Genomic DNA, 115,343 nt, shown 5'->3' on the forward strand with positions numbered 1-115,343 from the left:
TGTGTCGCTCCCCTTCTTGCCGACCGGCCTTCTGTGCCGGCGGTTTCCTAGTTTGTATGATCAGGCTCGGCTTTCAGTTGCTCAAGTCCGCTAATCAGCTTGCCTAACACGCCATTTACGAACTTGCCAGACTCTTCCGTGCCAAAATGCTTAGCGAGTTCAATTGCTTCATTTATAACCGCTTTCGGCGGTACATCGTTGCTGAATACCATCTCAAAACAAGCCAGACGCAAAACCTGGCGGTCTACCCGAGAAAGCCGGTCTACCTGCCAGCCAGTCAAATGATCCTGCAGCATGTCGTCAATCGCCGCTTTGCGCTCCGCGACGCCCATCACAAGCTGTCTTACAAAATCATCATCCGTATTGCCAATATCCCCTGGCTCCGCGCCGATTTCGTTGGCAGAATGCGCCTCTTCAAGAAGCATGTCTACCGCTTCGTCAGCAGTAACTTCATTCATTTCCATCTGGTACAAACTTGATACTGCAATTTCTCTCGCTAATCTACGTTTCATGGGACCTCCAAAGCAGTTGCACTGCTTACTGAAATTTATTATTGCTAGCGTAAACGGCTTTCGCCCTTAACATATCGACAAAGCCTATTTCGCGGTAAAATAGAAGCCCATTATAAGCATTTCACTTATAAAGCCTTAGAACTTCAAAAAAACCTATGATCTCCTCCCTGCCTCGAACAACCGGCAATCCGGCTTCCGGAGAACGGAGGAGACCACAGGATTATCTAAACGGGCGAAATCTTTCCATTAGTACGCTCCACACTTGCTGCCATGGAGCGGCCGGATCCTGCCGCAAGTCTTTCTTTTTGCCTATCCAATACCCAACTGAAATGAGCAGCATAAAAACCAGCATATCCCAAAAACCTGCAAACAAATACACGAAGCCAAAAAAGAGTCCTGCTGCTGCGCCAATTGTCCGCTTTCCGTAATGAACCCAAAATTCCCTCCACATCCGCTAGCCCACCTCTATTCCACGCGACTCTTGTACATGCCTGTCTGAATGACATTCGCCACAAATACCGTCACATTTGAAACCGGTATCCCTGTAATATCCTCAATATGGCTTTTGACAGCAAGCTGAATCTCTTCCGTGAGCGTTGGGATTGAGCTTTCTCCATCAACAAACACGCGAAGCACAATGTCAAGGCCAGAGTCGGAAGTACGAATGCGCGCACGCAAATCTTTAACCCCGCGACGCTTGGAAGCTGCTTTGAGAGCTAGATTTTCAATCGTTTCAATGGAAATGCGAATGTCGCCAAAATCTGTCCGTTGATCAATTGAAGGCGGAGCTGCAGAACCTCGATGCAAGGAAACAATAAAAAATCTCAAGCTGAGCAAAAACAATACAATCCCAGCAATCATAATGGAAATCTGAATCGATGGCTGCTCAAACATGCGGTCTAAAGCCGTAAGAAGCGCTCGCTTCGAAATCCAATTAAAGCCAATACATGCGATCATAATGGAAGCGGCACCGATTACGATGCTATAAATAAACAATAGCAGCTTGTCCACAATTCTAAACAATGCAAATGCCTCCTCCGGGCAGACCGAATGAAAACCCCCTTGCGCCGAGCGGCATGCCGATCACGAGGGGGTTATAGTCAATTCTCTTCCATGCAGTTATTACTTGACGCGCAGCAGTTGGTCTTCCTCTACCGGCTTCTCAGCAGCTTTGAAATGAACATCGTGAATATGTACGTTCACTTCAATAACATGAAGACCTGTCATCGTTTCAATCGAACGTTTCACATTACGCTGAATTTCCGAAGCGATTTCTGGAATGCGGTTGCCATATTCCACAATAATGGATACATCAATCGCCGCCTCACGCTGTCCAACATCAACTTTAACGCCTTTAGACAAATTTTTACGGCCAAGCATCTCTGCGATTCCACCTGCGAAACCGCCGCTCATGCCAGCTACACCAGGCACCTCAACTGTAGCCAGTCCAGCAATGACTTCAATAACCTCGGGTGCGATTTGAATAACGCCAATGTCCGTTTTCTCATACTCCGTTGCTGTTGTACTCATGATAGCTTTACACCTCCCTAAAGTTGCGCGTCCCGCCCTGCATCGGACGGGTAAAGCTTCCGCATCTTATTTCTATACTATATCATTCGCCATGAAATATGACAAACCATTACAGATTGTCCCCAGCTTTTGCCGCAGCCTGCTCTGGATGGAAAACATCATATTCCTCGAGGAACTTGATATCAAAATTTCCTTCAATAAACTTTGGATGCTCCAACAGTTTTTGATGGAAAGGAATCGTTGTTTTTATGCCTTCAATCGCGAATTCAGACAAAGCTCGCTTCATGCGGGCAATCGCTTCCTCACGCGTTCTTCCCCAAACGATCAGCTTGGCAATCATGGAGTCGTAATGCGGCGAAATCGTATAACCCGGATAAACCGCGCTGTCGACCCGCACGCCCGTACCGCCCGGCGCCAGATAGAACGGAATGTGTCCAGGAGACGGCATAAAATTGCGCTCGGAATCCTCGGCATTAATCCGGCATTCTATCGACCAGCCATTAATCGCAAGATCTTCCTGCTTAAAGGAAAGAGGATTGCCTTCTGCTACGGAAATCATCTCTTTTATCAGATCGACATTCGTTATCATTTCTGTAACGGGATGCTCGACCTGAATCCGAGTATTCATTTCCATAAAATAAAACTGGCCGTCCGGCCCAAGCAAAAATTCAAGCGTACCTGCACCTGAATATTGAACGGAAAGCGCTGCGCGAACAGCCGCTTGTCCCATCGCTTCACGAAGCTCAGGAGACAAAACTGGACAAGGCGCTTCTTCGACCAATTTCTGGCGACGACGCTGAACCGAGCAATCGCGTTCAAAAAGATGTACAGCATTGCCATGCTTGTCCGCCATTATTTGAACTTCGACATGCTTCATGCCTGTCAAATATTTTTCTAAATAGACGCCTGCATTGCCGAAAGCTTTCTGAGCTTCCTGCTGCGCCGTCGTAATTTGCTGAACGAGCATTTCCTCGCTGTCAGCAATACGGATGCCTTTGCCGCCGCCGCCTGCTGTCGCTTTAATAATAACGGGATAGCCGATCTGACGTGCAACTTCAACCGCTTCTTCCATTGTCTCAATGAGGCCTTCAGAGCCGGGGATAACCGGAACGTTCGCCTGCTGCATCGTTTGCTTGGCTACCGCCTTGTCGCCCATTTTGCTAATCGCCTCAGGCGAAGGCCCTATAAACGTAATGTTGCACGATTCGCAAAGCTCCGCAAAATTCGCATTTTCAGCAAGGAAGCCATAGCCTGGGTGAATCGCATCGCATTCCGTTATAGTAGCAACGCTCATCAGGTTCGTTAAATTCAGATAGCTGTCCTTCGACAAAGTAGGACCGATGCAATAAGCTTCATCTGCAAGGCGCACATGGAGCGAATCGCGATCCGCCTCCGAATAAACGGCTACGCTTGCAATGCCGAGTTCGCGGCAAGCCCGAATAATACGCACGGCGATTTCGCCGCGGTTGGCAATAAGGATTTTTTGGAAATTCACATTGTTACTCCTTTCAAATGGCTAGTTCTCCCAGAAGGAGCAATGCTGTTATTCCGGCTTCACCAGAAATAGCGGCTGCCCGTATTCCACCAATTGGCCATTCGTTACAAGCACTTCGACGATTTCGCCGCGCACTTCCGCTTCCAGCTCGTTCATTAGCTTCATCGCTTCCAAAATGCAAACGACGCTTTTCTCGGATACGCGATCGCCTGGTTTTACGAATACCGCAGCATCAGGGCTTGGCGAGCTGTAAAACGTACCAACCATCGGGGAAGTGATTTGGTGCAAATTCTCACTTGCAGCGCGCGCTGCAGGCGTCTCAGACGCTGTAGACTGCGAAGCTGGCTCAATAGCAGGTGCCTGTGTGTAAACGGGAGCAGGCTGCTGTGAATATGTATGCGTTAGCGGGGCTGCTTGCACATTGACGACTTCCGTTTTCCCGGGCTTGCGAATTAGCAGGCGAGTCCCTTCGTTTTCGATTTCCAGCTCATGAACGGAGGTTTGATCGACCAGCTTGATCAATTCTTTAATCTCGCTCAATTTGAACATGAATGTTTCACTCCTTAAAGTTTTGCGGTAGCAAAACCGCTTCGTAAGCATCCGCTTAGTTTTGCGGTAGCAAAACCGCTTCGTAAGCATTCGCCTAGCTTTGCGGCAGCAAAACCGCATAGTAGCTTAGCTTGCATTGTTCACTTTTATTAATGGGCACAATAACGTTTAACATTATATCATAAACGCTGAGGAACACGAATTATTTTTTACAAATGCATAAAATAACCCTTAAACAGCCGCCTGTTCCCTTCGTAAAAATCGTTTTAAGCACTCTATAGCTTCAGTCGCTGTATTAAGAATAATGGGCGAGGCAGGCAAAAATTGAACTGCCCATCAATAAAAAACGCAGTCCAGGCAATAAAATCATAGCCTGAACTCCGCTCTTTTTTGATCATGAGGATCAAATGGAAAATAAAGAAGGAAACTGCCGGATAATTCCGTTCGTCATGACATCTGCCATTCCCATTGCCTGCGATTCGATGGGATCGCTTAGGGCGACGTTTTGCTCATAGTTTTTTGCGAGTCGTGCCGCTACTTCGCCCGTAAGCAGTCTAAGATGCTCATCGAGCATCCTCTTCCATTCCTCTTTGGACCAATAAGGATTTATTTGGCCCAGGAAGTCGGCAATGGCTTCTGCATTCATATACCAGCGTTTTTGTGCATCCGCTGCCGCTGCGCTATCGCCAGCCTGGAGAGCCTTGACGAGTTCAGCTGCAATGACAAGATGCTCCCTCAGCAGTTCGGCAAACTTTGCCGCAATCACCCTGCCATACAAAGGTTCAAGCAACGCTGCAAAGTCTGTAGCGTTCCTTAGCAGCCTAGCCGTCGTTGCTTGTTCGTCACCAAGGCGGTCAACAATGCTGTTCACCGTCAATCTTGTCCAGTACACATGCTGTACCCACAATGTCCGCAGTTTGCGGTTCAATTCCATGCTGGATGATGTCCAGCATGCAGGATGAAGCGATTTGGCCATTTGATGGGGATGGGTAGGATAATAGCGATACATAATGTGTCGTAGCTCCTTTTTATTTTTTTACATTATATAGGCGCAGGGCGAGTGTCGTGCACGATCGGGCATAAGAAAAATCCCGGAAGCGCCAGCTTAACTGACTTCCGGGATTTTCTGCTCAGGCAACGATTAATTAAGGTACAAATTGCACCGATACCTGATCCGCATTGATTTCCATTTTTTTCATAACGAGATCCACAATATCAGCTGCTTGATTTTTCTCCAGCTTCTCGCTCGCTACGACGACTTTATAAACGTTGTTTTCTTCATCTACAATGGCGGATTCATAATTTTGCATCAGCTGCTCTTCTAGCTCTGTCAGCTTTACATTTTTTTCTTCAAGCATGGACAGCTGTTTTGCCGCTTCAGTGGATTTTTCTTTATCTACCTGCGTATTTGCGATATCTGCCATCAGCTTATCAAGCTCCTCGTTGTTTTCCTGCGTCCGCTTCTCCTGAATATCGGCGAATACGCTCGTTGCGGCCCCCCCTTGCTCATACTGCTCCAGCACCTCTTTGTCAGTCTCGCTCACTCCATTGTCCGCTCCTTGCTGCACCTCATCCACAACGATGCCGCTGCCCGCTGCCTCAGTCGCACCTTGTCCCACCGTCTGCTCGAGCTGCGAGTTGTCTGTCAGCAAATCTGGCGAGCTTGCATCCTGCGTAAACAAGTAATAGGCGGACAGTACCACCATCAAGCTGAGCATCGATACGAGCCAAATCGTTTGTCTTTTCGTGTTCATGTGAACACCCTCCTCAAAATGGTATAAAAGCTAATCTACTGCTTCCTTGGTGCAACAGAAATGCGGGATGCCGCGACATTTACGCCTTTTTCGACCGCATCTATAATTAAACGCCTGACGGTTACGTTTTCCGCCCCCTTGGCTACGATAAGGACACCGCGAATGCGCGGGTTGATCGTCTTTTTAATAATCGGCTTCTGATCGCCGGACACCTCGACGAGTACAACCTCGCCATCCTTGTTAATCGCCGTAATATGCCGTTTGCCCCCGTTTTTGTCATTCTCGTCTGTAACCGACTGCGTCTCCTTCTCGTTGCGTTCAACGACGATTTCCTCTGTTGAATCAATGGTGACCAGAACATCCACCTCGCCAACACCGACGATTTTCTCCAAAATTTCCTTCAGCCTCGCCTCCAGCGGCTGCTCCACCGCTTCGAATGAGGCTCCTTCATGCGAGCCTGGGCTGGTCCAGGCCGTGTCATCTACTGACTGCAGATTTTGCCCCTGCCCCTGTACGGAAGGCTCAACCTTGTTATAGGTGAGAAAAGAATTAATCAGCATCAGCAGCGCTCCAACACAGCCGATAATGAGCAGGAGGCGCAGCATTTTTACTCGCTTCGGTCCCCCAGGGCCTCCGCCCGCCATCGCTTCCAGCTTCTCCAGCCACTTCGCCACCTGTCATTATCGCTCCTTTCGCTTCACTTTTCTCCGCGAATGCTTGCCGGCTGGCGAATAATGATGGCCTCGGGAGATAAACCCCAGCCCTCGGCGAGCACAGCTCTCGTCTGCTTGTCAAGCTCTGCGTTTACGGGCTGCCATAACGGTTCATCCGCAGCACTCTGCGCTTCTGATGAATGATTCGGCCCAGTCTCCAGCAGCTCAGGCACCATAACCTCAACGCTCACTGGCTCCACTGCTTCGACCTGTCTATTTCCCTCCTGTACTTCCTGTGTTGAATTCGCATCCGCAATTGCAGGAGATCCTCTCGGCGAGGCTGCCTCTTCTTCAGGAAGCATCTGAGGAAACGTCACTGTCACCGTATCCATATCGACCATCTCAACATCCCCTTCCTTGATCCATTTTAGTTTGACTTCAACCGAGCTTGCCGTCTGGCCCGTATAGCGAACGATTGCGGTTTCCATCGCTTTGGAAAGCGTACTGCCGGTCAGGCTAGCCGCCTGCTGCTGCTGCTTGCGTTTAAGCTCCTCCGCCTGACGCTGAATGTCGGCAAGCGTTGGCATTTTCACCTGCCGCTGCGCCGTGCTCATCTCCCATTGCTGGATGCCCGCGCTCAGTCCCGCCGTTACGTCGCCTTGCAGCAGGCGAAGCAGTGGAGACAGCAGCGTCAGCAGAACAAGAAGGCCGATAACAAGTCTGGCATAGCGCAGCATCGCCCTGTTGGGCAGCAGCAGCTCGGTGCATACAGCGAGCATTATGACAGCGATAATGTCACGCAGCCACTCGCCCAGCCAAGCTACCATGCGATTCGCCCCCTTTTTGTCAAAGCATCCCGTTTACCGCACCATCATTGCTGCATTTCCTGCTGTCAGCACGATCGTGACGGCCAGGAAAAACATTAAGCTGACGGCAGCCAGCGCAGCAAACACATAGATCAGCGTCTTGCCAATCGTTTGCAGGCAGGCCACAATCGGTGAATCTCCCAGCGGCTGCATGACGGCGGCGCATACATTGTAAATTAGCGCCAGCGTCAAAATTTTGATTGCGGGAAAAGCACTGATAAACAGCAGCATAATGACGCCAGCGAGCCCGATTGCATTTTTCGCCAGCATGGAAGCCGATATGACGGTATCCGCAGCATCCGAAAACATGCGCCCGACGACAGGAACAAAATTGCCTGTGACGAACTTGGCCGTTCGCATCGTTACACCGTCGGTCACCGCTCCCGTTGCTCCCTGCACTGAGACGACACCGAGGAAAATCGTAACCAGCGCGCCTAAAATGGTAATGCTGATGCTGCGCAGCAGATTGGCAAGCTGGGTCACCTTGAAACGCTCGGTCATGGCGCTGACGATATGCAAAATGGCCGAGAAAAACAACAGCGGGAATACGAGCGTATAAACAAGCGTGCCTACGACATGAATCATAAAAATAATGAGCGGATGCAGCACCGACACCGTCATGACATTGCCCATCGACGCAAGCAGCGCGAGCAGCAGCGGAAGCATCGCCAGCATGAATTGGATCATGCTTTCTATCGCTTCCTTCGCATAGCCGATCGCTACATTAAAGCTGTTGACCGTGATGATAAGGATGACCATAAAGGTAATGGAATAAGCTACCTTGCTGACCGCATTGCGCTCGAAGGCGCTTTGCAGCGTTTCCAGCATCATGCTGAATACGGTAAGCGTGACGATTGTGACCAGCAGCTTGCCATTGTAGAGCACCTCGTGCAGAAAATAAGACAGCAGCCCTTTCAGCACCGTTTCCAGCTTGAGCCCTTCTCCGCCCGGCAGCAGCATTTGGGCAAAGCTCGGCAGCTTCTGCTCAGGGAAAAATCCGCCATATTCGTTTTTGAGCTCGTTCCAGTATTTCTCCACCGCATCCGTATCCATATCGTTCAGCCCGCTGCCGGTCAGCTGACCGAGTGCGGCTTGCGCCTGAGCCTGCTGTGTTTGCTGCTGCTGCAAGGACTGCGATTGCTGGCTTTGCTGAGTCTGCTGCGACTGATAGGTTTGTGGAGAAGACGTTGGCTGTGAAGCTAGCTGCTGATAAGAAGCCTGTTCCGACTGCCAAGCTGAAGTTGACACACCTTTCGCTGCAGCCTCTGAGCTTGGCACAAGCAGCAAAAAGTACAATACAGCAGCTAACAGCGTAAACCAAACGGCGTTCGACGGATAGGAGCTGCCAGCAAGCTTTATCCTCAACTGGCTCCTCCTCCTGTCGGCAGCAGGTTGATGACCGTTTCGATAATGACGCTGATGATCGGCACCGCCATGACGAGAATTAATATTTTGCCAGCGAATTCGATTTTCGACGCAATGCTTTCCTGTCCGGCATCCCGGACAATTTGAGCGCCAAATTCAGCGATGTAGGCAATGCCGATTATTTTCAGCACCGTCTTCAAATAAATAGAAGGAATGCCGGAGCGATTCGCCAAATCAGTAAGCACCGCGATGACGGAATCGATTTTGCCAAGCAGGAACAGAAAAATAAAGAGGCCGGTAAATGCCGCAAGCAGGAAAGCGAACAGCGGCTTTTGCTCTCGAACGACAAGGATGAGGACTGTTGCAATCAGCCCAAGACCGACGATTTGAATGATTTCCACTTCGCTTCACCTACTTGCGGCTTCTCTTCAAGCTAGTTACTGGAACAGAAAAATCGTTTTAATTTCCTGAAACAGCTCGTTCAGCATACGCACGACCATAAACAGCACTACAACAAAGCCGATTAATGTCACCCAATGCGCCATATCTTCCTTCCCCATCTGCTTAAGCACCGTATGAATCATCGCGATGATAATTCCGATACCGGCTATTTGGAAAATGGCGCTCACATCCATATTCATTTCCGCGGCACCCCATTAAACCATCAAAATAACGAGCAGCACGGCGATTAAAACGCCGAGGCTTTTCCACATCGTCTCATACCTCGCCTGGTCTTCCCGCGCCGAATCTTCCTCCGCCTTCAGTTGAATGAGCGCCAGCTTCAAATGCTTAAGCTGGTCCTCACGGTCGCTAATACCGAGCGTTGAGCCAAGACGGATCAACACCGCCTGCTCGCTTGCCCGCATGGCTGTAGTTCCCCAAACCTCGCGAACCGCCCGCTCCCAGCTTTCTGGAAAAGAAAGCCCTTCATCGCTTGCAAGCCCTTCTGCAGCCAGCATCAGCATCCGGTTTAGTGGAGCCGGAACAAAAGCCGCGGTTCGAGTCAGCGCCTCCGGCAGCGGTGTATGCCCGTAGCCAATTTCCGTTTCAAGCCTCTGAAGCGCGTGAGCAGTATGGCGAAGCTGGCGGGGTCTAGCGGCAAAACGCGCCGCCTGCTGAAAGCCAAGCATCGTTCCGGCGAACAAAATCAGCAGCGCGCCAAGCAGCTTCAGCACATGGCATCGCCCCGCATCAGCCCGGAAAACAGCGGCGCAGCATCTTCGGCTAAACGCGGTACTGCTGCCGTTGGCTCGCGCGCCGCCCAGCCTCTTACGCAAGCTTCTGCCGTAAGCACCCGGTGCATAATGCCCGAAGGCGTTCGGCGCAGCTCGACAATAAGGGCGAAAGCCCCTTCCTCTAGCAGCGAGCGCAATACAGGCCGCCCTCTGGCATCCTCGGCATCATACGCATGAGCTGTCGCTATGACGCTGACACCGGCATGGCTGGCTTCCCGAATCGCCTCGCCATCCTCGGGACGTCCAATCTCATCTGCAATAATGACATCGGGCGACATCGAGCGCAGCAGCATCATCATTCCTTCTGCCTTGGGGCAAGCATCCATGACGTCGGAGCGCGGGCCAATATCAAAGGTTGGAATGCCGCGGACACAGGCGGCTATTTCCGAGCGCTCGTCCACGATTGCAACTTTTCTGCCCGCCCAGCTTGCAGCATCCCCGCCTCCCCATAACCCGTAGCTGACGGATCTTGCAATGTCGCGAACGAGCGTCGTCTTGCCCTGCTGAGGAGGGGCCAGCAGCAGTGTGGAGCGGATCGTTTTGCGCGATCGGTCCAGCAGCTTCGGCATGAGCGGGGTCGCTGAGCCGGGTACCTCCCTGGCAATCCGAATATTAAAGGCGCCTATTTCACGAATGCCGCGGACACTGCCGTTATCGAGAACGGTACGCCCTGCAAGTCCAACCCGATGACCGCCTGCAACTGTAATGAAGCCCCGCCTGAGCTCCTCTTCCATGGCATACAAGGAGTAGTTGGTCATCCGCTCCAGCAGCTTGCGGCAAAGGTCAGCAGTAGGCTTGTACGCTCCGCCTGCTTGGGTTAAGAGCGTGCCGTCGTTTGCAGCGAAACGCGATTGGCCTGCCATGCCAATTTCCAGCGGGCGCCCTTCGCGAATCCGTATCTCTTCCAGCTGCTCCTGAACCTGCGCAGGGAGCCGTTCCAATATCGCTTTCAGCTCTAGCGGCAACAAATGCGTAATACGGCTAAGCATGCGTTCATCACTCCCGGATGTTTGTCCTTAGTCCTCTTATATGTATGCTTGGCCAGCTAAAATATGTCCAACTGGATCGAAAATGCTAGATTAGAATTTATTTAACTAGGAGCAGACCGCCTCTTATAGCGAGAACGGCAGCTAAATATATAAAAAGGCCTTCGTTCTCGGGTACAGCGCCGATTCTCGTTATTTTTTCAAAATACCAATCATTAAACATAGAATGCCAGCTGCTACCCAAGCAAATTTGCTATAGGACAGCTTGTCTGCAAGCCCTACCAAACCAATCGTCGTCGTCGCAATCAAAATCAGCGGCCCTACTAGCGCCAAAGAGGAATTGACGAGAAGCGCCTTGTCGATCTGATTGAGTTTAAGCATAATAATAGCTGCGCAAATTTCGATGGTTCCCGAGGCAAAGCGCAAGGATGCCATTGCCAGCACGATTTTATTCAGCATAAAAATCCACCTCCACCCTTGTCCAGCCGACCTGTTTCTAGCTTATGCAGCAGACTACGGCATTCATGACCGCTGCACTTGGGACACATGCCTAGAAGAAGGTGCATATATTGCAGGCATAAGGCTATGAGAAGCTAAGGCAAAGAAAGGCGGATAACGACATGCAAGTTGAGGTCATATCAAGCGTGAATGAAGCCAGCCAGGCGCGCTTTCATCATAAAACAGCCATCGTTGTCGATGTATTACGGGCTGGCAGCACGATTGTGATGGCGCTTGCGGCCGGGGCCGAAGCCATCGTTCCGGTAGAAACAGTTATGGAGGCTAAAGCAGCGCAGCAGCAGGGGGATTTACTAGGGGGGGAACGATTTTGCCGCAAAATATCCGGCTTTGACCTTGGCAATTCTCCTGATGAATATGAAGCGAATACGGTTCGCAACCGACGTATTATTTTGACCACAACGAACGGAACGCGCGCGCTGCAAAAATCCGCCCGTGCCGATTACGTATTGACAGCCGCGCTAATGAACGCTGCTGCCTGCGCCCGTGCGGCGCTCGCGCTGCGGCGCGATGTCGTCATTTTATGCGCAGGCTATAATGATGCTTTCGCTGCCGAGGATGGCTATGGCGCCGGACTGCTGCTTGAGCGGATGATGCAGGCAGGCATAAATGCTTTGGAACTGGACGACTTCGCAATCGCTATGCTCGGCTTCTACCGCAGCCGCAGTTCTGATGCGCTCGAAACACTCGCCTCCGGATCCACAGGCAAGCGGCTGCTCAAGCTTGGTCTCCAGCGGGATATTGAAGCATGCGCAGCCGTCGATATTTATAAAGACGTTCCCGTACTGCAAGGAGAGAAGCTCGTGCTGTTGACGCGCTGAATCGCTAATAAAAATAAAACAGCAGACTAAGGCGAGAAAATAATCACGCCCTAGCCTGCTGCTAGTCTCGCTTTAGGCTGCTACTCCAGCACAAGCGCTTTATTGAGAAATTTATTTTTCATTATTTTGTGATTGATCCGTCCGATCGTTGACTCATCTTTTGGAACTGGTGCGAATCGATAGAGCAATAACCATCTGAGGCACGCAATGGCTTCAAACCTTTGAATTTCTTCTTTATCAAATTCACTTTGTGCTAAATATGCATTTTGGAATAACGTGGCTAATGGTTCCCCATTGTATAAATAAATTAAAAAGCTCGTCCAGGCAAAATCATACCTGACATCCCCTAATTGCCCATTGGTCCAGTCAATGATCGTGTATTTCCCTTGATTTTCTACTACGTTCCCTAAATTAAAGTCACCGTGGATAAACTTATTTTGCTGCATATTTGAACCATTAATTAGCTCTATTAATTCCGTTTGAATGTCTTGATGCTCTTCGATTTGCGGGTAAAAATAACGGATAAAATCGTATTTCCTATGAAGCAGAGGATCTAATTCCTGGTCGGATACTTTATGGATGTCCAACAATAATTGAGCCAAATGCTCAACTTGCTGATTCGTTATTTGGGAAAGCGGGCTGCCATCATAGCTGGTTAACAGCGCCTTATGCCCGGAAGCGGTGTGGCCCCATCCATATGCTGCCGAAACAGAAATGCCTATGTTCCAAAGCGCTTGCAGCAGGACATATTGAAAATGAACATCTGGATCGGAATCCTTGTCCCATATTTTTAGAACAAAGCTGTCCGTAACAGACGAATATTTCCACACATGGGCCTCCAATCCAGCCGGCATGCTGCTGCAGGCTAGTTCTTGTTTCAGCAGCTCATTCATGAAGCTCGTGCTCTCAGCCCAAACCATTTCATTTAAGAACGCCATATTGGAACTCCTTCCATTTTGTTTAATCATATCTAATTGTACTTAATCTTACCTCTCTGTAGATCCCCATATATGCAAAAAAGGCAAAGAGCGATTGCTCCTTGCCTTTTTGATTTCTCTTACATGTTTCTTACATTAAAGCAAGTCGTCTAACGACGGTCCTGTGGCCCACCAACGAAAGCTTGCTCAGCTGTATCCAAACCGTATGCCGTATGCAGCGCACGCACCACTTCTTGCAGCGGCTCAGCATCGATGACGCAGGAAAGTCTGATTTCAGAAGTGCTGACCATCTTAATGCTGATGCCAAGACCTGAAATCGCTGCGAACATCGTTGCAGCAACGCCTGGATTGCTGACCATGCCAGCACCGACGATTGAAACTTTAACCAGGTTTTCTTCAGAAGTCACTTTGTTGTACGGAAGCTCTCCGTGCAGATTTTCAATGACTGCAACCGCTTTGTCTTTATCATCGAGCGAAAGCGTGAAGGAGAAGTCGGCTGTGCCGTCCTGTACGCCGCTTTGCACAATAATGTCCACATCCACGCCATTATTTGCAAGCGCGCCAAATACTGTCGCGAGCACGCCTGGCAAATCTGGAACGCCCAGAATGCTAATTCTAGCTACATTTTTATCGAATGCAATACCGCGAACGACAGCGCCTTGTTCCATCGTTACTTCCTCCTTTACACTTGTACCTTCGTTGTAGGTAAAGCTTGAACGAACGACCAGCTTTACATTGTAATGCTTTGCGTATTCAACTGCACGCGGATGAAGCACAGCAGCTCCCAGATGGGCAAGCTCCAGCATTTCATCATACGAAATTTCTTCGAGCTTGCGAGCGCATTTCACAACGCGCGGATCGGTCGAATAAATGCCATCCACATCGGTGTAAATTTCGCATACATCCGCTTTAACCGCAGCTGCCAGTGCAACTGCTGTCGTGTCGGAGCCGCCACGTCCCAGCGTCGTAATGTCGCCTTCCTCGGACATGCCTTGAAAACCGGCTACGATAACAATATGGCCCGCATCCAGCTCCTTAATCATGCGCTCAGTACGAATATCTGTAATTTTCGCCTTGCTGTGTACAGCATCCGTACGGATTCCCGCCTGCCAGCCTGTCAACGAAACGGCGTGGTGTCCCAGCTGGTGAATCGTCATCGACAAAAGCGCTACCGATATTTGCTCGCCTGTCGTAAGCAGCATATCCATCTCGCGCGCTGGCGGATTAGGATTAAGCAGCTTCGATTGGTCGATCAGATCATCCGTTGTATCCCCCATTGCAGATACGACAACAACAACGCGGTTTCCCGCCTGCCTATTTTCAATAATTCGTTTTGCTACCCGTTGCATCCGCTCCGGCGTTCCCACCGAGCTTCCGCCAAACTTCATCACTATCAACGACAAAGCTGACTCACTCCCAACCTTGACATATACATGCAAGTCAATATTATAGCACAACCATCATGCATCTGGGTATATCCCATCACAAAAATACAAGCAACCTTCACAGCTTCAGCATGCTATTTGGAAACGTCGGTGCCGAAATATTTTGTTGAAATTTCCAAATATGTACCGTCCTTTTTCATATCCGCAAGCGCCCTATTGACGGCGATAACAAGCTCATCATGCCCTTTCGTAAACAAAGCGCCGCTTGCCGTTGCCTCCGACATTTCATCAACAATTTTGAGCGGCGCCTCCGGCTCGCGATGCTTTAAGTCTAAATAAGTTAACCCATCATTAACCGTCGCGTCCACTTCACCGGACAACAACAAGGAAATCGCATCATCAAAGCCTTTGGACGGCACAATTTCCGCGCCGTACCGCTGTGCAATATCAAGCAAATTGCTTGTCAGCGATTGTGCCGCCTTTTTCCCTTGCAAGTCAGAAAGCTTCTTAATATCCGTGTTATCCTGATTCACAATGAGCACAATATGGGAGTAAATATAAGGATCGGAAAAATAATATTGCTCCAGTCGATCGTCCCGAATGCTGACTTGATTAAAAACAACATCAAACTTCCCCGCATCAAGTCCTGCAAATATTTCAGCCCACGGCGTTTCAATAAATTCAGGCTCCACGCCAATACGCTTGCTAATTTCTGCAGCTATCTCTACATCGAATCCGACAAGCTTGCCGTTTTCGTCATGATAAGTAAAAGGCGCATACGTTCCTTCCGTTCCTATACGCAGCTTGCCGCTTGCTTGAACAGCCTTCAGGGAGTTTTGCCCACCAGTTGCCGCTTCCCCCGAACTTGCAGCTGGCTGATTCGTTGCATTCGGCCCTGGTCCCGTGCCACAGGCCACCAGCAAAAACCAACAGGCTGTCAGCAGAAAAACAAAGCTTTTTCTTGCCATTCACTCTACTCCTCTACGTCTTCGCTAGATGCATGAGCTTAACTATTATATTGAATGTTACAATAGTAAGCCTTTATACATCAATGCTTTTTACGATAAAAATGAGAAGTTCGTGTGAAGTTTAGACGGTTCATATAAAAAAGCTGCTCCAAGGGCCAATTGCACCCTTGAAGCAGCTCATTGCCATCTCCTATGCGCGGGAGATGTATTTTCCTTCGCGAGTATCGATCAACAGCACATCGTCCTCATTAATGAACAATGGAACTTGTACGTTGTGTCCCGTTTGAAGCTTTGCATTTTTAGTTGCGCCGGTTGCCGTGTTGCCTTTAATGCCTGGCTCCGTCTCAATAACTTTCAGCTCAACGCTGTTCGGCATTTGGATACCGATGATTTCGCCTTGGTAGCTCGAGATGTTGACCGTCATGTTCTCGATCAGGAAGTTGATTTCCCATTTCAGCTGCGATTCGTTCAGTTCGAACTGGTCATACGTTTCGTTGTCCATGAACGTGTACTCGGAACCGGAGTTGTACAAGTATTGTACAGCACGGTTTTCGATGATCGCACGAGCAAGCGATTCGCCTGCACGGAACGTTTTCTCAACAACGTTGCCGTTGCGGAGGTTTTTCAGCTTGGAGCGCACGAATGCCGCGCCTTTGCCTGGCTTAACGTGCTGGAAATCGGTTACGGAGAAAATGTCTCCGTCTACTTCAATTGTCAATCCTGTTTTAAAATCATTTACTGAAATCACTGCTGATTACCTCCTGGGATTAGAAAAATAGCAAGCTTGATCGTGCTCGTTTACCGCTGTTACCACAACTTAGCCTAAAGTAAGAAACGCTTTAGTCGATGCGGTTAATATTTTAATACCGGTGTCCGTAATTACGATGTCATCCTCGATCCGTACTCCGCCGAAACCGGGGAGATAGATGCCAGGCTCAACCGTTACCGTCATACCGGGGGTTAAAATCGTTTCGCTAAGCTTGGACAAACGCGGAGCCTCGTGCACTTCCATGCCGAGTCCGTGTCCGGTGCCATGACCGAACTTGTCGCCATAGCCGTATTTCGTGATGACATCACGCGTCAAAGCATCCGCTTCACGGCCTGTCATGCCCGGACGGATATGAGCAAGCGCATTCAGCTGTGCCTCCAGCACAATGTCATAAATTTCGCGATGCTTGTCCGTTGGCGTACCAACGACAACCGTGCGCGTAATATCAGAGCAATATCCTTTCAGATAAGCGCCGAAATCCAGCTTCACGAATTCATTGTTGCCGATAACCCGCTCGCTTGCTTTGCCATGCGGCAAGGCTGAGCGCTCTCCGGACGCTACGATCGTCTCGAACGAAGAGGAATGAGCACCATGGCTGCGCATGAAAATTTCCATCTCCAGCGCGATATCGCTTTCCTTCACGCCAGGCTGCAGCAGCTTCTGGATATGCGTAAATGTCGCATCCGCTAGATCAGCAGCCTCCTGCATCACTTGCAGCTCCGACTCGTCCTTGATCATCCGCAGGCCTTCAACAAGCCCCGCTACTGGATGAAGGGCAATGTCGCCAAGCACAGCTGTCCAATCAGCGAATTCGCCGTAAACGACATGCTCCTGCTCAAAGCCCAGCTTGCTGATTTTTCTCGCTTTCAACAGCTCTTTCACCGTTTCCATCGCTTTAGGCGCATGTTCTACGATTTCATAGCCGATCGCCTGCTCAGGAGCCTGCGTCATATAGCGGAAATCGGTCAGCAAAATGCTGTCACTTAACGTAATGAGGACCATACCAGAGGAGCCTGTAAATCCGCTTATATAACGGCGATTGTATTCGCTGTTAATAAGAATAGCTTCCAGACCCAGCTCCGTAAGGGCGCTGCGCAAGCGATTCACTCTTTCCTTTGACATTTATGTTCATCCCCTTTCCGTTTTTTTAAGCCATCTTCAGCTTACGAGCAAGTGCCGCAAGGCCAAGCTCATAGCTCTGTGGACCGAAACCGGCAATTTGCCCGACCGCTACAGGTGCAATAACCGACACGTGACGGAATGCCTCGCGCGTATGTATGTTGGACAAATGCACCTCAACTACAGGAAGAGCTACCGTACTTAAAGCATCGCGCAGCGCATAGCTGTAATGCGTAAACGCTCCGGGATTAATAAGTATGCCATCCTCTGCGCCATAAGCGCTATGTATCCGATCAATAAGCGCGCCCTCATGGTTGGATTGGAAAAAATCCAGCTGTACATTCAGACCCTTCGCCTGCTCCAGCAAGTTAGCCTCAATATCAGCAAGCGTAGCCGATCCATAAATTCCTGGCTCACGAACACCAAGCATATTCAGATTCGGGCCATTAAGCACCAGAATTTTGAGCATTTGCACACCTCCCTAACGGACAAATCAATGCTAAAGACAAAGATCAATTGCCATTTTACCACATATGCCCGCCGCTTGAGAAGGGACAACTATTCAGCTTGCTTGTACAGGCTCTCGGGACGCCTCGTCTGTAAATTCAAAAGCAATGGTGTAGCCGATAAAAACGCCCCATAGCAAAAAGACACATAGTTCGGCGCTAAGCGTATTCCAGCCTGTTTTCCACACCGTTCGAGTCACATGCAGCATCGGCCCTACAGCAAGAAAAACGATCGCCCACCAGGCGAGTCCATAGAGCACACCAGGCCATGGACCTTTGAGCTTGCGGAACAGCAGACCGTATAGCAGCGCAGCAATTATTGAAAAAATAATGTAGCAGCCAACGCCTACTACTATGCCCCAGCCCGACTTCAAAAAGGAGGAGCGGAAAAACGGGTCCGCCATTATGCCTGGCAGCTCCAGTGTAAATTTCATTTCATAAAAAAACCAGCGCAATATGCCCCAAATCAGGCCAGCAAAAAAGCCCGTCGATAAGCAATACGTCCAAATATTCGTATGATGCTTGCCTTCATATGGATTGCCGCCTTTTCCGGCGGTCCGTTTATTTTGTTTATTTTCTGCCATCGTTTCCTTCGCCTCCAGCTTGTGATCACCTGTCGCCTCCTAAATAAAAGAAGCCATGTTTTAGTATGTGAAAAAAAGCATAGAAGTAACCGCCTCTGTTGGCAGCTGTTTCTGGATTGCCCAAGCAGCTCAAACGTTGGCAATTGCCGCACCGATCAAGTACAATAGAACTATTCGCAAGAAAATGAAAAAAATGATTCGTCACCTGATTGGGACGATACACTTTTAAGGAAGGTGACCAACACTTGTCGCAAAAGCCAAAAAGCATCTATGGAGGACAAGCTGTCATTGAAGGCGTCATGTTCGCAGGAAGCCATGTCAATGTTACAGCTGTTCGCCGAAAAAATGACGAAATCATCTTTTATGAGGTTCCGCGGACGACGAAGCGCTGGATCCAGCAGCTGAAAAAAATTCCGATTGTGCGCGGTGTTGTCGGCATAATAGATTCCAGCGCCAAAGGCTCGCAGCATCTGAACTTTTCTATGGAAAATTACGCGGAGGATGAGGCGAAGGAAGAAGCCGCCAAAAATCCCGAAGCACAGCCAAAGCCTGAGAAGGAGCAAAAATCCGGTTTCAGCCTAAGCATGATTGTCGGTGTTGCCGTGGCAGGCGTGCTGTCGTTTATTTTCGGCAAGCTGATTTTCACCGCAGCTCCCGCTGCGCTGGAAGAACTATTGTTCAGCAATGTATTTGAGAGCAAAATCGGTCATAACCTATTAGAAGGACTTATTAAAATCATTTTATTGCTAGCTTATTTGTATTTGATGTCGCTCACTCCGATTATCAAAAGACTGTTTCAATATCATGGCGCCGAGCATAAAGTAATTAGCGCCTATGAAGCTGGCGAGAAGCTTACGATCAGCAATGTGCAAAAATACAGCCGCCTGCACTATCGCTGCGGCAGCAGCTTTATTATTTTCACCGTCATTGTCGGCGTTATTATTTATTCGCTGCCTTTCTTCACTTGGGATTCCATCTGGGAAAGAATTTACATTCGCATTTTGCTGCTCCCCATCGTTCTCGGCATTTCTTATGAGGTGCTGCGCATTACAAATGCGATGCGCGACATTCCCGTGCTGCGCTATCTCGGCTACCCGGGCCTGTGGCTGCAATTGCTGACAACGAAAGAACCGAAGGACGATCAGGTTGCCGTATCCATTGCTTCCTTCAACCGGATGCGCGAGCTTGATCAACAAATGACCAATATTAAAGCGTAAGGGCGGAATGATTATGGCAAACAGGCCTAAAAAATGGAGCGTGCCGGCAATTATTATTATGTCTTTGCTTGGCATCGGAGTTATTTATGGCGTTTTGACCGATATGCGTTCATTCCTAATCCCGATTATCGTATTCGGCCTCATTTATGTGCTTTACAAGTTCCCGCCTGACCGCTGGAGAGGCCGTTCCGGTTCTGCTTCGCCTAAGGTGCGCCCTGGCAACCGCTCACAGCCTGCCAAACGCCCGAAATCGCAGCGTACGCCGTTCCGCGTTATCGAAGGCGGCAAGGAAGATGATGATCTGCCGAAGTATCATTAAGCCAATGTAGCCCGCTATGACAGCTGGCCAACCACGCAAAAAGAGCGTAACCTCGATTTCTCGGAGGTCACGCTCTTTTTTTGGGTAATTGCACATCATACTGCGTTTCACTTCATATTTGCGTTATCACTCATTATCGAGCTCGGCGCGAACCGCTTTAAGGTCGTCCAATCGGGAAGGATCACGTTCGAAAAATGCGACGAGCGTCTCGATGCAGGTGATCGAATCCCAGCTTAAATGATGCTCAATGCCTTCGACATCCTGATAAATATTCTCATCTTGGACGCCGATAATGGCCAGAAATGATTCCAGCAGATGGTGGCGCTCCACAAGCCGCTTGCCCATCTTCTTCCCTTTTGTCGTTAATACAAGACCACGGTATTTCTCATAAATTAAATAGTTATCTTTATCGAGCTTTTGAATCATCTTCGTCACTGACGAAGGGTGAACCTCCAGCCCTTCCGCAATATCCGACACTCTCGCGTAACCTTTTTCGTCTATGAGCTTATAAATTCGTTCCAAGTAGTCTTCCATGCTCGGTGTCGGCATTGAAGAACCCCCTAACCCAACTTCTTTCACCTTGTTTCCTCGGCGTTACTCTAGTATCATACACTGTTTTGAAACCTGTCTGCAACCTTATGGACAATCCCGGCCGCGCAATAATTAATGGCATTAGCGATTTAGAGCATTTCTTGAAATATAAGAATTTATAAGTTTCACATTTATCATTAGGCTTATATTTCTCGGACTGAAACGCGCTGCGCCGCCAGAGGTGGCTTTTGGCCGTTTCACCTTGCAACTCCCAGTTTGAAGCCCTTTCCTTTGTCGCACATTATAACTTAAGCTTCTTATTTAAAGCAACAAAGCACAGGAGGTGCCGCTCATGGCTTCCACCATAGAGGAGCGTCCAAAAACAGCGCTGAAGAGCTTATCCTTCGTTCCCGAGCTCGTCTATTTTGAACCGGATGCGCTTAATTATCCGAAGGGCAAGCGCATTTATGACTGGGTGCAAAAGGAAGGCATTCCTTTCCGCATGACAAGCTCGCATAACCGGATTACCAATTTGCCCGGTGAAACCGAGCTTGAGAAATACCGGATTGCCAAACGCACCCTCGTCGTCGGCATTCGCAAAACGCTAACCTTTGATACGTCCAAGCCATCAGCGGAATATGCCATTCCCATTGCGACCGGCTGTATGGCGCATTGCCATTATTGCTATTTGCAGACGACGCTCGGCGCAAAGCCCTATATTCGCGTTTATGTCAACATCGATGAGATTATCAGCGCTGCCAAGCAATACATCGACGAGCGAGCACCGGAAATAACCCGCTTCGAAGCCGCTTGTATGTCCGATCCCGTCGGGCTGGAGCCCATTACAGGCAGCCTGCGCGAGCTGATTGAATTTATGGCGGAGCAGCCGCTAGGCAGACTGCGCTTCGTGACGAAATTCCATCATGTCGACTCTTTGCTAGATGTTAAGCATAATGGCCATACCCGCATTCGCTTCAGCGTCAACAGCAAATATGTGATCAAAAATTTCGAGCCAGCCACCTCCCGCTTCGAGCAGCGAATTGAAGCCGCAGCCAAAGTAGCTAAAGCCGGTTATCCGCTCGGCTTTATCATTGCGCCGATTATCTGGCATGAGGGCTGGGAGGAAGGCTACGCCGAGCTGCTCGTATCGCTTGCAGAGGCGCTGCCTGAAGAGGCACAGCAAGCCGATTTAACCTTTGAGCTTATCCAGCACCGTTTTACGAAAACAGCGAAAAATGTGATCGAGCGCCGCTATCCGCGCACGAAGCTGGAAATGGACATTGAGAAGCGCAAATACAAATGGGGCCGCTGGGGACAAGGAAAATATGTCTACTCTACAGAACAAGCAGATGCGCTCCGATTGTTTATATCAGAGCGCATCTTTGAGCATTTTCCACAAGCGAAAATTGAATATTTCACTTAAAACTTCAGCCAATCCGGCGTAATGAGGTTAAGCCACGACGTAATTTGCGTCATTTGATCGGTGAAGAGCATAATGCCGAGCACAATCATAATCGCTCCGCCGACCTTCATCACCGTATTCGTATATTTCAGCAGCCATCTCGCTGAGCCTAGGAAAAAAGCCAATACGAAAAACGGAATGGCAAAGCCTAAAGCATAAGCCGTAGTCAGCTTAAACCAGGTATTCGGCTCGGATGCCGCCAAAGCCAGAATCGCCGTTAAGGCAGGACCTGTGCAAGGCGACCACCCGGCCGAAAATCCAATGCCAAAAATAAAGGAGCCTAAATAACCGGTTTTTTTCGAAGCATCAAACGGCAGCTTGCGCGTCTTCATCAGCAATTGCGGCTGAAAAACGCCGAGCAGGAACAGCCCCATCAGCACAATTAAAATCGCCGATAATTTGCGGATGAGCGGCTCATATTCGCTGAACGTTTCCGCGAACACATTCGTACCGTAGCCAAGCGTGTAATACACCGTACAGAAGCCGATAATGAAAAACAGCGTATGCAGCATCGTACGGGAGCGCATTTGCTTGCTCGTATGCTCATTATTTTTGAGATCGCTGACGGAAATGCCGGTTATGTAAGATAAATAAGATGGATACAAGGGCAAGCAGCATGGGGAGATGAAGGAAGCAAAGCCCGCCCCCAATGCGAGCCAAATATTAAGATCGTTCACCGTACAGCACCTCGATTTTGATTAACTCCCTGTTCTTATTCCCCGCTTGAACAGCAAGAGGCCCAGCAAAATAACAATGAGCAGAAGCACGATCGTGCCGCCCGGAGCCAAATTCCAAATCCCTGCAATCATCAAGCCGCAAATAACGGCAATTTCACCAATAATGACGACGGTAATAATGCTCTGCCGAAAGCTGCGCGCAATGATAAGACTGCAAGCCGCTGGAATCGTCAGCAGTGCAGACACAAGCAGCGCTCCAACAATTTTGATGGAAGCACTAATGACAAGCGCGGTTAGCACGCTAATCATAACATTATAAAAACGGACGGGCAACCCGCTCACCGCTGCTGCATCCTCATCAAAAGTAAGCAAAAACAGCTCCTTCACCTGCAGCCTGATGGCTACAAGGACGACAACCGTCACCACGGCAATCGTAATTAAATCGATGTTGCTCAGCGTATAAATGCTGCCAAATAAATAGCCGCTGACATTGACATTAAAGCCCTTGCCCATCGTGAATAAAATCGAAGCCAGCGCAACGCCGCCCGACATAATAATCGCAATGGACAGCTCGGCATAGGATTTATAAGCTTTCCTCAGCTTTTCAATCGCAAACGAAGCTGCAACAGCGAACAGCAGGCCTACCGCAACCGGATACACCCCAATTAAGAATCCAAGCGCAACGCCCGCAATGGATACATGCGACAGCGTATCGCCGATCATGGACAAACGGCGCAGCACGAGAAAAATGCCCATTAGCGGCGCTGTTACTCCGATAAGCAAGCCACCAATCAGCGCCCTTTGAAAAAATTCGCTAGTAACGATCTCCAACCTGAACAACCTCTTCTCTGCTATCCATTTCCTGACGAAGCCCGCGCAGGCTGTGAGTCAGATCATCTTGCGCACAATTTTGCAAATCATGCGAATGCTTTTTGTAAAACTTCAGCTTGCCGCTTTGCGCTGCCTGATGCAGCCCCAAATAAGTGCGGATCATCTCCATATCATGGGACACCATGAGGAAGGTGATATTGTGATGCTGATGCATATGCTTGATCATATGGAAAAAGCTTTCCTGCGTCTCTGAATCGATCCCAACGGTAGGCTCATCCAAAATAAGCAGCGACGGATTGTTAATAAGCGCCCGCGCCAAGAAAGCACGCTGCTGCTGGCCGCCGGACAGCTGGCCGATCCGCTTGTCCGCCAAATCCTCGATTTTCATCGCATGCAGGGCGTCATCTGCCTTTAAGTGATCGCTCTTCGTAATACGGCGAAACAGCTTATTGCGCCCGTAAAGGCCCGATAGCACCACTTCGCGAACCGTCGCTGGAAAAAGGGGATTAAACGCATTTTTTTGCGGCACATAACCGATTTTTTCCCATGCCTTAAATTGGCCTACCGGCTCGCCGAACAAACGAATGACGCCGCTCTCCGGCTTTAGCAAGCCGACAATCATTTTGAGCAGCGTTGTTTTTCCCGCGCCGTTCGAGCCAATCAGCCCGATAAAATCACGCTCGCGAACGCTTAAATTAAGTCCGGTAATGACGCGCTGCTGCTGATACGAGAAGGTAACGCCCTCCAGCGATATAATATCCTGATGGCAGTCTCCTGCCGGGCTGGAAAGCAAGTCCGCTTCTGGCAGCCTCTCTGTCACTTGTTGCATCCTGTCAACCTCCCTTGCTTTTTACTATATTGCTATACTTCCCTGATTATATCATTAATAAAGCGCCGTTTACCTAGAGACTGCGACGAAATAAAGTACCGTTAATTTCCTCGCAGCTCCTTATTGCAGTGCTTTCAGAAGATTTTGCAAATTCGCTTCCATCAGCGTAATGTAGGTATCGCCATTTTTCTCCTGCTCTGGCGTCAGTCCTTCTACTGGATTCAGCATCAATGTGTCTACCTTCGCTTCGCTCGCGAGCGTATCCGCAAGTGCCGGAGATACAAGCTCCTCGAAGAAAATATAGCGAATGCCTTGTTCCTTCACAAATTTGGCGATATTCAGCAAATCCTGCGCTCTAGGCTCAGCATCAGCCGATAATCCCATTATAGCCGTTTGCGTCAAGCCATAGTCGCGGGCCAAATAACCAAACGCCTGATGGGATACTACGATATCCTTCATCGTCGTTTTGGACAGCTCCTGCTCGAACTTCGCATCGAGTGCTGCAAGCTTGCTGTGCAGCGCCTCATAGTTCGCCTCATATTCGGTTTTGTGGGCACTGTCCACTTGAATGAGGCTATTTTTCACATTTTCAGCCATAATGATTGCCGATTTCGGGCTGACCCAAGTATGCGGATCGACATCGAGAGCGTGCTCATGATCATGCTCGTCAGCAGCTGCACCGTCTGCTTCTTCGCTATACTCTTCATGATCCGCATGCTCCTCTGCCGTTTCAGCGCTATGATCATGCTCCTCTTCGGAATTGCCTTGAATCAGCTCAATACCTTTGCTCATTTCGGCCGTAATGATCGTCTGATCGTTCGGCAATCCTTTCAGAAAGCTGTCCGTCCAGCCTTCCAGTCCTGCTCCATTGTACAGAAACAGCTGCGCTTTGGAGGCGGTGCTGAGATCTTGGCTTTTCGGCGTCCAATCATGCGGCTCCACTCCTGCCGGGATGAGGTTGACGACATTGACATATTCACCGCCAATTTCTGAAGCGAAATAATAGAGAGGATAAAAACTAGTCACGACATTCGTCTTGCCTTCTACGATAGAAGACTTCGAATTGCTGCCGCATGCGGACAGCACAAGAACAACCGACAACAATAAAGCGGCCATAGCCGTTATTTTCTTGCTTGAAAATACCTTTTTCATTTCGCAAATGCTCCATTTCTGTGAAAACCGTTTTCTTTTAGTAATCGTTATGATTACGTTCAGATTATACGAGTGCTTGGCATCACTGTCAACTGCTATTCGCATGTTCCTGGTCTACACGTAGCAGAACACTATGCGAGTATGGCGGTTGTGTGTCTATTCCGCTCCCGCTGTCGAAAAAAAATAATGTATTAGACTCGTAACATCCCATTAAGGCAACGGTCACTTATGTTGAGAGTAACATAAGTTGCCTTTGGTACGTCTATGTTACAAACAAGGGGGGGAAGAACATGAGGATAATAGGGTGCGTTTTACTGCTGCTACTCATGGGGCTTGCGATCATAGCTTGCAGCGAACCTCAAGCTGAGAAGCTGACCACAAAGACATTGCAAGAACTCTACCCAGGGGATATTGCGAAAGTGGATTCCATGGAGATTACGGACGGCAGCTCGGGCGAGCGGAAATGGTTTGCTAACAAAAAACAGATTCAAGAGTGGATCGATCAAGTGAAAGACATGAAATTCGAGCCAGATCCGAACCAAGAGGACCGGAGCGGCTTCCTGTACGCGGTATCCTTGCGGGAAGGTCACGAGAGCAAGCTGGGATTCACTCCGAATTCGCAGGGCAGGCATTATTACATCCACAATGAGGAGTTGACAAACCGAATTCAAGAGATGTTTGTAAACGGGGATACCACAAAAAACGATTAATAAGAACCGTACCAAATCGGCATTCATTGCGCTAACAGAGAACGTTATTTCAATGACCACAACGGCAGTCTAAAACTTATTTATCAAACACTAATAAAAAGAGAACCGAAGCGGAATAGCTCCGCCCGGTTCTCTCTTATGCTGCTTGCTTTACTGCAATTCCCTTTATTTCACAACAGCGCCATTTGGCATATCGTCCGGCACCGTCGCCAGCGTTAGCTGGTCGCCGTGCGACGCAGCCAGAATCATCCCTTGCGACAATTCTCCCCGCAGCTTCACCGGCTTCAGGTTCGTCACACAAATCACCTTCCGGCCGACAATCGACTCTGGCGTATAAAATTTCGCAATGCCCGAAACGACCTGGCGCTGCTCATAACCGAGATCAAGCTGCAGCTTCAGCAGCTTGTCGGCTTTCTTCACAGGCTCGGCAGCAATGACTTGCGCCACTCGCAGCTCTACCTTGGCGAAATCGTCGATGCCGATTTCTTCCTTGCTTTCTACCGGAGCCGCGTCTGCTGCGGCTCCTTCCCCTCCAGCGCCAGCCGCTTGCTGCGCGGCTTCCGGCTGCGCTTCCGCTTTGGCAGCGCCGCCCCCCATCTCGGCTGCGATAAAAGCAACCTCATCCGCCGTCTCCAGGCGTGGGAACAGCGGGCTGTCTTTCTGCACCCGCGTGCCTGCCGGCAGCTGCCCGAACGTGCGCATGCTCTCCCATGACGTCAGCTCGCCCGGCTGAATGCCGAGCTGCTTCCACAGCTCACGCGGCGCATGCGTCAGGAACGGCTGGAGCATAATCGACGTGATGCGCAGCGCTTCCGCCAAATGCTGCATGACCGCAGCCAGCTCCGCGCGCTTGCCTTCATCCTTCGCCAGCGTCCACGGCTGTGTCTCATCAATATATTTATTCGTCCGGCTGACGAACTGCCAAATCGCAGCGAGCGCTACAGAAAACTCCATGTTTTCCATAGCAGCCTCCACAGAAGCAATCGTATCCTGCGCCAGCGCTTCAAGCGAAGCGTCGAATGGTGTGATTTGTCCGGCATAAACTGGAATCTCGCCGTCAAAATATTTATCAATCATCGCAACGGTACGATTAAGCAAATTGCCGAGGTCGTTGGCAAGATCAAAGTTAATACGCTCGACGAAATTTTCCGGAGTAAAGGTGCCATCGGCGCCGAAAGGCACCTCGCGCAGCAAATAATAGCGGACAGCATCGAGGCCATAACGGTCGATCAGCATAACCGGGTCCACAACATTGCCCTTGGACTTCGACATTTTGCCGTCCTTCATGAGCAGCCAGCCATGGGCAAATACCTTTTTCGGAATCGGAAGATTGAGTGCCATGAGCATAATCGGCCAATAAATCGTATGGAAACGAACGATTTCCTTGCCCACGAGATGGACATCCGCCGGCCAGAAGCGCTCATATTTAGCCGCAGCCTCGGGATCATCGCTGCCATAGCCAAGCGCCGTAATATAGTTGGACAGTGCATCAATCCACACATAGATGACATGCTTCGCATCGCCTGGCACTTTAACGCCCCAATCGAAGGTCGTACGCGATACGGCTAGATCCTCCAAGCCCGGCTTGATGAAATTGTTGATCATTTCATTTTTGCGTGATTCCGGCTGAATAAAATGAGGGTTGTCCTCATATAGCTTAAGCAGGCGGTCTGCATATTTGCTCATCCGGAAAAAATAGCTCTCTTCCTTTACGAGCTCAACCGGGCGTCCGCAATCCGGACAATTGCCGTTTTCAAGCTGGCGCTCTAGGAAAAAGGATTCACACGGCGTACAGTACCAGCCTTCATACGTACCCTTATAAATATCTTCTTGCTTCAGCAGCTGATCAAAAATTTTCTCAACGACCTTCTTATGGCGCTCCTCCGTCGTGCGAATAAAGTCATCATTGGAAATTTCCAGCTTCGCCCACAAGCTTTTAATGCCGATAACGATATCATCGACGAATTGCTGAGGGGTCTTGCCTTGCTCCTGTGCTTTGCGTTCGATTTTCTGCCCATGCTCATCGGTTCCAGTCAGGAACCAAACGTCGTAGCCGCGCAGCCGCTTGTATCTTGCCATCGCGTCGCCCGCCACCGTCGTATACGCATGCCCAATATGCAGCTTGTCGCTCGGATAATAAATCGGCGTAGTCAAATAAAATGTTTTGTTGTCATTCGCCATTTCAGCAGCCTCCCAAATTTCGATTCTAAAAACACATAAAAACGCAAAAAACTCCCGTCCATCATGGGACGAGAGTATAAAACTCACGTGGTACCACCCAAATTCCCCTTGCATCTTCTCCTGATTCGCAGAAAAAAAACGCAATGGCTTCGTGTGCCGCCGATTGAAGGCGGACAATACCGTTAACGCCGGTCAAACGCTGCTCTCTTACCCGCTCCCGCCTAGTCAAACCTAGGGCAGCGCGCTGCTCAAAAGCAGATCCTCCAGGACCATCTTCCAACTTTGCCCGTACCGGCTCACACCTTATTGCCCGGCTCTCTGCGACGCAGCTTCCATTGTACTTATCCATTCATCAGACTCATATATGACAAAATATACCGAACAGCCAGCCCTTCTGTCAAGTAGGCTGATCCCCCTCGCTCTGCTTCCCGCCCTTTACGGGGGGAACCGGATCGTAGCCTCCAGCGTGAAACGGGTGACAGCGGCTAATCCGCCGCGCCGCAAGCCATGAGCCCCTGAGCACGCCATGCTTCTCAATAGCCTCCAGCGCATAGGCGGAGCATGTTGGAGCAAAGCGGCAGGAAGGCGGCAAATGCGGTGAAATCGCTTTGCGGTAAAAATGAATCGGCGCCTGAGCGACACGTCTGACAACAGGTCTCTTTTCCATTAGCTTTGCGCTGCTGCTTCTTCCTGATCACAGTCTTTACAATAACCGAACACTTCAAACTTGTGCTTGACGATTCGGAAATCAGCGGGCGCAGTCGTCTGCTCCATTGGGCAGCACATAATTGGATACGTTTTGCCGCAGTTCAGACAAATCATATGGTGGTGGTGGTCATGCTCGCGGCAATGCAGCTTGAACTTGACGCCTTCCTCGAACACCACCTGCTCCAGCACGCCAAGCTCCTCCATGACACGCAGGTTGCGGTATACGGTATCAAAGCTAAGTCCGGAATAAGACTTGCCCATGTATTCATAAACGTCCTTGGGGGCCAAGTAGCCCGGCGATTCTGCGAATAGCTTGGCCAGCGTCTTGCGCTGGTCGGTAATGCGCAGTCCTTGGCTCGACATGATTCTCACAATATCTTCAATCGTATGCGTATGTGAATGTGCATGTGTACTCATGCGACAAACCTCCTGCTTCTGAAATTCTCTCTCTCCCAATAATGCCGAAAAAAAAGACTCTCGTCAATGAGAGCCTTCCTGCCGCTGCTATTTTAACCGTTCAACCGCATATTAATAAGGAAGCTCGCGACCATGGCCACAAACAAAATCAGGCTGATAATTCCAAACGTCAGTCGTATTTTGTGCGCCTTGCGAAGCTTGTCCCCGTTGCCTGATTCCAGCTTGGCGAGCGTATAAGAGCGCTGCATAAAAAGAAATAAAATTAATGAAGTGACAAAAAACATATTGACGATAAACCATACTGCTGTCCAAAACATATCGACGCCTCCTCTAACCGCAAATTCCCTGAGCTACAGGAACCATCGATTTAATATCCACATAAATACAACGAAGCTGACAACTGCCCCACCGATGCATATCCAACCGGAACGAAACCGCTGCCCGAACATACGTAAAATGCCAAAGCTCAGCAATCCGAAAATGAGCAGCAAAAAAACGACGCCCAAAATAAATAACGCTGGCGATACATTGCTGACATCTACTAAACTCACGCGATACACTCCCCCATAACATTTCTATCTAGCATTATAAGGGATTTGCCCTGCATAAAGCCAGTGCTAACGATAGGCGTGCCGCCACTTTCCTGCCATAAGTAACGAATTTGTCACGATTTCAGGTTTAAAATATCGGGACTGCCCTTTATAGAAGGATCATGTAGAGGGGGATTTGATTCCATTCATCAATATGGAAACCCCAGTTTAAATATTCGATACCCATCTTGATAAAGTTGGCTCCACAAAATGGAAGAACTTAATCTTCAGAATAACTTCAGAATTACCTTATTAAAATCTAAAGCTTTATAAAGTAAGCTAGAAGCAGTGTCTACAAATATGAAAGCTTTGCTACAAGACGTTTAGCCTTAGGTCACGTTCAAGTTGCAGGAGATATCGTCTATACTTACGCAATACGCTTGCTGTGAATCGCTACCGCACTGACAGCAGCCATTGTCCTCGTCCAATTATTTCTGCCAATTCAGAAAGCGATTTATAAGGAGATAGATGCATGAAAATGACCATTCTAGTAGCTGAAGATGAACAGGAAATTCGCGACGTCCTTCACATTTATTTGCGGAATGAAGGCTACCTTGTCCGGGAAGCGGAGGACGGGACGCAGGCTTTGAAAATGGTTCAGCAGGAAAATATTGATCTGATTATTCTCGATATTATGATGCCTCATTTGGATGGCATTCAAGCTTGCCTCAAAATCCGCGAAATATCGAATGTTCCTATTATTATGCTCTCTGCTAAAGGGGAGGATTTAGATAAAATTATGGGTCTTTCCACAGGCGCAGATGATTATGTAACGAAACCATTTAACCCTCTTGAGCTGATTGCCCGGGTAAAAGCCCAAATCAGGCGGCAGCATTTCGCTTCCAGCAAGCCAGCCATAAATGACTCTGAAATAGCTATGGATGATTTGGTCATTAATCGAGACCAGCATAGCGTTGTCGTGCGCGGCCATGAAAAATCGTTAACCCCCATTGAATTTTCCATTCTGGAATTGCTAGCGATGCACCGGGGGCAAGTTTTTAACGTCGATAAAATCTATCAAAGCGTCTGGAAGGAACATACCGCGTTTTATTCGGAAAATACAGTGATGGTTCATATACGCAACATCCGCGAGAAAATCGAGGTCAATCCTAGAGAGCCGCAATATATTAAGACGGTCTGGGGAGTGGGATACAAAATTGAAAAATAAGCTATGGACTTATTTATTCGGCAAAAAAAGCATTCGCGTCCAGATGCTTTGGGCTTTTATTTTCAGCCTGATACTTGCTACTTTATTCAGCACGATCTATTCCATGCAGCGACCCCAATCCGGTTTTATTTATAAATTTTTGCCTATAGGCATTTTTGTGCTCTCTTTTTGGTTCAGCTTCATATTAATGACCCGCCGTACGATCCGTTATTTCAAGACGATTACCGATGGCCTCAAAGCAATGTCCTTCGGGAATTTAAGCTACCGGATTCCGTTATCCAGCCAGGATGAATTAGGGCATGTAGCACAAAATATCAATGATATGGCGGAACAATTGCAAAGCAAGCTTGCGCGGGAGCGACAGCTGGAAAAATCGAAGATGGAACTGATCACCTCCGTTTCGCATGACTTGCGAACACCGCTGACCAGCATTATTGGCTATCTGGATTTATTGAAAACCCACTCCTTCCAAGATGTTCAGGAGCAAGAAAGGTATATCGACAATGCTTATAACAAAACCCAGCAGTTGAAAAAGCTAATAGACGATTTATTCGAATATACGCGGCTTAGCGACCCGGATGTCCGTTTATCTTTTCAGGAAATCGATTTCAACAGATTATTGGCGCAGCTTGTTACTGAATTTGAGCCTGTAGCTCAGGAACAGAACATTATAATAAAAAAAGCGTTGCCTGCTGTACCTGTCATAGCTCTCATGGATACTGGAAAAATGGTCAGAGCGATCGACAATTTATTAATGAATGCCTTGAAATTTTCCGTGAAGCCCGGAGAAATCACCGTAAAGCTTTTTGTGCAAGAAGGACGAATTACTTTAAGTGTTGAAAATGCGGGCCAACCGATAACGAAGGAGCAGGAGGAGCAATTGTTTGAACGATTTTATAAAATGGAGCCCTCCCGCAACCATGCCCATATGCCTGCCGGCTTTGGCCTTGGTCTATCGATTGCTAAACATATCGTCGAGTTGCACAATGGACGGATCTGGCTTAACCATCATCAGGGGCATTATGCGTTTTGCACCGAATTTAAGCACCCGCAGCAGCAGCTTTAAGCATCCAGCTTGCTTTTCATGATATCTCGCCTATAACCGCACCTCCTTTTTACGGCAAACATATACAAATGCGGGAGGCATGTTTAAGGGCACAAATGTAATTTTTTCAATTTCAAAATGCTCTTTAAGCTGCGATCTCATTTGCAAGGAGTATTGAAAAGCAATGAATAGACCGTCATCTTTAAGCGATACGAGAATTTGCTCCATCAGCTTGTCTCGCAGCGTTTGCGGGAAATTGGTAAATGGCAGTCCGCTAATAATGCAGTCCAACTGCTTGATCGCTTCCGTATGCAGCGATGCCTGGAGGTAGCTGCTATCCTCATAGCTTGAAAATTCGGGATAATGCTCCTGCAATTGTTCACGCATATAAGGGTCTTTTTCAAAAAGGATAACCTTAGTCGCTTTCTTTTTGGCTGCTTGAATGTATTTGGTTATCGCACCGGTACCGGCTCCCAGCTCTGCGATACTCGTTGCTTTGTTCCAGGGAACTGACTCCAGCATTTTTTTCGCGAGAAATTTTGAGCTTGGCGTTACGCTGCCGATTTGTCTGGGCGAACGCAAAAATTTATGTAGAAAAAGCAGTTTTTCCTTTTTCCAACTGTTTACATTTATCATCATCGTATCCCCCTTTATTTCACTTTCCTTATGCTATCCAAAAAATCTGAATATAAAGTGAGGGGGAAACTAAAGGAATTCTTAAGATTCTGAACGTATACAGTGGCATCGAAGATTATGGCGGTATACCTCCCCCGACATTCCCCTGACTCAATAACCGTTTAAAATATGTGTCAGCATGAAGCTCAGCGTATAGTCATTCCCTAGCTCAGGCGGTATACTTTTTTCAGAGGTGACTGTATGTTAGACCGCCACATCGGAGGATTACTTATGAATACGATTATGATTGTCGAAGACGAGGACGCCATCTCCCGGGTGCTCGCAGCCTATATACGCAAGGCGGGATTTGATTGCCGCATCTATCGCAACGGACGGGAAGCTATTGAAGCTTTTGATGCGGCAGTTCCTACGCTCGTTATTCTCGATGTTATGCTGCCGGGCATGAATGGCTGGGAAGTGTTGAACCATATTCGCTACAAAAGCGCTTGTCCCGTCATTATGCTGACGGCTAGAGGCGATGTAAGCGACCGGATTCTGGGGCTCAACGAAGGAGCCGATGATTATATGACGAAGCCGTTTGAGCCAGAAGAGGTTGTCGCCCGCATTCATGCGGTGCTCAGACGGCCGCCCCGCTCCCTCGTCAGCTCGGAACAGGTTACGTTTGGGAGCATTCGCATCGATTTTAAATCACATACGGTTTACTTGAATGGTGCCAGTCTTTCGATCACTCCCCGCGATCTGTCGCTGCTCATGTTCCTCGCCGAGCATCCGAACCAGATTTTTTACCGCGAGCAGTTAATAGATAAAGTTTGGGGAATGGATTATGAGGGCAGCGATCGGGCAGTAGATTTGGCCATCAAGCGTTTGCGCAAGCTGCTGCTGCATTGGCCGCCAGAAGAAGGAGAAATCCGCACCCTGCGGGGGACGGGGTATATGCTTTATGCCAACATCCACTAATCGTCGCCAAACGCTGCTCAGCCGCTGGACTTTTCGCTATGTGCTTACCTTATTCATAGGGCTGCTTATCATTGGATTGGTATCGATTTTCTGGATTCGCCAGGAGACGCTGCATGAGCGGAAGCAAAACCTCAAAGCCTTTGCGCAGGTCGCCTCGCAGTATGTGAGCCAAGAAAGTGGACAAATCGTCATTCCGGGCCATTTCTATGAATGGATCGACCGCACCCAGCGCCGCTACTCGCTGCCGGGACAATTTTCATTGCGCGTATTTGATCATAACGGGACCGCTATTTTTATTAAACAGGGTCCCAGAGACAGAGATGCTGCTCCAGCCCTCCCTCCACTTTCGGGTGAGTTGAACGTCACCCTATCAGATGATCAATATACGCTGACAACGCCAATATGGGGCAAAAACAAAGGGGAGGCCATCGGATCGCTTGCCATTTCCTACGACTACAAGGAGTTAGTCCATGTTAATCAGAATTACGGCCTCATCGGTTCACTGCTGCTTGGCTCAGGCTTGCTGGGCTGGCTCATCATCTACTTTCTGTCGCGAAATTTAAGAAGGCCGATCAAGCAGCTCGCTGAAGCGCTGAATCAGATGGAGGCTGGCAATTATCAGGTAGTCGTACCTAACCATGTGAAGGAAAAGGAAATACACGACCTGCTGGTATCGTTCCAGACGATGGCTGCGCGCCTCGGCACATTGGAAGAGCTGCGGACGGAGCTGCTTGCCGGCGTGACACATGAGCTGAAAACACCGATTTCCTCCATTCATGGCCTTATTCATGCCGTTCGCGATCAAGTGGTTGCGGAGGAGGAAGCAGAGGAATTTCTGGAAATTTCCTTGCAGCAGACACGCAGGCTTCAGCATATGGTCACCGACCTGCTGGATTTCAATGCCTTCGCTTCCGGTAAAATCAGCGTCCGACAGGACACGCTTGATCTCGGCAAGCTAGTTGGCGAAATTGTATACCAATGGGGACTGCTGGATCCTGTAGAGGGGCTCGAGCTATCAGCCGATATTCCAAACGGTGCTTTTCTGGCTGTCGGAGATGCAAGCCGCATTCAGCAAATTATTGTGAATTTGCTGAACAATAGCAGGCAAGCGCTGCAAGGCCAAGGCCGCATTCATGTCTCTCTATCGGAATCTTCAGCTGGCAGCTATGAAATTAACGTTCAGGATAACGGTCCAGGCATATCGGAAGAGGAGCAGAAAAATATTTTCGAGCGATACTTTCGCGGTGAGCGTAAAAAGCTTGCTGTCGGCGGCCTAGGCCTCGGTCTTACCTACAGCCGAATGCTTGCCATTGCCATGGGGGGCCAGTTGAATTTAAAGCACAGCACGCCGCAAGGGACGACGTTTCAGCTATTGCTCCCTAAGCAGCCGTAGCCACTCGTTTGGCCGTTTCGAGGCGTCCAGCAATCTTGGTGTCTGTCTAACCATCTTAGTGTCTGCCAATTAATTAAGGTCAGCCAGCAGCATCTGGCTGGCTCTTTTCTTTGCAATCGTATGGCTACTTTCGAATTTAGTCTCAAACGTATTCAATAATCGACTTGGCGGACACAGCAGCCGCTATTTAAATAGAATCACGGGTTTTGGCACAGGCTGCGGACTCAGGAGACGCTAATGTGCTGCCAAAAGCCATTTTGAGGCGATGATGTGGGCAATAGCGGTTTTCCTGTCCGCATAAGATCCGAAACCAGATTAATAGCCAGAATAGCGGAACCTCTGTCCTTCAGAAAAGAGTTGAGCGTCCCCCGGCTGCGTTTTCTACGCAATAGTGTTTTCAGCATTCGTTTTTTAGCATTCGTTTTTTAGCATTCGTTTTTCAGCATTAGTGTTCTCAACAATAATGTTTCAGCTACAATGGCATGCTGCGGTTCCGTAAGCCTTGAATCGTCAGATGAGATTTTCCTCGAATAAGCGCTAAGCAAGGCGCTGCAACACGGCATCGGTATGCCTATACACCTAGCTGGCAACTGAAATGGATTTAATTATTTTGGTTTTTTTCTCCCCATTCACATAGCTGTTCCAAAACGGGTAATAGCGTTTCCGCTTTATCGGTGAGACTGTATTCGACTTTAGGCGGAACCTGAGGATACTCTTTCCGATTCACCAAACCATCCGCTTCCAATTCTTTAAGGTGCGAACTCAACGTTTTATAAGTAATCGTTCCAATCTGTCTTTTCAGATCATTAAAACGAACCGGCTGGTTTTCTGCCAGAAGATAAATGATAACCATTTTCCATTTACCACCAATAACTGACACTGTATAACCAAAAGGTGTATCTTGAATATTTTTAACTTTACCTTTATATTCAGCCATACTCATATTTACACTATCCTTTCGGGTAGTACCTATCAATAAAGTGCGTACTACGTTTTAATTTACGTTCAGTTTATACTAGCCTTACTTTGACGTAAAGGAGAACAAAACATGACTAATCAAACAATACGCCTGTTAATGCCGCAATGGCAAGGGGGCGACAACCCTAACTACTCTTTTGGAGCCGAACTGCTCGCTTGGCTAGCTCCGGACAATGATCAACCTCTTATTCATGTGCCCGTGCAAGCGTATGATGGCACTCCACTTGAAAACGAGAACGGTATAAAAGGGAGACAGCAGCTGCTTGAACAATTAGAGTCTGCTCAGCATATCATTAATGCCCATAAGCCAGATCGCATTATCATGTTTGGTGGCGACTGCTTAGTCGAACAAGCCCCATTTGCCTATTTGAACGAACGCTACGGTGGGGAATTAGGCTTAATTTGGATTGATGCTCATAGTGATTTAGTTAGATATGTGGGCTATGATAACGGACATACATTACCGCTCGGGAATTTGTTGGGAGAAGGGGATGAGGAGTTCGCAAAACATGTGAAAGTCCCTCTAAAGCCTGAAAATGTCTTTATCGCGGGATTAGCAGCTCCAACAGAGCAGGAATTTGAAGTCATTTCAGAAGCATTTCAAAGACTAGGAATAGCCCCTGTCGAACCAGACACCGAAATGATTCAAAGACTAGGTATTAAAACCGCAGGCACCGCAGAGCTATCAAGCAGCACGGAATCTATAAAGAAGTGGATTAAAGAAAGCGGCATTAAGCACTTAGCGATTCATCTCGATTTAGATGTGCTTGATCCAAAGGCATTTCGTTCTTTATTGTTCGCGAATCCCGAAGCCCCTTATCCTTATTCTCCTGCGGGAACGATGCTAATGCCTCAACTACTTCATCTGATTAAACAACTATCTGAAGAAACAGATGTAGTTGGATTAGGCATAACGGAACATTTGCCGTGGGATGCGATTAACTTGAAAAATCTGCTCGGAGAAATACCTATTTTTAATAAGTAATGTCATCATCGGTAATTATGATAGAACACTGATCAGCTTAATCATAAAATACACTCTCGTGCTTTATGTTTGCGAGGGTGTATTTTTTATGTGGCCGCAAATGCAAAAATCATGATTGGTTGGCGTTTCCATCCCCCATTCTCCCTCAACATCTTCCTGACACATATATATATTAATCTAAGTCTAGAACAACATCCCCCCATTTGAGAGGAGCTTCCCCCTATGAAAGCCAAAAAAACGATCGTCACCGTGCTCATCCTGCTTGCGGTGAGTGCAGGTGCCGTTCAATTGACCACGGCCAACAGCAGTAATGCCAACCCCGACGATAAGACGAATGAGGCAACTGCTCCAGCCCAAGTCCATAAGCAGAAAAAACCGGACAAACATCCCCCCTCCTCCCCGGTTTCTGAAAAGGCTAAGCCATCCGCTCATGCCGGGTCTGGATCAGGAGCGGGCATCAGCGTAACCGATCAGAACGGTTATACAATCTCGATCGAAGGCGGTTTTGACACGGATTCCGTGGACCATGGCAGACCCGTTGTTCTCATAGCTGCCGCGCTTGGCGTATCTACCGAAGTATTCCGTGAAGCTTTCAGCGGTGTAACACCTGCGGGCACCGAAAGCGGCGGCCCTACCTCTGAGCAGGCACAATCCAATAAAGCCGCTCTGCTGAAGGTGCTTGCTCCCTATGGCATTACCAACGACCGTCTGGATGAAGTATCGAACTACTACCGCTACAACGGCAGCAAGGGCGAGTTATGGACGCATACGGCGGCGACCGTTACAACCCTATTAACGAACGGCAAAGTGACCGGAATCAAAATCACAAATGCAGGTGCAGGCTATTCCTCCGCTCCTACGATAACCATCACAGGACCAACGGGCACCTTCTCCGCCACCACTACCGTATCCTATACAACGGATTTCAAGACAAACGGCAGTCTTACTGCGATTAAGTTAAATTAAAAAAGCAAAAAAAAGCTGCTATTGGTACTATACCGATAGCAGCTTTTTTGCTGATGCTTATTATCGCATCCCCTAGGATGTACGCTTGACTATTCAACGATTGAACTACAATTGTCTGGCCCCCGCCCTTTCGTCAACCACAATTGAGCGGCTTCGGGCAAGCTCTGCAGTATTCGGAGGACATTTCGTAATAAAAGCAGCAGGTTTGACGAATAGAGGTCAACATTTCTCCGGCCCTGCCTGCCTTGGTCGGTTTTGCAAACTTCGCAAGCGGGTTGCGGCGTTCTCCAAATAGGGCCGCTGGTGCAGTTTCTGTCATAAACTTAAAATCGTCATGAAGACGCTGTAGAACGGATGGCTCACTCTCCGCTTCCTCCAAACCATCCTCATATAGCGGAGCCACACGGACAAATGCATTTTCCCACAAAATCGCCAGCGGAACTTTGCCAGCTGCGGATAAAGAACGAAATAAGGGTGAAAGATGCTCCGCAAATAGCTGACGCAGCATCTGCTCCCGCCATTCCAGCCGTTTTCCCGCCTCTGGCTCAATAATCTCCAGTCCATCAATGCTCAAATTAGGAAACTTGGAGCCGCTCACCTTACTTTCACTTTCATCAGGCGAAGCCAGTCGGCAGTTATTTAACGTTAACGGCAAGCCCTTGTTATATACCGTCATCGCATACAAGACAGGTGCAACGTATAGAAAAGCATAGCGCTTCGCAAGCATGGATGCTGCTACTCTTCTCGTTGGCGCGCCTATTTCACTTGCTAGTCGATCCAGATAGGACTTACATTTCTCTAGGTCTAGCAAATCTTGGGCTGCAATGGAGAGAGCAGCAGGCGGTTCCTTTTTTTCAGGCGTAAACTTGAACATGGCTTCAAGCTCTTTCCACTGTGCAGGTGAAAGATTAACCGGCATGTTATCGCGTTCCAAGGAAAATTTCCGCAGTTCTATCCACAATCATATTAATCGCGATCGGCCCATAATAAGCAATCCATATGTTCGAATCTACTTCATATATTTGATTATTTTTCACGGCTTCAACACTTTTCCAAGTTTCCGTCTGCTGGAACTCCTCAACGACCTCCTTGAACATGTCGTCATGTACGAGGAAATAATGGTCTGCCCCTACTTCTGGAAAAGCTTCAAACGAAATTTGATAAGCCGTATCCTTCTCATCGAGCACCTGCTGTGGAGCAGACAAACCTAGATCGTTATATAAAATGTCCCCTGTGCGGTGGCTCGGCGTATGAATCCGTATGCCTTCATCACGTGGACGAATGAGCGCAACGGTCTGGTCTCCAAGCCTCGCCTTAAGCTCTTCCTTCAGCTTAGCTGTTTTCTCGTTATAAGCTTCCAGAACAGCACTCGCTTCTTCCGATTTTCCAACAATTTTGCCGAAGGTCGTTAAAGTATCGCGCCAATTCTCATCAAAATCGAGCATGATGGTAGGCGCAATTTTAGACAAGCTATCATATACTTTTTCCTGAAACTCTGTGCAAATGATTAAATCCGGTTCCATGGCAGCAATAGCTTCCAAATTCGGCTCATCCCTCGTACCGAGCAATTTAACATCCGTCAGCTTCTCGGATAAATACTCAGGGAAATCGGTTTTATCTGCCGCAGCTTTCACACTGCCCGCTGGCTGCTCGCTTAACGTCACCAGCTGGTCCACAAATTTAGTATCAAGCACCGCAATTTTCGTAGGATGCTGCTCCAGCGTTATTTCACCCTTTGCATGTTTAATAACGACCGGATAAGCTTGTTGTGCCGTTTGTGAAGCATTTGTATTTGATGAAACGGTGCTAGTTGGGCTGGCTCCTCCCGTATTGTTCCCCGAACCGTTGCCGGGCGCAGTTGCACATGCACCGAGCAACAAGATTAAGCTCAACATCAAACTGACCGCTAAAATAGACCCCTTGCTCCTATTCATTCCTAAAACTCCCCCGCTAATATGTTGATAATGATTATCACGCTCATTATTATAGGAGAGATTAGGACGGGAGCCAATGGAATATCCCGACACATAGGATGAACTTATGCGACTCTTTTGCCTATAATGCAGCGGGGAAACGCCACAAAACTTCTTAAATGCCCGGCTAAAATAATAACTATCCCCATAACCTACCGATTCCGCAATTACCTTTAGCGATAAATTCGTATTCAATAACATCGCTTGCGCATGGTCCATACGAATTCGAATCAAATATTCGAGCGGCCCAATGCTCAGCTTCGCCTTAAATAAGCGCTGCAGCTGCCTTTCGCTGCAATGAAGGGTACTTGCTATATCCTGAAGGCTGATGGGCTCAGCGTAACGCTCCTCCATAAACCGAATCGTCTGGCTAACGTAGTTTGGCTGGGCCATCGGCGTTCCCTCATGCGCATGGAGCTGCAGCAGGAGATCGTACACCAATTGGTGAAAAATAGCTCGCACATGGAATTTCTCCAATTGGGCATCAAGCAGCCAATAGGTGTGCATTTGCTCTATTTTGGCAAGGACACCAAGGGGATAGTTAGGAGCAAAGCCATATTGCATTTGGAAGGGATTATTGTCCCTATACACATTTAACAGCTCTTTGCGGCTGGGCACAGCGAGAACGGCTTTATAAAAAATCATATAATAATCGAATGGCTCAGCGACTTGGTTAATGTCGATCGTTGCGCCTTTCCCAGCGTGGCACACATAACAGCGATCGACGATATGCTCGGTACCGTCAATGAGGACTCTTGCCTCTCCAGCAACAGCTACCAAGAAGGCGCTCGCCGGCAAACGGAAACCTTGCACACTGTCACCCAATCGCAGCATAGACCGACGAACATCAAGCACCCGTATAGCCGCATGATTCCATAAGGGCAATTGTTCCTGCAACTTCATTATGTTCACCTTCCATGTCTATTTACAGCTTCCAACTCTTTCATTATAGTAAGAATCATTCTCATTATCAAAGAGTTTTTAAGCTGGTGCCAGCATAAAGGCTACAGCGACAGCCTAACGATTCGGCGATAATAACCAACGGCAAGCACAGCGAACACGAAATAAATGACCGTATACATCGCCATGGCAGCAGCTGCGGGAAATGTAATATCTGACAACGTCAGCGCAGAGGCGGCTTTCACGGCGACAATGGAATGGACCAGCCCGATTGCCAGCGGAATCGCGAATACAAATAGTTGTTTACGGATAATGCCGCCCATAATCTCTCGTTCCCCAAATCCAAGCTGGCGCAAAATCGTATAGCTCTTCCTCTCCTGCTCAGCCTCTGTCATCTGTTTAAAGTATAAAATACTGCCTGTTGCCATCAGGAATATAAACCCTAGAAAACCTGCTATAAAAATAATAAGCCCAAATTTTTGAAGCGACGCTTTGTAGTAAGTGTCAAAGTCCGGCCTGTTCTCAGCTGCCTTAACATATTTGGCGTAAAAACCGGATGCGACTGCCCGCTCGCTCTTGTCTGAAATTTGGTATGTATCTATTCGAATGGTCGCCTGTTCAGAAGCAGCAGGCAGCTGCTCACGAATCGCATATAACGTTGCTTCCGGCACGACAAGTTGACCGCCCGTTACGTTGTAGTTCATCGCATTACGATCGATGCCTTTCATAACCTTAATGGTGAGGGGGATTCCGCTGGCTTCAAAATCCACCGTTTGTGGAAATAGAACGGTATCCGGCTCCTTGCTTAACGCTGGCCGCTGGCCTTTGTACCAAACTGCCTCGCCTTGCCTAGGCAGGACATTATCGGCGCCGCTCCCCTGCAGTTGTTCTGCTGCGAGCAGCAAGAGGCTGCGTTCTCCTTCCCGGCTATTGCTAAAAGTGCCTGTCAGTCGAACAGCCTCAACCGATTGATGCTTAAACGTTAGCTTTGCCTGCTCCAGCTCCGTACGAAATGAGCGTGCAGCCTGACTACTATTTTCAAAAATAAAATCGTAAGGCAGCATCCCACGCGACTCGCTCTCGGCTGAATAATACAGCGAATAAGCGATTGCCACCATGGTTAGAGTCATCGCTGACAAAACCGTTATGAGCGTGAGCGAGCTCGCATTCGCATTCATTCGATGCATGACTGGAGCGAGGGACAAGCTGTTTTTCAGTCCAAGCTGTCCGTTCCTGCTCCTTCGAACCGAGTAAAGCAGCCAGCCAATCGTGACACGAAATAGCAGGTAGGTTCCGAGTATAGTCGAGGCAAGAATAATCAGCATTCGCAAAAACAGCCCTTGCCCAAGCGGTTGGCTAGCTAGCATATAGCCCGCCGCGATCAGCACTATGCTAAGCAGTCCCATCATAGCGGAGAAAGCTGCTTTGGGCTGTTTGGGATGCTCTCCCTGCCGGCCCGCCTTGAACAGCTCGAGAAGCGTAGTACAGTAAACTTTAAACACCATTTGTATCCATGTGAGCCCGATGAGAATGGCAAACACCATAGCCGTTTGAATAGCTGCCGAGCTTGAGAAAGAGACGGAGATAACACTTTCGATCCCGACCAGTTTCAGCAGAATAAGTAAAAAAAGCCGCGACGCGATTGCACCAACTCCAATCCCAAGGAGGAGTGCTCCTATTCCAAGGAGCATATTCTCGGCAATGAGCAGCAGCAGCACCCCTCTGCGCGTCAGGCCTATCAGCTGATACAATCCGATTTCCCGGCTGCGGCGCCCTAGAAAAATACTGTTCGCCTGCAGCATGAATATGACCACTATGGCCAGCAGCAGCAGCCCTGACACTTTAAACAACGATGCGAATTGAATATCTCCGAATATCGCGGTCATGATGGACGTATCATGCTGCAAGGTAGCGAATACAAAATATAGGGCTGTACTTGATATAAGCGCAAAAAAATAAAGATAATAATGCTTCATGTTTTTACGCATGCTGCGGATAACCAGTTCAAACAGTGTCAACGTGGTCACCTCCGAGCACAGCCTGCACATTCATTATGTCTTTGAAAAAAGCTTGCCGCGTTTTGCTGCCCCGGTACACTTCAGAATAAAGCATGCCGTCCTTCAAAAACACGACCCGGCTGCAATAACTTGAAGCTACCGGATCATGCGTAACCATCATAATGGTAAGGCTGCGCGACCGATTAAGCGTCTCCAGCTTTCCAAGCAGCGACGATGCTGCCTTCGAATCCAGCGCACCTGTCGGCTCATCTGCAAATACAATAGCAGGCTCGTGGATCAATGCGCGTGCGGCAGACGTCCGCTGCCGCTGGCCGCCGGAAATTTCATGCGGATATTTATGGGCAATTTCCAAAATGCCCAGCTCCGCAGCAATCGTCTGAAATGCTGCCTCAGCCGCTTTTTTATTCAACTTGCCTAGCGATACGGGCAGCAAAATGTTCTCTTTTACACTTAACGTGTCTAGCAAATTATAATCTTGAAAAATAAAACCAAGCTTATTGCGCCGAAAAATAGACAGCTCCGCATTTTTCATATTCGAGATGTCCGCATCTTCAACGAATATTTTGCCTTCCGTCACTTTATCAATGGTCGACAACACATTAATCAACGTGGACTTCCCTGAGCCGGAAGGCCCCATAATGCCGACAAACTCCCCTTCTACGACACGTAGATCGATCCCCTTAAGCACCTGCTGAACATTTCCTCTGACACCAAATGATTTACGGACCTGCTGCGCATGCAGCACGGTTTTTGGCAATTTGTTATGATTCATCTACATAGCCTCCTGCTCTGATCTAACATTCATTTTAGAGAAAAAGACCACACTCGTCGCTCGCATCAGATGACAAGCAGGAGGTTCTATGTGACACTATTGTCATATGAAACGGGCTTGATTTTAATATCTGCTATAACTGTCCTTTTTCCGCCCTTCATGTCCGAATAGCTTCGAACGCATTGCTTACAGGGAAGGTCATTTCCAGCGTTGTTCCTGCCTGCGGCCCAGACTGGACGGTCAGGCCAAGCCCGATTTTGTCCGCAACCGTCCGCGCTAAATAAAGCCCCAGTCCGGTTGCCGCATTTTGCAGCCTTCCGTTTCCTCCCGTAAACCCTTTATCAAAAATTCGCGGCAGGTCATGAGCGGCAATACCTGGTCCCTCATCTTTAATCGTGATTCTCACATGCCCTTCAGGCGCAACGGTCGTCGACAGAAGTATCGTACCGCCCTGAGGGCTGTATTTGACCGCATTCGTCAGTAATTGCCTCATAATAAAACGGCACCATTTGCGGTCCGTCCTGACGATTGCCTCTTCCCCCTCAAACGTTACGGCTATATTTTTCTCTACACACCAAGAGGCCAGCTCCCGGACTTCCAGAGCGGCAAGCTGCTGAATCCCAGCCTGTTCCACCACATAATCCGCCTCAAGCGCAGGCAGCCGTGAAATGTACAACTGCTGGTCAATGAGCAGATGAATGCGCAGCCATTCGGATTCGATTTTTCGCAGCGCCTGGCTGCTCCTATCGGCATCTATCGTTAACTTCATAGCGGTCAGCGGCGCTTTCACTTCGTGCACCCAAGCCGCCGTATAAACCTGCTCCACCGTGCGGGCCGCATAGCTATCTGCAAGCTTGTCCGAATACCAGTGACCTGCCGCTCGCAGAAGTTGATTTGTTGCTTCTTCATCATAAAAATAAGCAGGCGGCAGCGTTTCGATCCAGTCCTCCTCTATTTCTTCAGCCGTGCTTGCCAGTGCGCGCGCGTAGGCTGTTTCTTTTCGAAAGCGCCATCCTAAAAAAGCCAGCATTGCCAGCATGAGCAGGGCGTTCATATACAGCATCGAGACCGCTTGAATCGCAATGCCGTTGTCCAGCCAGATTAACAAATCCACGAACAGCAAAGAAAGCAGGTAGAACGCAATCCAGCTTTTTCTATCATATAAATAGCGGAGCAGCAACGCATTTCCCCCTCATAATGTGGCAGCCATGTAGCCTAGCCCTTTCTTGGTGACAATAGCTTCTTCCAATTGGAAAACCGCCAGCTTTTGGCGCAGCCGGGTTATATTCGCTGTCAGCGTATTGTCGTTGACGAATTGTTCATCGTCCCACAGCTTGCGAATGAGATCGTGGCGGGATATGATCGTATCCTTCGCCTGGACGAGCACAACGAGGATAAAAAATTCATTTTTCGTTAAAAGCACATCCTGTCCGTTTTTACGAATAAGGCCGCGCTTCATATCTATAATAGAGCCATTCCATTCGATCAAATCAGCCGCTGCTTCTCCATAAGCATAGGTTCTACGAAAAATCGCCTGAATTTGGGCCATCAGCACATCCATATGAAACGGCTTTTGAATATAATCATCTGCCCCCATATTCATCGCCATGACCATATCCAAAGGATGATCACGCGAGGATAAAAAGAGAATCGGCACTTTCGACACCGCCCGAATTTCCCGGCACCAGTGAAAGCCATCATACATGGGAAGCTGAATATCGATAATAACGAGTTGAGGCTGCTCTTTAATAAAAGTGTTCATCACATCATCAAACCGCTCTGGACTAGTGACTTGAAACGACCATTGCTCCAGCCTCTCCTTCAACGAACGAAATATGGCCTCATCATCTTCAATCAGCAGTATTTTCAAATCCACTAGAGCCAAATCCCTTCTTCCAAGTGTTGCGCAGCCTCGATGAACCTCGCCAACTAAAGGGCTGCTTTCTACATCATACCATTCCAGGTTTGCACACAAAAAGGGGCGGCAAATCATTGCCCCCCAATCATACCTTATTTTAGCAGCGTTACGCCGGAAGCAGCATCGTGAACAACAGCGCCGCCAGCTCCTGCTTGTTTAACACCCGCCGCGAGCCGTAATCAATCGCCCCGCCGGCTTCGATTACCTCCGGCCCATGCAGCTGCCATTTCACTATGGAGCTAACGGCGTCAATCGCCCATTTCGATGTGCCGGGCGCAAGCGGAGCAGTGGAATCCTGCGTCCTAATCCCCGTCATCGTCAGCAGGCGATAAACGATCGCTGCCGCTTCCTCGCGAAGAATAGGCCGGTCCGGCTCAAACAAGCCGGTCCCGCTCCCATTCAGCAGCCCCGCCTCAACGGCGGCTTGGATCGCTTTGCGATACGGGGAATGCTCGACGTCCTTAAATGAGGCCGGGTTCGTGGATTCAGGAATGCTCCATATCGCATTAAAAGCTTGGATGAAGGCGCCGCGGGTGACCGCCTGCTCCGGTTGAAACGGCTTAGACAAATCATCTGTCATAAGGCCAAGCGATTTCAATCCCAAAATGTAGCTGGCATAGGGATGACCAATCGATACGTCAGGGAAGCCTTCCTGGTGCTCGGGTATTTTTGCTGCGTAGCTGAAAAGGTTAGCATATTTCAGATAGCTGATTTTCCCATCCGCATCCTCCTTGAATGCAAGGGGATTGCCCTGCTCATCCACAAACAGCAAATCATCGACCTGCTTCAATAGTTGACGGCTGGAAATATCGCTTACGGTGAGAGTGCCGTCGCCCGTCGCTTCGACCTTCGTTAGCAGCTTGATGCGCAAATCCGAATACAAGCCTTCAAACTTGGCTAGCTCCTTCGCAGGCAACGGCTTAAAGTCTGCAGCAGGTCGATATATCGATGGTTGATCGGCGTAATAGTGGTCCATAAATGCGGCAAACAAATCATTTCGCAAATCCTGATTCGAATTATAGGAAACGAAAACACCGGTTTTGCGATCTGGCAGCAGCCAGAGAAGCGAGCTGAAGCCAAGTATATCGCCCCCCTTGGAGATGACGGCTTCCCCGTTCGTATGGGACGGAGCGACAGGCGCTTCAAAGCCGTATGTCATATCCGGAAAGTCCGGATCGATGGCGATATGATAGGTCGACATAGCCTTCACCGATTCGGGCGACAAAATAATCTTGCCGTCTTCCGCCCGGCCCTCGTTCAAGAAGGCTTTCATAAACAGCGCCATATCGGCGGCTGTCGATAACATGCTGCCCTCCGGCCACTCGCTCGGCGAAAAACCGTACACCGGAATAACGCCTCCCTCCGCATCATAAGAGGTGACAAGCCGTTCAGCTAGATCTTTAGTGAGGCTAAAATGGCTTGAGGTCATGCCTAGCGGCTCGAACAGATGCTTTTGCATATAGCTGCCGAAGGGCTCTCCACTTACCTGCTGGACGATGTAGCCTTGCAGCCTTGAAGCAAAATTATCGTACATATAGGAGGTTCCCGGCTGGCGAACGACTGGCGGAAATACAGCAAAGATGCTTTCCTTAAGGGAAATCGGCTTTTGGGCGGGATCCAGCAAATAACTGGCATCTGTAGGCTCACGCACTTCAAAGCCCGTCGTATGCGTCAATAAATTTTCGATCGTAACCGGTGTACTATAGGGGTTGTTTACTTTGTAACCATCCAAATATTTTTCAATATTATCTTGCAGCGATATTTTCCCTTGATCGACGAGCTGCATAACGGCAGCCGCCGTGAACACCTTGGAGACCGAGGCGATTCGAAAGGTGGAACTATTCGCATTTACCGGTGACTTCTTCGTCAGATCGTTTACACCGTAGCCTTTGGATACGAGCACTTTTCCGTCTTGTACGACGGATATTACAGCGGCCCCGGCTTTTTGCTGTATGGCATCCTGCTCAAAAAAAGCATCGAAAAAGGCCTCCACCTCCTTCGCATCGCGCGGACCGCTCGTCAAAGGGGTGGGGGACGCGCTGCTGACTGAGGCATTCTGATTAATGGAGGCAGACGAATGGGATTGTTGGCGCTGCGCATACGCGCTTGCTTCCCCTGTAAAAGTCAGCGTCAGAAGTGCCGCCAAAATACAAGATGTGATGCGGGTTCGTTTCTTATGATGGATCAATTAAAATCCTCTCCTTGCTTACCCTAATTTTGGAACTGGCTAGCTCTTTCAAATCATTACTGCCGCTCCAACACCTTCATTTTAGGGTTTACAGCCAACACCGTCGTTCGATTTAGATGATAAACAGGAGAAGAATGGTTACATTTTTGTCATGTACGCCTACTTTGAAGATTGAGCAGCGGCAGGGTTACAGGCTGTCAACAAAATTCAAATAAGCTAGCGCGTTTGATTCTAATTTGCTTGCAGACGTTTCCGCCGCTGCACCAGGTTCATTTTCACCCGGCTCCGCTTCTGTACCATAAAAAGCAAAATAGGAGCGATAATCAGCACTGCAATACAGGAAGGAAATTTCAAAAGGAGCCAATACTTGTGCAAGTGTGTAGCGATATTTTCCCTCTTCCCGATAATTCTCTTCTGTTGCTCCAGCGGATACCGCTAACGCCACTTTGCGATTTTTTAATTTGTCCCCACCTTTAGAACCGAAGGCCCATCCATAGGCTAAAACCTCATCCAACCATTTTTTAAGAAGAGGCGGACAATTAAACCAATAAATAGGGAACTGAAACACCAGATTGCCATGTGCTTCAACCAACTGCTGTTCTTTCTCCACGTCGATGTTTCCATCAGGGTAAACCTTATGCAATTCATGTATCGTATATTTTTCTGGATATTTCGCAAGCTCTTCTATCCATCGCTTATTGATGACCGATGCTTCTATGCTGGGATGTGTGACAATAACGAGTGTTTTCAATGAAAGCTCCTCCTAAAGTGTGATTGGCCTCTTGAGTATAAAGCGCACGCTGCAATTATGTAAGTACGCACTTTAAGTACAGCTACTTACCTCAAGGTTAGTGTCAATCAGTCATCACACATAGGCAGTTGGCTAGGAGCCGCTTATATTGCCGCATGTGCTTTCCGCAGCTCATCCTGCAATTTGGCAATAGGTACTTGAGCTGGCTCAACCTCAGTCAGTACCGCTAAAGCTGCCGCTGTTCCGGCTGCCTGTCCGGTTGCCATACAGCTCGGGGTCAGGCGAGTTGTTGCGAGCGCCTCGTGTGAAGTCGAGATGCACCTTCCCGCCGCGAGCAAATTGGGCACATTATGGGAGAGCAGACAGCGAAGCGGAATGTCATAAGCGCCATCACCGGAAATAAAAGCAGCGGTTACCCCTTTTCCGGTTGGGTCATGGATATCAATGGGGTAGCCACTGCGTGCTATAACATCGCTGTGCTTCCTCCCCTCTATCACATCTTCCTTCGTGAGTGAGTAATGGCCAACAATTCGCCGCGATTCCCGTATGCCGATTTGCGGAGCAACCGCTGAGATGGAAGCCCGCTCAAAACCGGGTACATCGCGCTGCAGAAACTCCGCCATCATCAACACCTGCCGTCGCCCCTCCTGTTCAGCAAGTGTCAGATCCTCGGCACTAGTCGCATCCAGCCCCTGCACCCGTGTACAGTTAATCAGCACCTCATCCTCGGCTGGCCCCGTAAAAAACAGAATTTGATCACGGTTAATGGGCACATTCGCCTTCTTCCAGTGCGAATAGAATCCGCTCACACCAGTCAGCGGTAGACCCGGCAGCTCTGAAAAAGGAGTTTTTTGATAAAAGTCCTCCGGGTGGTCCATCATATATTGCTTTACTTTATCCAAGTTAACACCGCGCATCCTGAACTTCATCGTCATCGGCTGTGCCTGTTGATCCAGAGCACGCCCATGAAGCGTTTCTGCCCCGGAAAGGTAAGCGACGTCCGCATCACCGCTCGCATCCACAAATACTTTGGCACACACTTCCGTTCTGCCAGACTTATTGGTTACATGTACAGCCTCAATAACGCCTTCCCTCACCCCAACCTCGTCCACCATACTATGAAGCAGCAATTTGACGCCAGCCTCGCGCAGCATATCTGCCGCAACGACCTGATAAATTTCCGGATGATAAGGCGTCAGCGTATGAACGAAACCGACCGTATCCCTGAGATGGCCAGGCGAGCCTCCGCGAGCCTGCAGCCGATCTACAATTTCCTGGGCGATGCCTTTAATGACCTGCTCGCCGCTGCTCGTATGGAATGTCATCCATGGATAGACCATTGCTGCCGTAGACATGCCGCCAACAAAGCCATAACGTTCGATCAGCACGGTTCTCACACCTTGCCGGCCTGCAGCAATGGACGCCGCTATTCCTGCAGGCCCTCCGCCAACAACGACAACATCTGCCTCTATTTTGTTATTCATTTCATCCTCCCTTTCGAAGCTGCACTTATTCCTTCAAGCCCGTCATGGCCACCCCTTCAATAAAACGCCGCTGGGCCAGAAAAAATACGATTAACAGCGGCACCGTTGCCATTACGGTTGCACTCATCAAATAATGCCAGGATGTGCCGACCTCATCCGTAAATAGCGACAGGCCAAGCGGAAGGGTCATCAAATGACGCGAATTAATGAAAATAAGCGGGTCAAAAAACTCATTCCATACCGTTACGAATGTGAAAATCGTCAACGTCGCCAGTCCAGGCTTGGCAATCGGCAGCATAATTTGTGCATAAATCCGAAATCGGCTACAGCCGTCTATCATCGCTGCCTCTTCCAGCTCCGTCGGCACCGTAATGAAAAACTGCCGCATCACAAAAATTCCGAACACTCCACCCGCCCCAAAGATCGGCAGCAGAATAAGCGGCAAATGCGTATCAATCCAATTAAGCTCACGCATGAACAGAAACATCGGAATCGCCGTTACCTCATGAGGAATCATCATCGCGCTGAGCAAAATCAGAAACAGGATATTTCGGCCCTTGAACGGTATTTTTGCAAACGCATAGCCGGCCAATGAGGCAAAAAAAACGGTGCCTAGCACAACTACAAACGCAATATATACACTGTTGAAATAAAAGCGGTGGAACGGAATCAGCTGGAAGACATCGACATAGTTTTGCAGCCGGAACGCAGGCGGGATCAGCTTCGGCGGATAGGTGAAGATGTCCTGCGGCTCCTTGAAGGAGGTAGACAGCATCCACAAAAATGGTACGAGCATAATAAGCGAGATGAAGCTTAAAAGGCTATAAACGCCAAACAGCGTCAGTGGCTTGCTAATGCCTGCATTAGGTGTCGCTTTCATTGAATACCCACCTTTTTCTGAGCTGCCATTGCAGCAGAGTCAACACAAGCACCACGAAGAACAGAACGAACGCCAGTGCTGATGCATATCCCATCTGAAACAATTTGAATGCTTTTTCCCAAATATAATACACCAGCACCTTCGTACTGCTGCTAGGCCCGCCTTGCGTCATGACATAAATTTGGCCAAATACCTTCAGAGAACCGATAATGGTCATAACGACGGTCAGAAATACAGTAGGCGTTATCATTGGCAGCGTTACATTAAAAAAGCTTTTGCCCTTGCCTGCGCCATCCAGCATCGCGGCTTCATACAAGGAGCGTGGCACCTGCTGAATGGCAGCAATAAAGAGCACCATGTTCAAGCCTACATTTTTCAAAACACTGGTTACAATAACCGATGGCATGGCCAGCTTCTCATCGTACAGCCACGCCGGCCCTCTAATATCGAGCAGCAGCAAAACCTGATTGATAAGCCCCGAATCCGTTGCGAACATATATTTCCAGACAATCGACCATACGATAAGAGAAGTCATGACGGGTACAAATATCGCTGTTCGGAACAGCCCAATCCCCTTGAAGCTTTTGGATAAAAGCAGCGCCAGCAGCAGGGCCAGCACAATATTAAACGGAACAAGGCCCACTGTAAAATAAAGGGTATTGCCGAACACTTTCCAAAATAAATGATCTGTCGCAATATTCCGATAATTGTGAAGCCCAATAAAGTGGTGTTCACCAAGCAGCGGCCAGTCCATCAAGCTCATATAGAAGGCCTGCGTCATCGGAAACAGCAGCAGCAAAGTAAAACCGAGTACCATTGGCGAAACAAACAGCCAGCCTGCAATTTGCGCCTCCCGGACAAGCGGCCCTCTTCTTCGTTTTTTGCCCATTTCCTTCATGAAGATAACACCGCCTTCTAGCTCAATCTATCCATTGCATTGCGGAACTCGCTGACCGTTCTCCGCAGCTGATCCTCCGTCTTCCCGACTACGATTGCACCCAGCATAATCGCACTAACACCAGCATTGCGCAGCACGGCTACATCGCCAGGTACAAGCCGCCGCTGTGATGGAATAACAACCGGAAGCCCCGAATGCTCTACTAAATAGCGATATTTCATCACATCTGCAAAGCTGAGCGGCGTCCCATATTCGCTTCCCGGCACAATTGAAGCTTCCAGAGCGGTAAAGCCGAACTGCCCTGCGCTCTGCACAAGTGTGAGATCATAATGTTCATTGATTGCAAACGTTCGGTCAAGGCCTAGCTCCTCCAACAGGAGCGAAGGAAGATGATGGGCATATATTGAATAGAAATCAAAGCCCAGCGGAGCCAGTCTTTCCATGTCTGGTCTGGTCACGCCTTCAAGGCTCCCAGCTGGCACAACACCGAATGGTCCGTCAAACTTTTCCCGTATGCTGTGGAATACCGCCTCGTATTCGTCAAGTGAACCAAAGTGCGTGCCGCTAGCACGATGGCCCACATTGACATGCACCTTCAGTGCGTCAGCGCCCTCATCGAGCGCAGCTTGAGCCAGCGCCACATCATTGGCGGGCAGGCTGATGAATAAAGATAGCTTATGCTTGTTGAACTGCTCCTTTAATTTTCCCAAATCCATCCACTCCCTTAAATTTTTTTGTAGAGCTAGGCGGCCCGTCAGACGGACTGTCCCCCTTATACGGCTGCTTATTTCAAAATAGCGTCAACTTCCGTTTGCATTTTTGCCAAGTTTTCCTGCGTGCTGCCCGATCTGCCGAACAGGCGGTCGAAGCCCTGAAGAACGGCGTTGTCGATGTCCTGCCAGCGAATATGCCCCGGAAGCATGCGGGCCTTCGGCATTTCGTCGATAACCGCCTGAGTAATATGCTCTGCTGGCGGGTTGTTCGGCTGATTCAGGAACGCATCCGAATGAAGCACTGAGGTGCGCGGCGGGACAAAATAAGTCGCTGTCGCCTCTATACCGGCCTGGCTAGCGAAATATTTCAGAAGCTTCTTCGCTTCCTCAGGATGCTTACTGTCCTTGAACAGCGTGTAGCCCGCCTGTCCAAGCATCGGCACACTGCCCTGCGAGCCGGACGGCATCGGCGCTATGCTCCACTCGAAGCTCGTAATCTCTCTTGCTTTCGATACATAGCTGTAGTTGTCGAAGAACATCCCGACGTTGCCCGCATCAAAGCTGACCTGCTCGCCAGCCTTCGGATGAGACTGGTCGGTGAACATCATGCGGCTCAGCATATCGAACGTTTCCAAGCCGTACTGGTCATTCCAGGTGAAAGCAGTTAAATCTGCGTTGAACGGTCCGCTGCCATTGGACCAGGAATAGGAGGATAAAATCGCCCATGTTTTCCAGTCGCGGAAAAAGTTCGCGCCATAGATGCGGCTTTTCGCATCGCTGTTTGAGATCGCCTTAGCGGATTGCTCGAATTGTTCCCATGTCCATTTGCCTTCTGAGGCAAGTAGGTTCGGGTCTGTCCATTTTGCTTGATCAAACAGCGTCTTGTTATAGAACATAACGACAGGCGGCGTCGAGAAAGGCAAGCCCAGCAGCTGCTCGCCGTCGCGGAATAGGTCAAGGGTGCTAGGAATGTAATCGCCCAGCTTAAAGTCCGCGTCATTTTTAAATTCGGATACATCCGCCAATATGCCATTTTCCTTAAACTGGGGGATCATCCGCTCGGATACCCATGCGATGTCCGGCAGCGTCCTTCCGGCTGCCAGCACTGAAATTTTCTGCTGATACTCGGCGAACGGCACGGATTCCATCACCACCTGAATACCCGGGTTCTCCTGTTTGAAGCCAGCAATGAGCTTGTTGTACACATCCATATGCCCCTGATTGCCCCACATTAAAAACGTTAATTCGATGTCCTCCTTCTGCTCCGTACCCTTGTTTACAACGTTGCCAGAGTTCGTACTGCTGCAGCCGACAGCTATTACAATCGGTAAAATGGATAGAAGAGCCCGACTCGCTTTTTTCATAAAATCCCCCTTAGCAGCCATTAGTTTGTATTCCCTACTTAAGTATAGCGGTGGCTGTTGCCTTCCTTAAACCATGCAAATTGCAGAAATGGTGCGTTTTATTCCTCTATTTTCTTATCGCGGCTCATCTAAAAGCTGGAATCGGTAAATTGATCGCGATACTCGCCTGCTGTCTGACCTGTCTGCTGCTTGAATACAAGCATGAAATGCTTCGGGCTTTGGTGTCCGGACAGCCGTGCCACATCATAGATTTTCAGCTGCGTATGCACCAGCAGCCACTTCGCCCTTTCCATGCGCGCCTCCAATACATATTCCGAATAATTGACCCCCGTCTCGTTCTTAAACAGCTGGCTCAAATACGTCGCATTCAGGCTCACTTGGGAGGCGACGGTTTGCAAGCGTAAATCCCCGTCAATATGCCGTTTTACATACTCCCTGATGTCGCGGATAATTTTGCGAGTATCTCCGCCACTTCCCGTCTGTTCCAGATCTGCGGCTGCGGGCAGCGAAGTAGAAACGCCATACTTGCGATCCAGAAGCAGCTGGGCCTTTCGCATTGCAGCTACAAGCTCGTGCCGCTCAATCGGCTTCAGCAAATATTTGAACACGCCATATTCTATCGCCCTTTGCGCATATACAAACTCCCCGTAGCCGCTTAAAATAATAACGATCAGCTCCGGATACATTTGCTTCACCTTTCCCATCATCACCAGTCCGTCCATCTCTCTCATCCTGATGTCGGTGATCATGACATCGGGCATGTCACCCTTTAAATAAGCAATTGCCTCGCTGCCGCTTGCAGCCTCTCCCGTTACCTCAAACGAATGGACCGACTGATGGATCAGTTCCCGCAAGCCCTGGCGTATAACCGTTTCATCCTCTACGAGTAAAACCTTATACATGCTTCCCAGCCCCTGTCTCTTAAAGTGGAATCGTAATCGTAACTGCGAAGCCCCGTCCCGGGCTGCCATCCACTGTAAGGCTGCCGCCCTTGTCATACATAAGCACGATGCGCTGGAAAATATTGCTTAGCCCCAATTCATCGTGACCACTGAGCTGCAGCGACTGATTGTCCGTGTGCTTGCCGATCGCCTCGTTCAGCTCCTCTATTTCCGTCTCGCTCATTCCTTTGCCATTGTCCCGAACCGTAATAAGCAGCTCATCCTCGAAACGCAGGGCAGAAATCCAGATCGTGCCTCCCTCTTCTCGATCATCTATGCCGTGATAGACTGCGTTCTCAACCAACGGCTGCAAAATAAGCTTCGGTATAAGGCAGTCCTTCACCTCATCTTCAATTTCGTACAGTACCTGCAGCTTGCCACCATACCGGACCTGTTGAATCCGCACATAGGAATCTACAAAATGGATTTCCTCCCAAAGCTGAATCCGTCTGTCCACCTTATCGATGGTGTATCGAAGCAGCTTGCCAAGGGCGGTCACCATATCAGACACCTCGGCATGCTTGCGCTGAATGGCCATCATATTAATCGACTCCAGCGTATTATAAATAAAATGCGGGTTGATTTGGCTTTGAAGCGCAGACAGCTCCGCTTCCTTCTCCCGCATGCCGAGTACAAATACCTCATGAAAGAGACGATTGATTTCCTCCATCATTTTGTTGAAGCCGCGCCCAAGCTGACCGAACTCATCATTGCTTAGCATCGTTACCCGCTTATTGAAATTCCCCTGCTCAGCTCGGGCCATCGCCTTCTTCAGCTCAATAAGCGGCCTTGTAATACGATAGGAAAGCAGCACGGCCAGCCCTGTAACCATTCCGACGCAAACCGCAGCAAACCATAGCGTAAAAGTCATCATTTCACGCGACTCCTTCTGGATAACGGCGATCGGCGTCAAGCTGATTACGGACAAGCCTGTATAGGAGGAATGATGCTGCACGAATAAATAATCGCGGCTGCCAAGCTTTTTCTTTTGCCTGTTCCTCATTTCCTGCAGCTGACCATCCTTTAACAGCTCGCCATAGGCGGAAACGCCGCCCTCCTCCACTCGCTCGAATATGAATCGCTGCCGGTCATCGACGATCAAAAGGCTTGCCTCCCGCTCAAAATTCAGATTCGATAAAATATGGCCGAACGCCTCCACCTTGACGTCAATAATCATGTAGCCTAATCGCACTAGCGTTTTAGGCTCTCTTATAACTCTTGCGACTGAAATATAGGACTCCGAGCTTGGGCTGCTGTAATAGGACGGTTCATGAGGCGGGATGATTGTCCATTCTCCATCGGATTGAAACAGATCCGAAAACCATGAATCCCGCCTGCTGTCCCATACCGCATCGGCTGACATCGCATCTACGTTCGAAAATAAAATGCCGCTGTTGCTAATTAGATGAATGCCGCGGATTTCAGGTCGGTTGTATGCTTGCCCAGATGTATACAGCTTCATTTTCAAATAATCGTCGGATAGCACCCAAGTCCCCGAGCCCATCGGCCCGTTGTATTTCGCCAGAATGGACAACACCATCTGATCATACAACGGCATAAGCGATAATCGTTCCAGGTCTTTCAGCATCCGATCAAGATTGGTGTTGATCTGTTGAACAATGTCGATGGTAAATTGTTCCGTCTTGTGATTAACCGTTGCTGAGAAATGACGATACGTCACCATACCCTGCAGGCTTAAAGGCAGCAAAATAAGCACGCTGAATAGGAGCAGCAGCTTAGTGCGCAAATTGCTTTCACTCAGATGACCCTTGAACCACTGATGCAAGAATGTCAAGATAATCAAGCTTGTCTTCCCCCTGTCGTGAATGGATAGGTCCTCCATTTCTTATTTGAAGTTTATATTATAATGGGAGAGGAATGAATCCTATCCCGTACCATTCGGAAAAGGTATGGAATATTTAGCAACAAAAAAACCACGCCTGTTGGACATGGTTTAGTCATAGTATAGTTGCTTGCTTTTGCGGTGAATTCTTGATCTACGACCTAACAAAAAAAGGCTATCCCTCACTTCCCCTTTCTATAAAATAATGGTTTATGTCCAGTCGTTGACTTGAACACTCTGCCGAAATGCGTCACGCTTCCGAAGCCTACCTTCCTCGCAATCAGATTGACCTTCATCGACGATTGCTCCAACAGCTTCTTCGCCTCCTTGATCCTGACGCTGTTCAAATACTCCACGAACGTAAAGCCTGTTGCCTCTTTAAAAAAACGACTTAAATAATAGGGGCTGACATAAAATCTCTCTGCTAGCGGATGCAGCGACAGCTCTTGCATATAATGACTGTTGATATAGCGGACAACCTCCGAAATTCTTTCATGCATTGGACTTGGCGACTCTAGAGGCTCGATGCTGTTTTGTCTAATATGCCGGCAGCAAATAAGAAGCAGCTGTAGAACCAAAGTCTGCGCATACATCTCGAAGCCAGCTTTTTTATCCTGAATTTCCTCGATGATACGGCTTGAGAGGGCCTCGATGGATAGCCTGTCCTGCAAAGAGCATTTAACTATCATGTACTCCTGCTCAAACAGCGGCTGCAAAGTATTCATATAGGAACCATTAGCCGAGGCCATTTCATGCTCATGAATATTAATAATGAGCCGCTCATGCTGGGGCGTTTCCGTATTGGTTGTCCGGTGTAAAATATTAGGAGAGATAATAATAACATCCCCTTCGTTGATCACCATCGTCCTGTCCTTAATGAAAAATTCCCGTTTGCCAGACATTAAATAAAAGATTTCATACGTACTGTGAAAATGGCTGGCTGGCATATTGTGGCTTAACGCCCTCCGGTGGGACACCAAAAAAGTCCCGTCCCTATTTTCAAATTGAAAATCTCCCATCCAAAGCTCCGCCTCTCTTCTCAGTCTGTCATTTTATTATACGCTTCTGCTTATTTCCTGCAAGATATAAGAAGAATGATGGCATTTTCGCAAAAAATGTACATTTTCCTCTGCTAAAATAGGCTTAATACGAGAAGGAGGAATGTACCTTATGCAAGAAACCCTTTCCCCCATTCAATGGGCAGAGAAGGCCTGCGAGGCGTTGATGGCCAAATTTGAGCCGGAATTGCTTCCGCCGGACCGTTTTCACTATCATCAGGGCGTATTTCTGTCGGGTATGGAGAAATGCTGGCAGCAAACGAAAAAGGACAAATACAGCGAATATATTAAGCGGTGGGTAGACAGCCAAATTCTCTTAGATGGCAGCATTAAGAAGCACAAGCCAGATGAACTGGATGACATTCAGCCCGGTGTCCTTCTCTTTAGATTATATGAGCAAACGGGTGACGAACGGTATAAAAAAGCTTTACACACCCTCGTTCCCCTATTAAAATCTTGGAAAACAAATCCGTCGGGCGGCTTCTGGCACAAGGAGCATTACCCGAATCAAATGTGGCTGGACGGATTATATATGGCGGGCCCGATTGCCGTGCAGTTTGGCCAAACATTCGGCGAAAGCGACTATTTTGATCAAATGACCTTCCAAGCGCTATTGATGGCGAAGCATACCAAGGACCCGAAAACGGGTTTGCTTTATCACGGATGGGATGAAACGAAGGAAGCGGCTTGGGCCGATCCGGTTACAGGGCTAGCGCCAGAGTTCTGGGGCCGGGCAATCGGCTGGTACCCTGTCGCTTTGCTGGAAATGTTCGAATACCTGCCTGAGGATCATAAGGATAAAGCAGCGCTAGTCGCTATCCTTCAGGACCTGCTCATCGCGCTGACTAACTTCCAAGATGCTTCGACTGGTTTATGGTATCAGGTTGTTGACAAACCAGACGAGCCGGATAATTGGCTTGAAAATTCCTGTACGGCCTTATTTGTTCATGCCATTGCCAAAGCGGTGCGCTTCGGCTATCTCGATGCCAAGTATTTGCAATATGCTTGGAAGGGCTATCAAGGCGTAATTGATACGCTCAAGCTCGATGAGAACGGCAACGTCATCATCGGCCAAATTTGCATCGGGACAGGAATTGGCGACTACGCCCACTATATCGCCCGCCCTACTAGCGAAAACGATCTGCATGGCGCAGGCGCTTTTATCCTCATGTGTGTAGAAATGAGTCTTGCGGAAAAGATAGCGTAATTATGCAAAAAGCTGGAGCCCTGTTAGGGGCTCCAGCTTTTTGTTGGAAGAAGTTATTTGGAATTAGGTGAAGTTTAATGAATTCGGATTAATGGGGTGAAATCCATTATTCGCCTGAGGCAGCGGGGACGGCCTCTTGGTTCGTCTCACCTTGCGAATGGCGATACAACTCTTCGTAGTAGCCTTTGTTTTCCAGCAGCTCCAAATGCGACCCCGCTTCGACAATGGCTCCATGCCGCAGGACGATAATTCGATCGGCCTGCATAATTGTCGATAAACGATGCGCGATGACGATTGTCGTACGACCGGCGGATACGACGTGCAGCGCTTGTTGGATGAGCTGCTCCGTGTGGGAATCCAGATTCGCAGTCGCTTCGTCCAAAATAAGAATTTTCGGCTGGAAGACGAGGATGCGCGCGAAGGACAGCAGCTGCCGCTCGCCCGCTGACAGCCCACTGCCGCGTTCGGACAATCTCGTGTCGTAGCCGTCCTTCATCCGTTTGACGAGTTGGTCGGCACCTACGAATTCGCATGCGCGAACGACAGCTTCACGGGAGATAGCCTCATCAAACATCCGGACATTGTCGATGATGGTGCCCGCATAAAGATAAGGCTCTTGCTGAACTAGACCGACGATCCGGTGCAAGTCGGCCTGCTTTAAATCTCGAATATCGTTGCCGTCGATGAGAATGCTGCCCTCCTGCACGTCATAGAACCGGCAAAGCAAACTCATCAGCGAGCTTTTGCCTGCGCCCGTCGTACCGACGAAGCCAATCATCTCTCCCGGATGGATGTGAAGGTCGAGTCCGCTGAATATCGGTGAAACGCCCTCATAACCAAACGTAATTTGATTGAAATCGAGGCGTCCCTCTACCGACTCCCTATCGATTCGAAGCGGATTAGGACGATCTACGATTTCCGGCTCGGTATCAAGCACGCCCCAAATCCGGTTCACGGCGACCGTAGCTGACTGGAGCGTGTTCCACTGCTGGGTAATCGCATTAATCGGCTGGAAAAATTGGCGAATATACGTGATGAACGCGTACAGTACACCGAATTCAAGCGCTTGGCCTAGTACCGCTTTGCCGCCAATCCAGATAATGAAAGCAATTGTAAGATTGCTGAGCAAATCAAACGACCGATTAAATAATACCATCGTGCGTATTTCACGAATATTAGCTTTAAAATAGGCCTCATTCCGTACATTGAATTGCTCGGCCTGCGCTTTTTGCTGATGGAAAACTTGAATGAGGTTCATGCCTGATAGATTCTCGGTTACGAACGCCACGAGACGGGACAAACGGGTCCGCGCCAGCTGATACGTTTTGCGCATGTAAGAACGGAATGTGATCGCGATGAATGCGGTAATCGGGAGCAGCACCAGACAATAAGCGCCGAGTGTTGCGTCAAGCTGAAACAACATGATCAGGATGAAGAGCAGTGTAAGGCCGTCGCGCAGCAGCGTAAGCAGCACTTGGTTGAAAAATTGGTTTACAGCTTCCGTATCGCTGGATATATGCGTAATGAGGTTGCCGCTGGGCATCTTGTCAAAATAGGACAAGGACAGCTTCGTCATATGTTCAAATAGCTGCTTTCGTATTCGGGCCACGATGCTTTGCCCGGCATGTTGGAGCAGATTGTTTTGAAAATAACTAAACAACAATTCTGATGCCGCCAGTCCAAAATAGATCAAGCAGATGACCAGAATGCTGCCGTATTCCTTGTTCCCGGCCATTAGATTGTCGTCAATCGCAACCTTGATCAAGTATGGCTGGAACAGCTCCGACATAATGGCAATTATCGTGCATAGTACGACCAAGGCAAAGGTGAACCGATGCGGTCCCACATAGGATTTAATAATGCCAAAGGCTGATCGATATTGGGGTTTCGGCTTCTTTGCTAGGTCAATCTTCTGATCCGTCTGCTTATGGTTATTGCCCTGCGGCATGCCGGCTTCCCTCCTCTTGAATGGCATGAAGCTCGGCGTACTGCCCCGGCTGCGCGAGCAGCTCCTCGTGCTTGCCACGCTGAACGATCCTGCCCTCGTCCATGACGACGATTAGATCAGCATGCTTCAAGGCGCTGATTCGATGCGCGATAATAATAGTCGTCTTATTACGGCGCACTTCCTGGATCGTCTTCACAATCTCGGTTTCGGTTACCGCATCGACGGCACTGACGCTATCATCGAGAATCATAAGCGGAGCCTGTTTCATCAGACTTCGCGCAAGACTCGTTCGCTGGCGCTGCCCCCCAGACAAGGTGATTCCCTTCTCCCCAAGCTTCGTCTCGAAGCCATCGGGGAAATCGATAATATTGTCGTAAATGCGTGCCTGCTTGGCTGCCGTTTCAATCTCGTCCTTCCCGGCTTCGCGTTTGGCAAAGGCGATATTCTCGCCAATCGTCGCGCTGAACAGAAATCCGTCCTGCGGCACATAGGCGGTCTGGCCGCGCAAGCTTTCCAGCTTAATGCCGCGAATACTCGTGCCGCCGATCTGAATCGCCCCCTCCGGCGCTTCATATGTCCGCAGCAGCAGCTTGACAAGCGTTGTTTTGCCGCTGCCTGTTCGCCCTACGATGCCGAGCGTCGTACCGGGTTCGATGACTAGATCGATTTGCCGTAAAGCAGGCGATGACGCATCTGGATAGGTGAAGGTCAAATCTTGCAAATGTATTGCACTTTGTTCGAGCTCGATCGGCACCGCATTTTCTGCCTCGACGATGTCCGGCTGTACGGCGACCAATTCATTCAGACGCTGCAAGGATGCGCGCGAGCGCTGCAGCGTATTGATCACGTTGCCGATCTGCTGCAAAGGATTCATCAACATTCGGATGTACATCGTGAGCGCGACGAAATCGCCTAATGTGATTTTATCCGTAATGGTCAGGTAACCGCCAAGCGCGAGCGCCATAATCAAGGACATTGAACCGAGGAATGGCACAAGCGCCTGAAAAAGTGAGGATATCCTTACGAGCGACAGCTGATTATCGCGGATGCGATCGACATCCGAACCAAACCGATCAATCATGATCTGCTCGACTGCAAACTTCTTCGTCACGCGTATACCGCTGATCTGCTCCTCAGCCGATTCTGTCATCGTGCCGAGCGCCTCCTGCACATGCAGAGAACGTTTGCGAATGACCGGGCCAAAACGCATCACGATCCAAGGAATCAAAAACAATGGCCCGACAGAAGCAGCGATGAGGTAAAACGGAATATCGCTCAGTATCATTGCGCCAATACAGGACAATAATAGCATCGAAGCCATCGCGAGCTGGTTAATCCCCATGGAAAGCGATTCCCTTACGCCGGTAACATCATTCATAAAGTAATTCAGCATCTTGCCTACGCCATTTTTAGAATAATAGTGCTCGCTTAGCTCCGAGAAGTGCGTATAAAGCCGACGACGAGTAATGTAGTCAAACAATCGGCCTACATACATGACAAGATATTGACCATACCCTCCGAGAAGCGCATAACCCATACCGATCACCAGCAGGAGCAGGCTGTAACGCACGACATCGTGCTGGACCAAATCCCCGGTCTGCAGCCGGTCTGTAAAGTCGCCTAGCAATTTCGGAAAGTAGGCATATATGATGCTGGCGATTGCATGCAGCGCAATCGAAGATATATACATGCGCCATGTTGCAGCGAAGTAGGGTTTTAATATGCCGTTCGGTTTCAAGTCGAATCACCACCTCCATTTTTATAGTGGCTCTATGGCCCCAAAATTAACTGTTTACGGTTGGAGGATTAGCCTCATCGTCCCCAACGTTAACGTTATCGTCGCCGCTTGATTTCTCTTCAATAATTGGAGAATCATTGGTTAGGTCATAAAGCTGAAACACATGGATAAATTCCTGGATGATCGTGTCTGTCGCTTTTAACTCGCCGCTAATAACCTGCTTAATCGACTCAAACTCCGGCTCGTCTAATTGCCGCTGCAAAGTCGACCGCTTCACATTCAGCGATTCCAGAAAGGCGAGAGCCCTGCCACGGCGAAACGTCTGCGCTTGCACCCCGTGCTTAGGATGATGCCCATGCCCCCGATGTTCCCCATGTTCTCCATGACCACGCTTGTCTTTATGTCTATGTCCATCACGCATTTCAATTTCCCCTTTCGGATTCATGTATACAATCGTATACAAAAACGTTATGTATACAAATGTATACGATGCCTTATTGTCTGTCAAGACTTGCTTCGGCCCAATAAAATTAACTTCCCTTTCTTTACTACGTTTCAGCCTATCGTTTCCAACCATCCAAATTGCCCTCCTATTCGACCATCTGGCTCATCTCGTTAAAATAAAAAAGCCCTTAATTCGCAAATAAGCGAAATTAAGGGCTTGCAGCTTCAATTATAAAGGTGAGGAGGAGTTAGACCTCCATCTCCTTCTTAGCGGGAAGGTGTTTTCATTAAACTATCACCATACACAGGAAGGATTGGGACCTTCATTCTCCTGCTTGATAGGCAGGCGCCTTAATTAAGCTACTGTGTAAGAAAATTCTATCATATGTTATTATATGTGTAAATAATTTTTTAAGGTGATAATAATGAAAAAACAGGAAGATACAAATGAGAACGGCAGAACTCGCAGATGCTATATCTGTAAAGAACCCAATACTGTAGTTCACGAACACTATATAAAGCTTTGCCAACCATGCGGTGAATACAATGAAAAGAAACGTTTAGCCATACATAACTTAGAGTCTAGCATCGCTTTAGTTACAGGTGGACGAACAAAAATAGGTTATTATACTGCATTACGTCTATTACGAGACGGTGCAAGGGTTATTTTAACAACCCGTTTTCCCTATGATGCCCTACAACGTTATATTAAAGAGCCTGATTTTCCAAATTGGAAAGATCGCATCCACATCTACGGATTAGATTTTCGCCAAATTGAAAGAGTAGAGATGTTCGCCCACTACCTAGATAAAGAGTTCCCTTACATCGACATCATCATCAATAATGCTGCCCAGACGGTAAGAATGTCTCCCGAGGAGTATACGGCGTTACAAATAAATGAAGTAGAGCTCCAGAAACAAATGATTGGCAACCAACAATTAATCGCCGACAGTACAACCATCTCGCACTTTCTTAAATCTGCGGATGAAAATGAAATAAATGATTTTCAGCATTTACAGCTAATGAATCAAGAAATGGGAATGTTGGCTCATCATACGCCATTACATAACTCATGGACGGCTCAGTCTCATCAAATTTCCATTGTTGAAATGCTTGAAGTTCAATTAATCAACGTAACCGCTCCATTTTTGCTCAATACAAAATTGAAAGAAATGATGTTGAGAAGTCCCCATCAAAATCGCTTTATCGTAAATGTATCTGCTGCAGAAGGCAAATTTAATATGAAAAGAAAAGGCGGTTATCATATCCACACCAACATGGCAAAAGCTTCGCTTAATATGATGACCCTAACAATGTCAAAAGAATATAAAAAACATCGAATATTCATAACCAGCGTAGATCCTGGATGGGTATCCAATCAGTTCCCAGAGCATGTTCAGACCAGTCGAGAGATTATTTTACCCTTGGATTTTAACGATGCTGCTGCTAGAATTTGCGATCCCATCTATGAAGGATCAGAGGCTGAGCGTCCACTCACGGGTGTGTTTTTGAAAGATTATATGCAGGTAGATTGGTGATAGGGATTCGTGCTCAATGTAACGAAGGGAACTCAATTTTCAAATCACATTCAATTACGTAATCACCAAATGAAAAGAAAAATTCTCCAGAACTCACTATATAATTTATTGATAAATTATTCCCATAGTTTTATTTGTTAGAGATATATTTCGATATATTTATATTTACAACTTTATTTTCAGCATATTAACTGCAGGAGGTCTACCTGAATATATGATCGAAATTACAGGCAATGATATTAGTGAATTAAGTGATATTGATTTAAGATCGCTTATTGGCCTTCTTTGTGAAGCAGATATTCGTGCTAATGGACTGCCTACCGCTGGAGTTACATGGGGTGGGCACCAAAATGCCAAAGACGGAGGTGTTGATGTCCGTGTTGAACTTACAAGTACGATACATTCTGATAGCTTTATTCCTAGGTCTAAAAATTGTTTTCAAGTAAAAAAGCCGGACATGCCACGTGGTGCAATTATTAATGAAATGCGACCAAATGGTGAACTTAGAGCAGTTATTACAGAATTAATTGACGCAAGTGGAGCCTATATCATTGTGAGTAGTCAGGGATCAACTGCTGACTCGGCACTTTCAGATCGAAAAGATGCGATGCAAGAAGCAGTGTCGGATTACCCGAATTCTCAAGCTTTAAAAGTTGATTTCTATGATCGCGAACGAATTGCTGGCTGGGTACGAAACCATCCAGCTCTTGTTCTTTGGATAAGAGATAAAATAGGACGACCGATTCAAGGATGGGGAACATATGGAAATTGGGCAAACTCCCCAGGCGGGATTGAAGAAGAGTACATGCTGGACGGACACATCCGCCTTCACAACGGCTCCGTCCCTCATTCAAATGGACTTTCCGCAGTAGATGGAATAAACCACCTTCGTGAAATATTACAACGTCCAGCATCTTCCGTTCGTTTAGTTGGACTTTCAGGTGTAGGTAAAACGAGATTACTTCAAGCTTTATTCGATGAACGCATAGGTGAACTCCCCCTGAATCATTCACAAGTGTTCTATTCTGATATTAGCGACAGTCCTAACCCTGACCCTCGTAGTTTTGCTGAACGAATAATAGCTTCTCGTAGATATTCTTTATTAATAGTAGATAATTGCCCACCTGAATTGCATAGCCGACTAGCTTCCGTATGCTCAGCTATAGGAAGTTTAGTTAGTCTAATAACAGTCGAGTACGATGTTAGAGATGACCTGCCTGAAGAAACAGAAGTGTTTCGTTTAGAACCAGCTTCCTCTGAACTTATTGAAAAAGTTATTCGAGCTCGATTCAATCACATAAGTGAAATAGATTCTCACACCATAGCCGAAGTTTCCGGAGGTAATGCACGTATTGCAATTGCACTAGCTCGTACAGTACAAAAAGGTGAAAACCTATCAAATTTAAGAGATAACCAGCTATTTATTCGATTATTCCAACAACGAAACGAGTCCAATAGTAATTTGCTTAGAGTAGCAGAAGCTTGTTCTCTAGTATACTCATTCGACAGTCAGACGGTTAAAGGCCCCGGAGCTGAACTGAAGCTTCTCGGCTCTTTAGTAGGCATGCCCGTCCGAGATATGTACGAATATGTCAGTGAACTAAAGCGTCGAGAACTTATACAGCAAAGAAGCATATGGAAAGCTGTATTACCTCATGCCATTGCTAATAAGCTTGCGCAAAGAGCTCTAGAAAACATCCCACTTCAAAATATATACACAGTGTTTGAAAGAGCTGGCTCCGAGAGGCTCTTAATATCTTTTTCTAGACGATTGAGCTATTTACATGAATGCGACTCAGCAAAACAAATAGCTAGTAAATGGTTTTCAGAGGATGGTTTATTAGGAAACATCAGTACCTTAAACGGACTCGGTATCAGCTTAATTAATAATATTGCTCCAATAAACCCAGAGCTAACACTCACGGCTATTGAAAAAATTTCCTGTCAAGATAATGCAAAACAATTTTTCTCAAGGGACAATGCCCATTATTCTGTTTTTACAAGAATTCTTAGATCTCTAGCATTTGACAAAGATTTGTTTGAGCGATCTATTTTATTGATTTGTCGCTTTGCTCTTTCAGAAGATGCTAACGAAAATAATAATTCAACTAGGACGATGTTAAAATCATTGTTTTATATACATCATTCAGGTACACATGCTACACCTGTACAAAGGCTCAAAATAATTTCAAGTTTGGTGGAATCAAAGTCTGATGACAGAATATTTCTTGGATTTTCTTTGTTAAGTGCATCATTAGAATGGCGGCACTCTACCTCCCATTACGTGTTTGAATTTGGTGCTCGCTCAAGAGACTATGGATATTCTCCAGAAAATAGAGAAGACGTTCGTAAATGGTTTAAATTATTTATAGACTATTTAGTGTCTCTTGCTATTTCTAATTCCGAAGTAGCATCTAGTGCAAGAGGTCTTCTGGCAGAAAAATTTAGAGGATTATGGATGAAAGTAGCTATGTTTGATGAACTTGAAGACGCTGCAAAGGTACTTTCTAGTACAGGTACTTGGAGAGAAGGATGGATTGCAGTAAGAACCACCATAAAATTCGATAATAAGCGTATGGACTCTAATGTTCTTTCTCGTTTAAACAAACTTGACGTGATTCTTAAACCAATTACTTTACTCGAACGATCCAAGTTGTATGCACTTGATCAACAGGGCTATATTTGGGCTGGTAATAATGAAAATGAAGACAATAAGACGATTAAAGACTATCATCAAGTAGAAAACATTACTAGTTCTTTAGGACGGGAAGTTGCATCCCATGACGATATTTTACAGGAATTATTACCTGCCTTTCTAGGCAATGATGGTGCAGGGCTATATAGTTTTGGCAAAGGCTTAGCGGATGGCTGTGTTAATCCTGAATTAATGTGGCAGAAACTCTATCAACAACTCTCTCTCGTAGAACACTCAAAGAGAAACTTCCAAGTAGTCTGTGGTTTTTTTAGTACAATTTCTAATATAAATGCTGACTTGTCTGAGGAATTTCTTGATCAATCTGTTACAAATGAAATTTTAGCTCCTATATATCCATGGCTACAAACAAGCAAAAAAATTACAAGACAAGGCCTAGTAAGGCTCAAAAAATCTCTAGAACTTGGGATAACACCAATATCTCAATATTTAAGTTTGGCATATGAGGGAATTCATCCAATTATAAATGATAGTGATTTATGTGAATTATTAAGAATAATATCTTCTAAACCTAAAGGTATCGCAACATCAATTAAGATCTTGCATATGCGTATACGTAGTCATTTCAAGGAAAACCCAATAAGTGATACTATCATTGAATTCGGTCAAGAACTGATTTCACAATTTTCTTTTATACGTGAGTCAAACATTATAGAGCATAAGGATTATGAGTTAGCTTTCCTTATTACTGCATGCTTTACTACTGAATCAGCACAAACAAATGCCAGAGTTATATGTAAAAGGCTTGCTGAAGCTTTTTTGAACTATGATATTTATTCTATGGACTACAGTTATGTGTTGAGAACACTCGCTAAAATACAGCCACTAGCCTTTCTCGATTCATTCTTAGGAAACAGTGATGAATTTAATTACATGATACGCCGGGTATTTTTTTCAGAAAATACAACGAATCCTATATCTTATATTGAAGATGATCAAATCATTGATTGGGGTGAAATTTATCCCGAAACAAGATACCCTATTGTAGCCTCAGCAATTGTGCCTTATCAAAAAAATGAGAATAATAATATATTGGAGTGGACTCCATTAGCACTAAGAGTCATTGCCAACTCTTCTGATCCAATCGTTGTTCTGAATGAATTTAAAGTTACTTTTAGACCAATGTCATGGGAAGGTTCACGAGCACTGGTAATGCAAACATACCTTAGTTTAATAAACGATTTAAAAGAGCATGAAAATTCTTTGATCAGAGATTGGGCACATGTAGAAGAAACAGTTCTCAAAGCGGAAATTCATAGAGGGCTTGAGTCCGAATCAAAGAGGGAATGTGCTCGGAATGAGAGTTTTGAATCAACGATATATTTCGGGAACTAAAATATCTAATTTCCAATTCATAAACTTAGACTCGCCTCCTAGTTGGGTTGTCGGCGCGGTCTTTTATTTCCAATAATTAATCATAATATAGGGATACAGCATGCTCTATATGTCTTGTACTTCGAATTATCAACCTTAAAGGAAATAACCTCCCCCCTGCTACCCCCTCAATATGTAGGGGGGAGTGAACAATCAACATAATTATACCAATAGAGAACCAGCCTTTTCTTTATGGGATTTTCATTTCTAAATTTTATCAGTAGGCGATCGAATGGATGCAAGAACACTCCATTGAGTTAATAACTTATTTCATAATAAAGGACGATGTTAATGGCTTCGAGGCATTTTCCGATTTGCGCAACAACCGTTCAAAAATCAAAACGAGCATGGCCCAAAACCGTGTAATCACAATAACCTTCTAATCGAAGCAGCTTTTCTTTCGCCTGCAAGCCTCCACTGTACCCCGTCAATGTGCTGTTCTTCCCTATAACACGGTGACACGGAATGACAATAGGAATCGGATTAGCCCCGTTGGCGCTTCCCACAGCACGGACAGCTTGGGGATTTTGTATCATTTTCGCAATATCGTAATAGCTGCGGATTTGTCCAAATGGAATCTTCATCAACGCCTTCCATACAGAAATTTGAAAGCTGGTCCCCTGTAAATCAAGAGGGAGCTCGAATGATGTACTCTCCCCCTCACAATAGGACTGCAGCTGCTCCAGATATGGAGAAAGCCTGTTCTGATGTTCAATCAGCTTCGCATTAGGAAACTTCTTTCCTATCCATAACTTCAGGTTCATATGTGTGTCATCTGGCAACGCGATTAGACATAACCCTCGCTCGCTCGCCGCTACCTGCAGCGGCAAACCATTGAACAGGGAATGGGTAAATGTTGTCCAGTAAATTTCCGTTTGAGCCCCCATCATCCTCTACCACCCAGTAAACAGCGGCTTCGGCCCAGCATGCGTAGGGAAAAGCGGCAATACTTCCTCTGCCAACTCCTGAATGACTTCGGCAGGCGGCCGGCTCGAAAATTGGATGCCAAGCGCAGCATGATTGACGCCAACTGTCTGCCATTCCTCCAAAAGCTGGATCAGCCCTGCTCGCCCTGTACGCAATATGTATCCGCCACGAAGCGGCATTCGAGGATAATTAACATCTTCAACAAGATCAATCCATTCGTTGGTCATATGCGGCTTGAACATCCCGCCAGGGATTTTTTCCCGCCAAGCATTGATCTTACGTCCGAGCATTCGGGGACCTGTCTCATTTGCCGTAGCTTCGGGATAAGTGAGCCAGCCGTCACTGTGCTCTGCAATCCAATCTAAAGACTGCCTGCTTGAACCCGTCACGATAAGTGGAATACCGCCAGTTGCAGGCTTAGGCAGCAATTCAAGCCCTCCCATTCTACCAAGCGAAGATTGAATTTCAGAACTTCCCTGATGAATCAGCTCACGAAAAAATGCCACCGTCTCCCGAAAACGCACATCACGATTATCCGCATCTAGCCCATAAGCTGGAAACTCAGCAGGGCGGTCTCCGGAAGCAATCCCTAGCACAAGCCGTCCGCCAGAAAGTACATCTATGGATGCGGCGGCCTTGGCCAAATCAATGGGATGGCGAAGCGTGAAGATCGCGCTTCCTGTTACCAAGGATACGTTTTTTGTCCTTGCAGCAAGATAGGCCAGATAAACGAATGGATCGAATACTTGCCCAGCATCCCGGAAACCGGGATCAAATAGCGGAACATCACGCACCCAGACGGCTGCAAAATTATTTTGATCAATCTTCTCAACTAGATCAGCTTGGCCCTGTAAAACATCCATCTGACCTGTATAAAATTTAAGTGGTAAAAATATGCCGATTGTCAGTTTGTCTGGGGCAAACATCCGGCCGAAACCCGGGTGATCATGAAAGGTCTCCATTGCCAACGTTGACTGGTGACCTGTATCTATTTTTTCATTGGAATCTATTTGTTTGTTCAATTCATTCTCCTCCTCAAGCGATAGTGTTCCTGGCATCTGGCATCTGGCATTCATCCAAATTCGACTGACTGGAAGTGATATAATTGTATTAAGCAATTGACCCCATAAGTAGTGACAAAACTAAACTAGATTATAGGGTCAATTAAGGTTACAAGGAGGATATGAATGATCGATTTGACGATATTGTTGAACAGAGATTCTGGAGAGGCGTTATACTCCCAGCTTTATCAATATATTAAGCAAGAAATTTTGAGCGGAAAGCTGGCCGCTGAGACACGGCTGCCTTCTATTCGGTCGCTGGCTGCCCACCTCCATATTAGCCGCAATACGGTGGATTTGGCCTATCAACAGCTGTTAGCCGAAGGTTATGTTCAAAGCAGGCCAAGGAGCGGCTTATATGTTATTGATCTGGAGCTGGAGTCGCTGCCTTTGTCGCATCAAATGAATAAGAAAGGGTTGAAAAATAGTACACAGGTTAGCTCGGCGATTCGATATAATTTTCGCTATGGCGATGTTGATGCTGCGCATTTTCCGTTTGCCACTTGGCGAAAGCTAGCCAATCTAAGCTTGCATCAGGATCAACTGGACTTGTGTTCATATGGCGATCCGCTCGGAGAACCTGGACTTCGAGAAGAAATCGCCAAATATTTGCATGGCTCCAGGGGAGTAAATTGTACGCCTGAACAAATTATGATTGGAGCTGGTGTTCAGTATCTACTGGGCGTGCTATCCCGCTTAATAGGTGGGGCGAACAACGGCAATGGCATGGCGATGGAAGAGCCGGGATATGACGGGGTACGGACGATTTTTTCACATCATGGTTTTCACATCCACCCAATCCCGCTGGAAACGGATGGGCTGAATATACAGAAGCTTTTTGAAAGCCAATCTCGCATCGTGTACATCACCCCGTCCCACCAGTTCCCCTACGGGATGGTTATGCCGCTCCCCAAGAGAATGCAATTACTGAAATGGGCAGCAGAACAGAATGGGATCATTATCGAGGACGATTACGATAGCGAATTCAGATATATCGGCAAACCCATACCGTCCCTGCAGAGCCTCGATACTCATGATCGCACGGTTTATCTAGGGACATTTTCAAAATGCCTGCTCCCTTCCCTGCGCATTGCCTATATGGTTCTGCCTCAGAAACTAATTGAGCTGCACGATGAGCAAGACTACCGATTATACGACCAAACGGTATCACATTTTCACCAAAAAACGTTGGAGCTGTTTATGAAAAATGGGCATTGGGAAGCCCACATTCGCCGGATGCGCAATGTATACCGAGAGAAGCAATTCACGTTGATTTCCATGCTTCAGCAGCTGATGGGCGCTCAAGTATCCATAATCGGCCAGGATGCCGGACTTCATATTTTATTGCGTGTACATAATGGTATGGATGAACATCAGTTGATTGCCACTGCAGAGGAGGAAGGCGTCAGGGTCTACCCTGTATCTCCCTTCTGGGCACAGCGGGGTGAGGCTGAGAAAACCATGGTGCAGATCGGTTTTGGTGGTTTGAGCAAGGAGGATATAACAGAGGGGGTTCGCATGCTATACCGCGCTTGGTTTGGGAAACGCCGCGACGTATGAATGCAACCGAAAATGAAACGCCATAACCGAAAAATTTATCGGCTATGGCGCATTTGAATGTGGTGTTATAAACCTATAATAGCTATTATACCTTTAAAGTAGTCACACTTTTATTTGTTCTAAAAACCACCAGCAGGATCGTGCTATTTGACTAGCCTCCGTACGATGCTTGCTGGATTCGAATTCCTTCTGAAGGGCCTTTACGACAATTTCAATAAGCGAGACATTCAACTCGTCCTGGGCTTGAAATAAAGCCAGAAGGCCTTTTGAGATTTCTTTTAATTTCGTTGATTCGTTTGATTTTTGAATCATTTTATTGAAATCGTGAAGCTCCTCTAGCAATGCCTCTTTATCTACATGACCCGTACGCGCAAATTCACTGGGATGAAAGAGGGCCAACGTTTGAGGATCAAGAATATGTTCTTTTCTTTCATGCATCGTGTGCAGTAATACCTCAACATAGGAGAGCACCTTCGGTACAAGCTCGTTCCATACAGGCTTTTGCCCATGAAAGCTTCTCCACGCATTGGCGATTTGATGCAGCATACCGTAGAAAAAAATAGAACCTTCGCTTGCATAAGGCCGGATCTCTTCTCCATATAACTGAGTCAATCGTTCAGATAACCACTTCAACTGCATATTCGCTAGGTTTGATGAATTAATTTCTCCTGAATAGAAACCCGTCCAATACAGCTCCCAAACGCGCTCTCTCTCAGGCAATGTCATCGGTATCGAAATTTGATCCACTAGCAGATCATATTCAGAAGCATAATGATCGTTTTCCAAGTTTTTTCGAATAGCGATATCCTCTTGCATCCGCTGCTCTAAAATGGCTTGCAAGCAATCATCCTTCGAATTAAAAAATTTGTAAAATGTCCCTTTCGATACGACTGATTTGTCTAAAATCATCTGGATCGTTGTATTAGCAACGCCATGCTCAATAAATAGGGTAAGAGCGGATTCTAATAGCAATTGTTTGCGACTACTCATGTCTTGTCCCCACCAAATGTTTTTGCCCTTATTGTATCACGCTTCGGCTTCTCCGACATGGTTGCTATTGTGAGTACAGTTCTCCATAATTAGCTCAATGAGAATGGTTTATCCGCAGCTTTGATCGAATCGGTCGGACATCCGTCCTGCGCATCCTGAAAATCATTCATGAGTTCGTCATCTTCGATTGCAGTAACACCACGATTTCCATCTCCACCGTAGAACACCTCAGCAAGCCCATCTCCGTCATAATCAAAAATATCTGGAGCCGCAGAACCGCAAGCACCACAAGCGATACATGTCTCTTTATCCACCCATGTGTATATGGCCATGATCAGTCCTCCTTTCTTAATTGGCTAATTTAAAACACGAGCGGAATTTCTTTCAAGCCGCGAATAATGATGCCATGACGCCAATTCAGTGACTCGCGATTTGTTTTCAATCTAAGTTCAGGCATACGCCGAAGCAATGTGCTAATGGCAATTTCCCCTTCTAATCTTGCCAAAGGAGCGCCCATGCAGAAATGAATCCCTTTGCCGAAAGCAAGATGGTCGTTCACTTTTCGTGTAATGTCGAACGTATTGGGATCCGTAAAATGATTGTCATCTCGATTCGCCGAAGCTAGCGCAACAAACACCATTTCCCCCTTGCGGATTTGCTTGCCTTGAAGCTCGACGTCTTCCGTTGCCAATCTCATATTATTGACCTCAACGGGCCCGTCATAGCGCAAAATTTCTTCTATCGCCGAATGGATCAGCTCAGGCTCGTTTTTCAGCTTCTCCAGCTGCTCTGGATGCTCCAATAATGACAGCACGCCGTTGCCGATTAAATTCACCGTCGTTTCATGGCCGGCTATGATAAGCACGAATATCATCGCATACAGCTCATGCTCGCTAAGCATATCCCCATCTTCCTCGACACGAATGAGGTCGCTGATCAAATCCTGCTTGAGATCGCTTCGTCTTCTAGCAATTAAGTGCTGCAAATAATCGATGAATGCAATCAACGCTTGCTCGCTGCGTTCGGCATGCTTCGGATTATTAAAACCTTCCATGATGGCGCTCGACCAATCACTGAATTTATCCTGATCCTCAATCGGAACCCCTAGCATTTCGCAAATCACTTTGATCGGCAAAGGGAATGCAAAATCCTCAATCAAATTCATTTCTCCCTTTGCCTGAACTTGATCAAGAAGATCATTAGTCAGCTCCTCAATTCGCCCCCTAAGCTGATCCACCATTCTTGGGGTAAAGGCTTTTTGCACCAAACGCCTAAGTCTGCGGTGATCGGTTGCATCCACATTGCTTAGGTTTCGGGAAATAATCTCCACATGGGACGGAAGTTCTACTCCTTCCTCTACCGGATGGTTGGTCACAAATCGCGAATCGCTTAATACTGCTGCAACGTCCTCATACGCCGTAACAATCCACGCATAGTGACCACTGGGCAAAAGAAAACGGGATACTGATTCTTGCTCGCGTACCTCTGCATAGATGGGATGAGGATTTCGAATAAACGCTTCGTTCAAATAATCGATTTTCGACTGGGCGGGTTCCTTATGCTGATTTGTTGTCATTGGGAGTCTCCTTAGGCAATTAGAATTTATTTACAATTCAATTTTATACTATTCGTTCATTTCTTATCAATGATTCGTTGGAACTAATGTAACAAACCTATTAAAACGGGTAATTTTTAACTATACTACCAGTTCATTTTAACGAAGACCTCAAAGAATGATAATGGGAATTGAAAAAAGATGACTCCTATTCAAAAGTTCAAAACAGGAATCATCACTTATTAACTGGCTAATATTTTAATACGGTCAAGCCATTTAGGCAGATACCAAGCGGTTTTCCCCAATAGGCCCCATAAGTTTCATGGAATTCCTCTTGTTATTTTGGCAAGGACGGGTGGCCAGAAAGAATCTTCTGAAAACATTCCCTAATATCGCTACCATTGGCCCTGCCATAACAGGCCCATCTGGAAAAGTAGCATTGATTAGCGTCCTCCGCCTGTAAATCTGCTGCTCTGGAAAGCTGATTCTTTCATTGATATACTTAGTCTAAATTTGTTTATTCCTTTTGTTGTTTGGGAGAAGCTAGAACATTACTGGGGTTTGAGCCCGGAGGTAAAAACATGGAAGTTTTTGCAGAATATTTAGCGAATATAGATAACCCGATCCATCGGGCTAGAACCGAAGAGGTTTTGGCTTGGATAGCTGCGAAATTTCCAAATTTAATGCCAAAAATCGCTTGGAATCAGCCTATGTTTACCGATCACGACACCTTCATTATTGGCTTTAGCATAGCTAAGCAACATATGGCTGTGGCCCCTGAAAAGGCAGGCATTAATCATTTTTCTGATGCCATTGTGCAAGCTGGCTATGATCACACCAGTCAGTTGATGCGTATCAAATGGGATAGTCCTGTTGATTTCTCATTACTGGAGGAAATGATTGAGTTTAATATTTTGGATAAGGCGGATTGTTCGACTTTTTGGCGGAAATGAAAAATAGGGCCACCTCTGATACGGGTTCGTCTCGGGTACGTTTGCAAGCAAAATAAATGTCCAATGCAATTCAGGGCTGATGCCGCTTAACAACTTTTATTTATTGTTCGGTCTACTTGACGGGGTGCAGTTCACATTTCTGTTGTTGATAACCCTCTTTGAAAAACATGTATTAAATAAGATCAGATTTTTGAAGCAGTCGTTGAACGATTAAGGCAACTTCAGCTCTTGTAATGTCCTGCTTCGGTGCAAGCCTTGCACCCGGCATTCCAGTAACGATACCAGCCTGCAAGGAGTCTGCGATGCTGTTCAGCGCCCAATCGGAGGCTGCTGCTGCTGCATCTTTGTACGGATGAATGATCTCATCTGTCGACTTGGCAGCAAGTTTGTCTTTTAATTCAGTGATTTTCATCGCCTTGGCTATGATCACTGGATCAAACCATCTAAGCGTGTTGCTTGGAGACGGCAATGGGGAATTTCAGATAGAAGATCATTCAGTTGATGATAATCGAATCTCCTCACCCAATTCCATCGTTTCAGGTCATTTTAATGATGATGACAAGATCGATCTGGCTATAGCTAACAAGGGAACGAAGAAAGTATATATTTTGTATGGACAAGGGGATGGAACATTTACCACTGGTGACGAATATGGGGGCATCAACGAACCAAGCGCGCTTGCTACAGGTGATTTTAATCGTGATGGATAGGCTGATATAGCGGTTGCTAATAATGGTCCGTCAGAATATTCACTTCATATTCTCTTTGGTGATCAAACGGGCACATTTCGAGAGGAAACGATTTCTACATTTTCGAATCAGTTTTTTTCACTAGCAGTTGGTGATTTTAACGGTGATAAGAAGTTGCTTGATTCTGCCGCTACAATCCAAAATGTGACTTTGGCTGCTCCAGCGATTAATTTTGAAATTATAGCTATGTATGGAGATCGTACCATTAAGATCGATCGATTCGATCGTTATGTGTCACGTGAGATTGTATTGCCGAGTTTAATCGATCCCACTCAAATAACAACTGCCGTTGTATTAAATGAAGATGGAACAATATCCCACATCCCAACAAATGTCTTTACAAAAGACGGCAAACTACATGCCGTAATGAATAGCTTAACGATTAGTACCTATTCAATTATATGGAACTCGAAGAAATTCGCCGATGTGCAAGGACATTGGAGTCAAAATGATGTCAATAATATGGCTTCGCGCCTCATTGTTGATGGTGTTACAGCAACAACCTTTCAACCTGATCAAGATATCACCCGTGCAGAGTTTCTCGCGATTGTTGTTAGAGCCTTGGGCTTGAAGTCAGTTGAGAAAATTAACTTGCCACAGGATGTGAAGTCCTCAGATTGGTATGCATCTGTTGTACAAACGGCTTTAGCTTATCAACTTGTTCAAGGTTTTGAGGATAATACGTTCAGACCAGATCAGACGATTACAAGGCAAGAAGGAGCTGTGATCTTATCTAGAACGATGGCGATCACTTCGCTTGCGTCGACCGTGACGGATGCCGAAGCGAACCATGCATTAAGTTCGTTTGAGGACAGTCAACAAGTTTCTGGTTGGGCGAAGAAAGCCGTAGCACTTATGGTCATAAACAATATCATGCAAGGCCATAATCAACATCTTACAGCAGCAAGTCACCTATCACGTGCACAAACTGCTGCAATTGTAACAAGATTCTTACAGCAAGCAATGTTAATTAATGAGTAATGGCATAATGAGAGCCGCGGACTTTTCCCCGGCTTTTAATGGGACGGCGAAACGCCTTCTGAAGACATTCAACTAACAAAGAGAAACTGCCCAAACCTGGCTGTGGCCGGGTCTGGGCAGTTTCTCTTTGTTATAGTTGAAAACGGCTAATCTCATCTGCACGTCTCCTATGGGGATATTACATTACCCCAATTTATCTAGCATTCGACGGGTGGGGCGTTCCATTCATTCACGATATACACGCATCAACTCATTAAGGCTCCACCGATTCGGCTACCTTCATGGCCTCGTCGCCCGAAATCGGACCGGACACGCCATACTGAATGCCGTCAACCACCCAGAACAGCTCCGTGAACTCGGCTTGCTCGAAAATAAAGCCGTCCGCTCCGCCCACTTTGGTCTGTGTGAACAGGTCCGTCGGGAACGCCGCCGGCATGCGGCTCGCGCTGAACGTCACCGTCTTATCACCCGAGCCATATGTGAAGTTTAAATCTCTGAGCGGTTGGTCCTTCATTCCCACGCCGACGATCTCAGCCAGCTTGAAGCCTTCCGGGGCGACTTGAGGAACAAGCACACCGGAACCGAAAGCTGCTTTCGCTGCCTCCGCCGTTCCTAACGGAGTTGTAATCAATTGGGACAACTCCGAACCTGTGGCTCCTCCGTTTCCGGGCAGTACAATTCCGGGCGAATGATCCGCTGGGGTCGGGACTGCGGCGGGCTCTTGCAGCATCGGCAATGCCGTCACTATGACGACTGCCGCGACCAGCGCTGCCGATCCTGCAAGCCAGGCTTTCGGGAGAACGAATCGGCGGCGGCTCCTCTGCTCCGCGGCGGCTTGTTTCCTGATCTTCTGTTTAACGCTATCGCTCAATTCCATTTTAGAAAACAACATATCATCCGACTCCTTTTGCAAATGTTGTCGTAAATTACGCTCCATGTCCGTCATCGGTTGTCTCCTCCTTGCGCATTTCCCGAGCCAACGCCTCGCGCGCCCGGTGCAGTCTGTTTCTCACGGTGCCCTCGGGCGACGACGTCGCTTTCGCAATTTCCCGTGTGTCCAAGTCCAGATAATAATATAAATACAAAGCCTCCTGATACGGCAGAGGCAGACGCAGCATATGCCGCAAAATCTCGCTTTTCTGCAATCTTTTAAGCGCTTCTTCTTCCACGTTGAATATCCGTCCCCGCTCCATCCGGCTGGGATCGGTCGGCTGTTCCGTAAACATCCGCACGCCCATCTTGTCCCGGCAAACGTTGATAGCGATCGTCGTCAACCAGGTTTTAACCGCGCTATCTCCACGAAACGAGTTCCAGTTGCGATAAGCGCGAAGAAATACCTCCTGACTGATATCCTCGGCAAAATGCTGATCGCCGGTATAAAAATAAGCGGTGCGCATGATCGTCGAGCCAAAGCTTTCCATCAGCTGCTCTAGAGCTTGAGAGGGATCTTTCGGGAAATTTTCCTTGTTATTCGAGCCGGCCGGCATCACTGAATTATCACCTCCACCTATTAGACGGCCTGAGCGCATTTTTCGCTGCACTGCGCTTTAAATCTGACAGTCCAATAAAGATTTCGCGAATTTAAGCTTAATTCCCCAAACTCCTTCTAGCTTGAATTTCAAACGATAAAGGCCACATGAACAGTATGCCTGTTGATGCGGCTTTTCGACTTCATCTTTGGTTTAAAAGAACCCCAATATCCGTTTATACTAACACTATTTTCTCTAGATGACCTCTTCGCTGCCAGCGACGTGCTCTACCGGATTAGTCGGTTTCTTTTTCAAAATTAGGAGTTTAGACTCAGCTCACAACAATAAATTACATTAAAGTGGGAATTATTCGACATTATCTCCTACTGAACCTATGGGAAAGAGAGTAAATAGAAGTTTCAAGCTGATATCTGTATATTACTGTCTTTGTTTACGCTTACCTCAGATTTGATCCAATATTCGCCTTAACTTACACTGTAAATTGTTAGTCTATTCATCCAGATAGAAACAAAAAGTTAAATATATTGAATAAAAGGGGATGATAGACTTGTATTCGCATTTAATCAGAACGTAACCTATCGCACTCGTCTACCCTTTATTACTAGCGTTCAGCTTTTTGATTACTTTTAATTTCTAAACGGTAGTGCTTGGAACTAAAATAAAGAACGATTACAAAGGAGAGATTACTATTATACATACTTATTCCCAATTAAAAAAAACGTTGTCCGTCGCTCTAGCCTCGACCTTGCTTTTATCATTAGGTACTTTGTCAAATGGAGCATACGCTTCAGAGAGTGGACAGTCCTTTCCGACGAGTACATCATTCTCAAACCCTGCAACTTCAATATTCGAAGAAAAAATTGTTGTCAAACTTAAACAACAAGCCTTCCTTCCAAGTAAAGAAGGAAAACTTCAATTGCAACAAGAAGTATCGCCGCTATCAGCTGTCCCAGAATTATCGTTTGACCCGCTAATCTCGCAGCAATTCTTACCGTCAGCTAACAAAGGCATTACTGATAGTCCGTTTGAATCCGTATTTGATCGCTATTATTATTCCAAGATTCCTGCTGGCGCTGACGTCGAACAGTTGTTACAAAAGTTGCGAAGCTTGTCGCTCGTTGAGGAAGCGTATTTAAGCAAAAAACCAGAATTAGCCAATGCACCTTTTCCAAACACAACAACTGTCCTTCCAGATAACAATCCACGCTTCTCATTTCAAAGATATGCGCAAGCAGATCCTCTAGGTATTAACGCTCCGTATGCTTGGCAATTTGAAGGTGGCGATGGTAAAGGCACCCAGTGGGCCGATATCGAGTGGAGTTGGGCATTAAATCATGAAGATCTAGCTGCTCATAACATACAGCTTTTGCCAGGTGGCATTAATGATGGAGATGGTAGTCACGGTACGGCTGTACTCGGGGTTGTATCCGCGGTTGACAATGCTATCGGCAATATCGGGCTAGCTAACAAAGCAACGCCCATTGTATCCTCTTTAGTTCGTTCAGGTGGCGCAGCAGAAGCCATTTTAGCGGCCACACAAGTATTATCTCCGGGTGACGTTATTCTGCTTGAAATACAGATCGGTTTTGGCGGTCCTTGGTTACCTATCGAAACACAGCCAGCAGAGTTTGATGCCATCCAATATGCAACAAGCTTAGGTATTGTCGTTGTAGAAGCGGGAGCCAACGGTGGTGCTGATCTCGATCAGTACCAGCATTGGGATAATAAATACATCTACAATCGGGATCTCCCAGATTTCAAAGATTCTGGAGCAATACTTGTAGGAGCGGGATCATCAACTGCGCCTCACTACAGACTCGACTTTAGTAGCCATGGCAATCGAATCGACGTTTTCGGTATTGGTGAGAACGTTGCTACCTTAGGTGCAACAAGTACTGCTTCGACAACTGGTTATACCGACTATTTCAATGGAACATCTTCCGCTTCACCTGTCGTTGTAGGCGCGATTCTACAACTGCAAGGGATTGCTAAGGCTAATTTCGGCGAGCCGTATTCGCCAGCTGAAATTCGTAGAATACTGAGATGGTTACCGTTCAATACCCCGACTTCCGATATGGCTAATGATAGAATCGGCACCCTACCCAATTTGAAACAAATTATATCAAATTTACCTACGCCAGGTGCCGTACCTAACGACACAGAAGCACCACTAGCACCAACCAATCTAGTTGTTAGTACTATCACTGACACAGTTACCTTGAATTGGACAGCTTCTACGGACAATGTTGGATTGATCGGTTATGACATTTATGTGAATAACGATCCATTTGCTATAGCAAGAACGACTAGCAACTCCGCTACGATCAGTGGATTAACAAGTGGTTCATATACATTTACTGTCAAGGCTCGGGATGGCTTTAGTAATTTGTCTACGGAAAATAACTCGGTGACGGTTCAAGTTGACGCTTCCTTTACTCCATGGAGCGCTTCCTCCATTTATGTTCAAGATGACATTGTTTCTTATAACGGAGTGAAGTATAAAGCCAAATGGTGGACGCAAAATCAACCTCCAGATCTGAATAGTAATCTCTACGATGTTTGGACTGTGCTCGGTCCTTACTAAAAAGATTAAAAACTTGATTAAATAATAGAGAGGTAGGGGCATACCAATTCCCAACCTCTCTATTATTATCTTTGATAACCCCATACTTCTGCTCTGTAAGTAAACTCCTATTTTAAAAAATCAATTGTCTTAAATAAAATATTTACATATTCACAATTTACTTATAAAAAAAAGGATCAAGATGCGATGGCGATTACTTTCTATTAGGATGCCTGCCTTATAGCTACCCGGATTACGCATCGTTTTTAGCGTGTTTTTAACCGATACGTGGTCGATTTGTTCTCCCAACTCACCATCTGCCAAAACCTTCAATAGCAACTTGAACATTCGGTGAATTGTCGTACCACTTTGACATTTATATTATGGTGGAGCCTAGGGGGATCGAACTCTTGACCCCATCGCTGCCATCGACGCGCTCTTCCAGCCGAGCTAAGGCCCCTTATTAAATCTTTATGCTGGTACTCAGTATATTCAGGCACTTACCTCTCCCTCACTCTTCCCCCCCGTAATAACCACCTGCACCCCAATCATCACCACTATAACAGCAAGCATCGCAAGTAGCGCAGCCATAAAGCTCCCACTACGATCATAAATCGCCCCAATTAATAATGGCCCCATTGCTCCTATGATGTAGCCGCCACACTGAGACATTGCCGACCATGCTCCTGCTTCCTCTGGCGTATCCGTCTCGACAATCGGCAGCATAAGCGCCAGTGGAAACAACCCGCCCGCCCCAATGCCCAGCAATATTACAGCTGGCAGCATTGGCAGATGGAATAGCAGCATAACAATCCCGATTAGCTCAGACACACTGCAAAGGATCAGATAAAATCTCCGTTTCCCAGACCTAGCTACAAGAAAAGGAATCGTTAACGATACCGGAATTTGAATAATCGTAAAGACGGTAAGGAGCATAGCCGCGCTGGCTGCGCTGTACCCGAAGTTGAGGGCAATCGGTGAAATCCACGCCGTAACCGAATAAAAGACACTGGCCATTAATCCAAAAAACAAGGTCAACATAACCGCTTTTTTATTGCGGATTGGCAGCTTCGAACTAGATCGCACTAAGCCTTCTTTGCTCCCCTTGTTCTCCTTACTCCCCCTGTTTCCAAGAAAAGCCGACCAAACGATTAAGGCCGCCACGCCGAAAATAGCCCAGCATGACAAAGTCAGCGTTAAGCTATGATTGCTGCGATTGTATAATGGTATTGCAAAAGCAGAGGCAATAGCTGCCCCTACGGTCATCGAAGCGGAATAAACACTTACAATGCCGGGCTTTGTGGGGAAATACTTTTTAATAAAGCCCGACAGCAGCGGCCCTGCCAAGCTGATTCCGATTCCGCCAACTAACGCACTTACAACCAATATAAAGACGGAGCTAACAATCCCCCGCAAAGCGGTTGCCCCTGTAATGAGAAATAATGCAAAGAAAATAGTTCGTTCAAGCCCTACTCGATCACGTAATGTGGTTGCCGCTGGAGCAAAAATCCCCATGCATAAGACAGGTAATGTCGTTAGTAGACTTGCGGTCAGTCCACTCATGGCCAGATCATTTTGCATCGTACGAAGCAAAGGGGCAACCGATGTAATAATCGGTCTTAGATTTAAAGCTGCGATAAATATAGCTAACAGTAAAAAATATTTTTTCATACGTGCTGCCTCTCTCTATTTAGCTTTGTAACACTTCATCAAGTATATGGCGCCACATTTCATTGATCAATCCTATAATTTATATTATTATGATAGTAAAAAACTATCATTCAAAGGAGCCTCTGCATGGACAATCGCAATATACAGTACTTTATGGCCGTATTTGAGCTGCTTCATTTTACGAAGGCTGCCGAAAGGCTTGGCATCTCACAGCCTACATTAAGCCAGCAAATTCGCATCCTTGAAGCTGAGCTCGGCACGCCGCTTTTTGACCGCATCGGTAAAAAGGTTGTGGCAACGGAAGCCGGCAAGCTCCTGTCGCATTACGGAGTTAAGATGCTACAAGCAGAACGGGATGCCAAAAATGCGATAAAGGAGCTTCTATCTGGAGAAGGCGGCACCGTCCGTCTGGCCGTGCTGCCCTCGGATTTGGATTTTCAACTCGTCCCGCTGTTCATTCCTTTTAAGGCGAAGTATCCTCACATCCAGCTGCAGGTTTTCTCGACTATCCATGTACAAGAAGAAGTGCTTAACCATAAAGTCGATATCGGAATTGGCTTGCAAGGCCTGCCTGATAAAAGATTAGTCCAAGTCCCGCTTGGCTCGGAGCCTTATTATCTCTTCGTTCATGCAGCAAGCGAGCTTGCTAAACAGAAGGAAATTACACTGCAAGAGCTGGTGCAGCATGCATTAGTTATGTATCCGAAAGGCTTTCTCGGCCGTGATTTAGTGGATGAGGTTTGCATCAAAGAAGGCTTTGAATTAGCTACCGTTATGGAAACCAGTTCGGCCCATTCCTTGCTGCAATTAGTTTCTGCTGGGATAGGCGCTACTATACAGCCGAAAGGCTTGCTTCGTCAATTTCCAGAACGCCTGGACATTGTAGCTATACCCTTTAAAGGTCCTACACCTGTGCGCCATATGGAGCTGATGTATTGTACGGATCGCTTTATTAGCCGCTCGCATCAACAATTAACGGATGGGCTGATTGATTTTTTTCATGGAAAAAATGGCTAGAGCGACTATGCCTTCAGGCAGCCGCAATGATGCAAACAAAAAAGACAGCTGTGCACAAGGGTTGTCCCTTGTTCTAGCTACCTTAAATGAAACGGTTACGATGCGGCACATCACGATTATTCCATCTCCAGCATCTAGCTTAATAAAGGCAATTGGCCTTGCAAATAGGACGATAGCATATGTTTAATAACCGGATCTTCGCCCCCGTCCTGCCTTAAAGCCATACAGATCAAACGAATATCATCGCTTATATACCCGGCGAGATCATGGTTCCCTGTCAAGCGGAATGCTTGCTTGAACGCTTGTTCTCGCCCCGCATGTATTTGTTCACTCTCTTCCACATCAGAACCATCAGCATCGAGCTCCCATCGCTTTGAAGCCGTAATCCATTCGTCATCGTTCGCATCACGTATATCTAAATATTGGTCAGCATCCAGTTCAGAAAATGTTTGTTCCGTAAGCAGGCTCCCTGCCTCCAAACCCTCTAGCAATATGTCCAATTGTGATTGACTCACCAAAATCCGCCTCCTCATTAAAGTTCTTTCAAACGCTCATGTGAGATTGCAACAACATAAAATAACGGCAAAACAAGTATCAGCTTAACTATAGTAACGCAATTAAAAATCGATTTTGAATAAACCTTCTCGCAAAACACTTTACTTACTTAATATATATTAACCTAAATACTATATTCAAAGGAACACACCTAAGGTCGTGCTCCATACATTTGGCAGGTAGCAAGTATAAGATTATCTGTCAACATTTATAAAATTTGCAATAGTTGCTGCCCAGAGAAAATCACATTCAATTCTCTAAGTAACGTTCACAATTTCGAAAAACTTGCCCATTGTGCATCTTTGCATATTGGGCAATAATATTTATGACAGTTGTATAAGATACGCTTTTTCCATGTATACGAATTTACAAAGGAGGTGTAGTTATTGATTGCTAAACAAACCTTGCGTGATAGGAAAAAAGAAGCCACCGCCTCTGCCCTGGCCGAAGCCGCATTCGAGCTCGCGCTTGAAAAAGGTTTGGATGGCTTCGTAGTCGACGACGTCGTGCAGCAGGCCGGATATTCGAGACGCACGTTCGCCAACTATTTTTCCTGCAAAGAAGAAGCCGTTGCTGCCGTCGCTGTCCCCACAACGAGTGTAGAGGAATATGAGAAATTACTTGCGGGCTTGCCACAAGGAGCAACACCGCTTGATGTGTTGTACAGCCTGATGCAGATGCAGTTTACTGCTGAGTTTCTGCTTAAAATACGCAAATTCATCTCCCTTTCGAAGCAGTACCCTACACTTGAACCGTACATCCTGGGTGTGTTCCGCCGTTTGCAAATGGCAGCTCAGGAAGCATTGGAACCATTCGCCCGCGGACGTTATAAGGACGGTTATACCCATCTTCTAGTCGGCGCCGTTTATGGAGCGTTTGTACCAATACTTGACGGCAGTCTGAACGTCCTGCTTCTGGGCGAGACGGAAGCAGAACCGACAGCTGCGATCCCATTCGATCAATATTTAAATTCGATGTTCGAGTATTTGCGAAAGGGCTTCTAGCCACTACTGACCACCATTCATCATGATATAAAGGAGATTAACATCACATGTCAACATTTTTGTACAAGTTAGGAAAATCCGCTTATGACAAGCCATGGCAGTTCCTCATCGGCTGGATCGCCATCCTTGGCGTCGTAATCGCTATGCTCGCAGTCAACGGCATCCATTCCAGCTCAGAAATGAAAATTGCCGGTACAGAATCGCAGAAGGTACTCGATCAACTAACGAAAGAGCTTCCCGAAGCTTCTGGCGGACAAGCCAGTATTGCCTTTACGGTACCAGTTGGTGAACGTTTGGATACACCAGAACGTTTAGCTTTAATCCAGAAGGCTGTTAATGACGTTTATAATGTAGACTATGTCATTAATCCTGCCAAATTGGCTGCGGAAGCTGGTCTTTCGGCTGCTGACAGCAGCCAAATGGGCGCCGCGGCTGCAGGGGCGAGCCAAGAAACACAAGCAGCCCAAGGAACACAAACGAACCAGCCAAGCGCCGCTGAAATACCTCCTTATGGCCCTTTGATGGTAGATGGCGTTCCGGTAATAGGAGTGATGCTCTCATCTGATGGCAGTCTCGCCCTGTTCCAGTTCCAATTCACCGAGCAGCAGGCTTCACTGCCCAAATCCGTACCAGACGCTGTAATCAACGCCGTCGCAGCTGTTGAGCAGAACAATTCCGGCATTACAGCTATACCTAGTGATTCGCTTAAGAGCACGCCAGCCATAGGCTCGACAGAAGCAATCGGGCTTCTCGTTGCAGCCGTTGTGCTCATTATTACGCTTGGCTCTGTTGTTGCTGCGGGTCTGCCGCTGCTTACCGCTCTTTTTGGCGTAGCGATCAGCATTGGAGGCGCGTATGCCCTCTCAAAATTCATTTCGATCAATGACATAACGCCTATTTTGGCGATCATGATTGGACTCGCTGTCGGTATCGACTATTCCCTGTTTATTGTGAATCGTCAGCGCCGCATGATTTTAGACCAAGGCTTAAGTGCGCGTGAAGCTGCGAGCAGAGCTGTAGGTACAGCTGGCAGCGCGGTATTTTTTGCAGGCTTAACGGTTATTATTGCTTTGTTCGGCATGCTCGTTATTGGCATTGAGTTCTTGTCTACGATGGCAATGGTCGCTGGTGTGACGGTTTTCGTCACTGTACTGCTAGCCCTGACCCTGCTGCCTGCTCTGCTTGGATTCGTAGGTGAACGTATTTGCTCGCCTAAAGTCCGCATGAAAAACAACAGCTCTGACCAGAAAGCTAAGCATGGCTTCTCGATTCGCTGGGTTAAGGGAACGGTGAAATACCGCTGGCTTATTATTATCGGAGTGATCATCGTTCTAGGCACGGCAGCGATTCCGGTTACAAAAATGGAGCTCGGGATTCCCTCTGGCGCCTCGGCAAACCTCGATACGGCTGCAAGGCAAAGTTATGACGCGATTTCCAAAGGATTCGGAGAAGGCTTCAACGGTCCCCTGCTTCTGGTGGGCGAGCCGCAAAATGCCTCCGATACATTTACTCCTGAAAAACTCGGCAATCTCGTCCAAGAGCTTCAAAAGCATGACAATGTTTCACTCGTCACACTGATGGGTGTGAATAAAACGGGCAATATGGCGATTATTAGCCTTATTCCCAAAACAGGCCCAACGGACTTGGCAACGAAGGATCTAGTAAACGATCTGCGCGCCCCAGAATCAAGCATTGCGCAAAATACGGATATTAAGCTGGGAGTTACTGGGTTCACCGCTATTAATATTGATATGTCGTCTAAGCTGTCGGAGGCGTTCCCTCTGTATGTCGGCATCATCGTCATTCTGTCTATTATTATTCTGCTGCTTGTGTTTCGCTCGATCATCGTTCCCATTAAAGCGACGGTCGGATTTATTCTCAGCATACTTGCGACGTTCGGCCTTACTACAGCCGTTTACCAGTGGGGATGGATGCATTCACTCTTCGGCTTTGACACAGGCGGCCCGCTGCTCAGCTTTATGCCTATTCTTGTCACTGGTATTCTTTACGGACTGGCGATGGATTATCAGGTCTTCCTAGTAAGCTCTATGCGTGAGTCTTACGTGCATGGTCATAGAGGAACCGACAGTGTCGTTCACGGCTATGATCTAGCAAGCCGCATCGTTCTAGCCGCTGCTGTCATTATGGTATCCGTCTTTGCCGGATTCATTTTCGCACCTGATGCCATGATCAAACAGATCGGCTTCGCGCTGGCTATAGGCATCCTTATCGATGCTTTCATTGTCCGTATGACACTGGTTCCAGCCGTCATGGCTGTCTTCGGAGACAAAGCTTGGTGGCTGCCAAAATGGTTAGACCGCATTCTGCCTAACCTCGATGTCGAGGGTGACAAGCTGATTACTGCACTGAATGCTCAGGGCAGCATCGACAGCAAAAAGAAGGCGAACAAGCCCGCATAACGTTCAACATTTTCACTCTATCTATATTGAAATTTCGTTTATAAAAGGAGGGTGAAGCTTGCGCCACACCCTCCCCACGGCATTCCGCCAATAAAGCAAAAGAACCACGTCATAGGATGTGGTTCTTTTGCTTTATTGATTTAATGATTCGGATTCAAAAACAACCGTTGGCGCCCCACTCTTCATTCGCAACGTAAAGTACGCGGGACCTAGCGGCGAAGGCTGGACTTCTCCGCCGGTTATGCTGCAGGCTCCCGCCCAATCCGGCAGCTTGACGATTATGTCGGTATCCCTATCTGCCGTCAACTCTGCTCTGAACGAACCCGTTTCTTGATTCCACGATAGCGCCACTTTGCCTGTGTGGAATCTCCAATCGGCCAGACGCCCCCGCTTCCAACGCTTCGGCAGCGCCGGCAGCAATTTAATGAGTTTGTCGGATACCTGAAGCAGCTGCTCCTGCACAGCATTCACCCACCCCATATTGGCATCCAATTGCACCGGAGCCGTAGGCATTTGCATCGATAAGCCCATTCCCCGCCAGTCGTTATGGAGCGTGAACAGATTAGGCAGCAGACTCGATCTGGAGAGGATATCCAGACAATTCAAGGAGCTGTCCCCATCTCCAAAACGAGCATAAATAGCAGACATATGAGCTAGCGACCACCCGCTTTGGGCTCCAATCTCGCGCCGCTGCACAGCCTTTTCAAACGCGCCGAACAAGGTAGGATCACTCTCTTGCGTTAATTCCTGCCCAGGGAAAACGGGGTACAGATGAGATAGATGACGGTGCGCATACCGATCCTGAAAAGCAGGATGGAGCCACTCTCTGACCGCGCCATCCTTATTCAGCCGATACGCGGGTAATCGCTTCAGCATGCGGCTCCATTCCTTCTCTGCCTCCGGATCGCCGCCCACCTTCCGATTCGCTGCTATTAGGTGCTGCAAAAGCTCTTTCAGAATGGCGACATCCATCGTCGCATTGATCGCCGTAGGCATCGGGTGCGCAAGCGGTTTGCCATCAGCCGGCATGAAGTTGAGCGGAGTATTTTCCGGCGATACGGAGGGATATATTTTGTAAAAGCCGTCCGCGTCCGTAACCAAAAAGTCCTCGTAAAAAAGCAACGCCTCGAGCATGAACGGCAGCGCTGTCTCCTGCAGAAATTGAACATCTCCGGTAAAATGGAAATGCTCATAATAGTGCCGGGCCAGCCAACCAGCTGCGCCGATCCAATTCAGAATGACAGGCACTATCTGATTAGGAACGCCGATGCCCGGCGTGGAGCCTGCTGGGATATAAATACCGCGGCAGCCGTACAGCTTGCTTGCATTTTCACGAAAGTCTTCCATTAATCCCTCATAGTAACGGAATAAGGAAGGGACCAGTTCGCCCAGACCTCCAACATGCGCATGCCAATACATCATCTGGATGTTCTCGTTCGCCATGTTATGGCACCATACCAGCCTATAATCGCCTCCCCACAGCCCATACAGGCCGAAAGGCTCCGCCTCTTCCGCAGATGAGGTACCGCTTAAGAACAAATAACGGCCATAGGCCCACATCTTGCGAACAAGTGCCGGCGGCGCCTCCCCCTCATACGCATCCAACAGCAGCCGCTCATTAGATCGCAAATCATCTTCCGCGTCATTGAGCTCCAGCGAGGCTGAATGGTATAACGGCCGATGCAGGGCGATATGGCGCTCAAGCAGTATTTCGTAGGAGGAATCGACAACAAGCTCGGCCAGTTCCTGCTTCAGCCGCTCCCATTCCTTGGAGCGCTCGCCCAGGACGAACAACTTCACAAGCACCAGCAGCCGCCTCGCTCCCTCGAAGCGGATGACGCTTCCCGCCGCTTCCATGCTGCCGCCCTCCGGAATGACCAACATGACCGCTCCGAAATCTGTTCCATCGTCATTCGTTCCGGCAAACCAGACGTAAGCATCGCCTGCTCCCGTTTCAATCGATTGCTCGAGCTCCTTGAATTCCGGCGTATCCGCCCAGCGATCACTCGGGTGAAGATCAAGACCGATCTCACCCGATACGCCCGCTTCCTCATATCCTCCAAGCTCATAGACAACCGAATCGTCAGCGCGCGAAACGAACAGCCTCCGACGATACTGGCTCGGCCCGTCCGTCCAGCCTACCGTTATTTCTCCGGTGTCCATCTCAAGCATCCTGCTGTACCCGCGAAAGGCATTGCTGCAGGGCATGACTAGCCGGATCGCAGCCAGCGGAAATCTGGAAGCGAGCTTCGTCCCGTAACCGCGCTCCTTTAAAGCATCCGCGAGCTGCCAGCTTGCCTCTGCATATCGCTCTGCGTCCATCAGACTGCGGGTCTGGGCTAGGGTATCGCTTACATCCGGCAGCTTATCCTTGCGCCCCCAATGCCATAAGCGGGCATGGTTAAGCAGCACCGTCTCCTCCTGTACGCCGCCGAATACGGATGCGCCAATGACGCCGTTGCCCGAGGGAAGCGCTTCGCGCCACATATTCCGCCACCATGACGCGGGATAACTCATCAAAAGCTTATCGGCGCTTCGTTTGTCTTTTTGCTGCCGCATCCGTATCCTTCCTCCTTCGTTTGATCCTCTTCCTGCCATCTCGTTAAATAATGGCAGTATCCGACTGCCTGCGAAGCCGCTCCAGCTCAACGCTCGCCAGCAGAAGCGGGGCAACGCCCATCAGTACATCGCTGACGACCTGCTCGCTCATATAATATTCATAGGAGCCGTCGCGATACTTGCGCCCGCCCAAGCCTGCCCCGTTACAAATGCTGTGGAGATGAACGCCATGCTCATCCTCGGTTACGAAGCGCTCAAGAATTCCATCATATGCGAGCTCCACTGCCTGCCTGTCAATCTCAGCCAAATAACCGAGCCGAATGCCCTTAGCCAGCGCATACGTCAACATACACGAGCCCGACGACTCCAAATAGTTTCCTTGGCGGCCGTTGCAGTCCAGCAACTGGTACCACACGCCGCTCTCCTGATCCTGAACGCGCAGCAAGGCATTCGCCATCCGCTCAAAAATCCCCATCAGCTGGCCGCGTTTCGGATGATGAACGGGAAAATGCTCAAGCGAGTCTACGAGCGCCATGGCGTACCAGCCCATCCCGCGTCCCCACACATGCCGGGAGCGGCCCGTGGCGGCATCGCACCAGCGCTGTTCCCTGCTCTCGTCCCATGCGTGATGCAGCAATCCCGTTTGGGGGTTGCGCGTGCGCCGTTCGATCAACAGCAGCTGATGCGCCGCTTCATCGAACCAACCGCTCTCGCCAAAGGTGTTGGCAAATTCCGCCATAAACGGAGAAGACATGTATAGACCATCCAGCCACATTTGGAAGGGATATATTTTTTTATGCCAATATCCGCCTTCATCTGTACGGGGCTGCCCAATCAATTGAGTAATGAGAAGCCGGGCGGCCTGTTCATACTTTGAATCTCCTCCATTTCTCCATAGTCTCAGCAGGTTTTTTCCTTTGTTAATATGGTCGAGATTGTAATCCTCCAGCGTATAGCCGCGAATGGAGCCGTCCTCTTGGATGAAAACATCTATATGACGCTTCACTGTTGCTTCGTATTCAGATTCTTCGGTCCAATCGCCGAGCCTCCCGATCGCCGTCAGTGCCATCCCGGCCACATAGCCCCACTTATTAGCAATATTCGGGTGATAGCCATCTTCGCTTTGGGACAAAATCGTTCTGGCGACCCTAACGGATATACGTTCTGCATTAAGGATTTCAGTTGCAGCATTCATCAGCTTCTCCTCCTTTTGGTTACTTTTCCAGCAGCGGTAAAGAACTAAAATCTTCTGGAATGTCGACTACATACAAATTGCCATATCCGTTCTTATCGCTTGTGAAGAGCAGCCTTTTTCCGTCCGCATTGAAACGCGGGTGGGCGTGCACCTTCTGCGAATGAAAGCTGCAGCGCAGCTCGCACAGGATTCGCGGGCCTTCGTACGCGCCGTCAATCTTGCGCCATAGGCTAAGCGTCTTGACCGCTCCCTTCCCATCAACGATCGCTTGCCCCAATCCGTCCGCATAGCCATGCCAAGTATCGAAGCCGAACTCCGTCTCTTCCATGCCTGTATTGTCATAACGAATATTGCCAAAAAAATTGGTACCGTCCACTCGGAATCCATGATAGCCAACCGTTACGCCATCCGGATAAAAAAATTCATGCCCAACCTTCTCGCCTTCCTCCAGACGCTCCCTGATCTTCCAAGCATGACCCGTGCGCAGGTCCAGCCCCCAGATACGATGGTCTACCAAATGCCATGGGCCTTCGTGGCAAAAGGTCATCAGCCAAGGCTCCTTTGGGGATGTATTGATATGGGTAATGAATCGGTTCGCTTCATATACCTTCTCTCCGCCGCCGATCTGCGCATCAATACGTACGATCATGCTGTGGGGCGCGGCCTCCATCAACTCCCGATGGCCGACATAGCCGTTGCCTAGATCGAGCCGGATGCGAAACGACAGATCCTCCTGTACGCAGGTCATAATGAATCGGCCGTCGGCTGTCGCGTTCGCATTGCCCAGATGATAGCCCTCCGGTGCTTCGTAGATCAGCTTCTCTTCAAGCGATTCCAGGTCCAGACGAATAAGGCTTCGTCCCATCTTCACGAACGCCGCGCTCCCGTCAGGCAGCAGGCAAGCATCCAATTGATCCACATCGTTGTAATCCGTCAGCTGGGTTATCAAACCGCTCTCCACATGCAAGCTGTACAGGTTCGCACAATTTTCCCTGTCCGAGATGAACAACAGCCGTTGTTCTCCGTCATACCAACCGTTTTCCGTAAAATATAAATGATAGCTATGCGCCTTATAATTGGTTAATTGCGTTACTTCAAGGCCTGTTAGCCGATCAGTTTCCGTCTTCCGTTCCGAGGGCCACACGGTTCCTTTTGCAGACATGCTCTCGCCTCCTGAATTATAAAAGCTATAGAAGCCTCTACAGCCAGGGCCTCAGCCCTTCCCATTTCACCGACCAGCTTCCATCCTGCGGGAAGCCCGGATTAAGGGCAGCCGGTGTAGCCGCCGATTGTCCGGCTTCGTTTTCCTTCCAGCCAGCAGCCATCATGGCAACGGCGGTCAGCAGCCCGCCGTTGCCCGGCAGATAAGCGGATAAGCCAGGACGCTGATAATTATGACCGTTGGTTAGGTACGTATTTTTGGACGCATCCATTAAAAGGAAATCAACGGCGAGATCCGCTTCTCCGAGTCTTGCTGCCGTCATTGCACACATCGGGAAATCCCAGCCCCATGCCGATTCCCAGATCCATACTTCCTTCACCTTCAGCAGTGTATTCAGCATGACCTTGCGGTCGATTAACGCGCCCGGCAAAACGCCGAGTGCTCCCAGCATGGACGGATGGTCGCGATTTTTCGTCAGAAATGTTTCAAGGCACTGCTCATGGGCAAGGTATACGCCCTCCGCCTGCGGAGGCTCAGCTAACGAACCGGCAACCTCTGCCCAAAGCGGGTTCACAGGCTGCTGCATGCGTTCCGCCCAACAAATCGCAATTTCCAAGCCATACTTCCAGTATTCCAGCTCGTAAGGCGGATTTTTGCTGTCCTGCATCGAATGGCATTCCTGTGCCGGAATAAGGGGCGGCCCCAGATCATAAACCCGCTTCTCATCATTCCAGTGAGCGAAGGAAACCATGAAATCAGCCGCTTCGAACACGATGCTGCGGAACCGCTCCAGAGTATCGCTCGACGGATCCGCCTGATAGCAGAGCTCGGCAAGCGTCATTGGATGCGGCTGCTGCCAGATTAGCCCGTTTGCAACCGGCGATGGGCATGGCTTGCCGTCGAAGCCTACCATCTTGGGCCAACGCGCCCCTTCATAGCCTTGAGACTGCGCCAATTCGCGCGCGACCGGTAAGATTTGCGCGTACCAATCCATGCTGTTCAGCAAATAATTCTCTCTGCCCCACAATGGAAAATGAGCCGCATGCCACCAATGCATCTCCAGATGCGACTTGCCAAACCAGCTATTGTACATCAGACCTGTTTCTTGCGGCGGCAGCGAGCCTCCACTATGCAGCGCAAGCAAAAATTGCGACAATACGACGCGTCTCTCCAGCTCATAGGCTCTTGGATCGGCGCTTCCGGAGAAGTCGATTGCCGCGCCGCTCATCCAGAACGATTCCCAATGACGCGCGCTCGCGGACTTGATCGCTTCGACCGCTTCCGTCTGCGCCGACTCCTGCGCGAAGCCGATGGAGAATTCCAGCAATTCTCCGCCCGAGTCCGGCAGCAGCGTAAATTCGTGCACACCGGTCCGCTTCAGTGCCCCGGCGCTCCAAGACCAGTTGACCTCATAGCGGTCCTCGTCCATGCTTCTCACGATATTTGCCCTATTCGCGCCTGACTCGGCCAGTTCCGTAAGATGCCTGTCGTCATTGCCCAAATCCGGGAATACAGCCTTGGCCCATGTGGCAGATATCATATCAGGCGCTGGAAAACGGATGAAAACCTGCAGCCTTCCCTGTTCAATTAGCGGCGAAGCGACGCTTACCCCAATCGCATCAATCGTCGGATGGCAAGCGGTCATGACATGAACCGGCACGCCGCTCACTGCGAATTCGCTTGTCAAAATGCCTGTCCATAGATTCATTTTTTGGGTCATATTCGTTATATCCTCGGCCTTTGCTTCTTCACCCGATTCTGATAAAAATCGAAACGAAATGCGGCCAAGCTGAAGGCGATGGGGGTTTTGTCGCAGCCAGTGGTACGCCTCTGGCTTGTCGCCCGGTTTCATCGCATACCCAACCGCCCTGCCGTACGTATCGTAGGCCTGGTACGCGGCATCGCTCTCGGTGAATCGTCCCGAGCCGCCTGTATAATGCCATCCCCAATTGGACTGCGTGCCCAGCGGCACCTCATATTGATTCGGAAAAGTCTGCAGGCCGGTAATATCGGCGCTGAAGGCAAACTCGCCATTGCCTACGGAAAACGGGGATACCGGGTCCCATTTATTCAACTCCGGTTGATGGCGTTCCACGATCTGTCGTCTGTCCATTGGCTCCTCCTATTTGCTAGAACCCAGAGGCTGCGCAGCCTATAATCATTCGAACGGGAAATCCATCCGGGTTCTCATCATATCCCGGTACTTGCCCGGGGTAATATCCTTGAATTTGCGAAAGCTGCGAATAAAGCTATTCTCATGTTGATAGCCAACCATCAGCCCGATATCCGAAATACGGTCATCCGTCTTTAACAGCAGCTCACTCGCCCGCTCGATACGAAGACGAGTCAAATAGTTATAGATCGTTTCTCCCGTTTCTTGTTTGAACAGCTGGCTGGCAAGACTGCTGCTAACGCCAATCGCCTCAGCTACCTCCGGTATGCCTATGGGCTCGTTAAGATTTTGCTTCAAGTAGTCGACCATCCGTTGGCACATGATAAAGTCCTTGCTCTCGGCCAAACGGCGGAAGCGCTGCGCCAGAACGGCAGCCCTGCTCTCCAGTTTATCTTTGATATCCTCCAAGCGAAGGGTATCTATTCGAACATACGTTTGAAAATAAGAGCCTTCCGAGGCTGGGCGTATTTGCTCGATCCTCTCGATGGCCGACTGCAGGAAGGATACGGCCACCGATGGGTACCCGTATTGACAGCGGATATTATCGGTCATTCGAACGACTGCTTCCAGAGAACTCGGCTCATCGCCCATTTCTATAGCGCCAATCAATTCATCCAGCGCGCTTTCAAACTGCAGCGGTTCGTTCACTTCATGCCCAGACACCTCTTGGAACGTGATGACCTGTCCATAGCCTTGGTACAGCCGGTATGTAAGCGCATTCTCCGCTTCCAGCATCACTTGCTTTAATTTTGCAATATCCGTCTGCGTGTTGCTGACCCCAGCCGATACGCTGAATTTCAATAAGCGTGACACTACCTCTAGCGATTCAGCCAGCTTGCTCTCGCATCGCTGCCCTTCTACACGCGGCTGCAGCAAGATGGCTGTCTTATCCGTTCCGAAATCGGCGCATACGATTCGCCACTGCGGCTCGAACAGTTCAGCCACAATATTGGCCAATGCGAATTTTAACAGGGAATGATCGCCGCCGGTAAATGTGCGAGACCATTCCTCATAACGGTCAATCGATAGAACGGCCACCGTCACCGGCGCCTCCGTCCATTCGCCAAAATAACGGTTCCATTTCTCTTCAATGTCCCGCTTCCCGCTAAGATTGCCGGAATAAATATCAGTAAGCAGCTTCGAGGCAGCCTCCGACATCGACTCCCGGACAAGCTGAGCCAGATGCGCATGATTGGTAAGCAATTCACCAGCAAGCTTCTCTAGATCCATGCCCTCCGATCCGCTCTTTTTGCGGTCATACCTGCTGAACAGCTGCTTGAGCCTGCGCACGGGACGGAAAGCCGCCGCATTAATATAGAAAATCGTTAACCCACCAAGCCCGAGAGCCGCAATGGATACTAAAAGAACCACCTTCGCCACCCGCTTGGACTTAGCCAGCAGGCTGTCCTGCTCAACAATAGACACATAGCTCCATCCCGTTACAGGCGATTTGAGCTGATTAATAAGCAATTGGCGATTCTGAATGGTGATATCCCCGCCATCGTCCTCTTTCAACGACTCAATCGCATGGTTTACCGACTCTTGATTAAACTCATAGTTCGAAACGGAGTAGAGCAGCTCGTCATGCTCGTCAATAATATAGCGCATCCGGTTCAAATTGTTCATGATTGGCGGATTCAGCTTCGCGAATAACTCGTCATTTTTAAGATTGACAGCTACGATTCCTTTGAACTCTCCTTGAATCATGATCTTACGGAACAGCGTAACGCTTGAGCCTTTAGCTCCTGCCCCTTCAGGCACCATCCTTTTCTTAATGAGCGTCGTCCTCTCTCCGAATTCAGAAGCTACGCCGGTCCAGTCGGAATCGTCGAATGTCAGCCTATTGGAGCTGAAGCCCTGCGGAATTGCCAGGAAGCTTTCCCGGGTAAGATCATAAACATAAATGCTTTTAATATATTTGGAATTGCTGATTAATGTCGATAGAAACTGGTAGGCCTCCGTAATATTCGTATATGAGCCCTGTGATTTGCTGGTCAAAAACTTGTAAACATTATCATTCAAAGCGACTTGAATCGCGACCTTGTCGCTCTCGCTGATCAACTCGTCGATCACGTTCATATCGAGCTTCAGCATTTGGCGCTGCAATTCGCTGAGCTCTTCCTGCATCACCGATTTAGACGTGTTGTACGAGGTCAAGCTTACAGCCAGAATAATGAGAAAGACGGAAACGGTCAAAATCAGCACGAGCCTAACTTGGGTATGTGCCAGATTATATTTCAACCATTTCTTGATAGACTGCGTCACGATAAATCCCACCTTATGCCGAGGATCCTTCTATTATAACGTGATCCTGCTCTCGCAACATACTCAGCCCGATCTTCTTACTCACACTCCAAAGCCCCTCAAGCCTTTTCTTTCAACCATTCTTTCATTCGCTGCGTTTCAATGCCGGCAAGCAGTACGATGCCGATACCATGCGTATCATTCAAATTCCAGCCTAAATCATGCTTATAGTAAGCATGGGAATAGGACCAGCTGGAGCCTTTGCATACCCCGTACAGATTCCCTCGTTTGTCGATGGCCCGCTCGCATAATCCCTGCCAGCCGGTCAGCGCCGCCCTGATGTACGGCTCCGGATTTTCGAGCCAGCTATGGCGAATCCCGAGCGCAAAGCCGTAAATGAACATCGAGGTACACGAGGATTCCTCATATGACTCCGCATCGACCAATACTTGATGCCATAGGCCATGCTTGCCCTGCAGCCTGCGGTATCCTTCGGCCAAATCCCGATAGAAAGCGAGTATGGACGGGTAGCTCTCATGCGTCCTTGGCAATACTTCGAGCAATACGGCCAGCGAGAAAAATACCCAGCCGTTGCCCCTGCCCCAGACCGTCCCAGACGGCTTGCTATTGCGAACATCATACACATGAGACATGACCTGCCGATCCGCCATGTACAAATACTTCTTATAAAGCAGAAGCTGCCCCGCGGCTTCATCCATATAGCTCGCATCGCCGGTAAGCTCGGCATACCTGCATAGGAAAGGAACGCTCATGTACATATCGTCGCACCACATCGTGTTATGCATACTCGGGGAGACGCCGACTTTGCGATACAGCGCTCCGTCTTCCATGCGGTCCTGCACGTTCATAATATAATGGGCAATATCATCCGCCACCACACGCGAGCCTTCAATCAAGCGGTCGCGTTCTGCCATAATGGCTAGCGCCCCAAAGGAGCCGCAGTCATCAAGACTGTCGATATGCGACAGCTGGTTGTTTAAGCCTGCTGCTCCGAAGCGCTCGCGGTCCCACAGCGAGTAGGCATAAGTCGATGTCGCGAACTCGACATGGCCCGCAACGTAATCCGCCAAATCTTCACGCTCAAGCAGCCGGCTTGAACCTAGCAGTCCTGACAGCGTAACGCCAAGCGGATAATTCCAACGGCCGTAAAGCTCATTTTCGAGAAATGGGCGTACATGCGCTCCCGGCTGATCCGTCGTCCAGAAAACGTTCGTGAAGCGGTCGGCCGACACCTTGCCCGGTGCCAGATAATCGGCCGAATCCATATTCGCTTCCGGTGAGAGCGGACCCAGCAGCAGCCATTTACCTTTATAGCCATGCACGCGCCGCCCGAGAACCAGTTCAACGTTAGGCGATGCAATGTCCTCAAGCTGAAAACCCCATCCTTGCCCATCGCATCGGCAATGGGCGATTAGGTCGCCGCTCCCCGGGTCTGCACCCAATTCGAGGGAGAAGTCTCCCGCTTCTCGAACCGCGTATACTTCTTTTCCCTGCCATATAAACTGTAATGGACCGTATGCGGTTCCTGAGATCGTGACTGGCTGCTTAGAGACGGTACGGTTGGCGATCGTCGTCCATGCATAAGCGGAATAGCCAGGCTGCATGCCATATAAAAGATCCAACCTCCCTTTTCCCTCTTCTCGTGCAGGCAGCCATTCCGCTCCAGTAGCTGCTTCCGTCTGATTAGTGCCCGGGATGCGATTAAGCGGATGGGCCGACGGCGCCGTATAGATCCAGCCTTCCTCCCCGTCCCGCTCATCGGATGGAGCCAGAAAGTGAAAAGGCTTATTTTTGCGGCTGCCTGTTCCGAACGCCGCTCCGCAGTTTCCTTCCTGTCCCACCCCCAGCTCCAGAACAAAGTGATTCCATCCCCGCAGCAGATTTATCTTTAGCTTTATCGGCAGTACGACTGAAGTCGGATCCGCTTCGGACATCTCCTCCTCCGGTGACGAGCCAAAGCGCTGATCCCCATTGTGATGCAGCTTCACTTGCCCGTAGCAGCGAAGATGGAAGATGAACTCCTGCGGCTGATCGATCCAGAGCTTTGCCCAAGCGTAAACCCGCAGGCCTGCTTCCATTTCCTTAAACATGCTTCTCAGCGGAAATTCATATAAGTGGTCCGCTCCCTTGCGGACCGCGCTGGCCCGAGTCACCCGGTACACAGGGCCATGAGGCGGATTATCGCCGACATACCGCTGCGCAATAACCTTGAGCACATGCGGAATGCTTCCGCCCTCCGTCTGCGCGGCCATGCTTTCCATCGAATCGACATACCCGCTTAGGTTAGCTGCCATTACCCTCCTCCTCTCTGGCCGTTTAGGCTCTTTGGACGCTCCTGCAATTCGCTGCCAGGGCTGCCGGTACCGCTTTCCAGCACTTCCTCGATCGTAACCAGGCGATGCTCCTTTACCGAGCGCCAGACCGCTTCGCCCGTCGCCACCGAATAAGCGCCGTCAACCGCACCCGATAAGATGCGGAACGGCCGTCTACGGTCCTCGCCCATGAATAAGTCTTCCAGCAGCAGCGGATCGCCCCCGCCATGTCCGCCTTCCCGGTGCACGACATGTATCGTTTCCTTTGAGCCGAACAATGGAAAGTAGTCGATCGTTTGGACAGGCGTAGGGAATGGCGTTCTGCCAGGCATATGATATTCCACCGTCTCGAGCCTTCCTTTCGTCCCGTTAATGGCTAGCCGATAACCTTCATAAGGCAGCGAGAAGTTGACGGAATAACTGAGCAGCGCGCCGCCGCTGTATTTCACGGTCGCGGCGTACGTATCTTCAATTTCTATTTCTGAATCGAAAATGCAGCGGTCCGGACGGTAATCCGAATAGGGAAACGCCGATGTCTTCCCTGTATCAAGAGACCCGAGATGATCATCCGGCACTTTAAGATTCCGGCTGCGGGCATTCCACCGCGAGTAATACGAGCAGTCCTCGGTATGAGAGCAGGTGCTGCAAAATCTGCCGTCCTCCTTCCTCGGATTCGCCTCGCCTTGGGCGCCATAATAATTCAAAGCACCAAAGGAAAATACTTCTACCGGCTTCTGATCAATCCACCAGTTGACCAAATCGAAATGATGTGTGCTCTTGTGTACGGACAAACCGCCCGACAGCTTGCGTTCCCGGTTCCACCTTTTGAAGTAGCTCGAGCCGTGATACGTATCCAAGTACCAGTTCAAGTCAATCGATGTTATTCTGCCAAGCTTCCCTTCCTGCACAATCTCCTTAATCTTCGTATGAATCGGGGCATAGCGGTAATTGAAGGTCACGATAACCGAGCCCTTGCTCGCCTTCTCTGCTTCAATAACGCGCTTGCTGTCTTCTCCCGTTGTCACCATTGGTTTCTCTGTAATGGCATCCAGATCATGCTTTAGAGCGGCAATCAGGTACTGCGCATGCGTGTCGTCGCGGCCTGCAACGATAATCACATCAGGCTTCGTTTCAGCGACCATTCGATCAAACTCGTTCTCGCCGTAGGTTCTTATGTCGGCATGCTCCGGATATCTCGAACGGTACAGCTCAAAGCGCTTGGGATCTCGGTCAAGCAGGCCGACAAGCTCGCAGCCTCCAGCGAAAGTGGTCAGGATAGGCTTGGCGAACATGCCCAGCGCACGTCCGCTCACGCCGCAAATGGCGTATCGTTTTCTCATCTTATCCAGTCCTTTCTTGCATTTACGCGATCATGAAGACTTCCGCATACCGCTTATTCCTTCACTTTGGCATACCATTCTTGGACGCGCTTGGTGACGGCCTCGCCTCCGGCTTTATTCCAACGCTCCACGAACTCTTCAAATTTCTCTATTGGCCATTCGCCAATGACGATTTTCGTCAGATATTCTTGAAAAAGCTTATGAGATTGGATATCCGGGAAGCCTTCGTACACCGTATTCGGCAATCCGTCGCCGGCGATTCGACGCGCATCGGACGTGCTGACCGCGAAGACATCCTGCACCATCTTCTGCATGTCTTCTGGAATCGTCTCCTTGATCCTTACATCCATATCTTCCTTGGTCGTCAGATTGCGCATCCCAAGCGCGATAGGCCGGCTGTCCTCTGGCGGCAATATGACCTTCTTGCCGTTTACGACTTCATGCTGCTGGCCCTCTATGCCAAAGCGAATAAATTCATCGTTGCTTTGGTCATAGAAAAAATCGAGCAGCTTAAGAGAATATTCGGCTTTATCCTTTGCAGCAGTCGGAATCATCCACTCCGGCTCGCCCATGCTCTTCTGCGTCACAAAGCCTTCAAAACCTTCGGCCTTAGGTACCGGCATGCCGACTACGTAAGCATCGGGCGCTCCTTTGAGCATCGCAGTATAGCGTTCGCGGAGATTGGCTGGAAGGTGATACCAACTGCCGACCAGGTTATTGTTGATTTTGGCCTGCCAAACATCGCCTTTGTTCAGAAACGTCTCATTGTCTAATAGCTTCTCTTCATATAACTCACGAATATATGCGATAGCAGCCTTCATATTTTTCGTAACGCCAGCGTATTGAATCTCTCCTTCATAGATATCCCATTCCGGTACGCCTTCCCACATCGCGACACCATACATGCCGAACAGGTGGTCCATCCACTTGCCAAACTCGCGGCCCGACGTAGGCAGCTCATCCGCCTTGCCATTGCCGTTCGGGTCCTTGTCCCGGAATGCCCGCAGAACCTCTTTATACTCCTCTGTTGTTTTCGGCATAGACAATCCCACCTTATCCAGCCAGTCCTGACGAATCATCGGCGCCCGCTCGGGTACGAGAAACACCTTAGGCACATAATAAATATGGCCGTCTGGGGAAGCTGACCGCACGATATCCCATGCTTCTTCCGGAATGTTCTTCCATACATTAGGTGCATACTTCGGCAGCAAATCATCGAGTGGCAGAGCGCCGCCCTGCTTGATTAACGTCTGCTCGATGCCTCCAATCGGACGGAGAATGTCCGGCAGATCATCGGACGCAATCATCAAATTCAGAAATTCCGTTGGCTCCGAGCCTGGTGCCGTCGTCAGCAGTTCGTATACGACCCCCGTCTTCTCCTCCACATATTTCACATGCTCATTATCTTTGCCCGGAATGGTTCCTACGCCCATATGGCTTTTGAATACTTTCACCGTAACGGGCGTATTCTTCTCCGCATCATTCACGGAAGCTGCAGGCTTCTCTCCATTATTGGAACAGCCCGAGAGAATCGAAACGACCAGCAGCGATACTAAAGCGGATACTCTGGCCGACTTTCCAAAAACATGTTTCATCATGTGTTCAGTTCCCCTTTTAATGGAATTAATGCTATATATCAAGCCGGAAATTCGGCTTCATACCTTCTTTTCTTCCGCCCTAAAACCCATCATTCTTTCAAGGAGCCCAGCATAGAGCCTTTCACAAAATATTTTTGCAAATAAGGATATACGAGAACAATCGGGATCGTAGCGAATAAAATTGTAGCCGCTTTCAACGTTGTCGTATTAAAATCGTAGTCACCCAAAACCAGATTGACTGCGGCAAGCTCCTCCGGAGAGGTCAAATAAGCGCGAAGCTTCGTTTGCAGCGGCCATTTCTCCGGATCGCGGATGAACAGCACCGCCCGCTGAAAGGTATTCCAATAGCCTACCGCATAAAACAGGCTTACGGTGGCAATTACCGGCTTCGAGAGCGGCAAATAAATTCGGAATAAGATGCCGGCCTCATTACAGCCGTCGATCCGTGCGGAATCATCAAGCTCTTTCGGAATACCTGTAAAGAAGGTACGAATAATAATCATGTTGAACGTACCGATCACCCCTGGCAAAATGAGCGACCATAGCGAGTTCATCATACCCAGCTCGCGCACCGTTAGAAAGAACGGGATCATCGGCGCATTGAAGATCATGGTAATGATAATACCGAGCATGATCGGCTTACGGATAAGAAATTGCTTATGCGATAACGGGTAAGCCGTCAGCACCGAGAATAGCATGCTCAGCAAAGTTCCAGCTACCGTTATATAAACGGTGATACCGAACGATCTCCACAGTCCAGTGTTCTGCAAAATATGTGACCAGGATGCCGTCGTGAATTCAACGGGGAACAGAAACACCTGCTTGGAATCCGCCGCGATCGGCGAGCTGAAGGAGACGGCCAGCAGTTGAAGGAGCGGAAGCAGCATCGTGGCAGCCGCAGCGATTAGAAACGCGTAATTGAAAAACTGGAATAATTGATCTCCTGTAGTCTTTCTCATCACCACAACCCCTGTTCTGTTTTTCGAGCCATGCGGTTAAATATCCACAATAACACGAATCCGATGACCGACTGGAATAATCCGATCGCTGTCGTGACGCTGTACTGCCCTTGCAGCACGCCTGCCCGGTATACGTACGTCTCGATGATATCACCGACCGAATACGTCATCGGCGTCAATAAATTATAAATCTGATCAAAGCCAAGCTCCAAAAAATTCCCAATATTCAATAGGAACAGTACCAGTATCGTCGGGAACATGGTAGGCAGCGTAATATGGATCGTCTGCTTCCACCGGTTTGCCCCGTCCATCACAGCCGCTTCATATAAACTTGGATTAATGCCTGCAATCGCGGCCAAGTAGATAATCGTTCCCCAGCCCACATCCTTCCAAATGCCGGAGATAACGACGATAGCTCGAAAATATCGCTGCTCCTGCATGAACAGAATCGTTTCTTGCCCGAACCATCCGCGAAGCATATTGAAGACGCCCTGACTGGACAGCAATTCGAATACGATGCCCCCAACGACGACCCAGGATAGAAAGTGCGGGAGATAAAATAAACTTTGCATGACCCGTTTGGCAAGCATCAGCCTGACTTCATTAAAGAGAAGAGCTAAAATAATCGGTGCCGGGAATCCAAAAACAAGTTGATAAAAGGCGATTGTCGCCGTATTCCTTAATACTAAATAGAAGTCTTCATACGTGAAAATAAATTTGAAGTTGTCGAGCCCAACCCACGAGCTGGACAGGATGCCTTTGAAAATCTGATAATCTTGAAACGCGATCACGCTGCCGGCCAGCGGTAAATATTTAAATACGAGATAATAGATGATGCCAGGCAGTATCATGACGTAAAGCATCCAATACTTTCGCATATTAACGAGATAACGATTCTCCATCAAGTTGAATCCTCCAGTCAATACGCGAGTGGAGCTAGGCTCCAAATGATCCTGCGTATTTGCCATCGTGAACCTCCTTCGCTTCTTGTAACGCCATCTTACCTGTTCAAGTGAAGTTTAAACAATTGATCAATTCAACATGGCACACACAAATCCGCGATCTCGCCCCAATTGGACGAATAGCGCACTCAGACCGCGATAGGTTGATGAACAATTGCGGCTGCCCCACCGTTCAGATGCGCTTCCTCCGGCATGAAAAAAAGCCGCAGCAGCAAGGCTTCAGCGGATTTGTTGATGCTGTGGCGGATTGGTTTGTTGACGCCTTGCGACAATTCCTCATCGTCCCTATGCTTGCTGGACTCAAAGAAGACTGCCGAGATTTTCTCAGCAGTCTTCGCGGATAGACAGCTATCCCTATCCTTTTTTTCTGGCTTGTTTAACGGTTTAAAGCGGGAATTTGCTGTAGTTGAATGATTTGTAAATGGCGAATCTTAATCATAGATCACCTTAAATATTTCAGTGTACCCTCAAAAAAGCTTTATGCCCTCCGAATAGTTGTAGCTGTTGCACACACTACATACTCACGGAGGTAATAAAATGAAAAAATCAGTAATTTTGGCTGGTGTAGTCTCACTTAGCCTAATGGCAACCACTGCTTTTGCCGCACCTGGAAATCAAGGCAAAAACGAAGCAACTATTAAAGTCGAAGCAAAGGGTGCTACTGTGAGCGATTCCGTTTATGGCGACGGAAAGAACGATGGCTCGAAAGGTCTTCAAAATGCGTATGGAAACGTCAAAGATAAACCCGCAGGCGTTCGAATTGCCGAGCTGCTTAAAACAAAATATAACATTGATGTGAATGCCGATACTAGTTTAGCTACACTGGTCAATACATTGGAGAAGGATGGAGAACTAAAAGCTGCAGAAGAAGTGCAAGCCGAGATTGTCTCGCAGGATCCTACCAATATTGAAGAATATAAGAAACTTAGTAAGATAAAAATAAAGCTCGGCAAAAAAAGTGTAAAGGTTTATGTAAATGGCAAAACGCTAAGTACTGAAGTATCTCCCGTTGTTGAGAGCGGACGCACGTTTGTTCCGTTTCGCGCAATCTCCGAGTCGCTGGACGCCGTAGTTACTTATGATAATGTTTCGAAAACGGTGACCGTTACGCGTGACGGTATCGTGGTCAAACTGACGCTAGGCAGTAAAATCGCTACGATTAATGGGAAAGCCGTTACGCTTGACGTTGCCGGTAAAGTTAAAAGCAACAGAGTTTTTGTACCACTAAGGTTTCTTAGCGAAGCACTGAACACCAATGTAACATGGGATAAAGAAACCTCCAGCGCAATTATCATCGATAAAAATACGGAAGCTTGATTATCTAAGCCCTTTAGCTGATTAGTAACCTTTTCAGGAGCCTTATATTCATGTACGAAACGAATCATGGAGTGCCTATGCATCTCTCTTTCGAACGAGAACCAGCGCGACTCCATTCTTAGAGTTACCCCCAAACTCCCGCTGCAGAGTTGCAACCAAACAAAGGATATGTTAAAATTCACTAAACTTAACGATAGGAGCTGAAGAGGATAATGTAGACTTTCTTGCTGAACGTTTGAAGAATAAAACATCATGTTTTGTTCTTTGCGTGCAAGAAAGTTACTTATTCTTTTCACTCAAATATATAGGCTTATTTGGCCCGTAATGGGCTAAATTTGCTGTATTTTTTTGAGCTACAAGAAGGGTAACTTTCTTGTAGCTCTTTTTATTTTTTTCAAAAGGGGGAATTTGTCATGTCCTTAATTAAAGTGACGAATCTTACATTTGCCTATGAAGGCAGCTACGATAACATCTTCGATCAGGTTAGCTTTCAAATCGATACCGACTGGAAACTGGGCTTTACGGGAAGGAATGGCCGGGGAAAAACGACCTTTCTTCATTTGCTGCTCGGCAACTATGAATACAATGGCACTATTTCTGCCGATGTCAGCTTTGAATATTTTCCATTCCCTATCGAAAATAAGGAAAATAATACGGTGGATATCATCGACCACATATGCCCGGACTATCAGCATTGGGAGCTCCTGCGCGAGCTTTCCCTGCTCAAGGTGTCGGAGGACGTTTTATACAGGCCCTTCGACACTTTATCGAACGGCGAACAAACGAAAGTGCAGCTAGCTGCCCTGTTTCTAAAGGAAAACAGCTTTCTGCTCATCGATGAGCCGACGAACCATCTGGACATCCATGCCAGAAAGCTGGTCAGCGATTATTTGAAAGCCAAGAACGGCTTTATTCTCGTATCCCATGACCGGGCATTTCTTGACAACTGCGTGGACCATATTCTGTCGATCAACAAAACCAGCATTGAAATTCAGAGGGGACATTTTTCCGATTGGTGGGAAAACAAACAACGTCAGGACCACTTTGAGATGGCCGAGAACGAGAAGCTGCGCAAGGACGTCAAGCGGCTGAACGAAGCGGCAAAACGAACGAGCAGCTGGTCGCATGAGGTGGAAAAAACGAAAAATGGCACCCGTAATTCTGGCTCCAAGGTCGATAAAGGATACATCGGGCACAAGGCCGCGAAAATGATGAAGCGGTCCAAATCGCTTGAGCACAGGCAGCAATCGGCGATCGACGAAAAATCCCAGCTTCTGAAAAATGTTGAAAGCTCGGAAAGCCTTAAAATTTCGCAATTGGCTTATCACAAGTCCCAGCTAATTGAGCTGGATCACGTCTCGATTCAGTACGGCGAGAAGACGGTTTGCCGCGACGTCAGCTTCACAATCGAGCAAGGTGATCGCATTGCGCTTGCTGGCCTGAACGGCTCCGGAAAATCAAGTCTCCTTAAGCTGATTTATGGCGAGGAAATCCCCTTCTCCGGGACGCTCCGCAAAGGAAGCCAGTTGAAAATTTCCTATGTATCGCAGGACACTGCGCATTTGCGAGGCCATTTGTCAGCTTACGCCGAAGGCCAAGGAATCGACGAGAGCTTGTTCAAAGCGATTTTAAGGAAGCTTGATTTTTCTCGTGTCCAATTCGATAAGGACATAGCCTCCTTCAGCGGCGGCCAAAAGAAGAAGGTACTGATTGCAAAAAGCCTTTGCGAGCCCGCTCACCTGTACATTTGGGACGAACCGCTCAATTTTATTGACATCATTTCCCGGATGCAGATCGAGGAACTGCTGCAGGAGCATTCGCCGACCATCCTTTTTGTAGAGCATGACAGCGAGTTTTGCAAGCATGTTGCAACGAAGGTCGTGGAATTGAACGGCTAGCCAAGCTGGAACAGATCCTGCTGCTTGGTGTTAGGCTGATGCTGGCTCGGCTCTAAAGAAAAAAATCTTCCCCTATTGGTTAGACAACTAAAAAAGCCAGCTCAGTCAGCGCGTGCCGATACTCAATCGGTGCGCGCTGGTTGAGTTAGCCTTGTTGTTGCAAATGGCAGTATCTTTTGCACACCTACAGCTTTCGTGCTGTAAAATCGGCCGACTTTTCCATGGACCAGCTCTAGGCAATTGAGCTGTCCTCCAAAGGAACAACCACCGTCAATACCTATTTTGTCTCCGCCCAGCCAGATCTCACAGGAACCGTGAATATCCTTTGTAATCGTATGGCCAAAGACAACAACCTTTTCCATACGGGTTTTGTTCCTGTAAAACTCCTCCTTGATATAAAGCAAGTCATGAACATTCTGCTCAGATAATTGGGATACTGAAGGATTTAAACCTGCATGCACATAGATGTAATCATTATCTTCGTAAAGGCAAGGAAGATTTTTCAGAAAGTCCATATGAGAAGAAAGCTCCCCCATAATCACGTCTCTAACTTCCTTCAAATGATCTAAACCATTGCTTTTGGTGGTCTTACCGTAACTTTGTAAAGTTTCGCTGCCGCCTTTTTCAAAAAATGTAATGATTTCTTTTTCACTCGCCTGATTTTCTATCACCCTAACAAAACGATGGTCATGGTTGCCTTGTAATGCAATTGCCCCCTGCTCTTGGACTAAATGCATGACTAGGTCAACTACCTTTTTGCTTTCTGGCCCTCTGCTTACATAATCCCCCAGAAGAATCAATCTATCGTTTACTGAATGATAATCGACTTTTTCCAAGAGTTCTATAAACTCGCGGTAACAACCATGAATATCGCTGATTACCAATGTTCGATCAACATTCATAAGTTTTCTCCCTTGTACGAATGGTTAGATTTCACCAAAGCGATCCATTTAAATTTGGATATATTATCCTGTATAGGATAACACATAAAACCTTTCTCAAAAACATCACTAAATATAGGGTTTACTTTGAAAATTGAAGAACTTGTTACGACACTGGCTGGCTCCCACAAGCTCGTCCTTCCATCAAGAGCTTGTGGGAGCCAGCCAGTGCATCCATATATTTATTCTCCTTCGTTGTCTGCATGCCTACAACGAAGGAGTTTTTAATTTTAGGAAAATCACTGAGCCAGCTAGCCGGAAAAATAGTTATTTAACCGTTGCTCTGCGAGCCGGAGTAATACTTTGGGGATTTCTAAACACATTTTTAGGGTCATATTTAGCTTTTATTCTCCGCAGTCTAGGATAGTTCGCTCCATAGTATACCGGCCCGGAATTTTTTATTCCTTGGTCAGGAACGTTTATATAGGACCCTACGATATAAGGCTGCAGCTTCCGGCGTGTCCTGCGAACGATGGCGATATTTTTAGCGGCTTCCGATTTCTTGATCCATGAACTGTTCCACTCGACATAGAACTTCGCTTTACGCCAGTAAAATGCCGTTGATCGAGGCGCTTTACGGCTTACAGCCCCGCCCCAGTTGAGGAAAAAGAATCCCGCGAACTCCCCCTCTACGTTTTCCAAAAATTTGCGCATGGACCTTATCGCCTTATCAGGGAACGGTTTCCTTCCGAAACCAGAAGAGAATTGATTACTGTACCTTTGCGTCAGCACTGGATCGGGAGGCAATAAAAACTTCACGGCTTCCGTGTACGGCAACAACCGGATGATGGTGCTCGTTGGCGTTCCGACGCTCGTAACGGGCTTTAATAGGCGGATGGCCTCCGTTTTTGATCCGAGGAATAGGCCTTCCATGGAGACATTGCCGCCCTTTTTCGGGCCGATCGATAATTCGCTGCCTAGCTTGTTATTGACGAAAGGCGCCCATTTTTGCCAGGCTTTGAGTACCGCTTCGAATTGATGCCATGGCCAGGTGATCCGATATACGGTCGCCTTAGCTGGCGCGCGATGTACTTTAAATTTGTATTTGGTGTATACGCCAAAGTTGCCGCCTCCGCCCCCGCGGGAAGCCCATAGCAGATCTGAATTGCACTTTTTGTTGGCACGAATAATTCTGCCCTTCGCGTCAACCATTTCGAGTTCGAGAAGATTATCGCTGATGAGGCCAATCGACCTTTGAAGCGGCCCGATTCCCCCACCGAGTGTGATTCCGCCAATGCCAACGGAAGGGCTGTCGCCAAAAGGAGCTATAAAGCCTTGCCGTGCAAGCGTGTTTGCGATTCTTCCCACTCTATTGCCCGTCTGGACAACAGCCGTTCCACATTTTTTATTTAATTTAATTTTCTTCATGTCGCTTACATCAATGACAATTCCTCCGTTGACCTGTGAAAGATTGACTTCAAGAGAATGTCTGCCACTTCTTGGACGAATGGGTACCTTATTCTCACGGGCCCATTTTATCGCATTGGCCACATCTCGTGTTCTTTGAGCAAAAACAAACACTTTAGGAAATTTGTCCGTATGGGGATCCCAATTTTTACGTGCCGCTTCATAACCCGTATCGCCTTTAAAAATAACGCGCCCGGTAAGCTTCGTTTTTGATCTCAATAACCGCATCTCCCTTTGAGTAGATGATTAACACTGCTATCCAACATAAGGCACCGTATATCGTATGAAGGACATTCGCATAGGGAATGGGCTAATATACTGAAATAAATTCACTCGGAAAAAGGCCTGGAATCCCCCTATCTAGTCTGGAAATACAATCGGTAACGGCATACCAGATACGTTATATTTACCAGCGATAATACAGCAAGCCATATGATCAGAGATGACATGGTGGTCCATAATCCAATCCAAGGCAGCACACGCCCAGCACCAATAGATGCAGTTAGCTGGGGCAGGGATAGAAGAATCAAGACAGGCAGCAGCCTCCCGACCGATGAAATAATCAATTTCCCAGCTGTTAAACTCTTCTTGCGCCTATTGATTCGGCTGATTGCATAGCCTCCCCAAAGGGCTGTTCCAATTACAAGCAGCACCATAACCGCCTCCATGGTTCTGCTGGTAAAGACAGAAGCTTCAGCTTTCTCACTCTTAATAATCCGTGCAATCCCGTCGACAAAAGCGGAGTAGTTAACAAAAGCATTTAAACCCGAATCAAACATAACCGCGATGCCAAGCTGTTGATCCAAATCTATCGTTTCTTCTGCTTTATACGTCCAAAAAATTCCGCTATGGGAAATCGTTCGGTCCCCAAGCTCATCTTCTTCTGCAAGCCACCCCATTCCATAAGGGCCGCTCTGCCCAGCTGTATGGAATTGCTCCATAAGCTCCGGTGCAAGAAGACGGGAATGATATTGAGCGAGCATCCATTTTGCCATGTCTTCTGCAGTTGAAACAATGCCGGCAGGACCGTCAATAAACCAAGAGGGCTCAGCCTTGCTTACTGGATAGCCAAACAATAGATAATGCCCCCGCGGTATGGCAGGATTCTCAATGAGTTGCCGTGTGCTGCTGACGTTGAAGGTATGACTCATCCCCAAGGGATCAAACACATTTTCTTTCAAATAAACAGAGAAGCTTTGTCCGCTTACTTTCTCCACAAGCAGGGCTAAATACTGATAATTAGGATTGTGGTAGCTAAAGGTTTTTCCTGGATCGTTGGCAAGCTTAACCGTGATTAATGATCTATTTATCTCTTCCAACGACTGATATTGAGGGAAGCGGGTCATGTCGGGCTCTACTTTGTCAGTAAGACCGCTTGTCTGATTTAGCAAATGCCGGATCGTAATGTCCCGGACACGCTCATCCTCTGGCAAAAGGTCCGGAAAGTAGGATGCGTATGGCGCGTCAAGCTCGATGAGTCCTTGTTCCACCAGCTGCAGAACGGCCAGCGCCGTAAAAGACTTGCTTAATGAGGCGATGGGAAAGGGGGTACTGCCGGTTATAGCCGGACCATCTGAAAACTCACCATAACCTCTTGTATAAAACACATCTTCGTTATGGGTTATGGCAAGCGATATACCCGAAATATGATTGTTTTTCATGTTTTTTATAACATAGTCATCCATTTTTCGGAGTATTTCTTCCTTATTTCGGGCTTCAATAGCGGAAGCTGGTGCAGCAAAGATTGACAGGGTCATCAGCAAGCAGCCCAAGCATAATAATAATTTCTTTTGCAAGACTAACATTTCAGCACTCCTTATTCCTGTGATAAGGAAATGCTAATGCATAATTTTCAACTATTTATCAACTCTGCAAAGAAACTTGCCATTACTTTTCCGCCACCGTCTGATCCATTTTCTACATGCAGACCTCCCTCATGCTTTTCACACAATACTTTACAAATATATAGTCCCAATCCATGATGCGCATGAGCATCCCCAATCTCTCCGCGATAAAAAGGAAGCTTAGCCTTCTGAAGTGCCTCATCGGAAAAACCAGTGCCGTCATCCGTAACCGTGATGGTGAAAAAGCCCCTGCAGAAGCGATAATGCACTTTTACACGGCTGGAAGCATAGCGCGCTGCATTAGCCAGCAAATTCTCAAAAACCTGCATGACCAAGTCGCTATCGACAGCTATTTTGTTCGAATCCACAGCAATGGACGAGTCGAACGACTTAGCATACTGTCCGGCAATTTGTCTGGCGCTCTCATTCAGTAAGGAGGTTAGATGATGCATATCTGTCTCACGGCTATTTACCGGCATATCCTCCAACCTCTGAATCGAATTCATCGCTTCCGTGTAGTTTTCAAGACGAACAATATGAACCTTCATCGTTTGAACCATCTCCAGAAGCTTTTCCTCGGATATCTTTTTTGCGGGCAAATAGGTGGTCAGAAAATCGGAATAGCCTTTTAGGACAGAAAGCGGCGTTCTCAGGTCATGGGCAAAAATAGCGTTGAGTTGTTGGCGTTCCTCTGCCGATCGCCAAAGAGCTTTATAATTTCTCTCCAATTGGCCGCGCATGTTTTCAAATACTCGGCAGAGCTCGCCCATCTCATCCTTGCTATCATAAGAAAGATGAAACCCCAAATCGTTTGCCGAAATTTTCTCCGATGCCTTCATCAGCATTCCAAGCGGCTCTTTCAGTTTCCATCTATAGAAGAGGATAGCCATCAAAACTATTCCTGCGGCAACCGTTAGCAGGACCATCGTAACGAGAGAAGGCAGCACCCAACCAATTACAGAGGAATCGTCAGCATACCGCAGCCGGATTCTTTCCGCCCATTCAAACTCCAAGGTGATGACGGCCATCACCGTGATTAACGTAAGGCAGCACAAAAAGATGAAAGACTGCAGCAAGGTCATATTTTTCAGTTGCAGCCAGCCTATGATTTTTGCCATTTGTAACCTACTCCCCAGACGGTAGCTATCGTGTTTTCACAGCCATGCTCTTTTAATTTAAAACGAATTCGCCGGATATGTTCTGCTATCACGCTGCTGTTGCCTTCATTGCCAAATCCCCATATTTTCTCAAAAATACGCTCTTTATCAAATACCATGCCGGGATTCATCGATAAAAGCTCTATAATATCAAACTCTTTTTTGGCCAGGGAAATTTGTACTCCATGAAAATAAAGCGTACGAGCCGAATAATCAATGACCAAATTTTCACTCAGCATAATCGATGTTTTATTTTGCGTTCGTATTTCCCTGCGTAAATGCGCCTCTACCCTTGCGCCCAATTCATGAATGCTGAACGGCTTGACAATATAATCATCTCCCCCTGCCTGAAAACCTGCTATTTTATCGGCCTCCTCGACGCGAGCGGTTAAAAATAAAATGGGACAGGACACAAAACTTCGGATTTTTCGGCATAATTCAAAACCATTCAGCTCAGGCATATTGATATCCAGCAAAACAAGGTCCGGTTGACTTTCCATTCGCTGCAACGCCTCCGAGCCGTTCTCCGCGGTCATAACGAAAAATCCATTCATTTCAAAATAATCCGTCAGCAGCTTTCGAAGATCGGCTTCATCATCGATTATCAGAATTTTGTTCATTGGTTTTCCCTACTTCCTCATTTCAAATCAGCTATTTTCAGCATAGCAAAAAAGGCTTGGAATCCCAAGCGTGGTTAATGCCCTATTAATCAATAGACTAGAAAAGCACCTAACGGGATAACCAGCAATGAGCCGCTCTCCCTAGGTGCTTGCCTTTCATTTGGGTGCATCTCTTATCCAACAAGTCCTGTCCGCTCAATACTTTCGACAAAATAGCGCTGCACAAACAAATAAAGAATAATTAGCGGCAAAATCGCGAGCAAAATCCCCGTATCCTGTACCATGCTTAAGTAAAACGGGTCAGCTTTGGAGGATGCGCCGTCTTGGAGAAAGATGGATAAATTATAGGGCAAAGAAGCCAATTGGGTAGACATCACTTTGCTCGACGTCAAGTAGGTTGTTGTAAAGAAGCTGTCGTTCCACTGCCATACGAATGAGAACAGCAACACGGTTACAATTGCCGGCATCGCATTTGGCAGCATAATGCGTAAAAACGTCTGCCCGACACCCGCACCATCCATATAAGCGGCCTCCTCCACCTCCTTGGGCACCCCTCTGAAAAATTGGCGAAAAATAAAAATATACAGCCCTGCTCTCAGGGAATTGGCCGTTATGGAGGTTAAAATAAACGGCCAATATGTGTTCAGCAAATTGACAGATTTTCCGGTCAATAAAGGAATCAAGCCCATCAGGGTAAAGTCCTTCAAGTTTAAATACACGGGAATAAGTATGGTGGTAGGCGGAACCATGATCGTTAGAATGACGCCTCCAAAAAGCAGCTTGCTCCCTTTAAACTTAAGTCTTGCAAAAGCATAGCCCGCGAGCGCACAGGAGGCAGCCGTCAGGACGGTCGTTGTCGACGACAGCGCAAACGTGTTCAGCAGCGTCTGCCAATAATCCATAATGGCGATCGCCTGCTTTATATTATCCAGCGAATAATTTTGTGGAATCCATATCACAATCGGTGAGTATAGATCTGTCTTGGATTTTATCGCTGTAGAAATCTTTTGAAGAATGGGATAAAGAATAACGAAGGATAATCCTGCGATTAAAGTTAAACGAACGAACGACCACAGCCACCGCTTCCAGCTTTCTAGCGATAATAATCGGTCCATTATCAAGGCATTCACGCTCCTTTTAGTCTTGGTAGAACACCCTTTTAGATACAAAAT

At 47.9% G+C, this 115,343-nt stretch carries 107 protein-coding genes and 2 tRNA genes (1 of these 109 running past the window's edge); 24 read left to right on the forward strand and 85 right to left on the reverse strand.

Annotated elements, in window-relative coordinates:
* Window positions 1-47: 47 nt before the first annotated feature.
* The 16 genes from nusB to ASF12_RS02150 all read right to left on the reverse strand — a co-directional run bounded on the left by nusB (window position 48) and on the right by ASF12_RS02150 (window position 11,404).
* Window positions 48-512, reverse strand: coding sequence for a transcription antitermination factor NusB (gene nusB, locus ASF12_RS02075; protein ID WP_046231948.1), 465 nt, complete (start codon window positions 510-512; stop codon window positions 48-50).
* Window positions 513-732: 220 nt separating this feature from the next.
* Window positions 733-963 carry a DUF2273 domain-containing protein gene (locus ASF12_RS02080; protein WP_056028986.1) on the reverse strand — a complete coding sequence of 77 codons (231 nt, stop codon included), beginning with the start codon at window positions 961-963 and terminating at the stop codon, window positions 733-735.
* Between the two features lie 14 nt (window positions 964-977).
* Window positions 978-1,535: an alkaline shock response membrane anchor protein AmaP gene (gene amaP / locus ASF12_RS02085; protein ID WP_056028988.1), complete on the reverse strand. Its 558-nt coding sequence runs from the start codon at window positions 1,533-1,535 to the stop codon at window positions 978-980.
* Window positions 1,536-1,634: 99 nt separating this feature from the next.
* Window positions 1,635-2,042: an Asp23/Gls24 family envelope stress response protein gene (locus tag ASF12_RS02090; protein WP_046231945.1), complete on the reverse strand. Its 408-nt coding sequence runs from the start codon at window positions 2,040-2,042 to the stop codon at window positions 1,635-1,637.
* Between the two features lie 109 nt (window positions 2,043-2,151).
* Window positions 2,152-3,537, reverse strand: a complete 1,386-nt coding sequence (gene accC / locus ASF12_RS02095; protein WP_056028990.1) for an acetyl-CoA carboxylase biotin carboxylase subunit — start codon at window positions 3,535-3,537, stop codon at window positions 2,152-2,154.
* Window positions 3,538-3,585: 48 nt separating this feature from the next.
* On the reverse strand, window positions 3,586-4,086 hold the full coding sequence (accB, locus tag ASF12_RS02100) for an acetyl-CoA carboxylase biotin carboxyl carrier protein (protein WP_046231943.1): 501 nt from the start codon (window positions 4,084-4,086) through the stop codon (window positions 3,586-3,588).
* Between the two features lie 403 nt (window positions 4,087-4,489).
* Window positions 4,490-5,095 carry an acetylglutamate kinase gene (locus ASF12_RS02105; protein WP_081418566.1) on the reverse strand — a complete coding sequence of 202 codons (606 nt, stop codon included), beginning with the start codon at window positions 5,093-5,095 and terminating at the stop codon, window positions 4,490-4,492.
* Window positions 5,096-5,231: 136 nt separating this feature from the next.
* Window positions 5,232-5,840, reverse strand: coding sequence for a SpoIIIAH-like family protein (locus ASF12_RS02110; RefSeq protein ID WP_056028992.1), 609 nt, complete (start codon window positions 5,838-5,840; stop codon window positions 5,232-5,234).
* 35 nt (window positions 5,841-5,875) lie between these two features.
* On the reverse strand, window positions 5,876-6,514 hold the full coding sequence (gene spoIIIAG / locus ASF12_RS02115; RefSeq protein ID WP_056028994.1) for a stage III sporulation protein AG: 639 nt from the start codon (window positions 6,512-6,514) through the stop codon (window positions 5,876-5,878).
* A 23-nt stretch (window positions 6,515-6,537) separates the two neighbouring features.
* Window positions 6,538-7,320 carry a stage III sporulation protein AF gene (gene spoIIIAF, locus ASF12_RS02120; RefSeq protein WP_056028996.1) on the reverse strand — a complete coding sequence of 261 codons (783 nt, stop codon included), beginning with the start codon at window positions 7,318-7,320 and terminating at the stop codon, window positions 6,538-6,540.
* 33 nt (window positions 7,321-7,353) lie between these two features.
* Window positions 7,354-8,724 (reverse strand): stage III sporulation protein AE, encoded by a 1,371-nt coding sequence (gene spoIIIAE / locus ASF12_RS02125; RefSeq protein WP_235533014.1) that lies wholly within the window; start codon window positions 8,722-8,724, stop codon window positions 7,354-7,356.
* Entirely contained in the window at window positions 8,721-9,125 is a 405-nt protein-coding gene (gene spoIIIAD / locus ASF12_RS02130; RefSeq protein WP_056028998.1) for a stage III sporulation protein AD, read from the reverse strand. Before spoIIIAD ends, spoIIIAE begins: the two co-directional genes overlap by 4 nt.
* Window positions 9,126-9,161: 36 nt before the next feature.
* Window positions 9,162-9,365, reverse strand: a complete 204-nt coding sequence (gene spoIIIAC / locus ASF12_RS02135) for a stage III sporulation protein AC (RefSeq protein WP_046231940.1) — start codon at window positions 9,363-9,365, stop codon at window positions 9,162-9,164.
* Window positions 9,366-9,380: 15 nt separating this feature from the next.
* A complete protein-coding gene (gene spoIIIAB, locus ASF12_RS02140; RefSeq protein ID WP_056029000.1) occupies window positions 9,381-9,899 on the reverse strand; it encodes a stage III sporulation protein SpoIIIAB in 519 nt (172 codons plus the stop codon).
* Window positions 9,893-10,948 carry a stage III sporulation protein AA gene (spoIIIAA, locus tag ASF12_RS02145; RefSeq protein WP_056029002.1) on the reverse strand — a complete coding sequence of 352 codons (1,056 nt, stop codon included), beginning with the start codon at window positions 10,946-10,948 and terminating at the stop codon, window positions 9,893-9,895. Before spoIIIAA ends, spoIIIAB begins: the two co-directional genes overlap by 7 nt.
* Before the next feature lie 189 nt (window positions 10,949-11,137).
* Window positions 11,138-11,404, reverse strand: a complete 267-nt coding sequence (locus tag ASF12_RS02150; protein WP_056029004.1) for a YqhV family protein — start codon at window positions 11,402-11,404, stop codon at window positions 11,138-11,140.
* Between the two features lie 161 nt (window positions 11,405-11,565).
* Between ASF12_RS02150 and ASF12_RS02155 the strand changes: the two genes are divergently transcribed.
* Window positions 11,566-12,282, forward strand: coding sequence for a 2-phosphosulfolactate phosphatase (locus tag ASF12_RS02155; RefSeq protein WP_056029006.1), 717 nt, complete (start codon window positions 11,566-11,568; stop codon window positions 12,280-12,282).
* An 80-nt stretch (window positions 12,283-12,362) separates the two neighbouring features.
* On the opposite strand, the gene ASF12_RS02160 is transcribed toward ASF12_RS02155, so the two are convergent.
* The 7 genes from ASF12_RS02160 to ASF12_RS02190 all read right to left on the reverse strand — a co-directional run bounded on the left by ASF12_RS02160 (window position 12,363) and on the right by ASF12_RS02190 (window position 18,551).
* On the reverse strand, window positions 12,363-13,250 hold the full coding sequence (locus tag ASF12_RS02160; RefSeq protein WP_081418568.1) for an aminoglycoside phosphotransferase family protein: 888 nt from the start codon (window positions 13,248-13,250) through the stop codon (window positions 12,363-12,365).
* A gap of 119 nt (window positions 13,251-13,369) precedes the next feature.
* Complete coding sequence (locus ASF12_RS02165) at window positions 13,370-14,623, reverse strand: aspartate kinase (RefSeq protein ID WP_056029010.1); 1,254 nt, start codon at window positions 14,621-14,623, stop codon at window positions 13,370-13,372.
* A 116-nt stretch (window positions 14,624-14,739) separates the two neighbouring features.
* Window positions 14,740-15,573: an amino acid ABC transporter substrate-binding protein gene (locus tag ASF12_RS02170; RefSeq protein WP_056029012.1), complete on the reverse strand. Its 834-nt coding sequence runs from the start codon at window positions 15,571-15,573 to the stop codon at window positions 14,740-14,742.
* Window positions 15,574-15,763: 190 nt separating this feature from the next.
* Entirely contained in the window at window positions 15,764-16,321 is a 558-nt protein-coding gene (gene efp, locus ASF12_RS02175; RefSeq protein ID WP_046231928.1) for an elongation factor P, read from the reverse strand.
* A 69-nt stretch (window positions 16,322-16,390) separates the two neighbouring features.
* Window positions 16,391-17,464, reverse strand: a complete 1,074-nt coding sequence (locus ASF12_RS02180) for a M24 family metallopeptidase (RefSeq protein WP_056029014.1) — start codon at window positions 17,462-17,464, stop codon at window positions 16,391-16,393.
* Between the two features lie 25 nt (window positions 17,465-17,489).
* Complete coding sequence (gene aroQ / locus ASF12_RS02185) at window positions 17,490-17,930, reverse strand: type II 3-dehydroquinate dehydratase (protein ID WP_056029016.1); 441 nt, start codon at window positions 17,928-17,930, stop codon at window positions 17,490-17,492.
* A 93-nt stretch (window positions 17,931-18,023) separates the two neighbouring features.
* Window positions 18,024-18,551, reverse strand: a complete 528-nt coding sequence (locus tag ASF12_RS02190) for a YqhR family membrane protein (protein WP_081418569.1) — start codon at window positions 18,549-18,551, stop codon at window positions 18,024-18,026.
* A 299-nt stretch (window positions 18,552-18,850) separates the two neighbouring features.
* Here ASF12_RS02190 and ASF12_RS02195 point away from each other — a divergent pair, with 299 nt between their 5' ends.
* Window positions 18,851-19,768, forward strand: a complete 918-nt coding sequence (locus tag ASF12_RS02195; RefSeq protein ID WP_056032677.1) for a DUF1385 domain-containing protein — start codon at window positions 18,851-18,853, stop codon at window positions 19,766-19,768.
* Window positions 19,769-19,781: 13 nt separating this feature from the next.
* On the forward strand, window positions 19,782-20,087 hold the full coding sequence (locus ASF12_RS02200; RefSeq protein WP_056029018.1) for a hypothetical protein: 306 nt from the start codon (window positions 19,782-19,784) through the stop codon (window positions 20,085-20,087).
* Window positions 20,088-20,213: 126 nt separating this feature from the next.
* On the opposite strand, the gene mntR is transcribed toward ASF12_RS02200, so the two are convergent.
* Complete coding sequence (gene mntR / locus ASF12_RS02205; protein WP_056029020.1) at window positions 20,214-20,636, reverse strand: transcriptional regulator MntR; 423 nt, start codon at window positions 20,634-20,636, stop codon at window positions 20,214-20,216.
* Window positions 20,637-20,970: 334 nt separating this feature from the next.
* Between mntR and splB the strand changes: the two genes are divergently transcribed.
* The gene (gene splB, locus ASF12_RS02210; protein WP_056029022.1) at window positions 20,971-22,041 is read left to right on the forward strand and encodes a spore photoproduct lyase; all 1,071 of its coding nucleotides are present in this window, start codon (window positions 20,971-20,973) and stop codon (window positions 22,039-22,041) included.
* Here the strand turns inward: splB and ASF12_RS02215 are convergent.
* From ASF12_RS02215 to ASF12_RS02230, 4 genes are all read right to left on the reverse strand, one after another.
* Window positions 22,038-22,757, reverse strand: coding sequence for a cytochrome c biogenesis CcdA family protein (locus tag ASF12_RS02215; protein WP_056029024.1), 720 nt, complete (start codon window positions 22,755-22,757; stop codon window positions 22,038-22,040). The two genes, splB and ASF12_RS02215, sit on opposite strands and share 4 nt — an antisense overlap.
* Before the next feature lie 21 nt (window positions 22,758-22,778).
* Window positions 22,779-23,588: a metal ABC transporter permease gene (locus ASF12_RS02220; RefSeq protein WP_056029026.1), complete on the reverse strand. Its 810-nt coding sequence runs from the start codon at window positions 23,586-23,588 to the stop codon at window positions 22,779-22,781.
* On the reverse strand, window positions 23,572-24,417 hold the full coding sequence (locus tag ASF12_RS02225; protein WP_056029028.1) for a metal ABC transporter ATP-binding protein: 846 nt from the start codon (window positions 24,415-24,417) through the stop codon (window positions 23,572-23,574). Before ASF12_RS02225 ends, ASF12_RS02220 begins: the two co-directional genes overlap by 17 nt.
* A gap of 120 nt (window positions 24,418-24,537) precedes the next feature.
* The gene (locus tag ASF12_RS02230) at window positions 24,538-25,569 is read right to left on the reverse strand and encodes a metal ABC transporter solute-binding protein, Zn/Mn family (RefSeq protein WP_056029030.1); all 1,032 of its coding nucleotides are present in this window, start codon (window positions 25,567-25,569) and stop codon (window positions 24,538-24,540) included.
* Window positions 25,570-25,859: 290 nt separating this feature from the next.
* Here ASF12_RS02230 and ASF12_RS02235 point away from each other — a divergent pair, with 290 nt between their 5' ends.
* On the forward strand, window positions 25,860-26,279 hold the full coding sequence (locus tag ASF12_RS02235; protein WP_056029032.1) for a hypothetical protein: 420 nt from the start codon (window positions 25,860-25,862) through the stop codon (window positions 26,277-26,279).
* Window positions 26,280-26,444: 165 nt separating this feature from the next.
* Here ASF12_RS02235 and metG read toward each other — a convergent pair whose 3' ends face one another.
* From metG to ASF12_RS02265, 6 genes are all read right to left on the reverse strand, one after another.
* Window positions 26,445-28,460, reverse strand: a complete 2,016-nt coding sequence (gene metG, locus ASF12_RS02240; protein WP_056029034.1) for a methionine--tRNA ligase — start codon at window positions 28,458-28,460, stop codon at window positions 26,445-26,447.
* A 61-nt stretch (window positions 28,461-28,521) separates the two neighbouring features.
* Window positions 28,522-28,809: a hypothetical protein gene (locus ASF12_RS02245; RefSeq protein WP_056029036.1), complete on the reverse strand. Its 288-nt coding sequence runs from the start codon at window positions 28,807-28,809 to the stop codon at window positions 28,522-28,524.
* Between the two features lie 48 nt (window positions 28,810-28,857).
* On the reverse strand, window positions 28,858-29,127 hold the full coding sequence (gene yidD, locus ASF12_RS02250; protein WP_056029038.1) for a membrane protein insertion efficiency factor YidD: 270 nt from the start codon (window positions 29,125-29,127) through the stop codon (window positions 28,858-28,860).
* Window positions 29,127-29,585, reverse strand: coding sequence for a Fur family transcriptional regulator (locus tag ASF12_RS02255; RefSeq protein ID WP_056029040.1), 459 nt, complete (start codon window positions 29,583-29,585; stop codon window positions 29,127-29,129). The genes yidD and ASF12_RS02255 overlap by 1 nt, the downstream gene beginning before the upstream one ends.
* 92 nt (window positions 29,586-29,677) lie before the next feature.
* Complete coding sequence (locus ASF12_RS02260) at window positions 29,678-29,902, reverse strand: hypothetical protein (RefSeq protein WP_056029042.1); 225 nt, start codon at window positions 29,900-29,902, stop codon at window positions 29,678-29,680.
* Window positions 29,903-29,935: 33 nt separating this feature from the next.
* Window positions 29,936-30,136, reverse strand: coding sequence for a hypothetical protein (locus tag ASF12_RS02265; protein WP_046231914.1), 201 nt, complete (start codon window positions 30,134-30,136; stop codon window positions 29,936-29,938).
* Between the two features lie 511 nt (window positions 30,137-30,647).
* Here ASF12_RS02265 and ASF12_RS02270 point away from each other — a divergent pair.
* Together ASF12_RS02270 and ASF12_RS02275 are read left to right on the forward strand one after the other, a co-directional pair.
* Window positions 30,648-31,343, forward strand: a complete 696-nt coding sequence (locus ASF12_RS02270; RefSeq protein ID WP_056029044.1) for a response regulator transcription factor — start codon at window positions 30,648-30,650, stop codon at window positions 31,341-31,343.
* Window positions 31,333-32,409: a HAMP domain-containing sensor histidine kinase gene (locus tag ASF12_RS02275; RefSeq protein ID WP_235533016.1), complete on the forward strand. Its 1,077-nt coding sequence runs from the start codon at window positions 31,333-31,335 to the stop codon at window positions 32,407-32,409. The genes ASF12_RS02270 and ASF12_RS02275 overlap by 11 nt, the downstream gene beginning before the upstream one ends.
* A gap of 30 nt (window positions 32,410-32,439) precedes the next feature.
* Here ASF12_RS02275 and ASF12_RS02280 read toward each other — a convergent pair whose 3' ends face one another.
* Window positions 32,440-33,024 carry a class I SAM-dependent methyltransferase gene (locus tag ASF12_RS02280; RefSeq protein WP_056029046.1) on the reverse strand — a complete coding sequence of 195 codons (585 nt, stop codon included), beginning with the start codon at window positions 33,022-33,024 and terminating at the stop codon, window positions 32,440-32,442.
* 270 nt (window positions 33,025-33,294) lie between these two features.
* Here ASF12_RS02280 and ASF12_RS02285 point away from each other — a divergent pair, with 270 nt between their 5' ends.
* Window positions 33,295-33,981, forward strand: coding sequence for a response regulator transcription factor (locus ASF12_RS02285; protein WP_056029048.1), 687 nt, complete (start codon window positions 33,295-33,297; stop codon window positions 33,979-33,981).
* Window positions 33,965-35,374 (forward strand): HAMP domain-containing sensor histidine kinase, encoded by a 1,410-nt coding sequence (locus ASF12_RS02290; protein WP_056029049.1) that lies wholly within the window; start codon window positions 33,965-33,967, stop codon window positions 35,372-35,374. Before ASF12_RS02285 ends, ASF12_RS02290 begins: the two co-directional genes overlap by 17 nt.
* Window positions 35,375-35,975: 601 nt before the next feature.
* On the opposite strand, the gene ASF12_RS02295 is transcribed toward ASF12_RS02290, so the two are convergent.
* Entirely contained in the window at window positions 35,976-36,317 is a 342-nt protein-coding gene (locus ASF12_RS02295; RefSeq protein ID WP_056029051.1) for a winged helix-turn-helix transcriptional regulator, read from the reverse strand.
* 105 nt (window positions 36,318-36,422) lie between these two features.
* On the opposite strand from ASF12_RS02295, the gene ASF12_RS02300 reads away from it, so the two are divergent.
* Window positions 36,423-37,337: an arginase family protein gene (locus ASF12_RS02300; protein WP_056029053.1), complete on the forward strand. Its 915-nt coding sequence runs from the start codon at window positions 36,423-36,425 to the stop codon at window positions 37,335-37,337.
* 222 nt (window positions 37,338-37,559) lie between these two features.
* On the forward strand, window positions 37,560-38,303 hold the full coding sequence (locus tag ASF12_RS02305) for a hypothetical protein (RefSeq protein ID WP_056029055.1): 744 nt from the start codon (window positions 37,560-37,562) through the stop codon (window positions 38,301-38,303).
* A gap of 133 nt (window positions 38,304-38,436) precedes the next feature.
* Here ASF12_RS02305 and ASF12_RS02310 read toward each other — a convergent pair whose 3' ends face one another.
* The 16 genes from ASF12_RS02310 to ASF12_RS02385 form a co-directional block, all read right to left on the reverse strand.
* The gene (locus ASF12_RS02310) at window positions 38,437-39,222 is read right to left on the reverse strand and encodes an IucA/IucC family C-terminal-domain containing protein (protein WP_056029057.1); all 786 of its coding nucleotides are present in this window, start codon (window positions 39,220-39,222) and stop codon (window positions 38,437-38,439) included.
* A gap of 1 nt (window position 39,223) precedes the next feature.
* Window positions 39,224-41,179, reverse strand: a complete 1,956-nt coding sequence (locus tag ASF12_RS02315; protein WP_056029059.1) for an AraC family transcriptional regulator — start codon at window positions 41,177-41,179, stop codon at window positions 39,224-39,226.
* Between the two features lie 101 nt (window positions 41,180-41,280).
* Window positions 41,281-43,203 (reverse strand): FtsX-like permease family protein, encoded by a 1,923-nt coding sequence (locus tag ASF12_RS02320; RefSeq protein ID WP_235533017.1) that lies wholly within the window; start codon window positions 43,201-43,203, stop codon window positions 41,281-41,283.
* Complete coding sequence (locus ASF12_RS02325) at window positions 43,181-43,966, reverse strand: ABC transporter ATP-binding protein (protein WP_056029063.1); 786 nt, start codon at window positions 43,964-43,966, stop codon at window positions 43,181-43,183. Before ASF12_RS02325 ends, ASF12_RS02320 begins: the two co-directional genes overlap by 23 nt.
* A gap of 157 nt (window positions 43,967-44,123) precedes the next feature.
* Window positions 44,124-45,146 (reverse strand): sensor histidine kinase, encoded by a 1,023-nt coding sequence (locus ASF12_RS02330; RefSeq protein ID WP_056029064.1) that lies wholly within the window; start codon window positions 45,144-45,146, stop codon window positions 44,124-44,126.
* Between the two features lie 12 nt (window positions 45,147-45,158).
* Window positions 45,159-45,836 (reverse strand): response regulator transcription factor, encoded by a 678-nt coding sequence (locus ASF12_RS02335; protein ID WP_056032683.1) that lies wholly within the window; start codon window positions 45,834-45,836, stop codon window positions 45,159-45,161.
* 154 nt (window positions 45,837-45,990) lie between these two features.
* A complete protein-coding gene (locus tag ASF12_RS02340; RefSeq protein WP_056029066.1) occupies window positions 45,991-48,072 on the reverse strand; it encodes a serine hydrolase in 2,082 nt (693 codons plus the stop codon).
* A 187-nt stretch (window positions 48,073-48,259) separates the two neighbouring features.
* Complete coding sequence (locus ASF12_RS02345; RefSeq protein ID WP_056029068.1) at window positions 48,260-48,823, reverse strand: NAD(P)H-dependent oxidoreductase; 564 nt, start codon at window positions 48,821-48,823, stop codon at window positions 48,260-48,262.
* 143 nt (window positions 48,824-48,966) lie between these two features.
* On the reverse strand, window positions 48,967-50,307 hold the full coding sequence (locus tag ASF12_RS02350; protein WP_056029070.1) for an FAD-dependent oxidoreductase: 1,341 nt from the start codon (window positions 50,305-50,307) through the stop codon (window positions 48,967-48,969).
* Between the two features lie 25 nt (window positions 50,308-50,332).
* Window positions 50,333-51,187: a carbohydrate ABC transporter permease gene (locus tag ASF12_RS02355; protein WP_056029071.1), complete on the reverse strand. Its 855-nt coding sequence runs from the start codon at window positions 51,185-51,187 to the stop codon at window positions 50,333-50,335.
* Window positions 51,171-52,085 (reverse strand): carbohydrate ABC transporter permease, encoded by a 915-nt coding sequence (locus tag ASF12_RS02360; protein WP_056029073.1) that lies wholly within the window; start codon window positions 52,083-52,085, stop codon window positions 51,171-51,173. The genes ASF12_RS02355 and ASF12_RS02360 overlap by 17 nt, the downstream gene beginning before the upstream one ends.
* Before the next feature lie 17 nt (window positions 52,086-52,102).
* Window positions 52,103-52,801, reverse strand: coding sequence for a hypothetical protein (locus ASF12_RS02365; protein ID WP_063892458.1), 699 nt, complete (start codon window positions 52,799-52,801; stop codon window positions 52,103-52,105).
* A gap of 68 nt (window positions 52,802-52,869) precedes the next feature.
* Entirely contained in the window at window positions 52,870-54,162 is a 1,293-nt protein-coding gene (locus ASF12_RS02370; protein ID WP_056029077.1) for an ABC transporter substrate-binding protein, read from the reverse strand.
* A 128-nt stretch (window positions 54,163-54,290) separates the two neighbouring features.
* Window positions 54,291-55,064: a response regulator transcription factor gene (locus ASF12_RS02375; protein ID WP_056029078.1), complete on the reverse strand. Its 774-nt coding sequence runs from the start codon at window positions 55,062-55,064 to the stop codon at window positions 54,291-54,293.
* Between the two features lie 19 nt (window positions 55,065-55,083).
* Window positions 55,084-56,907 carry a sensor histidine kinase gene (locus ASF12_RS02380; RefSeq protein WP_162241879.1) on the reverse strand — a complete coding sequence of 608 codons (1,824 nt, stop codon included), beginning with the start codon at window positions 56,905-56,907 and terminating at the stop codon, window positions 55,084-55,086.
* A gap of 221 nt (window positions 56,908-57,128) precedes the next feature.
* Entirely contained in the window at window positions 57,129-57,965 is an 837-nt protein-coding gene (locus tag ASF12_RS02385; RefSeq protein ID WP_056029080.1) for an AraC family transcriptional regulator, read from the reverse strand.
* A gap of 151 nt (window positions 57,966-58,116) precedes the next feature.
* Here ASF12_RS02385 and ASF12_RS02390 point away from each other — a divergent pair, with 151 nt between their 5' ends.
* Window positions 58,117-59,211, forward strand: a complete 1,095-nt coding sequence (locus ASF12_RS02390; RefSeq protein ID WP_235533018.1) for a glycoside hydrolase family 88/105 protein — start codon at window positions 58,117-58,119, stop codon at window positions 59,209-59,211.
* 106 nt (window positions 59,212-59,317) lie between these two features.
* On the opposite strand, the gene ASF12_RS02395 is transcribed toward ASF12_RS02390, so the two are convergent.
* From ASF12_RS02395 to ASF12_RS34185, 4 genes are all read right to left on the reverse strand, one after another.
* Window positions 59,318-61,159, reverse strand: coding sequence for an ABC transporter ATP-binding protein (locus ASF12_RS02395; protein WP_056029084.1), 1,842 nt, complete (start codon window positions 61,157-61,159; stop codon window positions 59,318-59,320).
* Entirely contained in the window at window positions 61,143-62,897 is a 1,755-nt protein-coding gene (locus tag ASF12_RS02400) for an ABC transporter ATP-binding protein (protein WP_235533019.1), read from the reverse strand. Before ASF12_RS02400 ends, ASF12_RS02395 begins: the two co-directional genes overlap by 17 nt.
* Before the next feature lie 46 nt (window positions 62,898-62,943).
* A complete protein-coding gene (locus ASF12_RS02405) occupies window positions 62,944-63,474 on the reverse strand; it encodes a hypothetical protein (RefSeq protein ID WP_235533020.1) in 531 nt (176 codons plus the stop codon).
* A 167-nt stretch (window positions 63,475-63,641) separates the two neighbouring features.
* Window positions 63,642-63,711: transfer RNA gene (locus tag ASF12_RS34185), tRNA-Asp, on the reverse strand.
* 55 nt (window positions 63,712-63,766) lie between these two features.
* On the opposite strand from ASF12_RS34185, the gene ASF12_RS02410 reads away from it, so the two are divergent.
* Both ASF12_RS02410 and ASF12_RS02415 read left to right on the forward strand, forming a co-directional pair.
* Entirely contained in the window at window positions 63,767-64,879 is a 1,113-nt protein-coding gene (locus tag ASF12_RS02410) for an SDR family NAD(P)-dependent oxidoreductase (RefSeq protein ID WP_056029086.1), read from the forward strand.
* Window positions 64,880-65,093: 214 nt separating this feature from the next.
* Window positions 65,094-68,927, forward strand: coding sequence for a hypothetical protein (locus tag ASF12_RS02415; protein ID WP_056029088.1), 3,834 nt, complete (start codon window positions 65,094-65,096; stop codon window positions 68,925-68,927).
* Between the two features lie 368 nt (window positions 68,928-69,295).
* Here the strand turns inward: ASF12_RS02415 and ASF12_RS02420 are convergent, their stop codons facing one another.
* Together ASF12_RS02420 and ASF12_RS02425 are read right to left on the reverse strand one after the other, a co-directional pair.
* Window positions 69,296-69,856 carry a methylated-DNA--[protein]-cysteine S-methyltransferase gene (locus ASF12_RS02420; protein ID WP_327204889.1) on the reverse strand — a complete coding sequence of 187 codons (561 nt, stop codon included), beginning with the start codon at window positions 69,854-69,856 and terminating at the stop codon, window positions 69,296-69,298.
* A gap of 3 nt (window positions 69,857-69,859) precedes the next feature.
* Window positions 69,860-70,915, reverse strand: coding sequence for an LLM class oxidoreductase (locus tag ASF12_RS02425; protein WP_200931579.1), 1,056 nt, complete (start codon window positions 70,913-70,915; stop codon window positions 69,860-69,862).
* A gap of 165 nt (window positions 70,916-71,080) precedes the next feature.
* Between ASF12_RS02425 and pdxR the strand changes: the two genes are divergently transcribed.
* Window positions 71,081-72,514 carry a MocR-like pyridoxine biosynthesis transcription factor PdxR gene (gene pdxR, locus ASF12_RS02430; protein ID WP_056029092.1) on the forward strand — a complete coding sequence of 478 codons (1,434 nt, stop codon included), beginning with the start codon at window positions 71,081-71,083 and terminating at the stop codon, window positions 72,512-72,514.
* A gap of 102 nt (window positions 72,515-72,616) precedes the next feature.
* Here the strand turns inward: pdxR and ASF12_RS02435 are convergent, their stop codons facing one another.
* From ASF12_RS02435 to ASF12_RS02445, 3 genes are all read right to left on the reverse strand, one after another.
* Window positions 72,617-73,504: a TetR/AcrR family transcriptional regulator gene (locus ASF12_RS02435; protein WP_056029094.1), complete on the reverse strand. Its 888-nt coding sequence runs from the start codon at window positions 73,502-73,504 to the stop codon at window positions 72,617-72,619.
* Between the two features lie 89 nt (window positions 73,505-73,593).
* A complete protein-coding gene (locus tag ASF12_RS02440; protein ID WP_056029096.1) occupies window positions 73,594-73,836 on the reverse strand; it encodes a ferredoxin in 243 nt (80 codons plus the stop codon).
* A 29-nt stretch (window positions 73,837-73,865) separates the two neighbouring features.
* Window positions 73,866-75,080 carry a cytochrome P450 family protein gene (locus ASF12_RS02445; RefSeq protein ID WP_056029097.1) on the reverse strand — a complete coding sequence of 405 codons (1,215 nt, stop codon included), beginning with the start codon at window positions 75,078-75,080 and terminating at the stop codon, window positions 73,866-73,868.
* 560 nt (window positions 75,081-75,640) lie between these two features.
* Between ASF12_RS02445 and ASF12_RS02450 the strand changes: the two genes are divergently transcribed.
* The gene (locus ASF12_RS02450) at window positions 75,641-76,012 is read left to right on the forward strand and encodes an iron chaperone (protein WP_056029099.1); all 372 of its coding nucleotides are present in this window, start codon (window positions 75,641-75,643) and stop codon (window positions 76,010-76,012) included.
* Between the two features lie 172 nt (window positions 76,013-76,184).
* On the opposite strand, the gene ASF12_RS02455 is transcribed toward ASF12_RS02450, so the two are convergent.
* Window positions 76,185-76,442: an S-layer homology domain-containing protein gene (locus tag ASF12_RS02455; RefSeq protein ID WP_056029101.1), complete on the reverse strand. Its 258-nt coding sequence runs from the start codon at window positions 76,440-76,442 to the stop codon at window positions 76,185-76,187.
* Window positions 76,443-76,461: 19 nt separating this feature from the next.
* Here ASF12_RS02455 and ASF12_RS02460 point away from each other — a divergent pair, with 19 nt between their 5' ends.
* Entirely contained in the window at window positions 76,462-76,722 is a 261-nt protein-coding gene (locus ASF12_RS02460; protein WP_162241880.1) for an FG-GAP repeat domain-containing protein, read from the forward strand.
* A gap of 153 nt (window positions 76,723-76,875) precedes the next feature.
* Complete coding sequence (locus ASF12_RS02465) at window positions 76,876-77,742, forward strand: S-layer homology domain-containing protein (RefSeq protein WP_056029105.1); 867 nt, start codon at window positions 76,876-76,878, stop codon at window positions 77,740-77,742.
* A 253-nt stretch (window positions 77,743-77,995) separates the two neighbouring features.
* Here ASF12_RS02465 and ASF12_RS02470 read toward each other — a convergent pair whose 3' ends face one another.
* The gene (locus ASF12_RS02470; protein ID WP_056029107.1) at window positions 77,996-78,688 is read right to left on the reverse strand and encodes a DUF4367 domain-containing protein; all 693 of its coding nucleotides are present in this window, start codon (window positions 78,686-78,688) and stop codon (window positions 77,996-77,998) included.
* Window positions 78,669-79,229 (reverse strand): RNA polymerase sigma factor, encoded by a 561-nt coding sequence (locus ASF12_RS02475; protein WP_056029109.1) that lies wholly within the window; start codon window positions 79,227-79,229, stop codon window positions 78,669-78,671. The genes ASF12_RS02470 and ASF12_RS02475 overlap by 20 nt, the downstream gene beginning before the upstream one ends.
* A 646-nt stretch (window positions 79,230-79,875) precedes the next feature.
* On the opposite strand from ASF12_RS02475, the gene ASF12_RS02480 reads away from it, so the two are divergent.
* Window positions 79,876-81,816, forward strand: coding sequence for a S8 family serine peptidase (locus ASF12_RS02480; RefSeq protein WP_081418573.1), 1,941 nt, complete (start codon window positions 79,876-79,878; stop codon window positions 81,814-81,816).
* Between the two features lie 363 nt (window positions 81,817-82,179).
* Here ASF12_RS02480 and ASF12_RS02485 read toward each other — a convergent pair.
* Together ASF12_RS02485 and ASF12_RS02490 are read right to left on the reverse strand one after the other, a co-directional pair.
* Window positions 82,180-82,255: transfer RNA gene (locus ASF12_RS02485), tRNA-Ala, on the reverse strand.
* A 32-nt stretch (window positions 82,256-82,287) separates the two neighbouring features.
* On the reverse strand, window positions 82,288-83,466 hold the full coding sequence (locus ASF12_RS02490; RefSeq protein ID WP_056029112.1) for an MFS transporter: 1,179 nt from the start codon (window positions 83,464-83,466) through the stop codon (window positions 82,288-82,290).
* A gap of 126 nt (window positions 83,467-83,592) precedes the next feature.
* Here ASF12_RS02490 and ASF12_RS02495 point away from each other — a divergent pair, with 126 nt between their 5' ends.
* Entirely contained in the window at window positions 83,593-84,483 is an 891-nt protein-coding gene (locus ASF12_RS02495) for a LysR family transcriptional regulator (protein ID WP_056029114.1), read from the forward strand.
* Between the two features lie 134 nt (window positions 84,484-84,617).
* Here ASF12_RS02495 and ASF12_RS02500 read toward each other — a convergent pair whose 3' ends face one another.
* Window positions 84,618-84,998 carry a hypothetical protein gene (locus ASF12_RS02500; RefSeq protein ID WP_056029116.1) on the reverse strand — a complete coding sequence of 127 codons (381 nt, stop codon included), beginning with the start codon at window positions 84,996-84,998 and terminating at the stop codon, window positions 84,618-84,620.
* Window positions 84,999-85,424: 426 nt separating this feature from the next.
* Between ASF12_RS02500 and ASF12_RS02505 the strand changes: the two genes are divergently transcribed.
* Together ASF12_RS02505 and ASF12_RS02510 are read left to right on the forward strand one after the other, a co-directional pair.
* A complete protein-coding gene (locus ASF12_RS02505; protein WP_235533021.1) occupies window positions 85,425-86,042 on the forward strand; it encodes a TetR/AcrR family transcriptional regulator in 618 nt (205 codons plus the stop codon).
* A gap of 47 nt (window positions 86,043-86,089) precedes the next feature.
* Window positions 86,090-88,462, forward strand: a complete 2,373-nt coding sequence (locus tag ASF12_RS02510; RefSeq protein WP_056029118.1) for an MMPL family transporter — start codon at window positions 86,090-86,092, stop codon at window positions 88,460-88,462.
* 132 nt (window positions 88,463-88,594) lie between these two features.
* Here the strand turns inward: ASF12_RS02510 and ASF12_RS02515 are convergent, their stop codons facing one another.
* The 11 genes from ASF12_RS02515 to ASF12_RS34190 form a co-directional block, all read right to left on the reverse strand.
* Window positions 88,595-91,021 (reverse strand): glycosyl hydrolase family 95 catalytic domain-containing protein, encoded by a 2,427-nt coding sequence (locus tag ASF12_RS02515; protein ID WP_081418574.1) that lies wholly within the window; start codon window positions 91,019-91,021, stop codon window positions 88,595-88,597.
* A 43-nt stretch (window positions 91,022-91,064) separates the two neighbouring features.
* Window positions 91,065-92,216, reverse strand: coding sequence for a glycoside hydrolase family 88/105 protein (locus tag ASF12_RS02520; protein WP_056029120.1), 1,152 nt, complete (start codon window positions 92,214-92,216; stop codon window positions 91,065-91,067).
* 19 nt (window positions 92,217-92,235) lie between these two features.
* A complete protein-coding gene (locus ASF12_RS02525; RefSeq protein WP_056029122.1) occupies window positions 92,236-93,378 on the reverse strand; it encodes an oligogalacturonate lyase family protein in 1,143 nt (380 codons plus the stop codon).
* A gap of 37 nt (window positions 93,379-93,415) precedes the next feature.
* Window positions 93,416-95,491, reverse strand: a complete 2,076-nt coding sequence (locus ASF12_RS02530) for a hypothetical protein (protein WP_056029124.1) — start codon at window positions 95,489-95,491, stop codon at window positions 93,416-93,418.
* A gap of 45 nt (window positions 95,492-95,536) precedes the next feature.
* Window positions 95,537-97,816, reverse strand: coding sequence for a helix-turn-helix domain-containing protein (locus ASF12_RS02535; RefSeq protein WP_056032700.1), 2,280 nt, complete (start codon window positions 97,814-97,816; stop codon window positions 95,537-95,539).
* Between the two features lie 98 nt (window positions 97,817-97,914).
* Window positions 97,915-100,110 carry a glycoside hydrolase family 88/105 protein gene (locus tag ASF12_RS02540; protein ID WP_056029126.1) on the reverse strand — a complete coding sequence of 732 codons (2,196 nt, stop codon included), beginning with the start codon at window positions 100,108-100,110 and terminating at the stop codon, window positions 97,915-97,917.
* The gene (locus ASF12_RS02545) at window positions 100,110-101,468 is read right to left on the reverse strand and encodes a Gfo/Idh/MocA family protein (protein ID WP_056029128.1); all 1,359 of its coding nucleotides are present in this window, start codon (window positions 101,466-101,468) and stop codon (window positions 100,110-100,112) included. The genes ASF12_RS02540 and ASF12_RS02545 overlap by 1 nt, the downstream gene beginning before the upstream one ends.
* Window positions 101,469-101,521: 53 nt before the next feature.
* The gene (locus ASF12_RS02550; RefSeq protein WP_056029130.1) at window positions 101,522-103,066 is read right to left on the reverse strand and encodes an extracellular solute-binding protein; all 1,545 of its coding nucleotides are present in this window, start codon (window positions 103,064-103,066) and stop codon (window positions 101,522-101,524) included.
* A gap of 89 nt (window positions 103,067-103,155) precedes the next feature.
* Window positions 103,156-104,025 (reverse strand): carbohydrate ABC transporter permease, encoded by an 870-nt coding sequence (locus ASF12_RS02555; RefSeq protein WP_056029131.1) that lies wholly within the window; start codon window positions 104,023-104,025, stop codon window positions 103,156-103,158.
* Window positions 104,025-104,927, reverse strand: coding sequence for an ABC transporter permease (locus ASF12_RS02560; RefSeq protein ID WP_056032702.1), 903 nt, complete (start codon window positions 104,925-104,927; stop codon window positions 104,025-104,027). Before ASF12_RS02560 ends, ASF12_RS02555 begins: the two co-directional genes overlap by 1 nt.
* Window positions 104,928-105,115: 188 nt before the next feature.
* Window positions 105,116-105,259 carry a hypothetical protein gene (locus ASF12_RS34190; protein ID WP_155972725.1) on the reverse strand — a complete coding sequence of 48 codons (144 nt, stop codon included), beginning with the start codon at window positions 105,257-105,259 and terminating at the stop codon, window positions 105,116-105,118.
* 265 nt (window positions 105,260-105,524) lie between these two features.
* Between ASF12_RS34190 and ASF12_RS02565 the strand changes: the two genes are divergently transcribed.
* Window positions 105,525-106,304, forward strand: a complete 780-nt coding sequence (locus ASF12_RS02565) for a copper amine oxidase N-terminal domain-containing protein (RefSeq protein ID WP_056029133.1) — start codon at window positions 105,525-105,527, stop codon at window positions 106,302-106,304.
* 413 nt (window positions 106,305-106,717) lie between these two features.
* Entirely contained in the window at window positions 106,718-108,202 is a 1,485-nt protein-coding gene (locus ASF12_RS02570; RefSeq protein WP_056029136.1) for an Lsa family ABC-F type ribosomal protection protein, read from the forward strand.
* A 122-nt stretch (window positions 108,203-108,324) separates the two neighbouring features.
* Here the strand turns inward: ASF12_RS02570 and ASF12_RS02575 are convergent, their stop codons facing one another.
* From ASF12_RS02575 to ASF12_RS02605, 7 genes are all read right to left on the reverse strand, one after another.
* Window positions 108,325-109,104, reverse strand: a complete 780-nt coding sequence (locus ASF12_RS02575; protein WP_063892459.1) for a metallophosphoesterase family protein — start codon at window positions 109,102-109,104, stop codon at window positions 108,325-108,327.
* A 306-nt stretch (window positions 109,105-109,410) separates the two neighbouring features.
* The gene (locus tag ASF12_RS02580; RefSeq protein ID WP_155972728.1) at window positions 109,411-110,769 is read right to left on the reverse strand and encodes an FAD-binding oxidoreductase; all 1,359 of its coding nucleotides are present in this window, start codon (window positions 110,767-110,769) and stop codon (window positions 109,411-109,413) included.
* Between the two features lie 137 nt (window positions 110,770-110,906).
* A complete protein-coding gene (locus ASF12_RS02585; protein WP_056029142.1) occupies window positions 110,907-112,355 on the reverse strand; it encodes a serine hydrolase domain-containing protein in 1,449 nt (482 codons plus the stop codon).
* Between the two features lie 47 nt (window positions 112,356-112,402).
* Entirely contained in the window at window positions 112,403-113,512 is a 1,110-nt protein-coding gene (locus tag ASF12_RS02590) for a sensor histidine kinase (protein WP_056029145.1), read from the reverse strand.
* Window positions 113,497-114,171 carry a response regulator transcription factor gene (locus ASF12_RS02595; RefSeq protein WP_056029148.1) on the reverse strand — a complete coding sequence of 225 codons (675 nt, stop codon included), beginning with the start codon at window positions 114,169-114,171 and terminating at the stop codon, window positions 113,497-113,499. The genes ASF12_RS02590 and ASF12_RS02595 overlap by 16 nt, the downstream gene beginning before the upstream one ends.
* A 173-nt stretch (window positions 114,172-114,344) precedes the next feature.
* Complete coding sequence (locus ASF12_RS02600) at window positions 114,345-115,286, reverse strand: carbohydrate ABC transporter permease (RefSeq protein WP_056029151.1); 942 nt, start codon at window positions 115,284-115,286, stop codon at window positions 114,345-114,347.
* 22 nt (window positions 115,287-115,308) lie between these two features.
* Window positions 115,309-115,343 carry the final stretch of a carbohydrate ABC transporter permease gene (locus tag ASF12_RS02605; RefSeq protein ID WP_056029153.1) on the reverse strand. The gene runs 877 nt beyond the window's last position, so only the last 35 of its 912 coding nucleotides appear in the window; the start codon falls outside the window, past its right edge — the gene reads right to left on this strand; it ends in the stop codon at window positions 115,309-115,311.

It is taken from the genome of Paenibacillus sp. Leaf72 (assembly GCF_001422685.1).
Taxonomy (GTDB): Bacteria; Bacillota; Bacilli; order Paenibacillales; family Paenibacillaceae; genus Pristimantibacillus.

What these genes read in the sequence shown, in the direction of transcription:
- ASF12_RS02305 (WP_056029055.1), top strand. Translation starts at nt 37,560, where the DNA reads ATGAAAGCCAAAAAAACGATCGTCACCGTGCTCATCCTGCTTGCGGTG.
- spoIIIAF (WP_056028996.1), bottom strand. Translation starts at nt 7,320, where the DNA reads ATGGTAGCTTGGCTGGGCGAGTGGCTGCGTGACATTATCGCTGTCATA.
- ASF12_RS02490 (WP_056029112.1), bottom strand. Translation starts at nt 83,466, where the DNA reads ATGAAAAAATATTTTTTACTGTTAGCTATATTTATCGCAGCTTTAAAT.
- ASF12_RS02105 (WP_081418566.1), bottom strand. Translation starts at nt 5,095, where the DNA reads ATGTATCGCTATTATCCTACCCATCCCCATCAAATGGCCAAATCGCTT.
- ASF12_RS02245 (WP_056029036.1), bottom strand. Translation starts at nt 28,809, where the DNA reads ATGGATAAGTACAATGGAAGCTGCGTCGCAGAGAGCCGGGCAATAAGG.
- ASF12_RS02325 (WP_056029063.1), bottom strand. Translation starts at nt 43,966, where the DNA reads ATGAATCATAACAAATTGCCAAAAACCGTGCTGCATGCGCAGCAGGTC.
- ASF12_RS02575 (WP_063892459.1), bottom strand. Translation starts at nt 109,104, where the DNA reads ATGAATGTTGATCGAACATTGGTAATCAGCGATATTCATGGTTGTTAC.
- nusB (WP_046231948.1), bottom strand. Translation starts at nt 512, where the DNA reads ATGAAACGTAGATTAGCGAGAGAAATTGCAGTATCAAGTTTGTACCAG.
- ASF12_RS02510 (WP_056029118.1), top strand. Translation starts at nt 86,090, where the DNA reads ATGTCAACATTTTTGTACAAGTTAGGAAAATCCGCTTATGACAAGCCA.
- ASF12_RS02195 (WP_056032677.1), top strand. Translation starts at nt 18,851, where the DNA reads ATGTTCGCAGGAAGCCATGTCAATGTTACAGCTGTTCGCCGAAAAAAT.
- ASF12_RS02355 (WP_056029071.1), bottom strand. Translation starts at nt 51,187, where the DNA reads ATGAAAGCGACACCTAATGCAGGCATTAGCAAGCCACTGACGCTGTTT.
- ASF12_RS02570 (WP_056029136.1), top strand. Translation starts at nt 106,718, where the DNA reads ATGTCCTTAATTAAAGTGACGAATCTTACATTTGCCTATGAAGGCAGC.
- ASF12_RS02515 (WP_081418574.1), bottom strand. Translation starts at nt 91,021, where the DNA reads ATGCGGCAGCAAAAAGACAAACGAAGCGCCGATAAGCTTTTGATGAGT.
- ASF12_RS02310 (WP_056029057.1), bottom strand. Translation starts at nt 39,222, where the DNA reads ATGCCGGTTAATCTTTCACCTGCACAGTGGAAAGAGCTTGAAGCCATG.
- ASF12_RS02270 (WP_056029044.1), top strand. Translation starts at nt 30,648, where the DNA reads ATGAAAATGACCATTCTAGTAGCTGAAGATGAACAGGAAATTCGCGAC.
- ASF12_RS02410 (WP_056029086.1), top strand. Translation starts at nt 63,767, where the DNA reads ATGAAAAAACAGGAAGATACAAATGAGAACGGCAGAACTCGCAGATGC.
- ASF12_RS02450 (WP_056029099.1), top strand. Translation starts at nt 75,641, where the DNA reads ATGGAAGTTTTTGCAGAATATTTAGCGAATATAGATAACCCGATCCAT.
- ASF12_RS02520 (WP_056029120.1), bottom strand. Translation starts at nt 92,216, where the DNA reads ATGAATGCTGCAACTGAAATCCTTAATGCAGAACGTATATCCGTTAGG.
- spoIIIAC (WP_046231940.1), bottom strand. Translation starts at nt 9,365, where the DNA reads ATGAATATGGATGTGAGCGCCATTTTCCAAATAGCCGGTATCGGAATT.
- ASF12_RS02260 (WP_056029042.1), bottom strand. Translation starts at nt 29,902, where the DNA reads ATGTTTTGGACAGCAGTATGGTTTATCGTCAATATGTTTTTTGTCACT.
- ASF12_RS02350 (WP_056029070.1), bottom strand. Translation starts at nt 50,307, where the DNA reads ATGAATAACAAAATAGAGGCAGATGTTGTCGTTGTTGGCGGAGGGCCT.
- yidD (WP_056029038.1), bottom strand. Translation starts at nt 29,127, where the DNA reads ATGGAAAAGAGACCTGTTGTCAGACGTGTCGCTCAGGCGCCGATTCAT.
- ASF12_RS02285 (WP_056029048.1), top strand. Translation starts at nt 33,295, where the DNA reads ATGAATACGATTATGATTGTCGAAGACGAGGACGCCATCTCCCGGGTG.
- accB (WP_046231943.1), bottom strand. Translation starts at nt 4,086, where the DNA reads ATGTTCAAATTGAGCGAGATTAAAGAATTGATCAAGCTGGTCGATCAA.
- ASF12_RS02420 (WP_327204889.1), bottom strand. Translation starts at nt 69,856, where the DNA reads ATGATGGGGGCTCAAACGGAAATTTACTGGACAACATTTACCCATTCC.
- ASF12_RS02080 (WP_056028986.1), bottom strand. Translation starts at nt 963, where the DNA reads ATGTGGAGGGAATTTTGGGTTCATTACGGAAAGCGGACAATTGGCGCA.
- ASF12_RS02360 (WP_056029073.1), bottom strand. Translation starts at nt 52,085, where the DNA reads ATGAAGGAAATGGGCAAAAAACGAAGAAGAGGGCCGCTTGTCCGGGAG.
- ASF12_RS02155 (WP_056029006.1), top strand. Translation starts at nt 11,566, where the DNA reads ATGCAAGTTGAGGTCATATCAAGCGTGAATGAAGCCAGCCAGGCGCGC.
- ASF12_RS02565 (WP_056029133.1), top strand. Translation starts at nt 105,525, where the DNA reads ATGAAAAAATCAGTAATTTTGGCTGGTGTAGTCTCACTTAGCCTAATG.
- ASF12_RS02560 (WP_056032702.1), bottom strand. Translation starts at nt 104,927, where the DNA reads ATGGAGAATCGTTATCTCGTTAATATGCGAAAGTATTGGATGCTTTAC.
- ASF12_RS02390 (WP_235533018.1), top strand. Translation starts at nt 58,117, where the DNA reads ATGCAAGAAACCCTTTCCCCCATTCAATGGGCAGAGAAGGCCTGCGAG.
- metG (WP_056029034.1), bottom strand. Translation starts at nt 28,460, where the DNA reads ATGGCGAATGACAACAAAACATTTTATTTGACTACGCCGATTTATTAT.
- ASF12_RS02600 (WP_056029151.1), bottom strand. Translation starts at nt 115,286, where the DNA reads ATGGACCGATTATTATCGCTAGAAAGCTGGAAGCGGTGGCTGTGGTCG.
- ASF12_RS02225 (WP_056029028.1), bottom strand. Translation starts at nt 24,417, where the DNA reads ATGCAACAAGTGACAGAGAGGCTGCCAGAAGCGGACTTGCTTTCCAGC.
- ASF12_RS02150 (WP_056029004.1), bottom strand. Translation starts at nt 11,404, where the DNA reads ATGCTGAATAAAATCGTGCTGGCAATGGCATCCTTGCGCTTTGCCTCG.
- ASF12_RS02315 (WP_056029059.1), bottom strand. Translation starts at nt 41,179, where the DNA reads ATGAAGTTGCAGGAACAATTGCCCTTATGGAATCATGCGGCTATACGG.
- aroQ (WP_056029016.1), bottom strand. Translation starts at nt 17,930, where the DNA reads ATGCTCAAAATTCTGGTGCTTAATGGCCCGAATCTGAATATGCTTGGT.
- ASF12_RS02470 (WP_056029107.1), bottom strand. Translation starts at nt 78,688, where the DNA reads ATGACGGACATGGAGCGTAATTTACGACAACATTTGCAAAAGGAGTCG.
- ASF12_RS02395 (WP_056029084.1), bottom strand. Translation starts at nt 61,159, where the DNA reads ATGCCGCAGGGCAATAACCATAAGCAGACGGATCAGAAGATTGACCTA.
- ASF12_RS02180 (WP_056029014.1), bottom strand. Translation starts at nt 17,464, where the DNA reads ATGTCAAAGGAAAGAGTGAATCGCTTGCGCAGCGCCCTTACGGAGCTG.
- ASF12_RS02585 (WP_056029142.1), bottom strand. Translation starts at nt 112,355, where the DNA reads ATGTTAGTCTTGCAAAAGAAATTATTATTATGCTTGGGCTGCTTGCTG.
- ASF12_RS02445 (WP_056029097.1), bottom strand. Translation starts at nt 75,080, where the DNA reads ATGACAACAAATCAGCATAAGGAACCCGCCCAGTCGAAAATCGATTAT.
- ASF12_RS02255 (WP_056029040.1), bottom strand. Translation starts at nt 29,585, where the DNA reads ATGAGTACACATGCACATTCACATACGCATACGATTGAAGATATTGTG.
- ASF12_RS02200 (WP_056029018.1), top strand. Translation starts at nt 19,782, where the DNA reads ATGGCAAACAGGCCTAAAAAATGGAGCGTGCCGGCAATTATTATTATG.
- ASF12_RS02525 (WP_056029122.1), bottom strand. Translation starts at nt 93,378, where the DNA reads ATGTCTGCAAAAGGAACCGTGTGGCCCTCGGAACGGAAGACGGAAACT.
- splB (WP_056029022.1), top strand. Translation starts at nt 20,971, where the DNA reads ATGGCTTCCACCATAGAGGAGCGTCCAAAAACAGCGCTGAAGAGCTTA.
- ASF12_RS02440 (WP_056029096.1), bottom strand. Translation starts at nt 73,836, where the DNA reads ATGGCCATATACACATGGGTGGATAAAGAGACATGTATCGCTTGTGGT.
- ASF12_RS02495 (WP_056029114.1), top strand. Translation starts at nt 83,593, where the DNA reads ATGGACAATCGCAATATACAGTACTTTATGGCCGTATTTGAGCTGCTT.
- ASF12_RS02370 (WP_056029077.1), bottom strand. Translation starts at nt 54,162, where the DNA reads ATGAAAAAAGCGAGTCGGGCTCTTCTATCCATTTTACCGATTGTAATA.
- ASF12_RS02545 (WP_056029128.1), bottom strand. Translation starts at nt 101,468, where the DNA reads ATGAGAAAACGATACGCCATTTGCGGCGTGAGCGGACGTGCGCTGGGC.
- ASF12_RS02295 (WP_056029051.1), bottom strand. Translation starts at nt 36,317, where the DNA reads ATGAGTATGGCTGAATATAAAGGTAAAGTTAAAAATATTCAAGATACA.
- ASF12_RS02235 (WP_056029032.1), top strand. Translation starts at nt 25,860, where the DNA reads ATGAGGATAATAGGGTGCGTTTTACTGCTGCTACTCATGGGGCTTGCG.
- ASF12_RS02375 (WP_056029078.1), bottom strand. Translation starts at nt 55,064, where the DNA reads ATGTATAAGGTTTTACTCGTAGAGGATGAAACGGTTATACGCCAGGGC.
- spoIIIAA (WP_056029002.1), bottom strand. Translation starts at nt 10,948, where the DNA reads ATGCTTAGCCGTATTACGCATTTGTTGCCGCTAGAGCTGAAAGCGATA.
- ASF12_RS02170 (WP_056029012.1), bottom strand. Translation starts at nt 15,573, where the DNA reads ATGGCAAGAAAAAGCTTTGTTTTTCTGCTGACAGCCTGTTGGTTTTTG.
- ASF12_RS02435 (WP_056029094.1), bottom strand. Translation starts at nt 73,504, where the DNA reads ATGAGTAGTCGCAAACAATTGCTATTAGAATCCGCTCTTACCCTATTT.
- ASF12_RS02590 (WP_056029145.1), bottom strand. Translation starts at nt 113,512, where the DNA reads ATGGCAAAAATCATAGGCTGGCTGCAACTGAAAAATATGACCTTGCTG.
- ASF12_RS02415 (WP_056029088.1), top strand. Translation starts at nt 65,094, where the DNA reads ATGATCGAAATTACAGGCAATGATATTAGTGAATTAAGTGATATTGAT.
- ASF12_RS02550 (WP_056029130.1), bottom strand. Translation starts at nt 103,066, where the DNA reads ATGATGAAACATGTTTTTGGAAAGTCGGCCAGAGTATCCGCTTTAGTA.
- ASF12_RS02385 (WP_056029080.1), bottom strand. Translation starts at nt 57,965, where the DNA reads ATGGGAGATTTTCAATTTGAAAATAGGGACGGGACTTTTTTGGTGTCC.
- ASF12_RS02475 (WP_056029109.1), bottom strand. Translation starts at nt 79,229, where the DNA reads ATGCCGGCCGGCTCGAATAACAAGGAAAATTTCCCGAAAGATCCCTCT.
- ASF12_RS02300 (WP_056029053.1), top strand. Translation starts at nt 36,423, where the DNA reads ATGACTAATCAAACAATACGCCTGTTAATGCCGCAATGGCAAGGGGGC.
- ASF12_RS02230 (WP_056029030.1), bottom strand. Translation starts at nt 25,569, where the DNA reads ATGAAAAAGGTATTTTCAAGCAAGAAAATAACGGCTATGGCCGCTTTA.
- mntR (WP_056029020.1), bottom strand. Translation starts at nt 20,636, where the DNA reads ATGCCGACACCGAGCATGGAAGACTACTTGGAACGAATTTATAAGCTC.
- ASF12_RS02365 (WP_063892458.1), bottom strand. Translation starts at nt 52,801, where the DNA reads ATGGATTTGGGAAAATTAAAGGAGCAGTTCAACAAGCATAAGCTATCT.
- ASF12_RS02190 (WP_081418569.1), bottom strand. Translation starts at nt 18,551, where the DNA reads ATGGCAGAAAATAAACAAAATAAACGGACCGCCGGAAAAGGCGGCAAT.
- ASF12_RS02110 (WP_056028992.1), bottom strand. Translation starts at nt 5,840, where the DNA reads ATGAACACGAAAAGACAAACGATTTGGCTCGTATCGATGCTCAGCTTG.
- ASF12_RS02280 (WP_056029046.1), bottom strand. Translation starts at nt 33,024, where the DNA reads ATGATAAATGTAAACAGTTGGAAAAAGGAAAAACTGCTTTTTCTACAT.
- pdxR (WP_056029092.1), top strand. Translation starts at nt 71,081, where the DNA reads ATGATCGATTTGACGATATTGTTGAACAGAGATTCTGGAGAGGCGTTA.
- ASF12_RS02595 (WP_056029148.1), bottom strand. Translation starts at nt 114,171, where the DNA reads ATGAACAAAATTCTGATAATCGATGATGAAGCCGATCTTCGAAAGCTG.
- ASF12_RS02090 (WP_046231945.1), bottom strand. Translation starts at nt 2,042, where the DNA reads ATGAGTACAACAGCAACGGAGTATGAGAAAACGGACATTGGCGTTATT.
- ASF12_RS02160 (WP_081418568.1), bottom strand. Translation starts at nt 13,250, where the DNA reads ATGATTAAACAAAATGGAAGGAGTTCCAATATGGCGTTCTTAAATGAA.
- ASF12_RS02530 (WP_056029124.1), bottom strand. Translation starts at nt 95,491, where the DNA reads ATGGACAGACGACAGATCGTGGAACGCCATCAACCGGAGTTGAATAAA.
- ASF12_RS02290 (WP_056029049.1), top strand. Translation starts at nt 33,965, where the DNA reads ATGCCAACATCCACTAATCGTCGCCAAACGCTGCTCAGCCGCTGGACT.
- ASF12_RS02555 (WP_056029131.1), bottom strand. Translation starts at nt 104,025, where the DNA reads ATGAGAAAGACTACAGGAGATCAATTATTCCAGTTTTTCAATTACGCG.
- ASF12_RS02405 (WP_235533020.1), bottom strand. Translation starts at nt 63,474, where the DNA reads ATGGTTGGAAACGATAGGCTGAAACGTAGTAAAGAAAGGGAAGTTAAT.
- ASF12_RS02540 (WP_056029126.1), bottom strand. Translation starts at nt 100,110, where the DNA reads ATGGCAGCTAACCTAAGCGGGTATGTCGATTCGATGGAAAGCATGGCC.